Source organism: Amycolatopsis dendrobii, assembly GCF_014145675.1.
Classification (GTDB): Bacteria; Actinomycetota; Actinomycetes; order Mycobacteriales; family Pseudonocardiaceae; genus Amycolatopsis; species Amycolatopsis dendrobii.
The window spans coordinates 400359-511335 of the sequence record NZ_JACGZW010000006.1 but is presented as its reverse complement, the minus strand read 5'-3'; the positions used below and the strand labels follow the sequence as shown (position 1 = coordinate 511335).

The 110977-nt window shown below is 68.5% G+C and carries 118 protein-coding genes and 1 pseudogene (2 of these 119 only partly in view); 75 read left to right on the top strand and 44 right to left on the bottom strand.

The genetic code is table 11. The features are described 5' to 3' along the window. The 3 genes from H4281_RS20475 to H4281_RS20465 form a co-directional block, all read right to left on the bottom strand. Nucleotides 1-451: the 5' portion of an SDR family oxidoreductase gene (locus tag H4281_RS20475; protein ID WP_182892536.1), read on the bottom strand. It extends 341 nt beyond the left edge of the window; only the first 451 of its 792 coding nucleotides appear in the window; it begins with the start codon at nt 449-451; its stop codon lies beyond the left edge, outside the window. 122 nt (nt 452-573) lie between these two features. Then, entirely contained in the window at nt 574-1338 is a 765-nt protein-coding gene (locus tag H4281_RS20470; protein WP_182892535.1) for an NAD(P)-binding domain-containing protein, read from the bottom strand. A gap of 97 nt (nt 1339-1435) precedes the next feature. Then, nucleotides 1436-2374: an alpha/beta hydrolase gene (locus H4281_RS20465; RefSeq protein WP_182892534.1), complete on the bottom strand. Its 939-nt coding sequence runs from the start codon at nt 2372-2374 to the stop codon at nt 1436-1438. Between the two features lie 95 nt (nt 2375-2469). Here H4281_RS20465 and H4281_RS20460 point away from each other — a divergent pair, with 95 nt between their 5' ends. Next, nucleotides 2470-3135, top strand: a complete 666-nt coding sequence (locus H4281_RS20460) for a TetR/AcrR family transcriptional regulator (protein WP_182892533.1) — start codon at nt 2470-2472, stop codon at nt 3133-3135. Here H4281_RS20460 and H4281_RS20455 read toward each other — a convergent pair. Beyond that, the gene (locus tag H4281_RS20455) at nt 3125-4105 is read right to left on the bottom strand and encodes a LysR family transcriptional regulator (protein WP_246412076.1); all 981 of its coding nucleotides are present in this window, start codon (nt 4103-4105) and stop codon (nt 3125-3127) included. The genes H4281_RS20460 and H4281_RS20455 overlap by 11 nt on opposite strands. Between H4281_RS20455 and H4281_RS20450 the strand changes: the two genes are divergently transcribed. Further along, nucleotides 4104-4949: an EamA family transporter gene (locus H4281_RS20450; protein ID WP_246412074.1), complete on the top strand. Its 846-nt coding sequence runs from the start codon at nt 4104-4106 to the stop codon at nt 4947-4949. The two genes, H4281_RS20455 and H4281_RS20450, sit on opposite strands and share 2 nt — an antisense overlap. Here the strand turns inward: H4281_RS20450 and H4281_RS20445 are convergent. Continuing rightward, nucleotides 4930-5700 (bottom strand): TetR/AcrR family transcriptional regulator, encoded by a 771-nt coding sequence (locus tag H4281_RS20445; RefSeq protein ID WP_182892532.1) that lies wholly within the window; start codon nt 5698-5700, stop codon nt 4930-4932. The two genes, H4281_RS20450 and H4281_RS20445, sit on opposite strands and share 20 nt — an antisense overlap. A 61-nt stretch (nt 5701-5761) precedes the next feature. On the opposite strand from H4281_RS20445, the gene H4281_RS20440 reads away from it, so the two are divergent. Both H4281_RS20440 and H4281_RS20435 read left to right on the top strand, forming a co-directional pair. Then, complete coding sequence (locus H4281_RS20440) at nt 5762-6550, top strand: ABC transporter ATP-binding protein (RefSeq protein ID WP_182892531.1); 789 nt, start codon at nt 5762-5764, stop codon at nt 6548-6550. Beyond that, on the top strand, nt 6547-7347 hold the full coding sequence (locus H4281_RS20435; protein ID WP_182892530.1) for an ABC transporter permease: 801 nt from the start codon (nt 6547-6549) through the stop codon (nt 7345-7347). The genes H4281_RS20440 and H4281_RS20435 overlap by 4 nt, the downstream gene beginning before the upstream one ends. A gap of 58 nt (nt 7348-7405) precedes the next feature. Here H4281_RS20435 and H4281_RS20430 read toward each other — a convergent pair whose 3' ends face one another. Next, nucleotides 7406-8797: a sugar porter family MFS transporter gene (locus H4281_RS20430; RefSeq protein WP_182892529.1), complete on the bottom strand. Its 1392-nt coding sequence runs from the start codon at nt 8795-8797 to the stop codon at nt 7406-7408. 432 nt (nt 8798-9229) lie between these two features. On the opposite strand from H4281_RS20430, the gene H4281_RS20425 reads away from it, so the two are divergent. The 4 genes from H4281_RS20425 to H4281_RS20410 all read left to right on the top strand — a co-directional run bounded on the left by H4281_RS20425 (nt 9230) and on the right by H4281_RS20410 (nt 12265). After that, a complete protein-coding gene (locus H4281_RS20425) occupies nt 9230-9523 on the top strand; it encodes a hypothetical protein (protein ID WP_182892528.1) in 294 nt (97 codons plus the stop codon). Continuing rightward, entirely contained in the window at nt 9520-11019 is a 1500-nt protein-coding gene (locus H4281_RS20420; RefSeq protein ID WP_182892527.1) for an alpha/beta hydrolase, read from the top strand. The genes H4281_RS20425 and H4281_RS20420 overlap by 4 nt, the downstream gene beginning before the upstream one ends. A 71-nt stretch (nt 11020-11090) precedes the next feature. Then, nucleotides 11091-11630, top strand: coding sequence for a hypothetical protein (locus H4281_RS20415; protein ID WP_182892526.1), 540 nt, complete (start codon nt 11091-11093; stop codon nt 11628-11630). Between the two features lie 47 nt (nt 11631-11677). Then, nucleotides 11678-12265, top strand: a complete 588-nt coding sequence (locus tag H4281_RS20410; protein ID WP_182892525.1) for a TetR/AcrR family transcriptional regulator — start codon at nt 11678-11680, stop codon at nt 12263-12265. A gap of 72 nt (nt 12266-12337) precedes the next feature. Here the strand turns inward: H4281_RS20410 and H4281_RS20405 are convergent, their stop codons facing one another. Then, on the bottom strand, nt 12338-12895 hold the full coding sequence (locus tag H4281_RS20405) for a YceI family protein (RefSeq protein ID WP_182892524.1): 558 nt from the start codon (nt 12893-12895) through the stop codon (nt 12338-12340). Nucleotides 12896-12992: 97 nt separating this feature from the next. Here H4281_RS20405 and H4281_RS20400 point away from each other — a divergent pair, with 97 nt between their 5' ends. After that, complete coding sequence (locus H4281_RS20400) at nt 12993-13481, top strand: MarR family winged helix-turn-helix transcriptional regulator (RefSeq protein WP_182892523.1); 489 nt, start codon at nt 12993-12995, stop codon at nt 13479-13481. Nucleotides 13482-13501: 20 nt separating this feature from the next. Next, a complete protein-coding gene (locus tag H4281_RS20395) occupies nt 13502-14491 on the top strand; it encodes a glutathione S-transferase family protein (RefSeq protein ID WP_182892522.1) in 990 nt (329 codons plus the stop codon). A gap of 372 nt (nt 14492-14863) precedes the next feature. Here H4281_RS20395 and H4281_RS20390 read toward each other — a convergent pair whose 3' ends face one another. The 4 genes from H4281_RS20390 to H4281_RS20375 form a co-directional block, all read right to left on the bottom strand. Beyond that, nucleotides 14864-15535, bottom strand: coding sequence for an alpha/beta fold hydrolase (locus H4281_RS20390; protein WP_182892521.1), 672 nt, complete (start codon nt 15533-15535; stop codon nt 14864-14866). 69 nt (nt 15536-15604) lie between these two features. Continuing rightward, a complete protein-coding gene (locus H4281_RS20385; RefSeq protein ID WP_182892520.1) occupies nt 15605-17866 on the bottom strand; it encodes a hypothetical protein in 2262 nt (753 codons plus the stop codon). A gap of 51 nt (nt 17867-17917) precedes the next feature. After that, on the bottom strand, nt 17918-18121 hold the full coding sequence (locus H4281_RS20380) for an MmyB family transcriptional regulator (RefSeq protein WP_182892519.1): 204 nt from the start codon (nt 18119-18121) through the stop codon (nt 17918-17920). Nucleotides 18122-18447: 326 nt separating this feature from the next. Further along, nucleotides 18448-21510, bottom strand: a complete 3063-nt coding sequence (locus H4281_RS20375; protein WP_182892518.1) for an AfsR/SARP family transcriptional regulator — start codon at nt 21508-21510, stop codon at nt 18448-18450. Between the two features lie 151 nt (nt 21511-21661). Between H4281_RS20375 and H4281_RS20370 the strand changes: the two genes are divergently transcribed. Further along, entirely contained in the window at nt 21662-22264 is a 603-nt protein-coding gene (locus tag H4281_RS20370) for a TetR/AcrR family transcriptional regulator (protein WP_312872150.1), read from the top strand. Nucleotide 22265: 1 nt separating this feature from the next. Beyond that, a complete protein-coding gene (locus H4281_RS20365) occupies nt 22266-22562 on the top strand; it encodes a DUF6204 family protein (RefSeq protein WP_220507478.1) in 297 nt (98 codons plus the stop codon). Here H4281_RS20365 and kynU read toward each other — a convergent pair. Then, on the bottom strand, nt 22537-23835 hold the full coding sequence (gene kynU / locus H4281_RS20360) for a kynureninase (protein ID WP_182892515.1): 1299 nt from the start codon (nt 23833-23835) through the stop codon (nt 22537-22539). The two genes, H4281_RS20365 and kynU, sit on opposite strands and share 26 nt — an antisense overlap. 176 nt (nt 23836-24011) lie before the next feature. Between kynU and H4281_RS20355 the strand changes: the two genes are divergently transcribed. The 4 genes from H4281_RS20355 to H4281_RS20340 all read left to right on the top strand — a co-directional run bounded on the left by H4281_RS20355 (nt 24012) and on the right by H4281_RS20340 (nt 27822). Continuing rightward, nucleotides 24012-25373 (top strand): APC family permease, encoded by a 1362-nt coding sequence (locus tag H4281_RS20355; protein WP_182892514.1) that lies wholly within the window; start codon nt 24012-24014, stop codon nt 25371-25373. Continuing rightward, nucleotides 25370-26209: an MBL fold metallo-hydrolase gene (locus tag H4281_RS20350; RefSeq protein ID WP_182892513.1), complete on the top strand. Its 840-nt coding sequence runs from the start codon at nt 25370-25372 to the stop codon at nt 26207-26209. The genes H4281_RS20355 and H4281_RS20350 overlap by 4 nt, the downstream gene beginning before the upstream one ends. 63 nt (nt 26210-26272) lie before the next feature. Then, nucleotides 26273-26836: a hypothetical protein gene (locus H4281_RS20345; protein WP_182892512.1), complete on the top strand. Its 564-nt coding sequence runs from the start codon at nt 26273-26275 to the stop codon at nt 26834-26836. After that, on the top strand, nt 26833-27822 hold the full coding sequence (locus H4281_RS20340; RefSeq protein WP_182892511.1) for a hypothetical protein: 990 nt from the start codon (nt 26833-26835) through the stop codon (nt 27820-27822). Before H4281_RS20345 ends, H4281_RS20340 begins: the two co-directional genes overlap by 4 nt. Here the strand turns inward: H4281_RS20340 and H4281_RS20335 are convergent. Further along, nucleotides 27819-28340 carry a GNAT family N-acetyltransferase gene (locus H4281_RS20335; RefSeq protein ID WP_182892510.1) on the bottom strand — a complete coding sequence of 174 codons (522 nt, stop codon included), beginning with the start codon at nt 28338-28340 and terminating at the stop codon, nt 27819-27821. The two genes, H4281_RS20340 and H4281_RS20335, sit on opposite strands and share 4 nt — an antisense overlap. A 42-nt stretch (nt 28341-28382) precedes the next feature. Between H4281_RS20335 and H4281_RS20330 the strand changes: the two genes are divergently transcribed. After that, nucleotides 28383-28940, top strand: a complete 558-nt coding sequence (locus H4281_RS20330) for a helix-turn-helix domain-containing protein (protein WP_182892509.1) — start codon at nt 28383-28385, stop codon at nt 28938-28940. 85 nt (nt 28941-29025) lie between these two features. Beyond that, nucleotides 29026-30423, top strand: coding sequence for an MFS transporter (locus H4281_RS20325; RefSeq protein ID WP_182892508.1), 1398 nt, complete (start codon nt 29026-29028; stop codon nt 30421-30423). Here H4281_RS20325 and H4281_RS20320 read toward each other — a convergent pair. Together H4281_RS20320 and H4281_RS20315 are read right to left on the bottom strand one after the other, a co-directional pair. Beyond that, a complete protein-coding gene (locus H4281_RS20320; protein ID WP_182892507.1) occupies nt 30314-31903 on the bottom strand; it encodes a DNA polymerase domain-containing protein in 1590 nt (529 codons plus the stop codon). The genes H4281_RS20325 and H4281_RS20320 overlap by 110 nt on opposite strands. Before the next feature lie 15 nt (nt 31904-31918). Continuing rightward, nucleotides 31919-32398: a MarR family winged helix-turn-helix transcriptional regulator gene (locus H4281_RS20315; protein WP_182892506.1), complete on the bottom strand. Its 480-nt coding sequence runs from the start codon at nt 32396-32398 to the stop codon at nt 31919-31921. Nucleotides 32399-32482: 84 nt separating this feature from the next. Between H4281_RS20315 and H4281_RS20310 the strand changes: the two genes are divergently transcribed. Continuing rightward, nucleotides 32483-33118, top strand: coding sequence for an FMN-dependent NADH-azoreductase (locus H4281_RS20310; RefSeq protein ID WP_182892505.1), 636 nt, complete (start codon nt 32483-32485; stop codon nt 33116-33118). Nucleotides 33119-33341: 223 nt separating this feature from the next. Here H4281_RS20310 and H4281_RS20305 read toward each other — a convergent pair whose 3' ends face one another. Next, complete coding sequence (locus H4281_RS20305) at nt 33342-33875, bottom strand: GNAT family N-acetyltransferase (RefSeq protein ID WP_182892504.1); 534 nt, start codon at nt 33873-33875, stop codon at nt 33342-33344. Nucleotides 33876-33981: 106 nt separating this feature from the next. On the opposite strand from H4281_RS20305, the gene H4281_RS20300 reads away from it, so the two are divergent. Further along, the gene (locus H4281_RS20300) at nt 33982-34338 is read left to right on the top strand and encodes an ArsC/Spx/MgsR family protein (RefSeq protein WP_182892503.1); all 357 of its coding nucleotides are present in this window, start codon (nt 33982-33984) and stop codon (nt 34336-34338) included. Here the strand turns inward: H4281_RS20300 and H4281_RS20295 are convergent. Further along, on the bottom strand, nt 34331-35095 hold the full coding sequence (locus tag H4281_RS20295) for a sulfite exporter TauE/SafE family protein (RefSeq protein ID WP_182892502.1): 765 nt from the start codon (nt 35093-35095) through the stop codon (nt 34331-34333). The genes H4281_RS20300 and H4281_RS20295 overlap by 8 nt on opposite strands. A gap of 86 nt (nt 35096-35181) precedes the next feature. Here H4281_RS20295 and H4281_RS20290 point away from each other — a divergent pair, with 86 nt between their 5' ends. The 6 genes from H4281_RS20290 to H4281_RS20265 all read left to right on the top strand — a co-directional run bounded on the left by H4281_RS20290 (nt 35182) and on the right by H4281_RS20265 (nt 40219). After that, nucleotides 35182-35946 (top strand): AraC family transcriptional regulator, encoded by a 765-nt coding sequence (locus tag H4281_RS20290; protein ID WP_182892501.1) that lies wholly within the window; start codon nt 35182-35184, stop codon nt 35944-35946. 85 nt (nt 35947-36031) lie between these two features. Then, on the top strand, nt 36032-36721 hold the full coding sequence (locus H4281_RS20285) for an alpha/beta fold hydrolase (RefSeq protein ID WP_182892500.1): 690 nt from the start codon (nt 36032-36034) through the stop codon (nt 36719-36721). A 321-nt stretch (nt 36722-37042) separates the two neighbouring features. Beyond that, on the top strand, nt 37043-37996 hold the full coding sequence (locus H4281_RS20280) for a PAT1 family protein (protein WP_182892499.1): 954 nt from the start codon (nt 37043-37045) through the stop codon (nt 37994-37996). Nucleotides 37997-38140: 144 nt separating this feature from the next. Then, complete coding sequence (locus H4281_RS20275) at nt 38141-38548, top strand: hypothetical protein (RefSeq protein WP_182892498.1); 408 nt, start codon at nt 38141-38143, stop codon at nt 38546-38548. Nucleotides 38549-38558: 10 nt separating this feature from the next. Next, nucleotides 38559-39614: a sensor histidine kinase gene (locus H4281_RS20270; protein WP_312872149.1), complete on the top strand. Its 1056-nt coding sequence runs from the start codon at nt 38559-38561 to the stop codon at nt 39612-39614. Next, the gene (locus H4281_RS20265; protein WP_182892496.1) at nt 39611-40219 is read left to right on the top strand and encodes a response regulator transcription factor; all 609 of its coding nucleotides are present in this window, start codon (nt 39611-39613) and stop codon (nt 40217-40219) included. The genes H4281_RS20270 and H4281_RS20265 overlap by 4 nt, the downstream gene beginning before the upstream one ends. Before the next feature lie 503 nt (nt 40220-40722). On the opposite strand, the gene H4281_RS20260 is transcribed toward H4281_RS20265, so the two are convergent. Beyond that, nucleotides 40723-41097, bottom strand: a complete 375-nt coding sequence (locus tag H4281_RS20260; RefSeq protein ID WP_182892495.1) for a DUF5997 family protein — start codon at nt 41095-41097, stop codon at nt 40723-40725. 44 nt (nt 41098-41141) lie between these two features. On the opposite strand from H4281_RS20260, the gene H4281_RS20255 reads away from it, so the two are divergent. Both H4281_RS20255 and H4281_RS20250 read left to right on the top strand, forming a co-directional pair. Next, nucleotides 41142-41870, top strand: coding sequence for a LysR family substrate-binding domain-containing protein (locus H4281_RS20255; protein ID WP_182892494.1), 729 nt, complete (start codon nt 41142-41144; stop codon nt 41868-41870). 16 nt (nt 41871-41886) lie between these two features. Beyond that, on the top strand, nt 41887-42681 hold the full coding sequence (locus H4281_RS20250) for an SDR family NAD(P)-dependent oxidoreductase (RefSeq protein WP_182892493.1): 795 nt from the start codon (nt 41887-41889) through the stop codon (nt 42679-42681). On the opposite strand, the gene H4281_RS20245 is transcribed toward H4281_RS20250, so the two are convergent. Beyond that, on the bottom strand, nt 42675-43556 hold the full coding sequence (locus tag H4281_RS20245; protein WP_182892492.1) for a CPBP family intramembrane glutamic endopeptidase: 882 nt from the start codon (nt 43554-43556) through the stop codon (nt 42675-42677). The genes H4281_RS20250 and H4281_RS20245 overlap by 7 nt on opposite strands. Before the next feature lie 20 nt (nt 43557-43576). Beyond that, a complete protein-coding gene (locus tag H4281_RS20240) occupies nt 43577-43759 on the bottom strand; it encodes a hypothetical protein (protein ID WP_182892491.1) in 183 nt (60 codons plus the stop codon). 139 nt (nt 43760-43898) lie between these two features. Between H4281_RS20240 and H4281_RS20235 the strand changes: the two genes are divergently transcribed. Together H4281_RS20235 and H4281_RS20230 are read left to right on the top strand one after the other, a co-directional pair. Further along, nucleotides 43899-45146: a sensor histidine kinase gene (locus tag H4281_RS20235; RefSeq protein ID WP_182892490.1), complete on the top strand. Its 1248-nt coding sequence runs from the start codon at nt 43899-43901 to the stop codon at nt 45144-45146. Then, nucleotides 45134-45787: a response regulator gene (locus tag H4281_RS20230; protein WP_182892489.1), complete on the top strand. Its 654-nt coding sequence runs from the start codon at nt 45134-45136 to the stop codon at nt 45785-45787. The genes H4281_RS20235 and H4281_RS20230 overlap by 13 nt, the downstream gene beginning before the upstream one ends. Nucleotides 45788-46069: 282 nt before the next feature. On the opposite strand, the gene H4281_RS46250 is transcribed toward H4281_RS20230, so the two are convergent. Continuing rightward, nucleotides 46070-46195 carry a hypothetical protein gene (locus H4281_RS46250; protein WP_281390432.1) on the bottom strand — a complete coding sequence of 42 codons (126 nt, stop codon included), beginning with the start codon at nt 46193-46195 and terminating at the stop codon, nt 46070-46072. Further along, the gene (locus H4281_RS20225) at nt 46192-46428 is read right to left on the bottom strand and encodes a hypothetical protein (protein ID WP_220507476.1); all 237 of its coding nucleotides are present in this window, start codon (nt 46426-46428) and stop codon (nt 46192-46194) included. The genes H4281_RS46250 and H4281_RS20225 overlap by 4 nt, the downstream gene beginning before the upstream one ends. Nucleotides 46429-46664: 236 nt before the next feature. On the opposite strand from H4281_RS20225, the gene H4281_RS20220 reads away from it, so the two are divergent. Next, the gene (locus tag H4281_RS20220; RefSeq protein ID WP_182892487.1) at nt 46665-47348 is read left to right on the top strand and encodes a TetR/AcrR family transcriptional regulator; all 684 of its coding nucleotides are present in this window, start codon (nt 46665-46667) and stop codon (nt 47346-47348) included. A 54-nt stretch (nt 47349-47402) separates the two neighbouring features. Here H4281_RS20220 and H4281_RS20215 read toward each other — a convergent pair whose 3' ends face one another. After that, nucleotides 47403-48233 (bottom strand): SAM-dependent methyltransferase, encoded by an 831-nt coding sequence (locus H4281_RS20215; RefSeq protein WP_182892486.1) that lies wholly within the window; start codon nt 48231-48233, stop codon nt 47403-47405. Nucleotides 48234-48380: 147 nt separating this feature from the next. Here H4281_RS20215 and H4281_RS20210 point away from each other — a divergent pair, with 147 nt between their 5' ends. Beyond that, nucleotides 48381-48809, top strand: a complete 429-nt coding sequence (locus tag H4281_RS20210) for a Fur family transcriptional regulator (RefSeq protein ID WP_182892485.1) — start codon at nt 48381-48383, stop codon at nt 48807-48809. 23 nt (nt 48810-48832) lie between these two features. Continuing rightward, on the top strand, nt 48833-51076 hold the full coding sequence (katG, locus tag H4281_RS20205; protein ID WP_182892484.1) for a catalase/peroxidase HPI: 2244 nt from the start codon (nt 48833-48835) through the stop codon (nt 51074-51076). A 92-nt stretch (nt 51077-51168) separates the two neighbouring features. On the opposite strand, the gene H4281_RS20200 is transcribed toward katG, so the two are convergent. The 3 genes from H4281_RS20200 to H4281_RS20190 all read right to left on the bottom strand — a co-directional run bounded on the left by H4281_RS20200 (nt 51169) and on the right by H4281_RS20190 (nt 53667). After that, a complete protein-coding gene (locus H4281_RS20200) occupies nt 51169-52065 on the bottom strand; it encodes a C1 family peptidase (protein ID WP_182892483.1) in 897 nt (298 codons plus the stop codon). 302 nt (nt 52066-52367) lie between these two features. After that, nucleotides 52368-53048, bottom strand: a complete 681-nt coding sequence (locus tag H4281_RS20195; RefSeq protein ID WP_182892482.1) for a TetR/AcrR family transcriptional regulator — start codon at nt 53046-53048, stop codon at nt 52368-52370. Nucleotides 53049-53097: 49 nt separating this feature from the next. Beyond that, the gene (locus H4281_RS20190) at nt 53098-53667 is read right to left on the bottom strand and encodes a TlpA family protein disulfide reductase (protein WP_182892481.1); all 570 of its coding nucleotides are present in this window, start codon (nt 53665-53667) and stop codon (nt 53098-53100) included. Nucleotides 53668-53727: 60 nt separating this feature from the next. Between H4281_RS20190 and H4281_RS20185 the strand changes: the two genes are divergently transcribed. Genes H4281_RS20185 through H4281_RS20175 form a run of 3 tightly spaced genes read left to right on the top strand, consistent with a single transcriptional unit; the run spans nt 53728 to nt 56749 of the window. Beyond that, on the top strand, nt 53728-54894 hold the full coding sequence (locus H4281_RS20185) for a sensor histidine kinase (protein WP_182892480.1): 1167 nt from the start codon (nt 53728-53730) through the stop codon (nt 54892-54894). Beyond that, a complete protein-coding gene (locus tag H4281_RS20180; protein ID WP_182892479.1) occupies nt 54891-56345 on the top strand; it encodes a BTAD domain-containing putative transcriptional regulator in 1455 nt (484 codons plus the stop codon). Before H4281_RS20185 ends, H4281_RS20180 begins: the two co-directional genes overlap by 4 nt. Further along, nucleotides 56342-56749, top strand: coding sequence for a VOC family protein (locus tag H4281_RS20175; RefSeq protein ID WP_182892478.1), 408 nt, complete (start codon nt 56342-56344; stop codon nt 56747-56749). The genes H4281_RS20180 and H4281_RS20175 overlap by 4 nt, the downstream gene beginning before the upstream one ends. Here H4281_RS20175 and H4281_RS20170 read toward each other — a convergent pair. The 7 genes from H4281_RS20170 to H4281_RS20140 all read right to left on the bottom strand — a co-directional run bounded on the left by H4281_RS20170 (nt 56727) and on the right by H4281_RS20140 (nt 61329). After that, on the bottom strand, nt 56727-57665 hold the full coding sequence (locus tag H4281_RS20170) for a hypothetical protein (protein WP_182892477.1): 939 nt from the start codon (nt 57663-57665) through the stop codon (nt 56727-56729). The two genes, H4281_RS20175 and H4281_RS20170, sit on opposite strands and share 23 nt — an antisense overlap. Beyond that, nucleotides 57662-57970 carry a type VII secretion target gene (locus H4281_RS20165; protein ID WP_182892476.1) on the bottom strand — a complete coding sequence of 103 codons (309 nt, stop codon included), beginning with the start codon at nt 57968-57970 and terminating at the stop codon, nt 57662-57664. Before H4281_RS20165 ends, H4281_RS20170 begins: the two co-directional genes overlap by 4 nt. Then, nucleotides 57967-58374 carry a YbaB/EbfC family nucleoid-associated protein gene (locus H4281_RS20160; protein WP_312872147.1) on the bottom strand — a complete coding sequence of 136 codons (408 nt, stop codon included), beginning with the start codon at nt 58372-58374 and terminating at the stop codon, nt 57967-57969. The genes H4281_RS20165 and H4281_RS20160 overlap by 4 nt, the downstream gene beginning before the upstream one ends. A 32-nt stretch (nt 58375-58406) precedes the next feature. Next, nucleotides 58407-59201 carry an ESX secretion-associated protein EspG gene (locus H4281_RS20155; protein ID WP_182892474.1) on the bottom strand — a complete coding sequence of 265 codons (795 nt, stop codon included), beginning with the start codon at nt 59199-59201 and terminating at the stop codon, nt 58407-58409. Further along, the gene (locus tag H4281_RS20150) at nt 59198-59524 is read right to left on the bottom strand and encodes a hypothetical protein (RefSeq protein ID WP_182892473.1); all 327 of its coding nucleotides are present in this window, start codon (nt 59522-59524) and stop codon (nt 59198-59200) included. Before H4281_RS20150 ends, H4281_RS20155 begins: the two co-directional genes overlap by 4 nt. 25 nt (nt 59525-59549) lie before the next feature. Beyond that, on the bottom strand, nt 59550-60701 hold the full coding sequence (locus tag H4281_RS20145) for a WXG100 family type VII secretion target (RefSeq protein WP_182892472.1): 1152 nt from the start codon (nt 60699-60701) through the stop codon (nt 59550-59552). 88 nt (nt 60702-60789) lie between these two features. Beyond that, nucleotides 60790-61329: a PadR family transcriptional regulator gene (locus H4281_RS20140; RefSeq protein ID WP_237598200.1), complete on the bottom strand. Its 540-nt coding sequence runs from the start codon at nt 61327-61329 to the stop codon at nt 60790-60792. Nucleotides 61330-61399: 70 nt separating this feature from the next. On the opposite strand from H4281_RS20140, the gene H4281_RS20135 reads away from it, so the two are divergent. From H4281_RS20135 to mptB, 3 genes are all read left to right on the top strand, one after another. Next, complete coding sequence (locus H4281_RS20135) at nt 61400-62338, top strand: hypothetical protein (RefSeq protein ID WP_182892470.1); 939 nt, start codon at nt 61400-61402, stop codon at nt 62336-62338. Nucleotides 62339-62471: 133 nt separating this feature from the next. Next, on the top strand, nt 62472-63122 hold the full coding sequence (locus H4281_RS20130) for a superoxide dismutase family protein (RefSeq protein ID WP_220507474.1): 651 nt from the start codon (nt 62472-62474) through the stop codon (nt 63120-63122). Between the two features lie 123 nt (nt 63123-63245). Continuing rightward, nucleotides 63246-64694 carry a polyprenol phosphomannose-dependent alpha 1,6 mannosyltransferase MptB gene (gene mptB, locus H4281_RS20125; RefSeq protein ID WP_182892469.1) on the top strand — a complete coding sequence of 483 codons (1449 nt, stop codon included), beginning with the start codon at nt 63246-63248 and terminating at the stop codon, nt 64692-64694. On the opposite strand, the gene H4281_RS20120 is transcribed toward mptB, so the two are convergent. Continuing rightward, nucleotides 64691-65170: a VOC family protein gene (locus tag H4281_RS20120; protein WP_182892468.1), complete on the bottom strand. Its 480-nt coding sequence runs from the start codon at nt 65168-65170 to the stop codon at nt 64691-64693. The genes mptB and H4281_RS20120 overlap by 4 nt on opposite strands. Nucleotides 65171-65221: 51 nt before the next feature. Between H4281_RS20120 and H4281_RS20115 the strand changes: the two genes are divergently transcribed. The 5 genes from H4281_RS20115 (at nt 65222) to H4281_RS20095 (ending at nt 69413) form a co-directional block, all read left to right on the top strand. Then, nucleotides 65222-65869, top strand: coding sequence for a TetR/AcrR family transcriptional regulator (locus tag H4281_RS20115; protein ID WP_220507473.1), 648 nt, complete (start codon nt 65222-65224; stop codon nt 65867-65869). 9 nt (nt 65870-65878) lie between these two features. Then, complete coding sequence (locus H4281_RS20110; RefSeq protein WP_182892467.1) at nt 65879-66556, top strand: haloacid dehalogenase type II; 678 nt, start codon at nt 65879-65881, stop codon at nt 66554-66556. Between the two features lie 25 nt (nt 66557-66581). Continuing rightward, complete coding sequence (locus H4281_RS20105) at nt 66582-68132, top strand: hypothetical protein (RefSeq protein WP_182892466.1); 1551 nt, start codon at nt 66582-66584, stop codon at nt 68130-68132. A gap of 79 nt (nt 68133-68211) precedes the next feature. Then, a complete protein-coding gene (locus H4281_RS20100; RefSeq protein ID WP_067591539.1) occupies nt 68212-68826 on the top strand; it encodes a ClpP family protease in 615 nt (204 codons plus the stop codon). Beyond that, nucleotides 68823-69413, top strand: a complete 591-nt coding sequence (locus H4281_RS20095; protein WP_182892465.1) for a ClpP family protease — start codon at nt 68823-68825, stop codon at nt 69411-69413. Before H4281_RS20100 ends, H4281_RS20095 begins: the two co-directional genes overlap by 4 nt. A gap of 215 nt (nt 69414-69628) precedes the next feature. On the opposite strand, the gene H4281_RS20090 is transcribed toward H4281_RS20095, so the two are convergent. Next, nucleotides 69629-69976 (bottom strand): helix-turn-helix domain-containing protein, encoded by a 348-nt coding sequence (locus H4281_RS20090; protein WP_182892464.1) that lies wholly within the window; start codon nt 69974-69976, stop codon nt 69629-69631. Nucleotides 69977-70035: 59 nt separating this feature from the next. Then, a complete protein-coding gene (locus tag H4281_RS20085; protein WP_182892609.1) occupies nt 70036-70434 on the bottom strand; it encodes a hypothetical protein in 399 nt (132 codons plus the stop codon). A gap of 127 nt (nt 70435-70561) precedes the next feature. On the opposite strand from H4281_RS20085, the gene H4281_RS20080 reads away from it, so the two are divergent. From H4281_RS20080 to H4281_RS20070, 3 genes are read left to right on the top strand one after another with little or no spacing between them, the layout of a single operon-like run. Beyond that, entirely contained in the window at nt 70562-71896 is a 1335-nt protein-coding gene (locus H4281_RS20080) for a pyridoxal phosphate-dependent decarboxylase family protein (RefSeq protein WP_182892463.1), read from the top strand. Nucleotides 71897-71956: 60 nt separating this feature from the next. Next, a complete protein-coding gene (locus H4281_RS20075) occupies nt 71957-73384 on the top strand; it encodes an MFS transporter (protein WP_182892462.1) in 1428 nt (475 codons plus the stop codon). 52 nt (nt 73385-73436) lie between these two features. Next, a complete protein-coding gene (locus tag H4281_RS20070) occupies nt 73437-74171 on the top strand; it encodes a sugar phosphate isomerase/epimerase family protein (RefSeq protein ID WP_312872146.1) in 735 nt (244 codons plus the stop codon). Here the strand turns inward: H4281_RS20070 and H4281_RS20065 are convergent, their stop codons facing one another. After that, the gene (locus tag H4281_RS20065) at nt 74172-74978 is read right to left on the bottom strand and encodes an RraA family protein (RefSeq protein ID WP_182892461.1); all 807 of its coding nucleotides are present in this window, start codon (nt 74976-74978) and stop codon (nt 74172-74174) included. 141 nt (nt 74979-75119) lie between these two features. Between H4281_RS20065 and H4281_RS20060 the strand changes: the two genes are divergently transcribed. The 6 genes from H4281_RS20060 to H4281_RS20035 all read left to right on the top strand — a co-directional run bounded on the left by H4281_RS20060 (nt 75120) and on the right by H4281_RS20035 (nt 83508). Further along, nucleotides 75120-76370, top strand: coding sequence for an alpha-L-fucosidase (locus H4281_RS20060; RefSeq protein ID WP_182892460.1), 1251 nt, complete (start codon nt 75120-75122; stop codon nt 76368-76370). Beyond that, the gene (locus H4281_RS20055; protein WP_182892459.1) at nt 76363-78195 is read left to right on the top strand and encodes a heparinase II/III domain-containing protein; all 1833 of its coding nucleotides are present in this window, start codon (nt 76363-76365) and stop codon (nt 78193-78195) included. The genes H4281_RS20060 and H4281_RS20055 overlap by 8 nt, the downstream gene beginning before the upstream one ends. A gap of 266 nt (nt 78196-78461) precedes the next feature. Next, entirely contained in the window at nt 78462-79706 is a 1245-nt protein-coding gene (locus H4281_RS20050; RefSeq protein ID WP_182892458.1) for an ABC transporter substrate-binding protein, read from the top strand. Further along, on the top strand, nt 79685-80635 hold the full coding sequence (locus H4281_RS20045) for a carbohydrate ABC transporter permease (RefSeq protein WP_220507472.1): 951 nt from the start codon (nt 79685-79687) through the stop codon (nt 80633-80635). Before H4281_RS20050 ends, H4281_RS20045 begins: the two co-directional genes overlap by 22 nt. Before the next feature lie 11 nt (nt 80636-80646). Then, nucleotides 80647-81534, top strand: a complete 888-nt coding sequence (locus H4281_RS20040; protein ID WP_220507471.1) for a carbohydrate ABC transporter permease — start codon at nt 80647-80649, stop codon at nt 81532-81534. A gap of 30 nt (nt 81535-81564) precedes the next feature. Beyond that, nucleotides 81565-83508 (top strand): right-handed parallel beta-helix repeat-containing protein, encoded by a 1944-nt coding sequence (locus tag H4281_RS20035; protein WP_220507470.1) that lies wholly within the window; start codon nt 81565-81567, stop codon nt 83506-83508. 49 nt (nt 83509-83557) lie between these two features. Here H4281_RS20035 and H4281_RS20030 read toward each other — a convergent pair whose 3' ends face one another. Continuing rightward, complete coding sequence (locus H4281_RS20030; RefSeq protein WP_182892456.1) at nt 83558-83950, bottom strand: nuclear transport factor 2 family protein; 393 nt, start codon at nt 83948-83950, stop codon at nt 83558-83560. Nucleotides 83951-84026: 76 nt separating this feature from the next. Here H4281_RS20030 and H4281_RS20025 point away from each other — a divergent pair, with 76 nt between their 5' ends. Beyond that, a complete protein-coding gene (locus H4281_RS20025) occupies nt 84027-84467 on the top strand; it encodes a MarR family winged helix-turn-helix transcriptional regulator (protein WP_182892455.1) in 441 nt (146 codons plus the stop codon). 142 nt (nt 84468-84609) lie between these two features. Here the strand turns inward: H4281_RS20025 and H4281_RS20020 are convergent, their stop codons facing one another. From H4281_RS20020 to H4281_RS20010, 3 genes are all read right to left on the bottom strand, one after another. Continuing rightward, nucleotides 84610-85362, bottom strand: coding sequence for a GntR family transcriptional regulator (locus H4281_RS20020; protein ID WP_182892454.1), 753 nt, complete (start codon nt 85360-85362; stop codon nt 84610-84612). 77 nt (nt 85363-85439) lie between these two features. Further along, complete coding sequence (locus tag H4281_RS20015) at nt 85440-86459, bottom strand: acetylxylan esterase (protein ID WP_246412068.1); 1020 nt, start codon at nt 86457-86459, stop codon at nt 85440-85442. A 43-nt stretch (nt 86460-86502) separates the two neighbouring features. After that, nucleotides 86503-87327, bottom strand: a complete 825-nt coding sequence (locus H4281_RS20010; RefSeq protein ID WP_182892453.1) for an amidohydrolase family protein — start codon at nt 87325-87327, stop codon at nt 86503-86505. Between the two features lie 36 nt (nt 87328-87363). On the opposite strand from H4281_RS20010, the gene H4281_RS20005 reads away from it, so the two are divergent. From H4281_RS20005 to H4281_RS19995, 3 genes are read left to right on the top strand one after another with little or no spacing between them, the layout of a single operon-like run. Further along, nucleotides 87364-89232 (top strand): DUF8034 domain-containing protein, encoded by a 1869-nt coding sequence (locus H4281_RS20005; RefSeq protein WP_182892452.1) that lies wholly within the window; start codon nt 87364-87366, stop codon nt 89230-89232. Further along, entirely contained in the window at nt 89229-90128 is a 900-nt protein-coding gene (locus H4281_RS20000) for an aldo/keto reductase (protein WP_182892451.1), read from the top strand. The genes H4281_RS20005 and H4281_RS20000 overlap by 4 nt, the downstream gene beginning before the upstream one ends. Before the next feature lie 45 nt (nt 90129-90173). Beyond that, the gene (locus H4281_RS19995; protein WP_312872144.1) at nt 90174-91148 is read left to right on the top strand and encodes a LacI family DNA-binding transcriptional regulator; all 975 of its coding nucleotides are present in this window, start codon (nt 90174-90176) and stop codon (nt 91146-91148) included. Here H4281_RS19995 and H4281_RS19990 read toward each other — a convergent pair. Then, the gene (locus H4281_RS19990; RefSeq protein WP_182892449.1) at nt 91145-92140 is read right to left on the bottom strand and encodes a hydroxyacid dehydrogenase; all 996 of its coding nucleotides are present in this window, start codon (nt 92138-92140) and stop codon (nt 91145-91147) included. The two genes, H4281_RS19995 and H4281_RS19990, sit on opposite strands and share 4 nt — an antisense overlap. A 1011-nt stretch (nt 92141-93151) precedes the next feature. Between H4281_RS19990 and H4281_RS19985 the strand changes: the two genes are divergently transcribed. Beyond that, nucleotides 93152-94330, top strand: a complete 1179-nt coding sequence (locus H4281_RS19985; protein WP_182892448.1) for an MFS transporter — start codon at nt 93152-93154, stop codon at nt 94328-94330. A 14-nt stretch (nt 94331-94344) separates the two neighbouring features. Further along, on the top strand, nt 94345-95157 hold the full coding sequence (locus tag H4281_RS19980; RefSeq protein WP_182892447.1) for an aldo/keto reductase: 813 nt from the start codon (nt 94345-94347) through the stop codon (nt 95155-95157). Between the two features lie 144 nt (nt 95158-95301). On the opposite strand, the gene H4281_RS19975 is transcribed toward H4281_RS19980, so the two are convergent. Continuing rightward, the gene (locus H4281_RS19975) at nt 95302-95886 is read right to left on the bottom strand and encodes a dihydrofolate reductase family protein (protein ID WP_182892446.1); all 585 of its coding nucleotides are present in this window, start codon (nt 95884-95886) and stop codon (nt 95302-95304) included. 71 nt (nt 95887-95957) lie between these two features. On the opposite strand from H4281_RS19975, the gene H4281_RS19970 reads away from it, so the two are divergent. The 14 genes and pseudogenes from H4281_RS19970 to H4281_RS19910 all read left to right on the top strand — a co-directional run bounded on the left by H4281_RS19970 (nt 95958) and on the right by H4281_RS19910 (nt 109148). Beyond that, a complete protein-coding gene (locus tag H4281_RS19970; RefSeq protein WP_182892445.1) occupies nt 95958-96527 on the top strand; it encodes a TetR/AcrR family transcriptional regulator in 570 nt (189 codons plus the stop codon). A 76-nt stretch (nt 96528-96603) separates the two neighbouring features. Then, entirely contained in the window at nt 96604-98637 is a 2034-nt protein-coding gene (efeU, locus tag H4281_RS19965) for an iron uptake transporter permease EfeU (RefSeq protein WP_182892444.1), read from the top strand. Between the two features lie 19 nt (nt 98638-98656). Beyond that, nucleotides 98657-99889 (top strand): iron uptake transporter deferrochelatase/peroxidase subunit, encoded by a 1233-nt coding sequence (efeB, locus tag H4281_RS19960; RefSeq protein ID WP_182892443.1) that lies wholly within the window; start codon nt 98657-98659, stop codon nt 99887-99889. Nucleotides 99890-99931: 42 nt separating this feature from the next. Beyond that, complete coding sequence (locus H4281_RS19955; RefSeq protein ID WP_182892442.1) at nt 99932-100336, top strand: MerR family transcriptional regulator; 405 nt, start codon at nt 99932-99934, stop codon at nt 100334-100336. A 345-nt stretch (nt 100337-100681) separates the two neighbouring features. Further along, on the top strand, nt 100682-101203 hold the full coding sequence (locus H4281_RS19950; protein ID WP_182892441.1) for a YlcI/YnfO family protein: 522 nt from the start codon (nt 100682-100684) through the stop codon (nt 101201-101203). 76 nt (nt 101204-101279) lie between these two features. Then, entirely contained in the window at nt 101280-102125 is an 846-nt protein-coding gene (locus H4281_RS19945; RefSeq protein WP_182892440.1) for a DUF4097 family beta strand repeat-containing protein, read from the top strand. 21 nt (nt 102126-102146) lie between these two features. Continuing rightward, nucleotides 102147-103106 (top strand): ATP-binding cassette domain-containing protein, encoded by a 960-nt coding sequence (locus tag H4281_RS19940; protein ID WP_182892439.1) that lies wholly within the window; start codon nt 102147-102149, stop codon nt 103104-103106. Next, nucleotides 103103-103918, top strand: a complete 816-nt coding sequence (locus H4281_RS19935) for an ABC transporter permease (RefSeq protein ID WP_182892438.1) — start codon at nt 103103-103105, stop codon at nt 103916-103918. Before H4281_RS19940 ends, H4281_RS19935 begins: the two co-directional genes overlap by 4 nt. 14 nt (nt 103919-103932) lie before the next feature. Beyond that, nucleotides 103933-105123 carry a cytochrome P450 gene (locus H4281_RS19930; protein WP_182892437.1) on the top strand — a complete coding sequence of 397 codons (1191 nt, stop codon included), beginning with the start codon at nt 103933-103935 and terminating at the stop codon, nt 105121-105123. Between the two features lie 94 nt (nt 105124-105217). Next, nucleotides 105218-105973 (top strand): AAC(3) family N-acetyltransferase, encoded by a 756-nt coding sequence (locus tag H4281_RS19925; protein ID WP_312872143.1) that lies wholly within the window; start codon nt 105218-105220, stop codon nt 105971-105973. A gap of 24 nt (nt 105974-105997) precedes the next feature. After that, a pseudogene (locus tag H4281_RS19920) lies at nt 105998-107065 on the top strand (type III PLP-dependent enzyme); the annotation flags it as partial. A 60-nt stretch (nt 107066-107125) separates the two neighbouring features. Continuing rightward, nucleotides 107126-107518 carry an adenosylmethionine decarboxylase gene (speD, locus tag H4281_RS45635; RefSeq protein ID WP_246412135.1) on the top strand — a complete coding sequence of 131 codons (393 nt, stop codon included), beginning with the start codon at nt 107126-107128 and terminating at the stop codon, nt 107516-107518. Then, nucleotides 107515-108345, top strand: coding sequence for a spermidine synthase (locus tag H4281_RS19915; RefSeq protein ID WP_182892435.1), 831 nt, complete (start codon nt 107515-107517; stop codon nt 108343-108345). The genes speD and H4281_RS19915 overlap by 4 nt, the downstream gene beginning before the upstream one ends. Beyond that, a complete protein-coding gene (locus tag H4281_RS19910) occupies nt 108342-109148 on the top strand; it encodes a nucleoside-diphosphate kinase (RefSeq protein ID WP_182892434.1) in 807 nt (268 codons plus the stop codon). The genes H4281_RS19915 and H4281_RS19910 overlap by 4 nt, the downstream gene beginning before the upstream one ends. Here H4281_RS19910 and H4281_RS19905 read toward each other — a convergent pair whose 3' ends face one another. Continuing rightward, nucleotides 109149-109619: a MarR family winged helix-turn-helix transcriptional regulator gene (locus H4281_RS19905; RefSeq protein WP_182892433.1), complete on the bottom strand. Its 471-nt coding sequence runs from the start codon at nt 109617-109619 to the stop codon at nt 109149-109151. Nucleotides 109620-109681: 62 nt separating this feature from the next. Between H4281_RS19905 and H4281_RS19900 the strand changes: the two genes are divergently transcribed. Together H4281_RS19900 and H4281_RS19895 are read left to right on the top strand one after the other, a co-directional pair. Next, nucleotides 109682-110077, top strand: coding sequence for a cupin domain-containing protein (locus H4281_RS19900; protein WP_220507468.1), 396 nt, complete (start codon nt 109682-109684; stop codon nt 110075-110077). Nucleotides 110078-110362: 285 nt separating this feature from the next. Then, a protein-coding gene (locus H4281_RS19895; RefSeq protein WP_182892431.1) for a nuclease crosses the window boundary here: on the top strand, nt 110363-110977 show its 5' portion. 261 nt of this gene lie beyond the right edge of the window; only the first 615 of its 876 coding nucleotides appear in the window; it begins with the start codon at nt 110363-110365; the stop codon falls past the right edge of the window.

Genomic DNA, 110977 nt, shown 5'->3' with positions numbered 1-110977 from the left:
CGATGTTGATGATGCGTGCGGGGTCGTCGGCGGTGCTTGCTTCGCGCAGTGCGGGGAGAAGCGCTTGGGTCAGCCAGAAGGGTGACTTGAGATTGAGGTCGAGCACGGCGTCCCAGCCCTCGGCCGGGAACGTCTCCAGCGGTTCGCGCCACATCGCCCCGGCGTTGTTGACGAGGATGTCCAAGCGGTTCGAGCCGGCCTTGACCAGATCGGCTAGCCGTTGGCATTCGTCGTACCTGGACAGGTCGGCGGGGACCGCTTGAACGTCGCCGAATTCGGACAGGAGACGTTCTGCCTCCGCGCACGCGTCTGGCTTGCGTGAGCTGACAATCACGCGGGCACCCGCCTGCAAAAGGCCGCGCGCGATCATCATTCCAATGCCTCTGGTGCCGCCAGTGACAAGTGCGTATTTCCCGCTCAGGTCGAAAAGGTCTGAGTGAGTGTTCGCCATTGGTCTTCGGTCCTTTTGTCGTGGAAGCCGTACGCGGCTGGGAGCCGACTCGAACAAGGTTGACAGGCTTCCTGGACCTCAGGGAGACCCTGGTGATACCGGTACTGGCAGATCCTCCCTTGCTACTTCAGATCGGCGAGCAGACCGTCCAGGGCTTGCGTGAGTGCGGCGGCATTGGCGGGATCGAACCACGTGGTGCGGATTCGTTCATTGTTTCCCTTCGGGGTTTCGTGGTCGGCGGCAAGCTGATCCAGGGAGCGGCTTTCGTCATTCAGTGCGCGGCCGACGTTCTGGAAGAGGCCGCGGACGTACCGTTCGGCGACGTCGGTGGTGATGCCGTGGTTGGCGGCCCATGAGGTAAGCGTCGCGAGGTAGGCGTAGTGAGCGGTGAGGGTCCCGGTCAGTGCGGAGAAGACGTTGAAGGCGTCCTCGTCGGCGACCGGCAACGAGCCGCCCAGTTGGTCGAAGAGCGCGTCCACCGCTGGGTGCGGAGGTGCGGTCACGGTGACGGAGCGCCGCTCGCGTACGGCGGGCAGTGGGATGGCGCGGACGATCGGGGCGTTGGTGTCGAGGGTGCGGCGCAAGGCGTCGATGGCGACGCCGGCCATCAAGCTGAGCACGGTCTTGTCGTCGGCCACCGTTAGGCCGTCGAGTGCATCGTGGTGGTCTTGGCGGCGTACGGCGATGATCACCAAGTCTGCCCGGTCCACGACCTCCTGGTTGTCGGCGCACACGTGGACGCCCTCGAAGCGTTCGGACAGTTCGGCGGCGACGTGGGCTCCCCGCGGGGAGAGGAAGATTTCTGGCGACGCACTGCCATCGAGGCGTAGGCCTTCGACCAGGGCTTTGCCGATTTCGCCTACGCCGATGATGCCGATGTGCTGCATTGTGTTGTCCTCCATGGGTTACGCGGGTTGCTGTCCACGGTAAAGCGACCGCGAGAATGCCTGCCGGACAAATCCGGTTCCGACACGGATTCCTCCGTCATTTCGCCAGAGCCGCGTGGAGGAACGCGAGGATTTCCGCCTGGGCGGCTTTGGCCTGCGGCTCCAAGCCGGGCAGGGTGAGGAATGCGTGCTTCGCGCCCGGGTATTCGGTGAGCTGCACGGAGGTTCCGCCCTCGCGCAGCCGTTCGGCGTAGCGGCGGCCGTGGTCGGCGACGGCGTCCTGAGTGGGTACCACCACTAGTGCGGGGGCGAGGCCATGCAGGTTGGTGGCGTGCAGCGGCGAGACGGACCTGGCATCGGCTCCCGGTGGGACGGCGAGCCGTTGGAAGAGTTGCAGCAGAGGCAGTGCTCGGGACGGGCTGTAGGCGTATTCGGTGATGGACGGGTATTCGAACATCGTCTCGGTTACGTCGGCGACTGGGTTGACCAGCACTTGTGCCCTGAGCTTCAGGCCAGTCTTCTTGGCGCGGACGGCGGTCAGTGCGCTGATCAGCGCACCGCAGCTTTCGCCGAAGATGGCCACGCGCGTCGGGTCGATGCCCCACGCCGAGGCTTGCCGCACCACGTTTTCGAGCACGTCCCAGCCGTCGGCAGCGGCGTTCGCTAGGGCGCTGTCGGGGGCGAGGAGGCGGTGTTCGACGGAGACGACGACGGCTGGCAGCCGTGCGGCGAGGTGGCTGTTGGTCCAATCGCACTGCGCTGCTGTGCCTACGAAGCCGCCTCCGTGGACATGGATCACCAACGGCAGCACGGCTTCCGACCTCGGCCGGTAGACCCGGACTGGGAGCTCGCGGCTGGGCAGCGTGATCTCTCGCCATTCGAGCACGGCGTCAGGGGTCGGCTCTCCGATGATCGGGTACGCCGCGCTGGAGGCCCGGAAACGGTTCTCCGCCTCGCGGTAGGCGAGCAGTCCGGCGGGCGTGATCGTCGAGAAGTCCGGCTCCGGCGGCCTCGTCGGAGCAGCGGGTTCGCTCATGGTTCCTTCTTTCCCCAGTAACTTGTCCTCATTATGCACACACTGTGTGCATTGCCAAGTGCATAAGTTATGCTGGTCCGGACGGAAGGGGTGCGATGACTGGTCGCAGGCGATGGTCGACCGACGAAATCCTGGACACGGCGGAAGACCTGCTGCGCACGAGCGACGCCGAGTCGTTCAGCGTGCGCAAGCTCGCCGCGGCGCTCGGGACCGACCCGTCCAGCCTTTACCGGCACTTCCGCAACAAGACCGAACTGCTGCGTGCCGTCGCCGACCGGATCCTGCTGGCCGCCATGGACGGTTACCGTCCGGAAGGCGCCTGGAAGCAGCGCATCACCGCGTTGGCCCTGCGCCTGCACGAGGCCTTCGGCGAGCAGCCCCAGCTCGCCACGGTGTGGGGGCGCTACGCGTCCGGCGGCACCGGATCTCGTTTGGTCATGGAGGAATTGCTGCAGGCGCTGCGCGCGTCCGGTCTGCCGGACGAGCAAATTCCGGTGCGCTACCACCGCATCGTGCTCCTCGTCGCCGCGCTGATCGCCGCCGAGGCGGGCATCAGCAGCATCACCGCCGAGGAGTACGAGCAGGGACTGGAGCAGTTCCGCGTCGCGGTGCTCGGGGCCGATCCGGAACGCTTTCCTGCCTTGGCTTTCTTCGCCCGCGACGTCCGTCCGCTCGGAGCGGATCGACGCGCTGCGTTCGAAGAAATCCTCGCCGGCCACCTCGCGCAGATCGAGGCGCTGATACCCGGGGTCAGCCGCTGATAGCGCTGGCTTTGTCGCGGAGTGCGGCAAGACCTGCACTGATCAGAGGGTGTCCGCTGCTGCCCCGGCGCACGGCGGTCAGCAATTGGCGAGTAGGAATAGACTTTCCCAGCAACGGAATCCGCATAACCGCGTGCTCGGGCAGCGGCACGATCCTCGGCACCAGGCACACGCCGAGGCCTTCCGCGACGAGCGCTGAGACTGCGTACCATTCCTTGACTTCGTGCCCGATCCGCGGCGTGAACCCGGCGGCGGCGCATGCTGCGGTCACCAATGGATAGGTGTCGTTGTTGTGTTTCTTGACGATCCACGGTTGATCGGCCGCCTCGGCGAGTTCGATTCCCTTGTGGCGGGCCAAGGGGTGGGTTGCGGCGACAAGCAGGTCTTGGCGGTCGGTCGTCAACGAAGCCTGTTCGAAGCGGGAATCGGTGACTGGCGGTGCCTCTGGGCCGGGCAGCACGAGGGCGATGTCGGCCTCGTCGGCGAGCAGAAGACGGTAGCAGTCGGCACTTTCCTCTTCGGTGATTTGTATTTCTGCCAACGGATGCGTCTCGCGCAGGCTGGCGACAGCGGGGGCGGCGAGAGTCGCTAGCGCGGAGGAGACGCCGCACAGGCGCAGCGTTCCGCGGAGCTCAGCGCCCTCTGCGGCGAGTTCCGCGCGGGCCGCTTCCCATTGCAGCCGCAGCGCGTCGGCGTGTCGGAGCACGATGCGTGCGGCGGGAGTCAACTGCACTCGACGGCCTTGCGGCGCGAGCAGTTCCACCTCCAAATCCCGCGCCAGCAAACGTAATTGCTGCGAAACGGCGGAGGGGGTCAGGTGCAGCGCGGCGGCGGTCGCGGTCACCGTGCCGTACTCGGCGAGGGTTCGCAGGACGTGCAACCGGTGGTCAATCATGTAGTCCAGGCTAAACGGTTTCGTGCGGAAAGATTCGTTAGACGTGCACGCTTTCAGCGGCGAACCTGGAGACATGAGGGATCTGCCTGCGCCCGCGCTGATGGTGGGGAGCGTGCTGAGCGTCCAATTCGGGCAGGCGTTCGGGAAACAGCTTTCCGAGGACGTCGGCGCGTCCGGCGTGGTGGCGTTGCGGCTCGGCCTGGCTGCCGCGGTCCTGCTGGTGCTGTACCGGCCCGCGGTTCCGCGCAGCTGGGCGGAAAGAAGGGTGGTCCTCGGCTTCGGCGCCGCCATCGCGGGGATGAATTTGATCTATCCCGCGTTGACCTTCCTGCCGTTGGGGCTGGCGAGTGCATTGCAGCTGCTGGGGCCGATTTCGTTGGCGTTGTTCAGTTCGCACCGTCTCCGCGACGTGGCCTGTGCTGTCTTGGCCGGAGGCGGGGTGTGGCTGTTCTACGCCCCGCGCGACGTCAGCTTTCCGCTCGGCGGCGTGGCTCTCGCATTAGCGTCCGGCGCTTGCATGGCCGGTTACTTCCTGCTCAGCAAACGCGCCGGTGCCAAGAGCGCGGGAGGAGGCCCGCTTGCGCTGGCGTTGGCTTGGGCTGCCGTGCTTTCGGTGCCCCTGGGCGTCATCGACCAGGGCACCCGGCTGGCGACGCCTCGGGTGTTGCTGGCCGGCGTAGTGGTGGCCGCGTTGTCGGCGGTGGTGCCGTATTCCTTGGAGCTGGCGGCTTTGCGACGGCTGCCTGCCCGGACGGTCGGGGTGCTGGCCAGCCTTGAGCCAGCGAGTGCGGGGCTGGCCGGGGTGCTGGTCCTCGGCGAGCATTTGCGCGCGCTGCAGTGGGTGGCGCTGGCGTGTGTGGGCCTCGCGAGCGCCGGGGCGGTGTTGGGGCGGAAGGACGCTACTCAGCGGAGCGGTTGACGAGTGCGGCGATGCCTTCGATCAGGCGGTCCAGCCCGAACGCGTACTCGTGGTCGAGGCTGTACGGAGCCTGGTGCGTTTGCCCGGCGGCCGCGCCGACTCGATCCGCGACCGGGAAGCGTCGCGGTTCGTAGACCTCCGCCAGTGCGGGTGCGGTCGCGGCCCACCATTGCTGGTCGGTCATCCCGGTTTGCCGCACGACGCGCGCGGCCTCGACCTTGCGCCGCGCCAGGCCTTCGACGTGGGTGGTCACCAGGGTGATCGTCGAGTCCATTTCGACGTCGGACAGGCCGATGCCGTCGATGACCGCCAGTTCCAGGTCGTACTTCGCGATCGCGTTCGGGCCAAGCGTCGGACGGCCGGTGAAGACTTGCAGCAGCCATGGATGCCGCAGGTGCATCGCCCAGTTGACGGCGGCGACGCGGCGGAGGCCGTCGCGCCAGTCGTCGGCGTCTATTTCGGACAGTTCGGCTACTGCCTCGCCGTACACCGCGTCGACCATCGCTTCGACCAGTTCCGCGCGCGACGAAACGTAGGTGTAGAGCGACATCGTCCCGACGCCCAGCGATTCGGCGACCCGGCGCATCGACAGCGTCGCCAGGTCCTGTTCGGTGTCCGCGACCTCGACCGCCGCGTCGACGATCCGGGCCGGGGTCAGCCCGTGCTTCGGGCCGCGCCGCGGCAGCTGGCGGGTGCCCCACAGCAGCGCGATCGTCGCGGCGGGGTCGCCGGGGTTGCCGTCAGTCGTCACGTGACCAGCATAGGAACTTAACTCCGTAGGCAATACGGAGTCTTATGCTAGTCTTCTTCGTATGGCATACGGAGTAGATGGCCTCCTGGCCCGCGGAGTGCGGAAGCGGTACGGCGCACGGGCCGCGCTGGACGGCTTCGACCTGCGGGTGGAGCCGGGGACGGTGTGCGGCCTGCTGGGGCCTAACGGCGCGGGAAAGACGACCGCGGTGCGGATCCTGACCACGTTGCTGCGTCCGGACGCGGGCGAGGTGCGGGTGGCCGGTTTCGACGCGGTCGCCGAGCCGGACGAGGTGCGGCGGCGGATCGGGCTGGTCGGGCAGAACGCCTCGGTCGACGAGATCCTGACCGGCAGGCAGAACCTCGAACTGTTCGGCAGGCTCGGCGGATTGCCCTCGCGGGCGGCCCGGGCCCGAGCGGCGGAACTGCTGGAACGGTTCGGGCTCGCCGAAGCCGCGGGCCGGTCCGTCTCCGGTTACTCCGGCGGCATGCGGCGCAAGCTTGACCTGGCCGCCGGGCTGCTGCTGAACCCGGCGGTGCTGTTCCTCGACGAGCCGACGACCGGACTCGACCCGGCCGCGCGCATCGACGTCTGGGCGGACGTCCGCGCGCTGGCCGGCACCGGGACCACGGTGCTGCTGACCACGCAGTACCTGGAGGAGGCGGATCAGCTCGCCGACCGGATCGCGGTCCTCGACGCGGGCCGGGTCGTCGCCGCGGGCACGCCGGACGAGCTGAAGGCGAAGGTCGGGCCGGACCGGGTCGAGACGGTCGTCCGGAAGCCGACGCTCGACGAGGTCTTCCTGCACCTGACCGGGCACGCGACCGCGGCGGCGGGGGAGGCTCGATGACCGTCCCTGCCGCAGCATCCGGAAACGTGTCCTGGCTGGTGCACACGGCTGTCCTGGCCCGGCGGATCCTGATGCACTGGAAGCAACGTCCGGTCTCGATCGCAGTCACGCTGCTGTTCCCGGTCCTGATCGTGGTGATGTTCGGTCAGCTTTTCGGCGGCGCGATGGCCATCCGGGACGGTGCCTACATCGATTTCCTCATCCCCGGCATGCTCGCGATGACCATGTTGTTCGGGCTGGAATCCACTGTCCTCGCAGTGACTTCCGACGCCGCGAAGGGCGTCACCGAGCGGATCCGCGCGATGCCGGTCGGCGGGCTGGCCGTGTTGACCGGACGCTGTCTCGCCGACTTGATCAGCGCGGTCGCCGGGCTGGTCGTGATGATGGGAGCGGGGCTGGCGCTGGGATGGCGTCCGCAGCAGGCGTCCGTGCTGGGCGCGGTCGGGTTGCTGCTGTGGCTGCGGTTCGCCTTTGTCTGGATCGGGATCTGGCTCGGACTGCTGCTGAAGACCCCGGAATCGGCGGTTTCGGTGCAGGTGCTGGTGTGGCCGGTCGGCTTCCTGTCCGGCGTTTTCGTTTCCCCCGACACCATGCCTGCCTGGCTGAGCGCGGTCGCGACCTGGAATCCGCTCACCGCAACGGCTTCCGCGGTGCGCGAGCTGGCGGGCAATCCGGCGTGGGCGGCGAACGGCTGGGCGGCGGAGCATTCCGTGCTGCTCGCGCTGGGCTGGCCCGCGGTGCTGACCGCGGTCTTCCTGCCGCTCGCCACCCGGCGGTACCGCTTGCTGGGACGGTAAAAAACAGCCGGGCGGCAAGGGAAATCCCCTGCCGCCCGGCCGCACCCCGAGAGGAAATTCAGGCACGTGCCTTCGCATGCGTCCGCCCGCGCAGGTCGAGTTCGATTTCCTCCAGCGTCCGGCCCTTGGTTTCCGGGACGAGCCACTTCGTGAGGAAGAACAGGACCACGTTGATGCCCGCGAACAGGAACATCGAGCCGCCGAGGCCGAGTGCGCCGGGATCGGAGATGATCGGGAACACGGCGCTGATGATGCCGGTCGCGGCCCACAGCACGACGCTGCTCACGCCCATGCCCGCGGCGCGGACCTTCAGCGGGAACACCTCGGCCATCATGACCCACACGACCGCGCCCCAGCCCAGTTCGTAGCCGACCAGGTACAGCACCATCGCGACGAGCATCAGAATGCCCTTGGTCGCGGTGTCGTGGACCTCCAGCACGATGAACCCGGCCGCCACCAGGGTGATCACCATCAGCACGTTGCCGATCAGCAGCAGCGGCTTGCGGCCCCACCGGTCGACCACGAACACGACCCACACGGTGAACAGGAACTTGGTCACGCCGAGCAGCACGCCGGACAGCAGCGCCGCCTGGGTCGCGAAGCCGAGGCCGATCAGCATCGTCGGGAAGTACGCGTTCACCGCGTTCACGCCGCTGAACTGCTGGCCGATCGCGAGCAGCAGGGCCACCACGAGCATCGGGCGCACGGTCGGCGTCAGCAGGTCACGGAAGCGGGTCTTCGCCGATTCCGAGTCGAGCCGGATCACCTCGCGGATCGTGCCGATCTCCTCGTCGACGTTCACGCCGCCGCCGTGCGAACTGAGCAGGACCGCGCGGGCCTGCTCCTCCTGGCCGTTCGCGACGAGCCAGCGCGGCGTTTCGGGCAGGAACACCAGTCCCGCCAGCAGGATCACCGCGGGCACGATCGCGCCGGCGAACATCAGCCGCCAGTTGCCCGAGGTGCCGAGGCCGTAGCTGACCAGGAACGCGATCAGGATGCCGAGCACGATGAAGATCTGGTTCAGCGCGCCCATCGCCCCGCGCAGCCGGGCCGGGGCGAGTTCCGACAGGTACGTCGGGACTGTCGAGGACGACAGCCCGATTCCGATGCCGATCACCAGCCGGGAAATGATCAGCAACGCGAACGTCGGCGAAAAGGTGGCCGCGAGCGTGCCGATGATGACGACGACCGCGGCCGCCATGATCGTCCGGCGGCGGCCGAGCCTTTCGTTGAGCCGGGAGGAAAAACTGGCGCCGACGATCGCACCGATCGAAATGCTCGCGGTGATGACGCCTTTGTCCCAGCCGGACAGGCCCCAGAGTTTCCCGATGAACGGCAACACCCCGGAAATGACGCCGAGGTCGTAACCGAACAGGATGCCGCCGAGGGCACCGAAGAAATACAGCGTCGTTCTGCCGATGGGCCGCCGCGCCGCGGCTGTCTGTGTCATTGCCGAGCCGTCTCTTTCCGGGATGGCCGGCCGGTCCTGGTCCGCTGCCCGCGAGGTCAGCGCCGTCCTGGCCGGACGAATGGGGGTCGAGGGGACAAGGACTGCCGGACTGGTCCAGCACTGGGGAACGGCCGAACCCGCCGTCGCGCCGGCGCCTTTCCTCGCCGTGCGCCGGCCCCGCCCGCTCCGGTTCGAACTTCGCCGTACACAGTCACACGCTGGTCACCGGCGGGCAAGACGCGGGCTGATAACTATTCAGTCACGTGACTAGCGTTCACATATGTGGACAGGGTAGGCGGGCGTTTGTGCAGGTCAAAGCCTTGCCGACGAGATCTTGCCAAGAGTTTCCGCGAAGGTCGAACTGTCGGGAACCGGCTGCCGCGGACGTCCGTCGTACGGGTCGTCCGGACGCCGCGGTGGGGGGAGATGCGCATGGGAACGGGTTTCGAGGTCGCTCCGGGGGAGGTCGCGACCGCGGCCGGACGGGCGCACGAGGCGGCGGCGACCGTGCGGACGGTCGACCTCGCGGGCGCGCTCGCCGGGGTCGGGCTGTCCGGCGGCACGAGCGTGGCCGCGGCGGATCGCCTGTCCGGCGCCTGGGGCCGCGCCGTTCCGAAGTGGACAGCCGGCACCGAGGCCTACGCGGGCAACCTCGACCAGGCCGCGGCCGGCTATCGCGGCTCCGACCGGAACGCGACCGGCGAGATCGCGGCGGCGGGCCGATGATCACCTGGGGAGACGTCCGGCGCTGGAATCCCGCAGGCCTCGCCGCGGCGGTCGACGCGCTCGGCATCCGGGCCGCCCGGCTCACCGCGGCGAACGACGACGCCGACGCCATGACGAAGTTCGGTGCCTGGCAAGGCGACGCGGCGGACGCCGCGACCGCCAAAGGCACCGCGCTCACAACGGAATTGCGGCAGCTGACCACTGACGTATCGGCGGTCCGGCGCGGGGTGCACGACGCGCAGCTGGCGGTCGAGCGGATCAGTGCGGCGGTGCGCGACGTCGACGATTTCGCCTCGCGCAACGGAATGCGGATCGACGACGGCGGCGGGGTCAGCGGGGAGCCCGAGCGGCAGGCCGAAGTCGCCGACCGCGTCGGCCAGATTCTCCGTGACGCCACCGAAGCCGACGCTGACCTCACTGTCGTGCTCGATCGCGCGGTGCAGGGCGAAAGCGGTGGGACGGGCGTCGTCGCGCTGGCGATGGCGACCAGCAGCCAGCCGAAACCGAACGGCACTCCGGCGGAGAACCGGGCGTGGTGGGACAGTCTGTCCGATTCCGCGCAATCCTCGATCCTGCGCGACAACCCGGACCTGATCCGCAACCTCGACGGCATCCCGGTGGTCGATCGCGACGCGGCGAATCGCGTTGTGCTGCAACAGGAAATCGACAAGCGCAAGGGCGACGACGCGCAACTGCGCGGCCTCACCGCGATCCGCGACCGGCTCGCGGCCACCGGAGACGGCAAACCGCCCGCCTTCCTGATCTCGCTCGACGTCAGCGGCGACGGCACCGCGGTGGTCGCGGCCGGAAACCCGGACACCGCGGCGAACGTCGCGACCTACGTGCCCGGCACCGGCAGCGAGCTGGCCAAGATCGGCGGCGACCTCGGCCGGTCGGACAAGATGTGGCAGTCGGCGACGATGGCGGGCTCGCCGTCGACGTCGGTGATCACCTGGGTCGGCTACGACGCGCCAGATGAACTCGTCAACGCTGCCAGCGAGAAATACGCCGACGGCGGCAAAGAGGCGTTGTCGAAATTCGAGGACGGCCTGCGGGCTTCGCACGAAGGCACGCCGTCGCACAACACCGTGCTCGGCCACAGCTACGGCACGACGGTGATCGGCCACGCGGCTCGCGACGGCGGGCTCAATGCCGACGACCTGATCTTCGCCGGCAGCCCGGGCGTCGGCGTCGAGCACGCGAACCAGTTGCACCTCGACGGCGTCCCGCAGGATCAGGTCGCCCAGCACGTGCACTCGACGGTCGCCGAACACGACCTCATCAAGATCACCAACATCGGCGTCGGCGGCCACGACCCGCTCGGCCCGAGCCCGGCGGGCGACGGATTCGGCGGCCAGGTCTTCGAATCCGCGCCGGGCGACAAGGGCCCGTGGTACGAGGGCGGCCTGTCCGGGGCCGCGCACAGCCAATACTGGGAGGACAACAACCCGTCGCTGCGCAGCTTCGGCCGGATCATCGCCGGGCTGCCGGCGTGACGGCGCGCCGCACCGCGCTGGCCTGCCTCGCCGCCCTTCCCCTCGTAGCCTGCTCCCCAGGAGGTGGAGCCATGACCCCCACGATCACCGAAACCGAAGCCCGCGACCAGGTCGAGGACTACGTGCGCGGCGCGTTTTCCGCGCTGCCCGCGCCCGCCGGACGGGAACTTTTCTCCCGCAACCGTTCCGAATGCACCGATCCGACCGACAACGGTCCGGCCGGACGGTACGAAATCTCCGCCACCTACGAGGTGACCGGCCTCGAACCGGGCACCTTCACGGCGCAGTTCGAGGCCGTCGTGAAGTGGTGGCAGGGGCACGGTTTCACGGTGCTGACCGACCGGCGGCCCACCGACCAGTACGTCTTCGCGCGCAACGAGCGGGACGGCTTCGACATGTCGTTGCAGGCCAACGAACTCGGAAAGCTCTATCTGGGTGCGACTTCGCCGTGCATCTGGCCGAAAGGCACTCCTGAGGCTGAGCCCGAGGCCGTCGTGGAGGAGGAGGTCGCGGAAGCCCCGGAGCCCGAGCGTCCTCGACCGCGCCGCGCGCCGGTGGACGACGAGGATTTCGGCCAGACGTCCTGGTCGGACGGAGGGACCGCGTTCTGATCGCCCGCGGGTAGAGTGGACTCGCAGGTCCAATCGGGAGGCAGGCGATGACGCTCACGCGCAAGGGCGAGGCCACGCGACAGCGGATCGTGGAGGGCGCGGCCGAGGTGATCCGCGAGCGCGGCGTGCTCGCGACGACGCTGGACGACGTCCGTGCGCAGACCGGGACCAGCAAAAGCCAGCTGTTCCACTATTTCCCGGACGGCAAGGAAGAACTGCTGCTGGCCGTCGCGCGCTGGGAGGCGGACCGGGTGCTGGAGGTGCAGCAGCCGTCGCTCGGCGCGCTGCGCACCTGGGACGACTTCCGGACCTGGCAGCAGGTGGTGCTCGGGCACTACACCGAGCAGGGCAGGCATTGCCCGCTGAACGTGGTGATGTCGCAGATCGGCCGCAACACGCCGGGCGCGCAGGCGGTGGTGGCGCAGCTGATGCAGCGGTGGCTGTGCGAGTTGACCGCGGGGATCGAGAACCTGCGGGCGGCCGGGGAGATCCGGCCCGGATTGGATCCGAAGCAGGCCGCGTCCGCACTGCTGGCCGGGGTGCAAGGCGGGGTGTTGATGCTGTTGACGACCGGCGAACCGCAACACCTCGAAGCTGCGCTAGAGGTGGGTATCGCCGGTCTGCGCGCGGCCTAGCGAAAGCACGCGAGGGGAACCCTGACGGAATCAGACTCCCTCAGGGTTCCCTTCGCGGACAGCCGGGGTGGTTCAGGCGTTCTTGATCGCGGAGATCTCGAACTCGAGGGTGATCTTGTCCGAGACCAGCACGCCGCCGGTTTCGAGCGCGGCGTTGAAGGTGACGCCGTAGTCGCTGCGGTTGATCGTGGTCGAGCCCTCGAAGCCGACGCGGTCGTTGCCGAACGGGTCCTTCGCGGCGCCGCCGAACTCGAACGGGATGGTGACCTGCTTGGTGACGTCCTTGACGGTCAGGTCGCCGGTCACGTCGAAGGTGTCCTCGCCGGTCTGCTTGATCCCGGTGGAGGTGAAGGTGATGGTCGGGAACTGCTCGACGGACAGGAAGTCGTTGGTGCGCAGGTGGCCGTCGCGGTCGGCGTTGCGGGTGTCGACGCTCTTGGTCTGGATGGTGACGTTCGCGCTCGAGTTGGCCGGGTTCTCGCCGTCCAGGGTGAACGAGCCCTCGAACTCGTTGAAGGAGCCGCGGACCTTGGTGACCATGGCGTGGCGGGCGACGAAGCCGATCCGGCTGTGCGAACCGTCGATCGTGTAGGTGCCGGTCAGGTGGGCGTAGGTGGTCGCGCTGGTCATGAGTTCCGTTCCTTCGGGTCCTTGGTTGAGTGTTCAACTAGCACTGTAGCCCACAATAACTGATTGCGCGAGCAAGTGTCGGATATACTCCCCCTCTGTGGTGAACAGAACCCCGCTGACCAGTGAAGAAGAGGCAGTGTGGCGTCCGCTGATGCGGGTCGTCACAGTCCTGCCGCGGGCTCTCGACGACCAGTTCGCGCACGACAACGGTGTCTCGCTGACGGATTACACCGTGCTCGTGTCGCTCTCGGAAGCGCCCGAAGGCAGGCTGCGGCTCACCGATCTGGCGGAGTCCACGGCGCTGTCGCTGAGCCGGATCAGCCGGGTCGTGGAGGCGATGGTGCGCCGCGGCCTGGTCAAGAAGGTGAAATGCCCGCAGGACCGGCGGGCCGCGCACGCGACGCTCACCGAATTGGGTCGGGCGAAGTTAGCCGCCGCGTATCCCGGGCATCTCGAACGGGTGCGCACGTTCCTGTTCGACCACCTCTCGCCCGAGGAGGTCCGCGCCGCGGGCCCGATCCTCGCCCGGCTGGCCGCCGCGCTGGAGCCGCCGGACGGTCCGGGCTGCCCGGACGACCAGACCTGACTCCCGACGAAAGGCTTCCGATGCCCGACCAGGGTGAGTTCAAACGCGACACGAACTACATCTTCGACCGCATCACCGCCGACGGCCGCGACGGCTGGCCGGTGGAGCCGGGCCGCTACCGCCTGGTGATCGCGCGCGCGTGCCCGTGGGCGAACCGCGCGTCGATCGTGCGCAGGCTGCTCGGCCTCGAAGAGGCGCTGTCGATGGGCCTGTGCGGCCCCACGCACGACGAACGCAGCTGGACCTTCGACCTCGACCCCGGCGGCCGCGACCCGGTGCTCGGCATCGAACGGTTGCAGGAGGCGTTTTTCGCGCGGTACCCGGACTATCCGCGCGGGATTACCGTTCCCTCCATTGTGGATGTCCCGAGTGGACAGGTGGTGACCAACGACTTCAAGCAGATCACCGTCGACCTGTCGCTGGAATGGGGCGCCTATCACCGCGACGGCGCGCCCGAGCTGTATCCGGAACGGCTGCGCGACGAGATCGAGGACGTCGCGGAGAAGGTCTTCCGGGACGTGAACAACGGCGTGTACAAGGCGGGTTTCGCCACTTCGCAGGAGGCTTACGAGGAGGCGTACCGCGCGTTGTTCTCCCGGCTGGACTGGCTGTCCGAGCGGCTGGCAGGCCAGCGGTACCTGGTAGGCGACACGATCACCGAGGCAGACGTTCGGCTGTTCACCACGCTGGTCCGCTTCGACGCGGTGTACCACGGGCATTTCAAGTGCAACCGGCAGAAGCTGACGGAGATGCCGGTGCTGTGGGCGTATGCGCGGGATCTGTTCCAGACGCCCGGTTTCGGGGACACGATCGATTTCGGGCAGATCAAGGAGCATTACTACGTGGTGCACCGGAACGTGAATCCGACCGGGATCGTGCCGCTGGGGCCGGAGCTGGCCGGGTGGCTGACGCCGCACGGGCGGGAGGAGCTGGGCGGGCGTCCGTTCGGGGACGGGACGCCGCCTGGGCCGCCGCCGGCGGGGGAGCGGGTGCCTGAGCTGGGAAGGTGACGGCGTGAGGGGTGCCTCGCATGCTGCATCAGATGAACTGGTTTCTGCGGAGATGAGATTATCAGTTTGATTCCGTCCCGCACCTGATTCCGTCAAAGGGAAAACTGTCGAAAGAACTCAGCGGCGAGAACAGGGAAATAAGAAACCGTGACCTTGTTCACTTCTTGATGTGCATCATCGGCAGCTGGGGGCGACGATTAGGATCTTGATTATTGTAGTTTTTTGCACTGCGGTCGTGGGTGTTTTGATTTGGGTGTCAGGAATGAATGTGGAATTTGGCCCAATGTGAACTGCTCGGAAGTAATCACTTTTTCATCGGGGGTGCGGGTGTTCGGTATTGGCCGCATCGGCGGCTGAACGATCGGGTTGCGTCTAATCCTCGCCGGCGTCCAGAAGGATCCGCAGCAGTTCGTCCGGCGCGTCCCGCATCAGGTCGTGCTTGCTGTCCAGCGCGTGGACATTCCACTGCGGATCGTCGACGAGCCGCCGGTAAGTCGGCTCGAATGGCGACCCGCCGTCCCACATCGTCGCGTACACGTAGTCCCGGCGGCGGAACCGGCTCAAGTCTCCGTCCAGCCGGATCGACTGCAGCAGGGTCGCCAGCGGGTGCGCCGACGCGCGCGGGTCGAAGAACGGCAGCGGCGGGACGGCGTATCCGGTCTCGCCGACGCTCAGGTACCACTCGCGCTGCCGGTCGTCGGTCAGGCTCCAGCAGGAGTCGCCGTTTTCCGGGACGAAAGCGTCGAGGTACACCAGCGCGTCGACCAGTTCCGGGACCCGGTCGGCGGCACCGGTGATGACCATCCCGCCGTAGCTGTGGCCGACCAGCACGGCGTGTTCGACCTGTTCGGCCCGCAGCGCGCGGACGAGGTCCTCGATGTGGGTGTCGAGGTTGACCCCGGAGTGCAGCAGGTGCTGCCGCTCGCTGAGCCCGGTGAGCGTCAGCGGGAGCACGCCGTGGCCGCGGTCGCGCAGTTGGCCGGTCAGCCGGTCGAAGCACCAGCCGCCGTGGCAGGCACCGGGGACGAGGACGTAGGTGGTCATGGACGCAACGCTAGAAGCAGCGCGGCGATAAGTCCAAGAGCTAGTTGTTTCGTACTCCAGAAGCGTTGGTTATGCCCGGGCGGGGAGCGGCAGGTCGTGTGCCTTGCGGAAGTCGTTCAGAGCGGCCCACGCGAGGTGCGGGTCCAGCGCGAGCCGCCGACGGGCGACGGCCAGTTCGTGCAGGCTCGGGGTGAGCCGGGCCTGGGTTAGCGCGTCGGTGAATATGTCCAGGACGGTGGCGCAGAAGAGGACGAACGCGCTGCTGTGCAGGCGCAGCCGGTTGACCGCGTCGGCGAGGTCGGGGGTCGCGCCTTCGTGCAGTTCGGCGGCGAGTTCGGCGAGTTCCACCGCTTCGCGGGTGTCGGGGATGCGAAGCAGTTTGGGCCACAGTTCGGTCAGCTCCGGCGTCTGCGCGAGCCCGCGAGCTTGTCCGGTGAAGCCGCTGGCTTTGGCGGTTAGGTCGGCGCGGACCAGGATGCCGGTGACCATCGACAGCGACGGTTCGTAGTGCTCGATCGTCACGTCCACCATGTCGATCGTGGTGCGGCGCAGGTCGCGGGGCAGGCCGCCGGATAGGCAGTGGCCGAGGTAGCAGAACTGCTCCGGGACACCAGGCAGCCGTTGCGCGATCCACAGCCTGCTTTCGTCCAGTGTGAACGATTCCAGGCGCACCACTTCGGAAAACGCGCTGTCGAACGCGTCGCGGACGGCCAGTCCGCGTTGCTCGAAGCTGAGCACCGCGTCGTCGGACACCGCCACGAAGTACAGGCAGCCGGGCACGCCGAAGATGCCCTTGATGTCGTTCACCAGTTGCTGGGCCTTGTCCTGCTCGCCGATCTTGTCGAGTTCGTCGATGGCGACCACGACCCGGTCGGTGATTCCCTCCTCGCGCAAGGATTCGGCGGTCAGCTGCGCGAACGCGCGGAACTCGTCGACGACTTCCGGATGCGTCAGCTGCTGTTCGGCCCGTTGCGTGGTGCGCGTGCGGCCCAGTTCGCCGCCCGCCGGGACGGCGAGCTTGCCGGACCAGCCGGTGGTGTAGGTCAGGAGGTACTGGATCCGGTGCAACTGCCGCCGTGCTTCGGCTTCGAGCGCGCGCGGTCCGGCGGACGATTTGCGGCGGAAGACGAGCAGTACCGCGCCGGTCGCGGACGCGAGGATTTTCCACACCCAGCGGAGCGCGAGAGCGGTGACCACGGCCAACGCGATCCGGTTGCTCACGGGCTGGTTAGTCCACAGCGGACCCAGCAAGTCCGGGAATCGCACCTGGTTGATGGCCTGCCACAGTTCGACAGGAAACTGCGTGAACTTTCCGTTCCACAGCAGTCCGCCGATCGCCCAGCCGAGCGCGGCGGAGACGGCGAGGTCGGCCGATCCGCGCCAGAACCGGCGGGCCCACCAGCGCCAGCCGAGGTCTGGACCCAGCGTCTGCCGGACCCGCGCGAGGACGGCCTGGCACAGCAGTTTGTGCAGGTGCAGCACGAAATCACGGGCGTCGTAGGTGGCCGGGGCGGAGGCGACCACGACCAGCGGCGCGGGATTCTCGCTGCCGTGCAGCAGACCTCGCTGCATGGAACGGATCGCGGTGGTTTTGCCGGACCCGCGTTGCCCGCCGAGCGCGACCGCGCCGGAACCCGCGCGTTCGAGCACGCGCCGGATCCGTTTCGCCGCCGCGGTCGGCACGATCCGGCTGCTGTCCTCCTCGCCGAGGTCGTGCTGCTGGTCGAAAACGAGCGTCGTGCCGAAGTGCAGCCGCCGGTGCGCGGAGATGACGTCGCGGACCTCGGGCAGCACGATCTCGCGCGCGGCGAACGAACGTCGCGGGCCGAGGCCGAATTGCTCCTCGTGGAACTGCATGGCGTCCGGGTTCATCCACTCGCGCAACGAAGTGACCTTGCGGACCGCGAGCGCGCCGGTGGCGAACAGGACGCACGGCATCATCATCCCGGCGAAAATCCGGAAGAACAGCGGAAGCTGACTCCACGCGGCGCTCATCAGGCTGAGGTAGGCGAGCCCGAGCAGCACCGCGACGAACAGCCAGACCACCTCGCGCGGCGACACCGCCCGGTTGCGCGGACGGAAACCGCGGTCGCCCTCGGCCATGACCTGGTCCTGCAGCGTCCGGATCTTCGCGAGCAGTGTTTCGTTCGCGAAAAGCTCCTCGCGCACGACTTCGGTGCGCAGCGATTCGCGGGCGAGCAGGCGGGTGACTTCGGGCGAGCTGAGGGTCTCGTCGATGAGGGAGGCCAGCGCGGCCTGCGCGGTCCACGAATCGAAATCTTCGAGGTCTTCCGCCTCGATGGAGTGTGGGTCGCTCCGCTCGCCGGTCACCGGCGGATGATGCCATACGCGGGGCTTCGGACAGGGCGGTTTCGGCACCGGTTAGCGCGAAGCGAGCAGCCGCAGCGCATCCCGGGAAGCCGCGTCGCGGGGGGTGCAAGCCTCCAGTCGATGATCAGGGCTGTCCGGCTGGAGCCAAACCTGATAGTCGACATCCACGCGGCCCAGCGTCGGATGGCGCAGGTCCATCGGCACTGTGGTCCGCAAGACAGGACCGGCGTGAACTGCTGCCGCCGGCGCGGACATTCGCCGACTGGAAGGCCGCCGCTGTCGAGGCTGGGCTGCAGGTCAACGACAAGGACCGATGGCGAATCAAAGTCGGCCAAGACGGTGATCTGGAGGCTTTCAGCCACACGAACGTCGTCAGAGCCGTCTTCGGAACGGCCGGTGCTGACTTCTACGGATTGTGGAGCGGCGTCGCACACCAAGCGGCATGGGCACTCGCCGAGTGGAGTGCCTTCGAGACGGCGAAGGAAGCTCAAGTGACCGGACTGCACGTCGCGATGAGTATTGCGGCGGTGCTCTGCGCGGGGCTGGGAGTGCTCGCGCTGCGATGGCTCCCGAGGGATTCGTCAGCTGAGGACGTCGTAAGCGAGAGCGACCGGGTCGTCGACCGTGCCTGACGGCTGGGCCTGTACGGCGGCTGCGGCGGCGGTCGCGTCGGGAAGGGCCAGGTGCGGGCCACCGCGGACGTGGTCGGCGGCGGCCAGCAGGTCGGCGGCGGCGACCGGGCGGTCCAGACGCACAGCGTGGTCGGCGATGCCCACGAGGACGATCGACAGATACAGCACCTCGCCGGACGCATCGGCCAAGGCCAGTGCTTCACGGCGGCGGTCCCGGGCCGTGGGCAGGTCGCCGAGCTGCGCGTCCAGGTAGGCGTGCGAATGGTGGATCATCGCGCGGAACAACGGATGCGGCTCGGATTCGCTCAGCAACGCTTCGGCACGGTTCAGTTCCACGCGGGCTTCCGCCAGATCTCCGCGCCAGCGGGCCAGATCCGCTTTGGTGTGGGCCAGAAACGCGAGCGAATCCGGGAACGGCACGGTCCGCGCGTCACGTTCGGCGGCGGCTGCCGCGGCCTTCGCGGCTGCCGTGTCGCCGAGTTGCCAGAACAGGTGCGCTTGCCGTCCTCGCGCGAAGAGAACGTCTTCGGCCGAACCGATTTCCGAGACGACCTGGATGGATTCCTCATAGCACGAAACGGCTTCCTCCAGTTCGCCGCGACGGCTGACGACCTCGGCGAGGCTGTTCAGCGCCAGCGACAGGCCCCAGCGTTCCCCGCTCTGCCGGAACAGCCGGACGGCCTCGCGGGTGTCGGCTTCCTGCGCGGCCGAGTCGTGCCGGAGGTTCAGCTGTGCCCGCGCGCGGTGCAGCCGGGCATGGGCGCGCAGCCACGGGTCCTCATCGGACAGCAACTTGTCCAATGTGGACTTCATGGCGCTGGTGTCCCCGCTTTGCGTGAACACCGGGATGATGGAGCGCAGCAAGGAATTCTGGCTGTCGCGGCTGAGTTCGAGCGCTTTGCGGCCGAGTTCGTCGGCGGAGGTTTCGGAGGACATTCCGATGGTCAGCAACAACGCGGCCATCGCGTACCCCATCGCGCGCAGTTCGCGATCCACCTCGCCGGGCAACGCGAGCGCCGCCTCGATTACTTCCTGTGCCTCGGTTTTGTGCCCGGTCAGCATCCAGAACCACGCGCACGACGTCGCCAGCCGCAGTGCCGTCGTGGCTTCGCCCGCGGCGATGGCACCGCGCACGGCGGACATCAGATTGCCGTGCTCGGCGGCGAAACGCGCCAGCCACTCGATCTGCTCGGCGCGGCGCAGGTATTTGTCGCCGGTCTCGGCGAAGGAGGCGAACCACTCGGCGTGCGCTTGGCGCAGTTCCTCGCGCTCGTCGGCCACGGTGAGCTGTTCCAGCCCGTACGCCTTGATCGTCTCGAGCATCCGGTAGCGCGGCTCGGCGTCCTCGGAGACGGCCAGTAGCGATTTGTCGACTAATGCGCTGAGCAGCTCGGGCGTACCACCGCAGACCGCTTCGGCGGCATCCGCGGTCGCGCCGCCGGAGAACACCGACAACCGGCGCAGCAGCCGCCGTTCTTCCGGTTCCAGCAGATCCCAGCTCCAGTCGACGACCGCGCGCAGCGTGCGGTGCCGCGGCAGCGCGGTCCGGCTGCCCGCAGTGAGCAGGCGGAACCGATCGTCGAGCCGGGCGGCCAATTGCGACACGCTCATCGACCGCAACCGCGCCGCGGCGAGTTCGACCGCGAGCGGCATTCCGTCGAGCGCCCGGCAGATCCGCACCACTTCGTCCACAGTGGACTCGTCAACGGTGAACCCCGGCCGCACCGCCGCGGCACGATCGGCCAGCAGCCGGACCGAAGCACACGACATCGCTTCGACGGACGTCGCGCCCTCCGCGGGCAGCGTCAGCGGTTCGACTGGCCAAAGCGCCTCGCCGGTCAGCGCCAACGGCTCCCGGCTGGTCGCGAGAATGCGCAGTCGCGGGCATTCGCCGAGCAGGTGGTCGGCCAGTTCCGCGGCGGCTTCGATGACGTGCTCGCAATTGTCGAGCACCAGCACCGCGTCCCGATTGCGCAACGCTCTGGTCGCCCGCTCGCGCGGGGTGCCGCTGGCGCGGGATCCGGTGTACATCTGCTCGCGCAGGCCCAAGGCGTCGAGCACGGCCTGCGGAACGTCCGCGCCGTTGGTGACCGAGGCCAGTTCGGCGAACCACACGCCGCCGCGTCCGGTCAGCAGATGCCGTCCGGTCTCCGTGGCCAGCCGCGTCTTTCCGGCCCCGCCGGGCCCGGTCAGCGTGGTGAGCCGGTACTCGCCGACCAGCTTGGCTACGCGCGTGACCTCAGTGTTCCGGCCGACGAAACTCGTCAACCCGGCCCGTAGGTTCGTGCGCGCGACATCCTCGTCGGAGACCGTCTCGCGGAGGATTTTGGTGTGTGCGGCGGACAGTTCGGCGGCCGGGTCGGCGCCGAGTTCGTCCGCCAGTGCCATCCGGATCCGCGTGAACACCTGAAGCGCTTCGGCCGGTCGTCCGGCGGCTTGCAGCGAGAGCATCAACGACGCGGCCAGCCGTTCCCGCAGCGGATGTTCGGACAGCAGCTTCGACAGTTCTTCGGTGAGATCCGCGCCGTGCCCCAGCCGGATCGCGGCTTCGGCGTACTCCTCGGTGGCCGAAAGCCGTAGCTCGTTCAGCCGCGCTATGTGGCCTTGGAAGAACTGCGCGTCTGAGACGTCACCGAGCGCCGGGCCGCGCCACAGATTGAGTGCCTCGCGAAGCAGCACGACACGCTTCTCGTCAGATGCTGTCCGCGCGGCGGTGACCAGCTCCTCGAACCGGGCCGCATCGACGGTCGCCTCGGGCAGCCGGTAGCCGGACGGGGTGGAGTCGAGCCGCGTGCCGATCCGGCGCAGCCGCGAGACGAGCGCCTGCAACGCGTTGGCCGTGGCCGGCGGACGCGTCCCCCAGACGGCGTCGACCAGCTGCCCGGCCGAGACGACCCGGCCGGGCTCGAGCGCGAGGGCGCTCAGCAGCGTCCGCAATCGGGCTCCGGTGATCTCGACCGCGGCACCGTCGTCGTTCCGGACCTCCAGCGGGCCCAGCAAGCCGATCCGCACCTGGTCGATGATGCCGTGCCGGCGGCCGTCCCGTCCTCCGGGATCTCCCCGATATCCAGGAGACGGGGCCAGAATAATGCAGTCGACACCAAGTTTGCAGTCTGCTTCACTTTTCGGCGTGGGACTTCGAGAGCGGAAGAGGCAGGAGACGGTGCGGCGCATCGCGGATACCGCGCTGCGGATGTTCGTCGACCGCGGATTCGAGGCGGTGACCATCGCCGAGGTGGCCGAGGCCGCCGACGTCGCGGTCAACACGGTCTACAACCATTTCCGGGTCAAGGAAGACCTGGTGCTGCCGCCGTCGGAGGCCTCGGCGGGACGGCTGGCCGGGATCGTGCGGGCGCGCGGGACGGGAGTGTCCGCGGCGCACGCGGTGCTGGACCACCTGCGCGGCGAGATCCGGCAGCGCTCGCGCTCGATCGGGCTCAGCCCTGGGTTCGGCCGGGTGTTGCCGATGATGCTGGCCGCGCCCACGCTCGCCGCCCGGCTGCAGGACCTCGGTCAGCAGATGGTCGCCGAACTCGCCGACCTGCTGATCGCGGAAACCGGTGCGGCGCAGGGAGATCCGGTGCCCGGACTGGTCGCCGCGCAGATCGGCTGGGTGCACAGCCTGCTGTACGGCGAGATCGGCAAACGCACCGTCGGCGGCGAGGCGTCCGACGACATCGCGGAGGCGGCGCTGACGCTCCTCGACGCGGTGGAAGGCCTGCTCAGCGAGCAAGTACTGACTTATGCGATCCGGAAGGACACCTGACATGGACGCGTTCCGCGTGATCATCCGCGGCAAATTCGCCGCTCTCGACGAGAGCGCTCGCGCGTTGCTGGAGACCAAGACCGACGTCGCCTTTACCGAAGAAGGCACCTTCACGCACGACGTCAACGCGACGGCGTTCACCTTCCGCTGCCAGGTCCCGGCCGGTCCGGACGACGACGAACGCGCGGCCAAAGACGGCGCGGCCGCCGCATTGGCCGCGCATGGCCTGCCGTACCGGGACCTGAACTACGCGGTCACCGACCTGCGGACGATCAAGATCCGGCGCAAGAACCGCTAGCGACCTCCGCCAGTGCGGTCGCCGCGCGCCAGCAGTCGTGGAAGGTGGAGTACATCGGCACTGGCGCTAGGCGGATGACGTCGGGGCGGCGGGCGTCGGCGACAACACCGTGCTGGGTCCGCAACGCGGCGCTGACCGTGTCGGCGTCCAAACCGTGCAGGCGAACGGAAAGCTGCGCACCCCGACGGTCCGGGTCCCGGGGCGTGAGCACCTCCAGCGGACGTCCCGCGCAGACCTCGCCGAGCAGCGTTTCCAGGTACCCGGTCAGCCGAATGCTCTTGGCGCGCAAGGCAGCCATGCCCACCGCGTCGAACATCGCCAGCGAGGCTCGCACCGGGGCCATCGCGAGGATCGGCGGGTTCGACAGCTGCCACGAGTCGGCGGTGTCGACCGCAGTGACGGTCGGCTGCATGCGGAACCGCACGTCCGGGTCGGTGCTCCACCAGCCCGCCAGTTTCGGCAGCGAACGATCCGCGAGATGCCGCTCGTGCACGAACGCGCCGGCGATCGCGCCCGGTCCGCTGTTGAGATATTTGTAGGTGCACCAAGCAGCCCAGTCGACGTTCCAGTCGTGCAGCCGCAGCGGCACGTTGCCCGCCGCGTGCGCGAGATCCCAGCCCACGATCGCTCCGGCGGCGTGCCCGGCGCGGGTGATCGCCGGGATGTCGAGCAGTTCCCCGCTGTAGTAGTTGACCCCGCCCAGCAGGACGAGCGCGACCCGATGCCCGTGCTCGGCAAGCCAGCCGACGACGTCCTCGCTGCGCAACGTCGATTCCCCGGGACGCGGCGAAAGCCGGACGACGGCTTCGTCCGGGTCGTAGCCGTGGAACGCGACCTGGCTGCGCACCGCGTAGCTGTCGGACGGGAACGCGGTGTCCTCGATGACGATCGCGTGCCGGTCCGCGGTCGGCCGGTAGAAGCTGACCATCATCAGGTGCAGATTGACCGTCAGCGAGTTCATCATCACGACCTCGGCCGGTCGCGCGCCGACGAGCCGCGAGGCTGGATCGCGTAGCTGCTGGTGGTAGGAAACCCACGGACGCGCTGCTTCGACGTGGCCTTCGACGCCCAGCCGGGCCCAGTCGGCGAGTTCCGCGTCCAGCGCGGCGCGGGTCGCGGCCGGTTGCAGGCCGAGGGAGTTCCCGGCGAAGTAGGCCGTCTCGGCGTAGCCGCCGCCGGTCGCGGGCGGGACGTGGAACTGCGCGCGCAACGTCGGCAACGGGTCCTGGGCGTCGAGATCGCGGGCGGCCGCTTCGGCGAGGGCCACGGTCATGAGAACTCCACAAAGTCGGAAGCGTGGGCTCCTCATCGTTCTTGCCGGACGCCATGCCCGTCCAATGCTTGATTCGCTCGTTCCCATGCCCGCCTGGCTATCCCGGCGGTATTCCCGAACGGCTATGCCAGGGCGGGTATTCGGTATTTCCGAAGCGTCGCGGATTGGGTCACGCTGTGCCGATCGACAACGGCCAGCAGAAGGCAGTGATCACGATGCCGACCGAAGCAGACGCGAACCTCAAGCGAAGCATCTCCCTTTTCCAAGCCGTCGGAGTCTCGTTCCACCAGGTAGTCGGCGGCGGGGTCGTCGCGTTGATGGGCACCGCCATCGCGCTGACCGGGGCAGGCGCGCCGATCGCCTTCGCCGTCGCGGCACTCGCGGTGATCGTTTACTCGCTGCCGATCGCGTCGCTCGGCAGCGCGATGCCGGTCACCGGCGGCCGCTACACCTACGCCGCGCGGCTGATCTCGCCCGCTGCCGGGTTCGCGTCGATGTGGCTTTCGGCCGTGTCGGTCATCCAGCTCAGCCTGATGGCGCTGGCCGGGGCGAACTACGTCAGCGCGCTCGTGCCGGGAGTTCCGGTGCGGCCGCTGGCGATCGCCCTGATCACGGTGTTCTTCCTGACGAACCTGGCGGGCGCGACGTTCTCCAGCCGGGTCGGCATCGTGCTCGCCGTCGTCATGCTCGCCGCCTTCCTGCTGTACGGGATCGCGGGCGCCGGGCAAGTGCGATGGAGCGAATTCGGGAACCTGACCCCGCACGGCATCGGCGGTTTGCTCAACGCGGCGGCCATGCTCACGTTCGCCACCACCGGTGCCTTCCTCATCGCCGACATCGGCGGCGAGATGAAGCGGCCGGGACGCGACATCCCGCTGTCCGTCGTCGGCGGCACTCTCGTCGCGGCGGTGATTTACGTGGTCGTGGCGATCCCGTCGGTAGGCGTGCTCGGGGCGGCGGCGTCCGCGGGCAAGCCGATGTCGGACGTCGCCCGCCACATCCTTTCGCCAGGCGGTTTCGCGTTCTTCATCCTCGGCGGCGCGATGGCGTCGGTGATCGGCCACATCAATTCGCTCCTGCTGGCCGCGACGAAACCCGTGCTGGCCGCGACCGGCGACGGCTGGCTGCCCGCCGGGCTCGGCGCGGTGAACCGCCGGTTCGGCACCCCGCACTGGCTGCTGGCGATCCTTTACCTGATCGGCGTGGTCCCGGTGCTCGCCGGCTTCAGCGTCGCGAACATCGCGGCCATGACGTCGATCGTCACCGGGCCGTTGCTCACCCTGCTGATCATCGCGTCGTGGCGGGTGCGCCGGCAGCGTCCGGAACTGCACGCCGCGGCCCCGTTCCGGATGCGCCGGACTTCGCACGCCGTGTTGTCCGTGCTCGGCGTCGCGATCCTCGCGGTGCAGACTTGGTTGCTGCTCAAACAGATCACGCTGCCGGCGTTGCTCGCGCTGGCAGCCTGGAGCGGGCTGGGTCTCGTCGTGTGGCTGACGCGCCGTTCTGCTTCCCTCAACCTCGAAAGCGAGTACGCATGACCACGCAGCTCATCCTCCTCGGCACCGCGGGCGGTCCCGCACCGAAACGCACCCGGAGCGCTCCGGCGCAGGCGATCGTCGTCAACGGAGCCACTTACCTGATCGACTGCGGCAACGGCGTGGCCCGGCAGCTGGTGCACGCGGGCATCCCGCTCGACTCGCTGCGCGCGGTCGGCATCACGCATCACCATTCCGACCACAACGCCGACTACGGCAACCTCTACCTGCTGGCCTGGGCCGCCAACCTGGAACGGCAGGTCCCCGCGTTCGGGCCGCCGCCGCTGGCGGACATGACCCGGCATTTCCTGGCGATGAACCGATTCGACATCGACACGCGGGTCGGCGACGAGGGTCTGCGTCCGCTGGACGAACTGCTCGATCCGCACGAGGTCACGGCGGACGGCGTGGTCTTCGAGGACGAGAACGTCCGAATCACCGCGGCCCGCGTAGACCATCCGCCGATCGCGGACGCCTTCGCTTACCGCGTGGACACCGCGGACCGGTCCATCGTGATTTCCGGCGACACCGCGCCGTGCGAGAACCTGGTGCGGCTCGCTGCTGGTGCGGATGTGCTGGTGCACGAGGTCATGTACGTGCCCGCGGTCGATGCCATGGTGAGCCGGTACAACGGCACGACGTTGCGGGACCATCTGCTGGCGAGCCACACGAGTGTCGAGCGGGTCGGTGCGTTGGCCAAGGAAGCCGGGGTGGGGACTCTCGTGCTGTCGCATTTCGTTCCGACCGACGCGGACATCGCCGACGAGGTCTGGCGTGAGCACGCCGCTGCCGGGTTCGACGGCGAGGTGGTCGTCGGGAAGGACCTGCTGCGCCTCTGACTGGTTCCGCCCGAAGTCGCGTCGTTCCCCGGGTTCCGCGCGCTTCGTACCTACAGTGGCCAGGTGACTACGCCTGCCGAGGACCAGCGCGACCACGTGATGGCGCGCGCGTCCGCGCTCCGCCGTGAGCTTCGCGCGGGTCTGGCGCAGCTGCCGGACCAGGCGGAAGACGAACGCACGCAGACGCTCGACGCCCTGGTCGAGCGGGCGGAGGCGCTGCTGAGCACCGAGAAGGAGGTCGACGCCGCGGTCGAACAGGTGCGGCTCGCCCGGCTGGAGGCGAAGCGCGGGAAGGTGCAGCGGACGACGCTGTACCTGGCGGTCGCGCCGGTCGCGGTCGGGATGGTGAGCGGGGCGATGATGCTGTTCGGCGCGCTCAACGCGGTCTGGCTGCTGCTCGCGTTGCCGCTGCTGGGCGCGGGACTGCGGATCGCGTTCGGGCCGCTCGGGCCGACGCCGCTGATGGTCAACCGGCGGCAGCGGGCCGCGTACATCGGGGCCCTGGCGGCGATCTTCACCGCGGTCGCGCTCATCGGGGCCGGGCCGACCGCCCAGCCGATCATGGTCGTCCTGGCCGCGCTCACCACGGTGGCGACCCTGGCGTTCCTGGTGCAGGAGGCGCGGTGACCTACTCCGAGTACTACCGCGACACCGAGTACTACCCGGCCGAGGAGGAGCCAGAGTCCGATCCGGAACTGCTCGCCCTCACCGACACCGTCGGCGGCATGCGGGAAACCGTCGACGATCTGGAAAACCGCACCGTCCGCGAGCTTTCCGAACTGCGCGAGACGGTCGAGTCGTTCACCGAAACCCATTCCCGGCACGAAACCCGCTTGGACCACACGGCCCGGCAGCTCGAACGGCTCCGGCAGCGGCTGCTGGTGCTCGAACGCGCGGTCCGGGTGTCGGAGAAGGTCCCGGTGGTCGACCTGGACAATGTCGGCCCGCGGCTGCGGCAGCTGGCCGCGGAGGCAGAGCGGCGGCACAGTCTGGCCGCACAGTTGCTCACGCCGACCCAGCGCCGACCGTACGAAGAGGACGTCGCACGGCTGCCGCAGGCGCGCGAGGCGTTGGGGCAGAGCGAAGAAGCGTTGATCGCCGTGCTGGAGGTGCTGGCGAAAGCCGAGCGTGGCACGCCGGAACGGGACGACGCGGAGTCGCGACTGTCCGAAGTGGTCGCTCGGCGGCGGGGCGTGCTGGATCGTCAGTTGCCCGCCGCGCAGCAGGATGCCGAAGCGGCGCAACAGGTTCTGGCCGCGGACGAGGTGACGCGGACCCGGGTCCTGCCGCAAATCGAGAAGTGCGAACGGGATTGGGAAGAACTGCATTCCCGGCTGCGCGAGCGGATCACCGACGCGATCGGGTCGAGCGCGTTGCTGCCGGTGTGGTTCACGCACGCGTTCGGAGTCGCGCCGCCGTCCGGTGCGGCAGGCGACAAATGGATCCGGGCAGCGACGTCCGCGCTTGCCTACCGGGTGACGCACGGCGTGGTCGATCCCGCGCTGCCGCTGGGGGAGCCGCCGCCGTCGGACACCGACTGGACCGAACCGAAGTGGTCCTGGCGGGCCCGGCTGGAGCACGACATCGAGGAACTCGACCTCGGGGTGGATTAACGGGGTTCTTCCGGTGTGTCGTCTGATGCGGGGACGAGTTCTCGCTGCATCCAGGTGACGTCGCGCCAGGCTCCGTGTTTCCAGCCGATCCGCCGCCAAGTCCCGATGAGTTCGAAGCCCATCGCCTTGTGCAGTCCGACGCTGGGTTCGTTCGGCTGCGTCATCCCGGCGACGGCCATGCGGAAGCCGCGTTCGGCGAGCCGGGCGAAAAGGGCTTCGTACAAGGCTTTTCCGCCGCCCGCGCGTCGACGATCCTGCGCCAGGTAGACGCTGACCTCGCACGACCAACGATAAGCCGCACGCTCCTTGTACGGGCTGCCGTACGCGTATCCCGCCACTGAGCCGTCGATTTCCAGCACCAGCCACGCGTGCGACTTCGTCGCCTTCGCGATCCGGGCGGCCATTTCCGTCGGCGTCGGCGGTTCGGTCTCAAAGCTGATCGTGGTGTCCCGGACGTACGGCGCGTAGATCGCCGCGCACGCCTCGGCGTCCCGTTCTTCGGCAGGTCGGATCAACATGTCCCCGATAGTAGACACGATCCGCTGCTATAGTCGACCACTGTGACCGATCCCCTCTCCGCTTCGCTCGCCGCGGCGGTGCGTGAAGCCCGGCAGGACCGTGCGCTGTCCGCGGGCGTGCTCGCTGAACGTTCCGGAGTTTCCCGCGCCATGATCGGGAAAATCGAGCGCGGTGAAGCGCAGCCGACGGCCGTGCTGTTGAGCCGGCTCGCCACCGCGCTCGGGCTCACGCTGTCCGAACTCATCGCCCGCGCGGAGGGCGACGACCGCCGCCTCGCGCGTCGTGAAGACCAGCCGACCTGGCAGGACCCGGTCACCGGCTATGTGCGCCGCGCTGTTTCGCCTCCCGGGCACGGGGCTACTGAGCTGGTCGAAGTCGACCTGCCGCCCGGTGCGAAAGCCGGATTCCCGGCCAGTTCCTACGCCTTCGCCGACCATCAGGTCTGGGTGCTGTCCGGCCAATTGCGGTTCCACGAAGGCGAAGTCGTGCACGAACTCGCCGAGGGCGACTGTCTTCAGCTGGGCCGCCCGGTCGACTGCGCGTACGAGAACCCTGGAAACCAGCCGTGCCGTTATCTGGTGGTGCTCACCAAGGTGTGACTCAGTTCACGCCTGATTTGTCTGATTACCGGGGCCTCCCGCCCGGACATGATGCGACCGCACAGCATCCGGGAGGAGAAGCAAAGTGGGTTCGTGGCGCGAATTGGGAGCGCATTTCAGCACCGCGGTCGTGCTGGCCGGCGGTGTGCTCGTCGGCGCGGTCAACATCTATGTGGCGGCCAGCCTTTTGCCGACCGCGGTCGCCGGCATCGGCGGGGAGCGGCTCTACGCGTGGAACATGACGGCGTTCCTGGTCGCGCAGGTCGTCGCGACGATGTTCGTCAGCCGGGCGCTCGCCCGCCTCGGCAACGCGACGGCGTACTACCTCGGATTCGGCGTTTTCGCGACGGGCTCGGTGGTGTGCGCGGTGAGCCCGGCGATGCCGGTGCTGCTGGCCGGCCGCGGAGTGCAGGGCTTGGGCGCGGGATTGCTCACCGGGCTGGGTTTCGCGGTGATTCATTCGGCGCTGCCGCGGCAGTTGTGGGCACGGGGGAGCGCGTTGATCTCGGCGATGTTCGGCGTCGGCAACCTCGTCGGCCCGGCGCTCGGCGGGTTGTTCGCGCAATTCGGTTCGTGGCGGGCGGCGTTCGTCGTGCTGGCTGGTGCAGCGGTCGTGATCGCGGCGCAGGTGCCGCGGGCGCTTCCGCGCAGCGAGCGAAGCCCCTCCGCTCCCGTTCCGTCCTTCGCGTTGGCAGCCGTGGTGGGTGCGGTCGGGGCGGTGAGCATCGCCGGGATCTTGACCAGCATCCTAGCGATGGCAGCGTTCATCGTGCTGGGATTCGGTTTCGTCGTGGCGTTTCTGCTCGTTGAGAAGCGTGCCGCGGTCCGAGTCCTGCCCGCTGAAGCCTACGAGTCCGGCTCGCCGCTGCGCTGGATCTACCTGACCATCATGTGCCTCGCCGCCGGAGTCTCGGTCGAGGCGTTCCTGCCGCTGTTCAGTCAGCATCTCGGCGGATTACCGCCTGCGGCAGCGGGTTTCTTCTCCGCCGCACTGTCCTTCGGCTGGTCCGCCGGGCAGATCGTCAGCTCGTCCGCCCGTCGCGTCCGGCTGCTCTGCCTGGCCGGACCGACTCTGCTGGCTGCTGCCTTCGTCGTACTTGCCTTGCTGCAGAGGGAAAACGCCTCGGTACTGGCGTGGCTGGCGGTCCTTCTCGCCGGTGGTACCGGGATCGGCATCGCCATGCCGCACCTGTCGGTAGCCGCGATGGCCAGCGGTCAGCAAGCGGCTGCCGCAATCGCGACAGTGCTCACGATGGCGACTGCGTTCGGTGCCTCGATAGCCGGGCTGTTGGTGAACTTGGGCGCACCGTCGATGGTGACGTCCGCGCGCTACCTGCTGATCGGCTTCGCCGTCGTGGCCGCGGCGGGGGTTTTCACGACAGCTGCGGCAGGCGTTGGTGCACGTCCAGCAGTTGCGCGAACGGATCTCCCGCCTTCGCCACACGATCGAGCACCGTCCGGATCGTCCATCGATCCGGAGTGAGGTCGGGGTCGTCGAGTTCGTCCCACTCCAGCGGGACAGACACCGGCGCCCCCGGCTTCGGCCGCACGCTGTACGGCGCGACGAGGGTTTTGTTCAGCACGTTCTGCGTGTAGTCGAGCCGTGCCAGCCCGCCGCGGCGATCCTTCTGCCACGCCCAGCTCACCAGGTCCGGCACGATCTTGCCGATCGACTTCGACACGGTTTCCGCCCACGCCCGGGTCTGCGCGTACGTGTACCGCGGCTCAACCGGCACCCAAATCTGGATCCCGCGCTGCCCGGTCGTCTTCGGCCGCCCGATGAGCCCGAAGTGATCGAGTGCGGTGCGGTGCAACCGGGCGAGCGCGAGCACGTCGTCGAACGAGGTTTCCGAACCGGGGTCGATGTCGAACAGCAACCAGGTCGGGTGCTCGACATCGGACGTGCGCGACGTCCACGCGTGCAGTTCCAACGCGGCGAAATTGGCCAGCCAAGCCAGATCCGCCACGCCGGAGGGCACGAGGTACTGCTGCACGTCGCCGGGGTCGGCTCCTTCGTAATGCCAGCGGTGCAGCCACTCCGGCGCGTGGTCGGGGACTTCCTTGTGCCAGAACCCGGGTTTGCCGACGCCGCCCGGGAACCGGTTGGTGTTGAGCGCGCGGCCGGCGAGGTAGGGAAGCATCGTCGGCGCGATCCGGGTGTAGTACTCGATCAGTTCCCGTTTGGTGATCGGCGCTTCGCCGTCGCGGCCGGGGATCAGCGTCTTGTCGAGATTGGTGACCTTCACCTGCCGCCCGGCGACCGTCCACGTGCCCTGCTTGCCCAGTTCGCTCAGTGCTTCGAGCTCGTCCTCCGACGCCGGCTCGAACACTGGATGCAACGGCACTTCCGCCTCGGTCGCAGGCAGATCGCCGCGCCACAACGCCGGGGGAGCGGCCGCGATCTCGTCATTGGTGAGCCCGCTTTTCACCGACTTCGGATGCTCCTCCGCGTCCCAGCCGGCGGTGGCGTGGTCGTCCTGCTTGTGCAGCAGAAACCATTGCTTCCCGTCGTCGTCCTTCTTGGGACGGATCAGCACGAAGCGCCCGGCCAGCTTCTCGCCGTACAGGTCGAAGTGCAGGTTCCCGTCCGCGAGCGCCTGCTCGGGATCGTCGGTGTCGACCGGTTCCCAGCGTCCGCGATCCCAGACGATGACGTCGCCGCCGCCGTACTCGCCGCGCGGGATGACGCCTTCGAAATCGGCGTACTCCAGCGGATGGTCCTCGACGTGCACGGCCATCCGCCGCGCCTTCGGATCGAGCGTCGGCCCCTTCGGCACCGCCCAGCTGACCAGCACGCCACCCAGCTCAAGCCGGAAATCGTAATGCTTCCGCCGCGCCCGATGCCGCTGCACGACGAACCGGTAGCCAGGTTCCTTCGGGGCATTCGCACCGGCTGGCTCGTCGGTCTTCGCGAAGTTGCGCATGGCGCGGTACTTCGCCAGCCGCTCGGCGGCACCGTCCATTCGCTGCCCCTCCCGTCAGCAGGTCGGCGGAGGCTCCTCGGTACAAGAGCTGCTGTCGACCGTTCCGGAAGCCGCTTGCAACAGCAAGTTGTAGAGCTGCTCGCGCTGGTCCGGATCGAGCGCCGCGAAGACCTCGTCCTCCACCGCCGCGAGCGCCGCCTCGGCCCGGGCCAGCTCTTTCGCACCCCGCTCGGTCAGCACGACGACGTGCCGCCTGCGGTCCTCCGGCGACCGGCGCCGCTCGATCAGCTGGTCGCTTTCGAGGTCGTTGAGCAGGCCGACGACGTTGGTGCTGTCCATCTCGAGGATCTGCGCGAGGGACTGCTGGGTGCTGGAACCGCGGGTCTGGAGGACGGTCAGGGCGATCAAATGCCGAGGCCGCAGCCCGAACGGAGCGAGCACGCTCTCCGCGCGCAGCCGGATCCGGCGCGCGAAGTGCTCGAGCAACGCACCAGACCTGCGCGGAGCCTGGGCGACGAGCGGCAGCGGAACCATGTGTCCAGTCTACGAGACAGTCCGGGTAGCTGCCGTGCTATAAATGGTTTGTCTTACACAAACTATCTACGGACGGTCATCGACATGGCACACCTGCTGCACCTCGACTCCAGCATCAACGGCGACCGCTCGGTGAGCCGAAAACTCAGCGCGAGGGCTGCTCGGGCTTGGCGCGCAGCCCATCCAGACGGGACGGTGACCTACCGAGATCTGGGCGCGAACCCCATCCCGCACCTGGACCCGCTGGCCTGGGAAGCCCGCATCACCCCCGCGTCCGAACACACCGCGGACCACCGCGAAGCCGCCCGAATCGGCGAAGAGCTGGCGGCGGAAGTACTGGCCGCGGACACCGTGCTGCTGGGCCTGCCGCTCTACAACTACGGTGCCCCGAGTTCGGTGAAGGCCTGGGTGGACCGCCTGATCGCAGCCGCCGGCGACGACCCGTCCGTCCTGGGCGGCGGCCGAGAACTCCTGGTCCTGGCAAGCCGAGGCGGCGGCTACGGCGAAGGCACTCCTCGCCACGGCTGGGACCATGCGGAAGGCTGGCTGCCCCACGGCCTTTCCTTGACCGGCCTGGAACCGCGCTTCATCACCGCGGAATTCACCATGGCAGGCGTCAACCCGGCACTGGCGGAATTCCGCTCGCACGCCGAAGAAAGCCTTGCCGCCGCGGAACGAGAAATCGACGCCCTCTGGACCCCCGCCACCGCCACCCGCTGACAGCCAAGGCCTTCACGAACCTTCCGGAGGCGGCAGCATTACGTGAGGGGAACCCTGAGGAACCCAGGGTTCCCCGATACGAAGCCAAAATGCGGTCTGAGGGTGGTTGTCAAGGCATCTTTCCAGCCTTGACAACCACCCTCAGACCGTCATCGCAATCAAGCTTCGGGGTGCCCCACGCACGCCCGGGCCAATGCCGCCGCCAGGCGACGAGCCCCAGCGGTCAAACAACATCCCCCCGCCGAATCCGATAAACCTGCAACCTCAACTCGTAATACTTAGTAGTCTCCCCCACCCACGACATCCCAATCCGCTCCGCGGTCGCGATAGCCCGCGAATTACTGGGCCGGGCGACCGCGAACAACTCATCGGTCCCGTCCTGGGAAAACGCCCACTCCACCAGCGCCCGCGCGGCCTCGGTCGCGTACCCGTGCCCCCACTCCTCAGGCCGCAACTGCCAGCTCAACTCCAAATCCTCCCGGTAGGGAGGCAGCAACCGAATCCCCAGTCCGCCAACGACCCGCCCGTCAGACCGCAGCTCCACCGCCCACCGGCCCCGAGGCGGAATCAGATTGGGCTGCGCCTCCTGCCAGGCCTGCAACACCGACCGCATCGCGGCTTCGTCGGCGACCCGGTCCATCGCGGGAGTCAGCCAATGAGTCACATCGGAAGAGCCGTAGATCTGATACGCGGCTTCGGCGTCGTCAGCCGTCCAGTCCCGGATCACGAGACGGTCGGTGGTCAGCGGCAGGGTCATGTACGAACGGTACGCCCGTTCCACCCGGTCGGGGCAAGTGATCCAGGACGCACCGAAGAACTCTTGCCCCGCCGGGAACTCCGTCCGCGCGGGGTAAACTGCGCGGGTGGAGATCTGGGTGAACCCGCGTTGTTCCAAGTGCCGTTCGGCGGTGTCGCTGCTCGACGAGGCGGGCGCGGAGTACACCGTGCGCCGCTATCTGGAGGATCCGCCGACCGAGGCGGAACTCGTCGCGGTGCTCGACCGGCTCGGCCTCGACCCGTGGGACATCACCCGCACCGGCGAGAAAATCGCCGGTGAACTCGAGCTGAAATCCTGGGGCCGGGCCCCGGAAGACCGTCCACGGTGGATCGCCGCGCTCGCCGAGCACCCGGAGCTGATCCAGCGTCCGATCATCACCGCCGACGACGGCACCGCGGTCGTCGCCCGCGACGAGAACACCGTCCGGTCGGTGCTCAGCTGACCGCGACCGCGATCAGCGCCGCCGCCAGCAGCACCACGTACGCGACGGCATGCACCTTGTCCGGCAACCGGTCGGCGACCCGCCGGACGAGCGCGATCGTCGGCAGTGAACCGGCCAGCAGTGCCGCGCCCGCGATCGGGTCGAGATACCCTGACGGCCCGCCGCCCGCTGTCGCGTAGACCGCCGTCGCCACTACCGCGACCGGCACGCTGAGCGGGTTCGCCATCGCGGCCGCGTCCGCCATCGGAAGCCCCTTGCGGCGCAGCAACGGCACCGTCATCACGCTGCCGCCCACCCCGAGAAAACTCGCCACCGCACCGATTCCGACCCCGCCCGCGGTAGTCGTGAACGTGCTCAACGGCTTGGGTTCCCCTTGCGGCTTAAGGAATCCGCCGCGCGCCAGGCTGTCCACAATGGTCACTGCCAGGTAGGCGATGAACAGGACGCGCAACAGTCCGTCCCCCGCGTAAGTCGCCGCTACCGAACCTATGACGGCACCGACCGCGACGAACGCGACGAGCGGCCAGATGTAGTCGCGACGGAGACGTCCGGCCCTGGCTTGCACGACGGTCGCGCTGACCGCGTTCACCACCATCACCGCAGTGGACGTTGCGACGGCGACATGCATCGCGTCGCCGCGGCTCGTGACCGCCGCGACCACTGGCACAGTGACGAATCCGCCGCCGAAACCGAACAGCACGGTCGTGACGCCGCTGAGGCAGCCGAAGAGCAGAAGAATCAGGATCGAGGTCAACACTGGTTTCAAGGTAGGTCGTGACGGGTGCGGCGCGCATCCGAAGATTCGCCAGCTTCTTTCGAGCTTCGGACACCTACTCTGTAGCCATGCGCAACGTTCCGTTGTCCGAGGTCGACGCCCTGCCGAGGGCCGTGCTCGCGATCAGCACGGACTACCCGCCGGACCACTTCCTGCCGCCGCATCGCCACCGCCGCGCGCAGTTCCTCTACGGAGCCACCGGTGCTATGCGGGTCGGAACGGCCGACGGAACTTGGACCGTCCCGACGCGGCGCGCGGTGCTGATCCCGCCGGAGACCGATCACAGCGTCGTGATGATGAACGTGACCACGCGCAGTCTGTATCTGGAACCGTCCGCTGTGCCGTGGTTCCCGCGCCGCTGCCAGACCGTCGACGTCTCGCCCCTGCTGCGGGAATTGCTCCGGGAAGCCGTGGACGTCGCCCCGGAATACCCTCGCCGCGGCCGCGACGCCACGCTGATTTCCCTTCTGCTGCACGAAATCTCTCGCTGCGTGCCGTTGCCGCTCGAACTCCCGTGGCCGAGGCACGAGGGCTTGCGAGCACTGTGTCAGTCCTTTTCGGACGCTCCCGATGTACACGATCCGCCGTCTCGCTGGGCGGAGGAGTTGCACGTCAGCGAACGCACGCTGCACCGGCTGTTCCGCGCCGAAACGGGCCTGAGCTTCGCGCGCTGGCGGGAGCGAGCCTGTGTGCTGCGCGCTCTCCCGCTGCTCGCCGCGGATCTCCCGGTCGCCGACGTCGCGGTCACCCTCGGATACGAAAGCCCCGCCGCCTTCACCACGATGTTCAGCCGCCTGCTCGGCGCCCCGCCGCGGGCGTACCGAGAGCCGTGACCCAGATCTCATCACGCGCAACTTGATTGCGTACAACTTAGTTGTACTGTTGGTCCCGTTCGGAACTTTCTCTGAGGAGGACCTCATGACTGCCACTGTCGTTCTGGTGCACGGTGCGTTCGCGGATTCGTCCAGCTGGAACGGGGAGATCGAGCGGTTGCGAGCCGCCGGGCACCGGGTGATCGCCGCGGCGAACCCGCTGCGCGGTGTCGCCGAGGACGCCGCCTACGTGCGGTCTCTGCTGGACAGCATCGAGGGCCCGATCGTCCTGGCCGGCCACTCCTACGGCGGCTCGGTGATCTCGGCCGCCGCGAAGGGGCACCGCCGGGTGCAGGCGCTGGTCTACATCGCCGGCTTCCTCCCGGACGAGGGCGAAAGCGCGGGCGAACTGGCCGGCAAGTTCCCCGGCGGGACCCTGGGCGAGACATTGGAGCAGGTCGCCCTGCCGAACGGCGTCGACCTCTACGTCCGGCAAGACCTGTTCCACCAGCAGTTCGCGGCGGACGTCCCGGCCGCGCAGGCCAGCCAGATGGCAGCAGGCCAACGCCCGATCGCCGCGGCGGCCCTTGACGAGGCCTCGCCCGCACCGGCGTGGAAGGACTTGCCGGTGTACAGCCTGATCCCGACCGCGGACAAGAACATTCCCGCCGCGGCGCAGCGCTTCATGGCGGAACGCGCGAATGCGGAGGCCGTCGAGGTGGAGGGCGCTTCGCACGCGGTACTGGTTTCGCAGCCGGAGGCGGTGGCGAACCTGATCCTGCGCGCTGCACGGTGACTGTGCCGAGGTGAGTCCGGTCCGCGCTGCGCCTGGGTGCGTGGCGCGGGCAGGGTGTGTGGCTGGGTGCGCCGCGCGATCCGCGGAATGGCGCGGGACCGCCGGGTGGAGGTGTTCTCCTCCGGCGGCGGGCTCGGTGCGGTCGGGTCACGCGACAGCTCGGCGGTCCCGGTTTCCGGGCGCGACTTCCGTGATCGGCCTGGTCAGCGGGTCTGTTGTGCGGTGCTCGGGGCGCCGATCGGTCCCGTTGTGCGGACTTGTCATGGCCGAGCCGGAATTTCGCCGTTCACCGCGTCGGTGCGGCAGTTACCATCGGCGGCCATGAGTACCTCAGGGGGTCCACAGGAGCAGCCGGGCACGCCGCAGGAGCCGGGTGCGGTCCCGCCGGGATGGCAGGCGCCTCCGCCGGGCGCCGGGTCCGGGTATCCGCAGCAGCCCGCAGCTCAGCCGGGCTATCCGCAGCAGCCGGGGCAGTCTCCGCAGTACGGGCAGCAGTACCCGGGCCAGCCCGCGCCGGGTTCGTATCCGGGGCAAGCCGGGCAGCCGCAGCCGGGGCAGTACCCCGGGCAGCCTGGACAGGCGCAGTACCCGGGGCAACCGCAATCCGGTCAGTTCCAGCCGGGCCAGTCCTACCCAGGCCAGCAGTACCCGGGCCAGGCCGCCTACCCGGGCCAATCGGGTTATCCAGCACAACAACCGGGCTACCCGCCCCAGCAGCCGGGAGCCGGTTACGCCGCACCCCAGCCCGGCCAGGGCTTCCTGCCCCAGAACCAGCCGCTCACCACCGCGGGGCTCGGCGCGATTCCGGTAGCTCTCGGCGGCATCCTCGAGGTCGTCGCCCTCTTCGTCCCCTGGGTCACCTTCACCCTTGGCTCCCAAACCGCCTCGGTCACCTTCATCGACGCCTTCAGCAAGATGACGTCCGGCATGGACAGCTTCGCCGCGATGTACGTACGGTTCCTCGCCTTCCTCTTGATCGCCGCGACATTGCTGTCGACCCTCCCGTGGACGCTCGGCGCGCTGCGCACGAAGAAGTCCGCGTACTGGTTCAGCGGGATTCGCCGCAAGGAACTCACCCCGCCGAACTTCTGGTGGTACCGCACCGTCTTCGCGGGCCGGGCCACCGTCATGCTGCTCTTCCACATCGCGGGCATCGTCGCGATGTTCTACGAGGACCTGTCGAAGATCGGCCTCGGCGCGTATCTGCTCATCCTCGGCGCCGTGCTCGTGGTCGCGGGCGCGGCGATCGGGCCGAAGCTCACGGCTGCCCGCTGACGGCGCGGATGACCGGGTTCTGACAAATGTCATCGCGCACCGGTGCGCGGTGACACTACGGCTCGCTTGCCCGTCCGCACCACCATGGGACGGGCAAGCGGCGCCGGATCCTCCGGGCCGATTCACGGTCTGGAAAGGACAGTCATGGACTCCCGTTCCGCAACGGTTTCCGAACACCCCCGGATCAAGACAGTCCGCGTCCTCACCGGGGCTTACCTGGCGCTGAGCGTGCTCACCCTCGGCGCCATCTTCCTGCTCCGCGACGACCCGTCGATGGTCACCGACGTCGTCTGGGTCCGGGCCACGATCGTGGCGGCCAGCGCGCTGCTCACGTTCCTGTTCGCGAGAAGCGCGGCTCGCGGGTCGAAACGAGGGCTGCTGCGGCTCCGGATCGTTTCGGCGGTGATGACGGTTGCGATCATCGTCATCGTGTCGATTCCGGGCTTTCTGCCGCTGTGGGTCCGGCTTGAGCAGGGCGTCTGCGGGGCACTGCTGCTGGCGGTGGTCGTCCTGGTCAACGGACGGCACGTGCGTTCGCTGTTCTCCGAGTAGCGTGCCGGACGTGGACCGCGGCCCCGATTCCGACGCGCAACGCTGGGTACTGGGCTGGCGCCGGCTCGTGCTGGACGCCGGCCTCCTGGTGTACCCGCTGATCGTCCTCGTCCAGGTAGCGGGCCAGTCCGCGGCGGTGGTGGCGCTGCTGGCGTTCTGCGCGTGCTACATCGGCGCGGCCGTCGCCGCTTACCAGTTCCGGAGCAGGCGTTTCTGGATCCTGACTGGGGCGTTGACGGTGCTGTTCGCCGTCGTGCTGCCGATCGCTCGGGCGAACGCGTTTTACCTGCTGGCCGTGGTGGTTTCGCTCGCGGTTCCGCGGTTGCCGCGCTGGGGTGCGGTCATCGTGCCGGTCGCCGCGGCGGCGACGGTGGTGATGCCGTGGGCGGTGTGGGGTGCGGACCCGGGCTGGGCGCAGGCTGCGGCGTTGGTGTTCACCGTGCTGGTGGTTGTCGCTTTCGCGGAGGCGTTGCGGGCGAACCGGGCGCTGGTGCAGGCGCGGGCGGAGGTGCAGCGGTTGGCTGCCGACGCTGAAAGGTCGCGGATTTCGCGGGATTTGCACGATCTCTTGGGGCACTCGCTTACTGCGATCACGGTGAAGAGCAATCTCGCCCGGCGGCTCGCGGACAAGGGGGATGAGCGGGTCGCCGAGGAGATCGGTGAGGTTGAACAGTTGTCCCGGCAGGCGTTGGCGGATGTGCGGGCGGCGGTTTCCGGGTATCGGGACGTGACGCTCGCCGGGGAGCTTGCGCGGGGCCGGGAATTGTTGCGGGCCGCGGGGATCAGGGCGGATTTTCCCTCTGCGGTGGATGGGCCGTATCAGGAATTGTTCGGGTGGGTGGTTCGGGAGGGGTTGACTAATGTGGTTCGGCACTCTCGGGCCAGTGCTTGCGTGGTGATTGTTTCCGGTTCTTCCGTGGAAATCCGGGACGACGGGGTCGGTTCTGCGATTGGTACGGGGAATGGGCTGTCCGGGCTGCGCGACCGGGTCGCTGCGGCTGGTGGGGCAATGGAGGCGGGGCCGGTTCGGCCTCGGGGGTGGCGGTTGCGGGTGAGTGTGGCGTGACTATTCGGTTGTTGCTCGCGGATGATCAGGCGTTGGTGCGGCAGGCGTTGGGGACCTTGCTTGATCTTGAGGACGACTTCGAGGTGGTCGCGCAGGTGGGGCGGGGGGACGAAGTGGTGGCGGCGGCGCTTGAGCATCGGCCGGATGTTGCGTTGCTGGATATCGAGATGCCCGGGTTGGACGGGTTGGCTGCGGCCGCGGTTTTGGCGGAGCAGGTGCCTGGGTGCCGGGTGGTTGTTTTGACGACGTTCGGGCGGGCTGGGTATTTGCGGCGGGCTATGGAGGCTGGGGCGGTCGGGTTTGTGGTTAAGGACGCGCCTGCTGAGGCGTTGGGGGATGCTATTCGGCGGGTGATGACGGGGGAGCGAGTGGTGGATCCGGCCTTGGCGGTGGCTACTTTGGCTGCTGGGGAATCGCCGTTGACCGCGCGGGAGCGGGATGTGTTGATCGCGGCTCGGGGCGGGGGATCGGTGGCGGAGATCGCCGGGAGTCTGTATTTGTCCGAGGGGACGGTTCGGAATTATTTGTCCGGGGCTATTGCGAAGACCGGGGCCCGGAACCGGATGGGGGCGGTTCGGGTTGCTGAGGAGCGGGGGTGGTTGTGACTGCTCGTCGCCCTGGCGGGCGACATCGGGCCTTTGGTGGCGTGGGGCACCCCGTTAGCTCATTGTGCTGACGGTTCGGGGGTGCTTGTCAAGGCGGGAAAGATGCCTTGACAAGCACCCCCGAACCGCAGGGCGGCTTTGTATCGGGGTTGGGGGAGGGCTGGGTGCCTCGATGGGTGGGTGCAGTGGCTGCGGTTTGTTGCGCGGCTTGGGTGTGTGGGTGCGTGAGGTGAGGCGGGGTGCGGTTAGCGCCCCAATGTGGCATTGGGTGCGTGGGATGCACCCAATGTGGCGTTCGGTGCGTGTGGCGCACCCAATGCCACATTGGGGCGCAACCGGGCGGGTGTTGGGCGGCGGTCTGTGAAGGGCACCTTGAGGGAATCGAGGGCCGTGAAGGGGCCCCTCACGGCTGGTGGAGGGGCATGAGGGGAACCCCGAGGGAATCAGAGTTCCTCGGGGTTCCCTCACGGCGTCGAAAAGCGGCGAGGTCCGAAGTGGACGGGCTAGTCGTTCTTTTCCGCGTTCAAGCGGGCGGCTTCGCGGCGGACTTCGGCTTGGGTTTCGCGTTCGCGTTGCAGCCAGGCGGGGTTGTCTGCTTTCAGGGCCTCGATCTGGTCCGTCGTCAGGGCTTCGGTGACACCGCCCCTGGCCAGGCCGCCGATGGAGACTCCCAGTTTCGCCGCCACCACGGGACGCGGGTGCGGGCCGTTGCGGCGCAGGTCGCGGAGCCATTCCGGCGGGTCGGTCTGCAGGGCGTTCAGCTCGTCGCGCGAGACGGCGCCCGCGCGGAACTCTGCGGGGGTCGCTTCGAGGTAGACGCCCAGCTTCTTCGCTGCCGTCGCCGGCTTCATGGTCTGGGGGGTCTTCTGCGCCGTCATGCCCACCAGCGTAACCGGCGACCCCGCGCCGGTAGCCTTGCCACGTGACAGGAGCCGACCAGGCCTCGGCGTTCCGGCTCGCCTACGTTCCGGGTGCGACCCCCGCGAAGTGGGTCCGGATCTGGGGCGAACGCAATCCCGAAGTGCCGCTTGACCTGGTCGCGGTCGAGGCCGCCGAGGCCGCCGACGTCGTTCGCGAGGGTGGGGTGGACGCGGCTCTGCTGCGGCTGTCCGAGAACCGCGACGGGTTGCACGCGATCCCGCTCTACACCGAGACCACGGTGGTCGTCGTGCCCAAGGATCACCTGGTCGCGGCGGCCGACGAAGTGTCCATTGCGGACCTCGCGGACGAACTCGTGCTGCATCCGCTCGACGACGCGCTCGGCTGGGAGCAACTGCCGGGCAAGCCTGCGCTGGAGCGGCCGGCGACGACTGGCGACGCGATCGAGCTGGTGGCGGCGGGCGTCGGTGTGCTGATGGTGCCGCAGTCGCTTGCCCGGTTGCACCATCGGCGTGACCTCACCTATCGGCCGGTCGAGGACGCACCGCAGTCGCGCGTCGCGTTGTCCTGGCCGGAAGGCGAGACCAGCGATCTCGTGGAGCAGTTCATCGGGATCGTTCGCGGGCGCACGGTGAACAGCACTCGCGGACAGCAGGAAACGCAGGCGAAGACGGGCAAGGCGGCGCCGGCGAAGAAGAAGCAGCGCGAACCGGACCGTCGCCGGAGCGTGCCCAAGTCTGGCGGGCGCGGTAAGCCTCGCCGTCGTCGTTGACGTTCAGGGAGTTGCCGTGGATCTCGGGTTGAAAGGCAAGTGCGCGGTCGTCACGGGGGCCAACCGCGGGATCGGGCTGGCGGTTGCGGAGGTGCTCGCGGCGGAGGGGGCGGCCCTCGCGCTCGTCGCCCGGGACGTCGAAGCGCTTGCTGCCGCGGCGGAAAGCCTCGGCAGGCATGGCACGAAGGTCGTCGCGGTTCCGACGGACACTACCGACGACGCAGCGGTCGCGGCGATGGCGGAGCGGGTCAAGGCGGAGTTCGGGGCGGCGGACGTGCTGGTCAACTGCGCGGCACCGGCGTCCAGCGGGGTTCGGACGCCGCTCGACGAACTGCGCGACGAAGACCTGCGCCTCGAGATCGAGACCAAAGTGCTCGGCTACCTCCGGTGCGCCCGGGCGCTCGCGCCGGGGATGCGGGAGCGCGGCTGGGGCCGGATCGTGAACGTCAGCGGGCTCAACGCGCGGCTGGCCAGTTCGACGTTCGGGTCGATTCGCAACGTCGCGGTCGCGGCGATGACCAAGAATCTCGCCGACGAACTGGGGCCGCAGGGAATCGCCGTGACGGTCGTGCATCCGGGGTACACCGTGACCGAGCGGACGCCGGAGAAGTTCGCCGAGATCGCCGCGGCGCGGGGAATTTCCGTGGCGGAGCTGGAAAACAGCATCGCGGCGGGAGTGAGCATCGGGCGGTTGGTGACGGCGGCCGAGGTAGCGGACGTGGTGGCGTTCCTGGCGTCCCCGCGCAGCGTGGCGATCAACGGAGACGCCATCGCGGCCGGCGGTGGCGTTCCCGGGCAGATTTACTACTGAACGGCCTGCAGCTCGCGCGCTCGGCTGGGATAGCCCAGACGGCCCTTGGTCGCGGCGGCCACGATCAGCGCGGCCGCAGTGAACGCGGCGAACAGCAGGTGCTCGGCGAGTTTCGGGTCCGTATTGGGGAACAGTTCGGCCCACGCGACCGACAGGTAGTTGTTGATCCCGGCGTGCAGCAGCAGTGCGATCGGCAGGCTTTCTCCACTGCGGTTGAACACCCAGGTCATCACGAAGCTGATCGCGATGGCGGTCCCGACGAACTCCAGCACCGACCAGACCGTCACGTCCGGCCAATGGCCCCATTCGGTGAAGAACAACGGCAAATGCCAGACGCCCCACAATGGACCGAGGATCAGCGTGCCGCGCAACGGGCCGTACTTCGGCTGCAAATGCGGCAGGGCGAAATCACGCCAGCCAGGTTCTTCGGCGAGGCCGGTGGTGATCACCTGGAGCACGAAACCCAAGACCCACACCAGGATCAGTGACGCGGCAGGGGCCCGGAACGCGCCGGCGAACGGCAGGCTGGAGAGCGTCAGCACGACGGGGACAGCGAAGAGCGCGAGTGCGTACCAGCGCCAGTTCACCCGCCATCGCAGCAATCGGCCGACCCACGCGCGCAGTCCGGGGCGGCCCTCGGCGAGTGCGGTGACGAGGAACGCGGAGAAGATCGGGCCGAGGTATGCGCCGGGGAGCATGCCGAGGATCTGCGTGGTGCCGAGTACCGGCGGGAATCCGAAGTGGACGATGCCGAGGCCGTTGTCCGAGAGTACGTAAGGGAGCCACGCGAGCCAGCTCAGTGCGATGGCGAGCGAGAAAAAGGTGGCGATCGGGCGGCGTGCGACGAAGGCGCGGAGAGTGTGCGGGGCGTTCATGGTGGTCCTTTGTGGACTAATCAGCGACGGGTGCGGTAGTTCGCGATGAGTGCGATACCGGCGGCGAGGGTGACGACGCCGAAAACGGTGCTCAGCACCAGGTTGACGCCGAGGGCCGAGGTGACGGCGTTGGCTGCGGCGCTGAGCACCAGCACGCCCCACAGCAGCGGCCGGGTGGTGTCCCGGGGAGGTGATTTCGTCATGCCGGGAACGCTACGAACCGGGGCTCGCCAGGACGATCCCGTGCGCGGGAGGATCTAGGTACAGCAGGCTGTACTCCTTCGCTCCGCGGCGGTGCCGCGGCGGATTTCTGGGCTAGGGTTCGGCTGCGTAGGAGGTGCGATGGCAACCGCAGGCGAACCGACGCCGCGTCCGTGGACCGTGCGCGTCCGGGCTGCTCTCGACGCGCTGGAACATCTCGTCGGCGGGATCGGCACGTCGGTGCTGGCGCTGCTGGTGCTGCTCGGCGTGGCAGTGGTCGCGGTGCTGAGCCTGGTGGGCGTCGGTCTGCTGCTGGCGCGGCCGATGCTGCACGTCCTGCACGCGGTCGCGGACCGGGAACGGATCCGGCTCACCGCGATGAAACCGGACGTCATCAGCCCCGGCCCCGGCCCCGAACGGCTCGGTGCGGCCCTGCGCGACCGGACGGTGCAACGCGAACTGCTGTGGGTCGCGGTGCACGGCATGGCGGGTTTCCTGCTCGGTTTCATCGCGCTGACGATCGTGCTCAACACCGCGCGCGACGGGCTTTTTCCGCTTTATTGGTACCTGCTGCCGCCGGACGACGCGACGGCGTCACTCGGCTGGCCGGTGCACAGCCTGGCGGAGGCGCTCCCGGTGTCGCTGCTCGGCGTCGCGTGGGCGTTTCTCTCGGTCGCGCTGCTGCCCGCGATGGCTCGGCTGCAAGCGTTGCCCGGCCGACGGCTGCTGCCCGCGGGATCGGACGCCGACGTCACGCTCCGGATCGCCCACCTCACCGCCACCCGCGCCGCCGCGCTCGACGCGCATTCCACCGAACTGCGTCGCATCGAGCGGGCGCTGCACGACGGCACGCAAAACCGGCTGGTCGCGGTGAACGTCCTGGTCGGCGCGGCCCGCCGGGCAGCCGCCCGAGGTTCGGCGGACGTCGACGAAATCCTCGGCCGTGCACAGGACGCAACCGAGACCGCGCTCGCCGAATTGCGTGCGGTGGTGCGCAGTATCCTGCCGCCCGTGCTGGCCGACCGGAGCCTCGCCGACGCGTTGACCGCGCTTGCCGCGGACTGTCCGGTGCCGTGCACCATCGACGCCGATCTCCCCGGCCGGTACGCCGTTTCGGTGGAGGCGTCGATGTATTTCGTGGTCGCCGAGGCGCTCACGAACGTCGCCAAGCACAGCGGTGCCAACAGTGTCGAGGTGGTTTTGCGCCGGGAGAACGAGGTGCTCCACCTGCGCATCACCGACGACGGTCGCGGCGGTGCGGCGGAAACCGGCGGCTCGGGGCTCGGCGGGATGCGCCGCCGGATCGAGGCGCTCGACGGAACCTTCGCGCTGGCGAGCCCCGCCGGCGGACCGACCATTCTGACTGTGAGCCTGCCATGCGGATTGTGATCGCCGAGGACGACCCGTTGCTGCGCGAAGGACTCGCGCTGCTGTTGCGCGCCGAGGGCCTCGACGTCGTCGCGACCACTGACAACCCGACGGATTTCCTTGCTGCCGTAGACAAACACGAACCGGATACCGCGGTCGTGGACGTCCGGATGCCACCGACACACACTGACGAAGGCATCGTCGCAGCAGTCGAAGCCCGGCGGCGGCGTCCGGAGCTGGCGGTGCTGGTGCTGTCGGCGTATGTCGAGCAGGCTTTCGCGACTGACCTGCTGGGCGGCGGCAGCGCGCGGCTCGGGTACCTGCTGAAAGAACGCGTCGGGCGGGTCACTGAGTTCATGGAGGCGCTGAACCGGGTGGCCGAAGGCGGGACGGCGATCGATCCGGAAGTGGTGGCGCAGTTGCTGACCCGGACGCGTGCGGATTCCGGCCTGGAACGGCTCAGTCCGCGCGAACGGGATGTGCTGGCGCTGATGGCGGAGGGATTGGGGAATGGCGCCATTGCCGAACGGCTCGTGGTGACCGACGGTGCGGTGCACAAACATATTCGCAGCATTTTCGCGAAACTGGATTTAGCGCCGGACGACCGCGCGGATCGGCGGGTTACCGCGGTGCTGCGTTATTTGGAAGAAGCGCGCCGTTGATCCTTTTCGTTCTTCCGGACGAATCGGTGGAGAGTTGGCGATACGCGGTCCGAGGCAGGCGGATACGGCACCGGGCGAACTGACCGGTGTGATGCGGCGGGTCTTCTGGCGAGGACGAAATGGGCAGCGTTCACCGGCGTTCGGCCGCGCGCAGTTCACCCGGACGAGTGCAGTATTCACCGCACAACCCGGTGACCCCGAATCGGCCTAAGCCGCCCTGGCGCGGGCGCGCGAAGACCGCACCGGAGCTGACCGGTGCTGTGTTCTCCCGCCGGGCGAGCGCTACTTGCCCGAGCCGGGCTTCTCGTCCGCCGCGCCCTTGGGAACGTCCTCTTCGGACCAGTCGAGCCCGGCCTCGGCGACCACGCCGTCGAAAATCGGGGTGGCCACGGCCTGTTCGGCGCTCACGACGCGCTCACCACGTCGATGATCGCGTCGGCCGCGATCCACTGCGGATCCGCGTCTCTCGCCTGGCCGTCGACCTGGACCGGGACCCAGGTGACCGCGGTGGCGTCGTCGGTGACCGGGGCTCCGGTGACCACCCCGCGCCGGCACAGCTGGCGCCTGCCGGTGCGCTGGCCGACCAGGTAGGTGACCCGGTGACCGGTGGACAGTTCGGGCCGGTGCTGTTCGCCGTCCATGTGTTCCTCCCTGCACGCCACCCTTGTGGGCGACGCTCGCTTCATCGACGCGACTCGCTCCCCGCGTGCCGATGACGCACTCCCGGTCCATGATCTGGGTCACACCAACGCAACGGCCGCGGTGAACGCGACTGCTACATCGAGGCAACCTCGACCACTGACAGTCATCCCTCTATACCCAAAGTAACAGGTACAGCGCCGTATCCGATATGTGACCCGGCGATACACTCGCGCGGATGACGTCCTCAGGTACTCCGCCCGACGGGCGGGCCACCCGGTGGGCAGGGCAGCGCGAACGCCGGCGCCGGGAGTTCGTGGAAGCCGGAATGCGTGCGATCGCCCGGTTCGGGCCGGAGGTGTCCACCGAGCAGATCGCCGACGAGGCCGGCGTCGCTCGCACGCGCATTTACAAGCATTTCGCCGACACCGCGGATCTGCAGCGCGCTATCGCGTTGCGCGCGGCGGAAATGATCGGGGCGCAATTCGCTCCGCTGTGGGGAGTTTCCGGCACGCCGCGCGAAATGGTGCACGCGACGATCGGCGCGCATATCGAATGGCTTTCCGAACACCGCGCGCTGTACCAGTACCTGATGCGCCAGTCGGTGACCGGCCCGCGCGACGTCGTCGCGGACGTGAAAACCGCGATCGCCCGGCAGCTGACGGTGCTGTTCGAGTACTACCTCGGCCTGTTCGGCGCGGACCAGCGGGTCGGCGAGACGATCGCGTACGGGCTGGTGGGGCTGGTCGAGTCCAGCACGGCGCATTGGCTGGACGCGCCGCGTGGGATCGACCGGGACGATCTGCGGCAGCTGCTCGCGCGGTGGGTCTGGTCGATTCTCGACGACACCCTGCGCACGGTCGGCGTCGCCCTCAACCCGGACTCGCCGCTGACCGACCTGGACTACCAGGTCCTGGACTGACAAAAGAAAACCTCCCCGCGGAACGCCGCGGGGAGGTCTCGAACCGAGGGAGTGTCAGGCCTTCCGCCCGACCCCTCCCGCGATGCATTCCTGGACCTGGTTCAGCGGCTGGTACCGCGGGCCGTCCGGCCACCAGTCCTCGCACAGCACCAGGCCCGGGTCGACCAGTTCGGTGCCGCCGAACATGCGGCCGATCTCGTCCCACGTGCGGAAGAGGCCGCTGCCCATCGGGCTGTGCGTGAACTTGTCCTCCATCCGCCGGGCGATCTCGCTGTGCTCGGGCGTCTGCGGGTCGAGGAAGTGCGCGACCACGACGAACGAGCCGGACGGCAGCGCGTCGACGTAGGTCCGCATCATCTCCTCGTAGTCGTCGCCGAGGTAGTGGTGCAGGGTTCCGTTGTGCAGCAACGCGATCGGCTTCGTCCAGTCGAGGAACTCGCGCGCGGTCTCGTTCTGCAGGATCTGGTCGGGCTTGAAGATGTCGGCTTCGATGAACCGGGTGTTGTCGTTCTCTTCGAGCAGCGCGCGCCCGTGCGCGAGGACCACCGGGTCGTTGTCCACGTACAGCACCCGGGCTTCGGGGATGATCCGCTGCACGACCTGGTGCGTGTTTTCCGCGGTGGGCAGGCCGGAACCGCAGTCGAGGTACTGGGTGACCCTGCCCTGGGTGGCGAGGAAGCGGCAGGCGCGGATCAGGAAGTTGCGGTTGGCCCAGGCGAGGTCGTTGACCTCCGGGGCCACGGTCCGCACCTGGTCGAGCACCCTGCGGTCGATCTCGTAGTTGTTCGTGCCGTTCAGCGCGGCGTCGTACACCCGGGCAATGCTCGCTCGCGTGATATCGACCCCGACCGGGTGCGAACTGGGCGATTCGACGGCCTCGGTCATTTCTGGCGTCACCTCGGATGTGTCGGACGTCTCTTTGGTCTACTCACCGTAGACCTTCCGGGCTGTCAAGCGACCGCCAGGAGGAGGACAACCGGAGTGGGTGACAGATTCTTGATTCATTCCAGAAAATCCGGCAGACTCCGGGGCATGCCGACGACCGCGGACTTCGAGCAGCTGCTGCGCGGAGTGCAGTTGCGGATCACGCGCCCTCGGGTGGCCGTGCTCTCCGCCGTGCACGCCAACGCGCACGCGGACACCGAATCCGTCATCGGCATGGTGCGCGCGGATCTCGGCGAGGTTTCCCACCAGGCCGTTTACGACGTGCTGCGCGCGCTGACCGAGGCGGGGCTGCTGCGGCGCATCCAGCCGCCCGGTTCGGTCGCGCGGTACGAGGCCCGGGTAGGGGACAACCACCACCACGTCGTGTGCCGCTCGTGCGGTGCCATCGAGGATGTCGACTGCGCGGTCGGGGAAGCGCCTTGCCTGACCGCGTCCGAAGCACACGGTTTCGTCATCGACGAGGCCGAGGTCGTCTACTGGGGCCGATGCCCCGCCTGTTCGACGGCAGCAAACTGATTCTCATTTCCGGAAGGATTCCCGTGTCTGACACCCCGAACGCCGAAGTCGGCGAGATGAACGAGGAGACCGCTGGCGGGTGCCCGGTCCACACGGGTCGCTTCGCGCACCCGACCGAGGGCGGCAGCAGCCGCGACTGGTGGCCGAACCAGCTCAACCTGAAGATCCTCCGGAAGCATCCCGCGGTGGCGGACCCGATGGACGACGGCTTCGACTACGCCAAGGAATTCCAGAGCCTCGACCTCGACGAGGTCGCCCGCGACGTCGACGCGGTGCTCACCGACTCCAAGGAGTGGTGGCCCGCCGACTTCGGCAACTACGGCCCGCTGTTCATCCGGATGGCCTGGCACAGCGCGGGCACCTACCGGATCGACGACGGCCGCGGCGGGGCCGGCGCCGGGCAGCAGCGGTTCGCGCCGCTGAACAGCTGGCCGGACAACGGGAACCTCGACAAGGCGCGCCGCCTGCTGTGGCCGGTCAAGAAGAAGTACGGCAAGAAGATCTCGTGGGCCGACCTGATGATCTTCGCAGGCAACCGCGCGCTCGAGACGATGGGCTTCAAGACCTTCGGCTTCGCCGGCGGCCGCGCCGACGTGTGGGAGCCGGACGAGGACGTGTACTGGGGCCCGGAGCGCACCTGGCTCGGCGACGAGCGGTACAAGGGCGACCGCGAGCTGGAGAACCCGCTGGCCGCGGTCCAGATGGGGCTCATCTACGTGAACCCGGAAGGCCCGAACGGCAACCCGGACCCGATCGCCGCCGCGCGCGACATCCGCGAGACGTTCGGCCGGATGGCGATGAACGACGAGGAGACCGTCGCGCTGATCGCGGGCGGGCACACCTTCGGCAAGACGCACGGCGCGGCCGACGCGGACGTGCACGTGGGCGCTGAGCCGGAAGGCGCCTCGATCGAGCAGATGGGCCTCGGCTGGAAGAACAGCTTCGGCAGCGGCAAGGGCCGGGACGCGATCACGAGCGGGCTGGAGGTCACCTGGACCCCCACCCCCACGAAGTGGAGCAACTGGTTCTTCCACAACCTCTTCACTTACGAGTGGGAGCTGACCAAGAGCCCGGCGGGCGCGCACCAGTGGAAGCCGAAGAACAACGCCGCGGCGAACACCGTGCCGGACCCGGAGACCGGTGACCTCAACCGGGCGCCGAGCATGCTGACCACCGACCTGGCGCTGCGCTTCGACCCGATCTACGAGCCGATCTCGCGCCGGTTCTACGAGAACCCGGACGAGTTCGCGGACGCCTTCGCTCGCGCCTGGTACAAGCTCACCCACCGCGACATGGGCCCGATCCAGCGCTACCTCGGCCCGCTGGTGCCGCAGGAAGAGCTCATCTGGCAGGACCCGGTCCCGGCCGTCGACCACGAGCTGGTCGACGACGCGGACGTCGCGGACCTCAAGAAGAAGATCCTCGAGTCCGGCCTTTCGGTGTCGCAGCTGGTGTCCACCGCCTGGGCATCGGCCTCGACCTACCGGCACAGCGACAAGCGCGGCGGCGCGAACGGCGCCCGCATCCGCCTCGAGCCGCAGCGCGGCTGGGAGGTCAACGAGCCGGACGAGCTGGCGCAGGTGCTGCGCACGCTCGAGGGCGTCCAGGAAGCGTTCAACAGCGCGCAGACCGGCGGCAAGAAGATCTCGCTCGCCGACCTGATCGTGCTGGCCGGCGCGGCGGGCGTGGAGAAGGCGGCGAAGGACGGCGGCGTCGACCTCACCGTCCCGTTCACGCCGGGCCGCACCGACGCTTCGCAGGAGCAGACCGACGTCGAGTCGTTCGCGCCGCTCGAGCCGAAGGCCGACGGGTTCCGCAACTACCGCGGCAAGGCCAACCCGCTGCCGTCGGAGTACCTGCTGGTGGACAAGGCGAACCTGCTCAACCTGAGCGCGCCGGAGATGACCGTGCTGGTCGGCGGCCTGCGCGTGCTGGGTGCGAACTACCAGAACTCGGCCGCGGGCGTGCTGACCGACCGGCCGGGCACCCTGACGAACGACTTCTTCGTCAACCTGCTCGACATGGGCACCGAGTGGAAGCCTGCCGACGGCGAGGGCCCGAACGCGGAGTCCTTCGAGGGCCGCGATCTCGCCACCGGCGAGGTCAAGTGGACCGGCACCCGCAACGACCTGGTGTTCGGGTCGAACTCCGAACTGCGCGCCGTCGCCGAGGTCTACGGCAGCGACGACGCCAAGGAGAAGTTCGTCCGCGACTTCGTCGCCGCGTGGCACAAGGTGATGAACAACGACCGGTACGACCTGGTCTGAGTTCCGCCTGAAAGCCTAGGTCCGTGAAGGGCCCCTTGAGGGAATCAGATTCCCTCAAGGGGCCCTTCACGGCTTTTCGGCGGGTGCGGGGGTCAGGACTGGACGAGCTTGCCCATCGCGTTGACCTCGTCGACGTCGCCGGTGCTGAAGAACGACCACGGCACGGTCACGAAACCGCTGTCGCCCCAGCCGGATCCCCAGCTGTTCTCGATCTTCACGCCCTGGTCGTTGTAGGCCACGATGGTCACCTCGTGCCCGCCGACGACCGGGTCGCTGTTCGAGTCGCCGGGCAGGTACGAGTAGTCGCTCGCGGTCGACGAGTCCAGGTTCATGAAGCTCTGGTGCACGGTGAACCCGATCGCGACCGGTTCGCCCTGGGAAATGGCGTTCTCGATGTCGTTGCGCGCCGCGTCCCCGCTCGTCGACAATTGCGTGTAGCCGGACAGCTTGTAGTGCGCGGCATTCGCTTTCTCGTTCTGGTCGGGCTGAGTCGTGTAGTCGAAATCGCCCTGCCAGTAGTCGGATTTGGTGTCGATGCCCTGCTGCTGTTCCATCGGCAGCGCGACGCTCGCCCAGGTGCCCTGGTCGTTGCCCTTGGCGATCTGGGAGTAAATGAACATCGGGGCCATCGGGCCGCCGCTGATGCCCTGCTCGTTCATCAGCACGCCGTAGCCGGTGTAGCCGGTGGCCCAGGTGACGCACGAGCCGACCTGGCCCTGGTCGCCGGGCGCGTTGGCGTACTGGGTGAGGTCGCCGCTGGACGGCAGTTCGGCCGTGGTGCGCGGGTGCACCGGGAGCGCGGAGTTCGCGTGGGCGTGCATCCTGGACTGCGCGGCCTTCAGTCCGGCGACGTTCAGTCCGAGGCCGTGCTTGAGGTGCTGCGGGTGGTGCTGGGCGGCGGCCGCGGTGGCAGGGGTCGCGCCCATCGCCGCGGCCAGGCCGGCCGCGGCGAGCAGGGAAACGAGTGCGGACGTTTTTCTGATCTGCATTCTGGTACTCCTTGTGGACATGCAGAAAAAGAAATCGGAAAGGGTGGGGAGGTGGATCCGACCACGACAAAGGTAGATCGGCGGAAATTTTCCGGGAACCTACGAAAGGCGGGAGTGCATCAACTGTCGAATTGGAGCGGATCGATCAAGCGGACATTACGCCCGTTATCGCCGCTATTCCGGCGTACTGGTCCATTATGGACTCGCAGGAAACCGTCGTGCTCACAATGGTTTGAACCATTCGGCGAGGTTTCTCCAGCAGCGCAGGGGTCGTTCGCACGGGCCTCCGCGCCGGCGGAACCTCAGTCGGGCAGCGGGGTGGTGCGCGCGCCGTTGAGAAGGGCGTCGATCGCCCACTGGGAACGCGTGTCCGCGTTGCCGGAGAACAGGTTCTCGCTCGCCGCGGCGATGTTCGGATGCGTTTCGGGCGAGAGGCCGCGGACGGTTTCGGCGAGCGCGTCGTGCTGGCGTTCGGCTTCCGGGCGGTTCTTGCGGGTGCTGTGCTCGACCGCGCTGGCGGTGGCGACGAGCAGCAGCAGGTCGACTGTCCACGCGGCCGGGCCGGACGGAACCCCGGCCTCGGCGAGCAGGCCGAGCACGGTGTCGACGACGGCGAGGTAGTTCGGCCCGTTCAGCGGGGTCACGAGCGCGACGCGGGCGAGTCCGGGGTGGGCGTACAGGACGTCGCGGTAGGTGGACAGGACTGTCCACAAGCGACTGCGCCAGTCGTCTTCGGCGGTGCTCGCGGTGGTGGGGACTTCGCCGAGGAGTTCGTCGAGCACCGCGGCGTGGAGTTCGTCGGTGTCGCGGACGTAGACGTAGAGCGAAGCCGGGCCGGTGTCCAGTTCCTTCGCGAGCCGCCGCATGGTGACGCGTTCGGCCCCTTCGCGGCGCACGACGTCGAGAGCGGCCGCGACGATGCCCTCGCGGCTCAGCGCGGGCTTGGCGGGACGTTCCCGGCGGTTGTAGCCACTCGCGGTCATCCGCCCATGGTATGCGCACGCCGGCCGAACGGTCTGGACCTTGGCCGGGCTACTCGGCGAGCACGCTGTCCAGCGTGGGCTGGACGTCGGTCCGCAGGATCGCGCCGAGGTAGACCGCGGCGACCCGCTGCTGCTTGTCCACGATCAGCGAGATCGGCACCGCGCTCAGCGGGAGGCCGCGCAGGCGCAGGGCGACCCGGCCGGACGGATCGAAGATCGACTCGTAGCCGAGCCCGAGGTCCTTGACGAAGTCCGCGGCGTACTTCGGGTTGTCGCGGACGTTGATGCCGAGCACCCGGATCCCCCGGTCGCGGCCGGAGTCGGCGATGTCCTGCAGTGTGCGCGCTTCGGCACGGCACGGCCCGCACCAGGCTCCCCAGAGGTTGAGCAGGACGACGTTGCCGGAGTAATCGGCCAGCGAGAGGTCCTTGCCGGGCTCGCGCAGGCTCTGGCCCTTGAGGTTCGCCACCTTTTTGCGTTGCGGCACCGGATAGTGGATGGTCGTCTGCCCGCCCGGCGAGACGAATTCGAAGGTGTCCGGCCGGCTGACCGCGTTCTTCCCGGTCGCGCACGCGGTGAGGGGCAGCAGTGTCAGGAGGAGGAGACGGGCGAAGCGCACGCGGCATGGTATCGCCGATACACCGGGCGGGCGCCGACGCGGTTTTCTAGGCTGGACCTCGTGTGGGAGACAGCGAGGGACCGCTTGCGGAGCAGGCTGGCCGACGGCTTGGCCCAGTCCGGGCTCACGCTGCCCTGGTGGGTTCCGATGGGGACGACCGCCTTCACGGTGATCGGGCTGGTCGTCGCGGTCGGACAGCGGATCGGGCCCGCGCTGCCGGTCGCGATCGCCGGGTTTCTGCTGGTAACGGCCTCGACGCTGCTGTGGGTGTGCACCGGGCGGCTCGCGCCGTCGTGGGTGAAGGCGCTCGGGATGCTCGCCGGGATCGGGCTGCTGCTGACGTATCCGGTGGTGCCGGACTTCGCGCCGATGCCGTTGATCGTGCTCGCCGGCGAACTGGGGTCCATCGCTTCGGCGCGGGTCGCGTTCGCGGCGACCGGCGGGGCGATCGCGGTGCTCGGGGCGGCCGCGCTGACCGTCGGGCTGGTCGGGTTCCCGGTGTACATGCTCGCGGTGGTGGTGGGGATGGCCGCCGGGTTCATGCTCCGCTGGTACGTGCGCGCCCTCGACGCCGAGCGCGGCAAGCAGGCGGCCGTGCGCGAACAGGCGATGCTCGGCGAGCGGCAGCGGATCGCCCGCGAAGTGCACGACGTCGTCGCGCATTCGCTGAGCATCACGTTGTTGCACGTCACGGGCGCGCGGCACGGGTTGCGCACGGATCGCGACATCGACGAGGCCGTCGCGGCGCTCACCGAGGCGGAGCGGATCGGGCGGGCGGCGATGGCCGATATCCGCCGCACGGTTGGATTGCTCGCGCAGGAGTCGGCGGGGACGCGGCCGTTGCCCGGCGCGGGCGACATCGCGGACCTGGTGGCCGAAACGTGCGCGGCCGGGCTGGTCGCGGACTGGGAACTGGAGGGCGACGTGTCGGCGGTCGATAGCACGGTGGGGCTGGGGCTCTACCGGATCGTCCAGGAGTCGCTGGCGAACGTGGTCAAACACGCACCGGGGGAGAAGGCGTTGGTACGGCTGGAGATCGATGCGGCGGACGCGCGGTTGACTGTCCGCAATGGACATAGCGGCGCGGCGCGCAACGAGGGCGGCTCGGGGCTGGCGGGCATGACGGCGCGGGCGGATCAGCTCGGTGCGCGGCTGACTGCCGGACCCGAGGGCGGCGAGTGGGTCGTCGACGTGACGGTGCCGTTGGCGCGCGAGGCCGCGTCGTGACCGCAGCGTCGGGCGAAATGCGGGTCTTGCTCGTCGATGATCAGGAGCTGGTGCGGTCCGGATTGCGGTTGATCCTGCGGCGCCGCGACGGGTTCGTGGTGGTGGGGGAGTGCTCGGACGGCGACGAGGTCCCGGCCGCGCTCGAAGCGGCCGGCGGGGTCGACGTCGTGGTGATGGACCTGCGGATGAAGCGGGTCGACGGCATCGAGGCGACGCGACGGCTGCGTGCGTCCGGCCCGCGTCCGCCGGTGCTCGCGCTGACCACGTTCGATGACGACGAGCTGCTCGCCGGAGTGCTGCGTGCGGGTGCGGTCGGATACGTGCTGAAGGATTCGCCCGCGGAGGACCTGATCCGCGCGGTGCGAGCGGTCGCGATGGGTGAGGCGTGGCTCGACCCGGCGGTCACCGGACGCGTGCTCACGACCTACCGCGAGGCGGCTGGCGATCGTCCGGTGCTGCCGCCTGGATTGCTGACGCCGCGCGAGATGGCCGTGCTGACGGCGGTGGCACGGGGTTTGACGGACGCGGAAATCGCCGGAACGCTGGGGATTTCCGCGAGTACGGTCGAGGCGCACTTCGAGCGGGTGTGTGCGAAACTCCGCCTCCGCGACCGGGCGGCGGCCATCGTCTACGCCTTCGACCACGGCCTGGTCATCCCCGGCGCGGCTCCCGCTCCGGCCGACCCGGACTCGTTGCGGTTCAGCGTGCTCGGCCCGTTGCAGGCTTGGCGGGGACCGAACCTGCTGGACCTGGGCCCAGTACGGCAACAGGCGCTGCTCGCGGCGCTGGTCCTGCGCCCCGGCGAGACGGTCAGTCCAGGAGAGTTGCTCGACGGCGTGTGGGGCCTGGAGCCGCCCGGCACCGGCGGCCGGGTGGTCCCGGTCTACGTGCACCGACTGCGGAAATGCCTGCGCGGCGCTGGTGAACGGACGGAAGACTCGGTCATCGGCAGCGATCGCGGCGGATACCGCTTCGCCGGGGAGCGAGCGCGGCTGGACGTCACCGAGCTGACCGACCGGATCTCGGAAGCCACCACCGCCACCCGCGGCGACGACCCGGCAGCTGCGGTCGACGCGTACGACGGTGCACTGGCCCTCTTCCACGGCGAGCCGCTGGCCGGACTGCCCGGTCCGTTCGTCGAGGGAGAACGCGTACGCCTGACCGAGCGGCGGCTGACGTTGGTGCAGGAGAAGGCGGTGCTGCAGCTGAAGCTGGGGCGGACCGACGACGTGGTGCACGAGCTGTCGGCGTTGCTGGCGGTGCATCCGCATCGGGAACCGCTGGCGGTGCTGCTGATGCGCGCGCTCCACAGCGGTGGCCGCCGGGCGGACGCGTTGGCGGTGCACCGGCGGATGCGGGAACGGCTGCGGGCGGACTTGGATGTCGAGCCGGGGGCGGAGCTGAACCGGGAGTTGCGGGTGGTGCTCAGCTCGGATCGGGGTCCCTCTTGAGCACGCACGGGACCCTGCACCATGTCGAGTTGTGGGTGCCGGACCTCGGCCGCGCGATCGCGTCGCTGGGATGGCTGCTGGAAGAACTGGGATACCAGCAGTTCCAGGACTGGGCCGCCGGACGCAGCTGGCGGTTCGGGCCGACGTACCTCGTGGTAGAGCAATCCCCGGCACTGACCGCGGACCGGCACGACCGCTGTCGGCCGGGGCTGAATCACCTGGCGTTTCACGTCAAGGACGCGGCGACGGTCGAGCGGCTGGCCGCCGGCGCCGCCCGGCACGGGTGGCAGCTGATGTTTCCGGAGAAACATCCCCATGCGGGCGGCGCGGAGCACTATGCCGCGTACCTGCAGAACGACGACGGCTTCGAGGTCGAACTCGTCAGCTCTGCCGCGCAGTGCTGACCGGAGTGCGCGGGCGGTGCTGACCCGGGTACTGGGAATCCGACGAATCCGAATCGGCGTCCGAGTCCGAGTCCGAGTATTCCGAAGCCGGATACTGCGACTCCGACGAACTCGCGTACTGCGCCGGATACCGCGAATCCGAAGAAGAACCAGTGCCCGGCTCCTCCCCAGAGCTGCTCTTCGAAGCCTCGCTGAGCTTCGTCATCAGCTGCGTGGCGGCTTCCAGCCCCTGGGTCACCGAGGTGATGAGCTGCAGCAAATTGTCCGAGTCCGACAGCAGAACTCCGAGCTTCTGCGCGATCTGCCCGCCGTACTGCGTAGCGATCGCCACCGCCTGCGGGATCGCCGCCGCGATGCTCGCGCCGAACGTCGCCTGCGCGGCGGCGAACGCCTGGGTCATCAGCTGGATGATCTGCCCGACAGCCTCCGAAATGAGCCCGCCGACCTCCTGCTGCGCCTTCGCGACGACCTTCCCCGCCCCGGTCGCCGCCTTGGCCATCGCGATACCGGCCTGGCCGACGGCCTCGACGCAGTCCGCGTGCTGCGAGCTGTTGTCGCGGTAGCTCGAAGCCGAAGAACCGCTCCACCCCGACGTTTCCGGACCCGCCGACTGGCGGTAGTCGTCCGCGACCGAGGACACCTGCTGGCCGCCGCCCTCCATGCCCTGCGAGTGCGACGACACCGAATCCGGGTTGCCCTGCAACTGTTTCAGCGGTTCTTCCAGGAACCGCACCAGTTCGGTGATCATCCCGAACCCGGCGGACGTCAACGCGGCGAGCGGGTCCTGCGACGCGCCGAGCAGGTCGAGCGCGGTGGTCGCGCCGCCGAGTCCGGCGGACACCCAGTCGTGGTTTTCGACCGCCTGCGCGGTGCTCTTCAGGTGTGCCAGCAGCTGGCCGGAGTCGGTGCTCGTCACGGTAGGTCCTTCCCGGGCAGCGAGGCCGCGTTGCCCTGGTCTCGGCGCTCGTAGCTTTCCGCGGCCTGCGTGAGGTTCGCGCTCACTTTGTCCACAGTGGACGAAGCGTGCGAGACGGCGTCGTTGGTCTTGCCGACCGCCGATTGCAGGCCCGCGGTGAGGAACTGCACGAAGACGCCGAGCGCCTGGTCACCGAGTCCGGACGGGGCGCTGCGGGCGACATCGCCGAGCCGGTCGGCCAGATCGCCGACGGTGGCCGCGTGCCGGCGCAGTTGCGCGGGGTCGACCTCGAAGCCGGCGGTCACGAGATGATCCCCGGGTTCGCGAAGTAGTCGTCCTCCTGGCGCGGCGCGGCGGGAGCGGCCTCGACCGGCAGGTTGTCGCGGACGAGCTGGAGCGCGGGGCCGTCGCCGACGTAGTCGGTCATGATGTCCACGACCTGCGCGCCGGCCTGGCGGTGCGCGTCGTGCACGGTCGCGAGGATGAGCCGGGCGAGCGCGTCGGCTTCCAGCGCGCGGGCGGCGGGGCTCAGCCGAAGGTCGGTCAGCGCGCCGCTCGGGCCCACTTCGACCTCGACCTCGCCGCGCGGGGACGCGGCCCGGCCGCCGACGCGGCTGAGGCTCGCGCTCGCGGCCTCGGCGTTCGCCTGCATCCGGGAGAGGTTTTTCTGGTAGTCGGCGAGCCAGGCCGCCGAATCTTGGATCGGCACGGAAGATCCTCCGGTCGTTTTCGGTGCGGTCATCACGGCCGCCGCGCGGCGGTGGCCAGCTCGCCGAGGGCGAAGCGCAGATCGGCCTGGCGCAGCGAGTTCACGCTGAGCCAGCCGTCGCGCGCGGGGTTGATCCGGACGCGGCCGCGCGGTCCGTCCATCCAGGACAGTTCGCGGCCCGCCCTGGTGCGCCCGTCGCGGGTCGCGCCGAGCTGGCCCCGCCCGGTCAGCGGGACGACCAGGCCGACGAGACTGTCCAGCGCCGCCGGGTCTCCGCCGCTGTCGCGGACGAGGTCGCGCAGCCGGTGTGCGCGGGAGGTGTCGTCCTCGTCGTCGGTGAGCGCCATCGCCTCCTTGACCGCGTGCGCGGGCAGTGTGACCGGCATCGTGCGGGCCGCCTCGACCTGCGGGATTTCCGCGAGGACGGCGTCCACCAGCGCGGTCTCGTCCACCCGGCGCACCGACAGCGTGTCCGCCTCGAGCCGCTGACGGCAGATCAGCGCGGAGGACCGGTAGACGAGTGCGGTGACGGCGGTCGCCCCCTCGGCGTCCGCCACCACCAGATCGACGATGCCGCGGCGTTCGCGCAGCGCGGTCACGGCTTCCGCGGCGAGACCGTCCGGCCCGGATTCGTCCGCGAGACCACGTGCTTGCAGCGCCTGTCCGGCGGTGGCGAACAGGATCTCGCGTTCGCCCTCGATCCGGCCGTAAGACGGCACCTGCAAGGGATACGGCCAGCTCGCCCCGGCGTGCGCGGCCAGCAGGTTCGCCTCGACGAGTCCGATGTGGACGGTCTCGTCGCCGGTACGCGGCAGCACGGCGGTCATTCGGCTTGCCGTTCGAGCCGCTGGAACGCTTCCTGTACCCCGGATTCGTGCTCTTGATAGCGCCGGATACCGGCCCGCAGCGCCTCGTGGAACCCGGTCAGCTCGGTGTCCGCCGCGCCCAGTTCGCCGGTCAGCCCGGCGTGCCCGGCGGCCTCGCGCAGCCGCTGCGCCAGGTGCAGTGCGGGCGGCGCGGTGCCGAGCTGCGGGAGCCGGTCGGCGAGCCGTCCCGCCGAACCGACGAGTTCCCCGGTCTGCTCGCCGAGTCTGCCGAGCGCGGCGACCTGCCGGTCCAGCGCGTTCGGGGCGACCTCGTGGCCGGTCATCGGAAACTCCTGTCTTTCCGGGGTGTCACAGCCCGATCACCGGGCTGATGGTCTTGTCTTCGGGGTGCAGGAGCGGCTGGTCGAGGACCGGCATCTTGTTCTTGTGCTCCTCTTCCTCCTCTTGGGCGGCTCCCGCGCCGCGGCCGGGCATCATGCCGTTGCCGTTGGCCGCGCGGGCGGCGGCCATCTCCGCCATCGCGGCGTTGCGGGCGAGCAGCGCGCCCTCCATGCCGAGCGCGGAGCGAATCCCCGCGGCCATCCCGGATTCGACCGGCGCCGCGGTGGTCAGCGCGCCCCACGGCATGCCGCCGCCCGCGCCGGTCCCGGCTCCGCCGAGCGGACCGACGTAGCTCGACGCACTGGTCGACTCGTCCGCGCCGTAGGAATCCGCGGTCGTCGACCCGGCGGGCGGCGGATTGATGGCGCGCGAGCTCTTGTGCAGGCTGGCTTCGTAGCGCTGCATCACGTGCACCGCTTCGGCTTTCTGTTCGGCGGCCGCGACGTTCGCGGCGAACAGGCTGGCCCCGCCGCCCGCGACCGCGCCGATCGCCGCGCCCATCAGCGCACCCGGACCGGCGCCGATCCCGCCGGCACCGGCGCCGAGGATCCCGCCGATGACCGCGCCCGCACCCGCTCCGGCCGCCGCGGCGGCGACTGCGCCCCCAGTCGGGTCGCCCGGCGGCTTCGGCATGGTGTTGCGCGCGACGGCGAGCGAATCGCCCGCGTTCTGGGCCGCGCCGCCGACGGTCCCGGCGCGGTCGCCGATTCCGGACGCGCGCTCGCCGAGCGAGCCCAGCCGTCCGGAAGCGCGTTCGGCGGCCTGTCCGCTCCAGTTCTCGTGCAGCGTCCCCTGCTGCGATTTGAGCGAATCGGCGTGCGAGCGCATTTCCGAACCGTGCCGCTGCCATTCCGCCGCGACCGTGCTGACGTCGCCGACGTCGGCCTTCTCCCACAGCATCTGGTACAGCTGCTGGTGCGTGTAGGCGTTCCAGTTGGTGCTGCCGGGCGGGATCGGGGCCCCGAAGTAGCCCTCCCACACGTTGCGCAGCGCGGACACGACCGGTTTGGCCAGGTCGCCGACCGGCCCCGCCTTGTCGAGTCCCGCGAGCGCCGAGTCCGCCAGATTCTCCACCCCGGCCGACGCCGCGTCGGCCACTGATCCGGATTCGCCGGTCATACCCCCACCTTCGCCTCTGCCCGGCAGGCTGTCGCCAGGCACTCGCGCACGGTAAAGGGCGGCGATGAAATCACGATGAAAGCTGTGATCACCGGGGCGGGACGAGGTCTCCGCTCTCGATCCGGGCCGCGGTGCGGGCGAGCCACGCGGCGTCGTGGGCGAGGCGGGAAACCAGGAAATGCACCTCGATCATCTGCATTTCCGGCAAATCGGCGTTATCGAGCGTCGCGGACAGTTCTCGCTGCTGCCCGCTGACCCGTTCCGCCCGGTCGCGCAGCAGCGTCACCGCGCGGGCGGGCGGCAGCGCGCCGAGGTAGGCCAGCGCGATCAGGAACCGGGAATCGAGGTTCGGGTCGGCGTCGCGCAGTTGCCGTTCGATCCGTCCGCGGAAATCGGCGAGGCCCGTCTCGGTCAGCCGCACCGGTCGCGGGTCGCCCTCGCCGTCCGGTTCGACGAGCCCGTTCCGGGTCAGCGTGCCGACCAGTGTGTACACGGTCGACGTTTTCGGGTTCAGGAACGGATAGCGCGTGCGCAGCTCGCGCAGGAGCGCGTACTGGTGGCGCGGGGTTTCCACGAGCAGGCCCAGCATCGGCAGCACGAGCGGGTTGTCGAGAGCGTTCGTCGGCACCGGACCAGGGTAGCGCACGATAGTCGTATACGAGTACATTGCTCGTATACGACTACTGGAGGAGACGCTCATGATCGCCTTTGGCGTGTGGCCCGGCGTGGTCAGCACGGATCTCGTGCGGCTGGAAACCTTCATCGACGCGCCGCCGGAGGACGTCGAACGGACTGCGGAAGCGTTGCGGGACCTCGCGAAGGGCACGGAACGGTTCTACGTGCGGTGCTATCGCAGCTATCGGGGCCCGCACGAACCGACGCCGCCTGACCCCGTGCCGTACCTCGGCGACGGACGGGTGGTCGACTACGTGCTCGGTTACGGCAGTCCGGAGGTCGATCCGGACGGGTTCGCGGACGCGGTGCGGGCCGCGGTTCGCGAGGTCGCCGAGTTGGGCGGCGGGAAACTGCAGGTCTGCGAGGAGGTCAATGTGGCCGCGCCGCTGGACGGCGGCAGTCCTGGTTGCTACGAAGCGCTCGGGGCCGGGCTCGCGGCGGCGCTGGACGAGCGGGCGCGGCTGGGGGTCGACGTGATGATCGGGTTCAACGCCGCGGTCGCGCTGTCCGGCGATCCGTTCTGGGACGCGGTGCGCTCGGCGGTAGACCCGGAAGTACTGAATCGCATTGACTTCCTCGGCTTGGACTTCTTTCCGGACGTATTCCGTCCGGTGCCTGCCGACGCGTTGGCCGGCGCGGTGACCCACGTCGTGCGGTCGTTTCGCGAATCCGCGTCGGCGATTGGTATCCCAGCGACTGTGCCGATGCACATCACCGAGACCGGTTGGCCGACGGGACCGGAGAATTCGGAGGAACAACAGGTGCGCGTGATGGAATCCGTCGCGCGCACGGTGTTCGGGCTGGCTGCTGAGGCCGGGGTGGACACCTACGAGATTTTCGGGCTGCGGGACGGATTGTCGAGCGGTCCGCGAGAGAATCGGTTCGGATTGCTGCGGGACGATTATTCCCCGAAACCGGTGTACGAGACGATGAAGCGGCTGATCGCCGAACATTCTTCCTGAACGGCAGTCCCGCGAAAGATGGACATTCCGCCGCGTGCCGGATTCTTTTAGTTCCATCTGGCCCCTGGTCACCGAGAAGGGGAGGCCCGATTCTGTATCGGTCATAGATCACCAGTGCCCTCAGGGAGATACCGTGCGCAGAACTAAGTTGGTGGCAGGCGCGTTGGGTGCCTGCGCACTGGTCATGGGTGTGGCGCCAGCGGCGAGCAGCCAGATCGGCCAGCAGTCGCCGGACACCGCCCGGCAACCCGCCGGTTCGGCCTATCGCGACGGCGACTCCGCCTCCGCCACGCTGAAGGACGCCAAGGGCGACGAGGTCGGCTCCGCGTGGTTCACCGCCGACAACCGCTCGCACGCCGTCTGGGTCGAGGTGTACCTCACCGGTCATTTCACGCCCGGTTTCCACGGCATGCACGTCCACGAAAAGGGAAACTGCACCGTCGGCGATCCGAAGAACCCGTTCACCGCGGCGGGCGGCCACTTGATGCCGATGGACCACCACACCGGACTGCCGATCGGGCAGCTGCCGCCGGTGCAGGTCCGGTCGAACGGTCGTGGGTATCTCAAGTTCGTGCTGGACACCTTTACTCTGGACCAGCTTTTCGGTCCTGACGGCACCGCGATCATCGTGCACTCGAAGTCCGACAACTTCGCGAACATTCCCGCCGATCGCTACAGCGTCCGGGGCGACCCCGGCGCACCGGTGCCGGATGAAAAAACCAAGGCGACCGGCGACGCCGGCTCCCGGTTCGCGTGCGGCGTGCTCACCCGCGACCAGAACTGACTCAGTCCTTTGTAGACTCATCGTGGTCCGTGCAGGACTCCTTGCGGGAATCAGATTCCCGCAAGGAGTCCCGCACGGACCGGTAGCCGGGGTCGCGGAGGCGGCGGCTACTACGATCGGTGCATGTCTAGTCAGCCGGTCACGCTCTCGCGGCCCGTGCGGTTCTTCAGTTTCGCGTCCGCGGCGAGTCTTCGCTGGACCGGCTTCGGCGGGGTGCTGCTGCTCGCCGTCGCGGTGTACGCCGGGGCCGCCGGGATGCCCGGGGTCCTGCCGTTCGCGGGCGGGATCGCCGGTGCCGGGCTGGTGGTGCTCGCATGGGCGCTGCTCGGCGGCCGCATCCTCGCCGCGGACCTCCCCGACGCGGGCTGGCTGAAGCGGACGCTCGCGTTGTGGTGCGGGCCGTTGCTCGTCGTGCCGCCGCTGTTCAGCGGGGACGTCTTCAGCTACCTCGCGCAGGGTGCGGTGGCCGCGCACGGGTTCGACCTCAACGTCGTCGGGCCGCGGCAGGCACTGGGTTCGGCGTCGGACATCGTCGGCCGGGTCAGCGTTTACTGGCGCGAGACGCCGTCGCCGTACGGGCCGTTGTTCGGCGCGGTCGAGCGGGTCATCGCGCAGGTGTCCGGCGGGAATCCGATCGTCGGCGTCGCACTGCATCGGCTGATCGAGGTGGCCGGGCTGGTGCTGATCGCGTGGGCAGTGCCTCGGCTGGCGGCCGCGGCGGGAGCGTCGCCGCGGGTCGCGTTGTGGCTGGGCGTGCTGAACCCGCTCGTTCTGTGGCACGTGGTCGCCGGGATGCACAACGACTCGCTGATGCTGGGCCTGATGCTCGCGGGGGTGGCGATCGCGCTGGAAGCGGTGGGCGACCGGATCCGCTGGTGGCCGCTCGCGGGCGGGGTGCTGCTCATCGCGCTCGGTGCTGAGGTGAAGGTGCCCGCGCTGGTCGCGCTGGCCGCGGTCGGCACGGCGATTGCCCGCCGGCGCGGGCGGATCGGCGAATTCCTGCTCGCGGGCGCGGCGATGGTCCTCGTCTTCGCGGCGGTGTCCGCGACGGTTTCGCTCGCGTCGGGGATCGGGTTCAGCTGGGTCTCGGCGCTGACGACCTCGGGGGAGGTCAACAGCTGGATGGCGCCGACGAACTGGTTCGGCTTCCTCGTCGGCGGCATCGGTTCGCTGTTCGGCGCGCACCTCACGCAGACGATGATCGGTGTCGGCAAGATCATCGGGTACGTGCTCACCGCCGCCGGGATCGTCGTGGTGCTGCAACGCCAGTGGACCGGCCGGATCGACGCGGTCCGCTCGCTCGGGCTGATGCTGAGCGCGGTCGTGGTCTTCGGGCCGGTCGTCCAGCCGTGGTATCTGCTGTGGGCGGTGATTCCGCTGGCCGCGTCGCTGCCCGCCGGCCGCGTGCGGTCCGTGGTGATCACGCTCGTCGCGGTGTTCTCCGTGGTGCTTCCGCCGGTGGGCGGCAACTTCAGCGGACGCGTCGGGTTGCTGGTGCTCGCATACGTGATCGGGCTCGCGGTGGTGGTCGCGGCGTTCTTCGCGCTGCGGAAAGCGTCCGCAGTGGACTAACGCTGGCTGAGCCAGACCTGTTCAGCGGCTCGCGCGGACGCGATCGCGTCGTCGACCACCAGCGGCTTCGCCGGGTCGAGCGTGGTGTGCGATTCGGTGGTGTAGAAGCGCACCTCGTGCCCGTCCGGGTCGTGCAGGCCGGGCAGGATCCAGCCGAGGGTCGCGAAGTGGACGCCCGCGTGCTGTTCGCCGCGGCGGGTGAGATCGTCGGCTAGTTCGGTGAGGCCGGCCCGGTCGGGGACGCCGATGGAGAAGTAGTCGAACCCGGCCGCCGCGCGGGCGAGGTCCGGGTTGAGCACGAGTCCGAGATCCGGTCCGCCGCGCGGATGCGTCATGGTGACGCCGGTCCGGCGGCCGTGCCGGCGGAATTCGAGGGCGATCGCGTAGCCGAGCCGGTCGGCGTACCAGGCTGCCGACCGGTCGAGGTCGGCCACCGGCAGCTTCAGGTGATGCACTCCGTCGAGGGTGGGGATCATCGTCGGCCTCCACTGATGCAGTTCAACTGCAATGCAGTTATGATGCATCTGGTGAAAGACCAGGTCAAGGCCGATGCCAGGGCCGAGTTCGGGGCCGCCCGGATCGCCCGGACCGAGGCGCTCGTCGTCGCCGCGGCGCGGGAGCTGTTTCTGGAGCACGGCTATGCGGCCACCGCGCTGACGCAGGTCGCGCGCCAGGCCGGGGTCGCGCCGAGGACTGTGTACGTTCGCTTCGGCACCAAGGCGGCGTTGTTCCGGCGGGTGATCGACGAAGCGCTCGTCGGGGACGCGGAGCCGATCGACGTCGCGCACCGGCCGCGAGCGCAGGACGCGATGACCGCCAGAACCTTGGCCGAACGGTTGAACGCGCTGGCCGACGTCACGGTTGGAATCGCGGACCGCGCCGGAGCGTTGCTCGAAGTGGCAGCACAGGCCGAAGGCGCGGAGCCGGAAATCGCCGAGGCGGCGCAGTCCGGGCGACGCGAGACAGCACGACTGTGTCGGGAGTTCTGGTCCCGCGCGGCGCATGACGGTCTTCTTGAGTCCACTGTGGACATCGAGCAACTCGCGAGCACCACGGATGCCTTGCTGTGCGCGGACACGATGGTGCATCTGCGTCGCGTGCACGGCTGGGCCGCGGCGGAATACGGGCGCTGGCTGCGAACGGCGCTGGTTGCCCTGGGCAGGACGTCCGGATAGGTTGCGATCATGGACATCGAGGTGCTCGTGTTCGACGTGCTGGGCACGCTCGTCGACGAACCGGCCGGAATCCGTGCGGGAATCCGGAAATTCGCGCCGTCGCTCGCTGACCCGGAGGTCGAAGAGCTGCTTTCGGTGTGGCAGAAGCACGTCGAGCAGGAGCAGGGCCGCATCGTCGCCGGGGAGCGACCGTACGTCGCGAGCGACGTCATCGACCGGGAAGCCGCGCAAGCCGTCGCCGACGCGGTCGGTGCTGGCGACGCCGTCGAATTGGCGCTCGCGGCCCGGCAACTGCCGCCGTGGCCGGACACTGTGGACGGCCTCGCTCGCCTCGCCGAACGGTTCCCGCTGGTCGGACTGTCCAACGCGAGCCGGACCGCGTTGCTCGACCTGTGCGCGAACGCCGGACTGCGGTGGCACACCGTGCTCTCCGCCGAGAACGCTCGCACCTACAAGCCCGCTCCGGACGTTTATCAGCTCGCTATCGACGTCGCGGGCCGCGCACCGGAGCGGCTGCTGATGGTCGCCGCGCACGCCTGGGATCTGCGAGGCGCGCAAGAAGCTGGGTTCCGGACCGCGTACGTCAGCCGCCCGGTCGGCGATCCGCCGGGCCCCGCCGATCGGTTCGACCTCCACGCCGACAGGCTCGCGGACCTCGCTGATCAGCTCGAAAACGGTCGCGACTGAACCCCGGACCAGGCATGATCTCGGCGTGACCGCGCCCAGGACGACCGATCTCAGCGACTTCGAACGCCGTCTGGTCGAGTCGGCCCGCGAAGGCGAACTGCTCGGGGCCGACCAGATCGACGTCGACGACCTGGCCGAAACCGAAAGCCCGGCCCACCTCGTGCGGGCGGCGGTCCTGCGCGACCTGCTGCTCGGCAGGCACGGCGACCTCGATCCGCGCGGGATCATGCTGGCGCGGGCGCGCATCACCGGCGAACTGAACCTCGACGGCGTCTCCGCGACCGCCGGACTCATGCTGCTCACCTGCGTCTTCGACCAGCCGGTGCTCGCGCGCCAGGCGAGGCTGCCGCACCTGTACTTGATCGGCGGGCGGATGCCGGGCCTGCACGCGTCGCGGGTGCGGATCGAGGGAGACCTGCACCTGTCCGACGGCGTGCGGATCACCGGAGACAGCCCGGACGGGGCGATCCGGCTGATCGGCGCGCACCTCGGCGGGAGCCTGCTCTGCCGGGACGCGGACATCGTCAATCCGGCCGGGCTCGCATTGGAGGCGAGTTCGGCGGAACTGGGCAGCGGGCTGTACCTGCACCGGGGAACCCGGATCACCGGCTCGTCGGCGGACGGCGCGATCCACCTCAACGGCGCGAGCGTCGGCGGTCCGCTGGAATGCCAAAGCATCAAGGTTTCCAACGACCTCGGACCGGCCATCGAGGCGGACACCCTGACGGTCGCGCGCAGCATGCTGATCCGGGATTCGGAGCTGAGCGGCAAGGGCGAGATCGGCGCGGTGCGGTTGCAGGGCGCGCAGATCGGCGGGCAGCTCGAGTTCTCCGCGACCACACGGATCACGTCGCCGGAAGGACGGCTGCTCGGGCTCTCCGACGCGAAAGCCACCACAGTGTTCATGCCGGGCGACCTCGTGTGTCCCGAAGGCAGCACGAGCGCCGAGTGCGATCATTCCGAACTGGCCTGGCTGGACGGATTCACCTGCACCGCCATCGATCCGGCGTTCGGCTGGCGGCGGTGGCTGCATCTGCTTCGGTGTCACACCGAGTACTACGACGCCACCGGTTACCAGAAGCTGGCGGCAGTCGAACGGACCGCGGGCCACGACGGCAACGCGCGCACGATCCTGATCGCGCAACAGGACGACCTGCGCCGCCGTTCGCCGGAAGCACTCGGCGGGCGGATGTCGCGGCTGTTCCACTGGATCTGGGGCACGCTGGCCGGATACGGCTACCGCGCCCGGCGCACGGCGGCGGCGTTGCTGCTCGCGCTCGTCGCGGCCGGAGTACTCGGATTGTGCGCCGGGGCAACGGAAACCCAGCCCGGGCACCACGCGGCGCAACGGGTCGCGACCGGGACGGCGTGTTCCCCGGTCGAACTGATCGGCCTGGGGCTCGACCGGGGCTTGCCGATCGCGCCGACCGGGTTGCGGAGCCGGTGCGACCTCGATACCGCGAGTGTGTCCGGGCAGGTGTTCACCGCGGCGATCTGGGGCGTGCAGGTCGCGGTGTGGGGACTGGCGACGCTCGCGCTGGCCGGGTACACGAACCTGGTGCGCAAAACCGCCTGACGTTCCGCGCTGCTCACAGCAGATCTGCCGTCGGCAGAGAAAGCGGCGGCGGCCGGGCCCGCGGCGGCAAGGTCGAGGCATGACCAACGAATCGACTCCGCCGATGTTCGACCAGCGGCTCCGGGAACGGTTCCTGAGCCAGCGGGTCCTCGTGCTGGACGGCGTGCTCGACGACGACAACGGGACGGTCCTCGCGACCCAGATGCTGTCCCTGGCGGGCGAAGACCCGGTCAAGGACATCGCGCTGTGGATCCACTCGCCCGGCGGTTCGGTCCCGTCGATGCTCGCGATCCGCGACGTGATGCGCCTGGTGCCGTGCGACGTTTCCACGCTCGCACTCGGATTGGCGTGCAGCGCCGGGCAGTTCCTGCTGTCCGCGGGCACTCCCGGGAAGCGATTCGCCCTGCCGCACGCGCGAATCCTGATGCACCAGGGATCGGCCGGCATCGGCGGCTCGGCCGTGGAGGTCGAGGTGCAGGCCGACGACCTGCGCTACACCCGGGACACCGTGCTGGGCCTCACCGCACAGGACACCGGGCAGCCGTTCGACCGGATTTTCGCCGATTCCCTGCACGACCGGTGGTACACCGCCGCCGAGGCGCGGGACTACGGCTTCATCGACCAGATCGTCGACCGCCTGGAGCAGGTCGTGCCGGTGCGCACGCACGCGATGGGCCTGGGGGTACGCGCATGAGCACCTACACCATCCCGAACGTCATCACTCGCAGCCCCGGCGGCGAGCGGATCATGGACGTCTACTCGCACCTGCTGTCCGAACGGATCGTGTACCTGGGCACGGCGATCGACTCGGGCGTCGCGAACGCGCTGATCGCGCAGTTGCTGTTCCTGGAGTCGGACAACCCGGAGCAGGAAATCAACCTGTACATCAACTCCGAGGGCGGCGACCCGGCCGCGATGCTGGCGCTGTACGACACGATGCGCTTCATCAAGGCCCCGGTGGCGACGACCTGCGTCGGCCAGGCAGTGGCGACGGGCGCGGTGCTGCTGGCCGCAGGCGCGGCCGGCCGCCGATCGGTGCTGCCGCACGCGCGGGTGGTGCTGCACCAGCCCGCCGCACAGGGCCGCGGGACGATCCCCGACCTGATCCTGCAAGCGGACGAGGTGATCCGGGTCCGCACGCAACTGGAGGAGATCACGTCCCGGCACACCGGCCACGACGTGGCGGAACTCCGGCACGACACGGACCGCGACCGGGTCTTCGACGCGGCTGGGGCGGTGGAGTACGGGCTCGCGGACCAGGTGATCGCGGCCCGTCCGTGAGGCGGGGACGCAGGCCGGTCTGGGGTTCCGGCCTGCGGCTTCGCTTGAGCTGCGGTGAGTACTGGCCTGGGTTTCGCGCTCAGGCTGCCGTGCGCGAGGCTGTGGTGAGCGCGGGTCCGGCTTGCCTTGGCTCAGCGCGTCTTCAGCACGCGTCCGGCGGGCGATGCGCGGGCCGCGGTTCGAGCGCGTTGTTCCCGGCGATCCCGCTCAGCGGCTCAAGCCGCCATCAGCACCGGGCCGGCCGGACGCCGCGCGGGCCGCGGTCCGACCACGCTGATCCGCCGCATGTCCCCGGCGATCCCGCTCAGCAGACCGGCCAGGTTCACCCCGAGCGCACCGGTCACCGCGGCGATCATCTCGCTCGACGGTTCCTTCCGGCCGCGTTCGATCTCGGACAGGTACTGCGGCGAGATCCCGGCCCGCTCGGCGACGTCGACGAGCCGCTCGCCCTGGGTTTCCCGGGCGGCGCGGAGACTGCGGCCGAGCACCTCGCGCCACAGGGGTTCCGCCTCGTCGTCCCGGGCGGGGGCGCGGCGCTGGTGGAAAGGAAGGATGTCCGCCATGGGCCCAGCCTGGCATCCGCGGGGCCTCCGGCGACAGCGGTTCCGCTCAGGGCAGAACGTCAGCCCGCGACTTGGTTGCCGAGCATGATCACGCCGAGCACCAGCGCGATCGCCGACACCCCGATGCCCACCCCCGACACCGGCTTGCCCGTGCGCCGTCCGATGACGCCGACGAGTCCGCAGGCCAGGCCGGCCAGTCCGAACGGGAGCGCGAGGTACGCCCGGACGCCGCTCAGGTCGATCGGCAGCAACGGAACCACACAGCCGAGCACGCCCAGCACCAGCGACAACACCCCCAGCCATACGCCGTTCGCCGGAGCGGGCAGGGCGGGCGGATAGGGGGAGTAGCCGGGGTACTGCTGGGCATTCGGCTGGACCGGCCATGGCTGCGGCTGCCCGGTCCACTGCGGCGGGGGCCCGGCCGGCGGCATTCCCTGCGGACGGGGTTCGTCAGTCATCGGAAAGCTCCTCACCGCGCGAAAGAAACGTCGTCACACCTTAGAACGCGGGTGCGAGAAGGCTCATCCGTTTCGAGCAAGTCGGTAGGGTGCCCGAGGCAGCAACCAGCGACCGACGAGGTGACGCATGGACCGGCGCGAACTGATCGACCAGGCTCTCCGCGGCGTCGAGGCGTGGGAACGCAAATGGGGTCCGTTCACCCCGTCCCCGGCGAGCGAACCGGACGTCGATCTCCCCGCGCTGCTCGAAGACTACGCCGCGAGGATGGACGCGTCCTTCCCCTTCTTCCACCCCCGCTACGCAGGGCAGATGCTCAAACCGCCGCATCCGGTCGCGGTGGCCGCCTATCTAGCCGCGATGGTGGTCAACCCGAACAACCACGCGCTCGACGCCTCGCAGGCCACCTCGCCGATGGAGGTCGAGGTCGTCGCCGACCTGGCGCGGATGTTCGGGTTCGCGCAGCCGTCGCTCGGCCACCTCACCTCCAGCGGGACGATCGCGAACCTCGAAGCCCTCTGGGTCGCCCGCGAACTGGCTCCGGGCAAAGCGGTCGTCCATTCGCGGGACGCGCACTACACGCACGGCCGCATGTGCCAGGTGCTCGGCGTGGAATCCCGTGCGGTGCGGGCACTTCCCGACGGACGCGTTGACCTGTCCGCCGTCGAAGCCGAGGTCCGCGGCGGCGGGGTCGGCACGGTGGTGCTGACCCCGGGAACGACCGGGCTCGGGGCGGTCGACGACATCCAGCAGGCCCTCGCGCTGAAAGAACAGTACGGAGTCCGCCTGCATGTCGACGGCGCGTACGGCGGGTTCTACACTTTGCTGGGCGAGTACGAGGCCTACCGTGCGATCGGCTCGTGCGATTCCGTTGTCGTGGACCCGCATAAGCACGGGCTTCAGCCGTACGGCTGTGGTGCGGTGTTGTTCGCCGACCCGGCGGTCGGCCGGTTCTACCAACACGATTCTCCCTATACCTACTTCACTTCCGACGAGTTGCACCTCGGGGAGATCTCCCTGGAATGCTCTCGCGCGGGTGCTGCCGCCGGAGCGCTTTGGCTTACTCTGCAAGCCTTCCCGCTGGAACGCGACCGCGGCCTCGGCCGGTTGCTGGCCGCGTGCCGTCGAGCGGCGAACGACTTTGCCGGACTGCTCAAGGAATCCGACCGGTTCGCGCTGCACCTTGAGCCCACTTTGGACATTGTCGCCTACTGGCCGCGACGGACCCGGATGAGCGAGATCACCGAAGCCGCCAACACCATCCTCCAGAAGGGCATGGCAGACAAGGACAATCCGCTGTACCTGTCCACTTTGCGGGTTGACGCGGACGCGTTCGCCGCACTGCACCCGGACGTCGAACGCGACGCCGAGACCGTCACCATCCTCCGGTCGGTGTTGATGAAGCCCGAGCACGAGGCCTGGATCCCGCAGCTCAAGCAAGCGCTCGACCGGTTGGCGGACTGAGTCCCGGACAGCGGGACTGACCCGCTCAATCCGGGCGGACCGCCGGTTACATCGGTGCGCATGGCTGTGGAACCGCGCACCGCAGAGCGGTCGAGAGGGTATTACGTCGCGATCGTCGTGGCGATCGCGCTCCTGACCGAGAACGCCAACTTCGAGTTCACCCTCGTCGGGGTGGGCCTGCCCGACATCGCCGCCGCCTTCGGGACCGGCCAGGTGGCGCTGGTGATGACCGTCGTCTTCGTCGCGTCGCTCGTGTTCCTCCCGATCGCCGGGAAACTCGCCGACACGCACGGCAAGAAGAAAGTCCTTCTGGCCGCGGCCGTCATGTTCGGCGCCGGATCGCTGATCTGCGCACTGGCCCCGGTGTACTGGCTTTTCCTCGCCGGACGCGTGCTCCAGTCCGCTTTCGTCGTCGCGTACGTCGCGGGTTACGGCCTCATCCGCGACCTCTTCCCGCCGCGGCTGGTGCCGCTCGGGGTCGGCGCGCTCGGGGTCGGCACCGGCGTCGCCGCGTTCGGCGGTCCGCTGCTCGGCGGGTATCTGGTTGATGCCTATGGGTTCCGCAGCGCCTTCTGGTTCACGCTCGGCTACGACGTTGTCGTCTCGACGCTCGTGCTGCTCGTCGTCCCCGAAACCCGGGTGCGGATCAAACGCCGTATCGACGTCGCCGGTGGCTTGCTGCTCGGCGGCGGGATGGCGGTGCTCGTGCTCGGCCTGGTCGAGAAGGAGTATCTCGGTTACGCCGTGGCGCTTTCGGTGGTGCTGCTGGTGCTTTTCGTGCTAGTCGAGCGCCGCCGCGCCGAACCGTTGATCGATCTCGCGCTGGCGTCTCAACCCAAGGTATGGCTGACCTTGCTCGCTTCGGGCACCGCCATTTTCGTCACCACCGCCAACAGTTCCGTGCTCATCCCGCAACTGCTCAGGACTCCGCATGTGCCCGGCGTGGCGGAACGCGGTCTCGGCATGAACGCGTTGGAATACGGGGTGAGCTACGGCCTGCCGTTCGGCCTGGTCGGCGCGGCCGCCGGCTATGCCGCCGGGTGGGTGTGCCGGAGATTCGCGCCGAGAACTGCTTTGCTCACCTCGATTGCCGGCACCCTCGGCGGGGTAGTGCTGATCCTTTTCGGACAGTTGAACGGGCCGGTCCTGATCGTAGTGATCGCCGCACTCATGGGCATCGGACTGGGATTTCTCTACGCCGGAGCCAACAATCTCGTCATCGAGGCCGTGCCCGCGGAGGCGCAGGGCGTCACGACTTCGTTGCTGTACACCGCACTCGGCGTGATGAACACGCTCGGCACGGCGATCGTCGGTTCGATCACCGCCGCCCATCAGGTCCGGCTCGGCACGGGTGTTTCCATTACGAACGACACCGGATACCAGGCGGCGTACTTCGTACTGCTCGGCGTCGGCGTCCTCGCGCTCTTGCTGACTTTTCTGATGCGGCACGGCCGGACTCCGGCTACCGGCGGGACGGCGAACGCGTAAGATCCCTGCTGTGACAGACGGCCGGAATACTTGCGCAGACTGGAAATTCGCCGTGAGCACGCTGGGGATGCCCGGCATTCCGGTGCGGGAATCGGCCGCCATCGCCGCCGCGCACGGATGTGCCGGGCTGGAACTGCGGGTGCACGCGGACGAGGAAGTCCACTTAGGACTGAAAGATGCCGGGTCCGTTCTCGACCAGATCTACGAAGCAGGGCTGGAGATTTCCGCACTGGCCGGCTACGTCCAGGTCTGCGCACCCGGCATAGCCGGCGAACTCCGCGCGCTGATCGACCTTGCCGCGCGACTGAACGCCCCCGCGATCCGAGTCTTTCCCGGCGGCACCGGCGAAGACGGCCGCGCGGTAGACCAGATCGCCGAGGTGCTCCCCGACCTGACCGCGTCCGGCGTCCAGTTGCTCGTCGAGACCCACGATTCCCATCTCACCGCGGAATCCGTGCTCCGCCTCGTGAAACCGTTCGCCGACCCGGCACGGGTAGCGGTCCTGTGGGACGCGCTGCACCCGTGGCGGGCAGGCGAAGCTCCGGCGCGGACCCGGGCGCTCCTGGGGGAGTACCTCGGGTACTTCCAGTTGAAGGACGCGACCGCCGGGCTGACCCCGGTCCCGCCGGGCGAGGGAATGGTCCCGCTCGGGGAATGCGGGCGCCTGCTGCGATCGTGGTCCGGCTGGATTTCCCTGGAATGGGAACGCGCCTGGCATCCGGAGATCGCGCCGGTCGACGTCCCGCTGCGCGCGGCGGCGGATTGGCTGGCGCGCTGGCGCGGTTGATCAGCCCGCGGAGGTTTGTGCCACGTATTCCTCAAGTCCGCGTCCGGTCAGCGGATAGTAGTCGGACAACCGCCCGCCCTCGTCGAGCCGTCTCCGTGCGAATGCTTCTTTGTCTTGGTGAGCAAGGGAATCCTCGGCAATAGTCAAGGCTTTCGACTGCGGCACCACGACCGCCCCGTCCTCGTCGGCCACGATCACATCCCCCGGCGTCACCAGCGCGCCCCCGGCGCCGACCGGAACGTTGAACGCGGCCGGGAACAGTTCCGTCTGCGACGCGTAATGCGGCGTCACCCCCGTGCACCACACCGGCACGCCAAGCGCGCGGATCCGCGCGGCGTCGCGGACCCGGCCGTCCACCACGATTCCCGCGCCGCCGCGCAGTTTGAAGTAGCGCACCAGCATGTCGCCGAGGCAGCCGGTGAAGTGGCTGCCGAACGCCGAAACCACCAGCACATCACCCGGTTTGATCGACTCCAGCACCTGCCACAACGCCGTCTTGCGCTCGGCGTCCTCCTGCGCGGTGCCGGAGAAAACGTCCTCGCGCTGCGGCAGGAACTGCAGCGTCACCGCGCCGCCGACGACCTTGACGTCCGGGGTCCGGTGCAGCGGGACGGGACCGTCGATGAAGGTCCGTGTGATGCCCATCTGGTGCAGCTTCGCGCACGCCGTCGCGGCGCTGACGTCGTCCAGTGCCTCGATCATCCGCGTGGTCGGCCGGGTGAAGGTCGCGGTCTGCACCGGCGCCAGCTTCGAGTCGTAGATGTCGGTTTCCCCTGCTGGGACAGCCTGCCGGCCGTTCGCGTCCATGGCGTGCCTCTCCGCGCGTCGCCGTCCGAGTGACGGTGACATTATCGTCTATCGATGGTAGATGTAACCGCCGACGGCCGAGCGCTGTCAACCTCGGACACCCCCGAGGACCCCCGCAGGTCCCGCTGAAGGGAGACCGCTGTGCCCGCATCCCCGGATTGGTTCGAGCCGGCCCGGTTCGGCTTGTTCGTCCACTTCGGCCTCTACAGCCTCGCCGCGCGGCACGAATGGGTCCGCAGCCGCGAGGCGATCCCGGACGCCGAGTACGACCGCTACCTCGAACGATTCGACCCCGACCAGTTCGACGCCCCGGCACTGGCCAAAGCTGCCCGCGCGGCCGGGATGCGCTACGCCGTTCTCACCGCCAAGCACCACGACGGCTTCTGCCTCTTCGGCTCGAAGCTGACCGACTACCACTCGGTCCGCGTCACCGGACGCGACCTGGTCGCCGAGTTCGCCGACGCGATGCGCGCCGAAGGAATCCGCGTCGGGCTGTACTACTCGCTGCTCGACTGGCATCACCCGGACTTCGAGATCGACCGCTACCACCCGCTGCACGCCGACACCGCCGCGCTCGGCAAACCCCGCGACATGGCCCGCTACCGCGAATTCCTGCGCGGCCAGGTCACCGAGCTGCTCACCGAGTACGGCGACATCGACCTGCTGTTCTTCGACTTCACCTACCCGGCGAAGGGCCCGGAGGACTGGGGCGCGGAGGAACTGCTGGCCCTCGTCCGCGAACTGCGCCCCGGAATCCTGGTCAACGACCGCCTCGGCATCCCCGGCGATTACGTGACGCCCGAGCAGTACCAGCCCGACCGTCCGCTGGAACGCGACGGCGTGCCGGTGCGCTGGGAGGCCTGCCACACGCTCAACGGATCCTGGGGCTACGACCGCGACAACCACGAGTACAAAGACCCCGCGCTGCTGGTGCGGATGCTGGTCCAATCCGTGTCGTGCGGCGGAAACCTGCTGCTCAACGTCGGTCCGACCGGCCGCGGCGCGCTCGATCCGCGTGCCCGGGAAACACTCGCCGCCATCGCCGGGTGGATGCACCTCCACGAACGCTCGGTGCACAACGCCGGACCGGCAAAGTGCACGCCGCCGTCGAACGTGCTGTACACACAGGCCGGCGACCGGCTGTACGTGCATCTCCTGTCGTGGCCGCTCAAACACCTCCACCTGCCAGGGCTGGCCGGCCGCGTCCGGTACGCACAGCTGCTGCATGACGGCTCGGAGGTGCGGTTCCACCAGCTCGACGGGGAAAACCACGAGCACAACAACCTCGCGCCGCCGAGCCAGGACGCGGGCACCCTCACGCTGACCCTGCCCATCATCGCGCCGGACGTGCTGCTCCCGGTGCTCGAACTGTTCCTCGAAGCCGATGCTTAACCCACTGGAACCGAAAGAGCCGAACCTGCCGGATGTCACCGCCCGGACGGTCTGGGACGCGACAGAATCCTCGACGCGGCAGGACATTCTGGTCGCCGCGGCGATCGAACTCGACCGCCCGGTGCCGCAGTTGCTGGCCGGAGACTGGGCCCGCCCGCTCCGCGACGGCAACCGCAGTGCGTACGAAACGAAGGTCCGGCAGCTGAAGGAACGCGTCACGGTGCTGGTCCTGGCCGCGGTCCTGACCGGCGAAGTCGCGCCGGCCACCGCGCCGCCGGGGGAGTGCCCGAACCTCGACGCGGCGATCGACGGCCTGGTCGCGCTCGCCGAGGCGACCACCTGGTGCTGGGCCCCGCACGACCGGTTCGCCGCGGCCCGCGGCGACGTCCTCCCGGACCCGGACGAACCGTTCCTCGACCTCGGCGCGGCCGACGTGGTGTCCCTCTTCGCCTGGGCCGACCAGGTGCTCGGCCCGCATCTGGACCTGCGCGCGCCCGGTCTGCGCCGCCGTCTTCGCCGCGAGGCGGACCGGCGCGTGCTCGGCCCGTTCGAGCGGATCCGGGACTGGGCGTGGATCGGCGCGGACGGCACCGCGAACAACTGGAATCCGTGGATCCACGGTGCGGTCCTCGCCGCCGCGGCGTTCCTGTGCGACGACCAGCCGCGCCGGACTCGGCTGGTGCGGCTCGTCTGCGAAGGACTCGACCACTACCTCGCCGCGCTGCCTGACGACGGCGCCATCGACGAGGGCATCGCGTACTGGTGGCAGGGTCCGTGCCGGTTGCTGGAGGCGCTGGACCTGCTGTCGGAGCTCGGCATGCCGGACGTCCGCGAGCCCTTCGCCGAGCTGCTGCGGTATCCGCAGCGGATGCACCTCGGCGAGGATTGGTATGTCAACGTCGGCGACGCCTCCGCGCGTTTGCTGCTGTCTCAACCGTGGCATGTGCCGTATCAATGGGGCCGGTTGCTCGGTCAACCCGAAACGGCCGCGCACGCCGCGGAAGGCGCTCGGTTGTCCGGTCGCGCCGTGCATCCGGTAGCCGGACTGGGCCGCGCGCTCGCCGCGCTGCGGGACCCGCACTGGTGCCGGGCCGCGCTCGAAGGCAGCCAGGAGACGCCGTGGCTGGCGCGTGAATCGTGGTTCTCGCGCGTCCAGATCTTGGTGGCACGTGAGGAAACCGGCCGGGTCGACGGGCTTGCCGTGGCGGCGAAAGCCGGGCACAACGGGGAGCACCACAACCACCTCGACGTCGGGACGTACTGGGTAGCGCTCGACGGCCGTCCGATGGTCGTCGACGCCGGTCGGCCGACCTACACCGCCGCGACGTTCGGGCCGGACCGGTACGCCGCGTGGCCGTTCCGCAGCGCCTGGCACAACGTCCCGGAACCCGGTGCGGAACAGGTACCCGGCGCTGGGTTCGGGGCGCGCGCGGTCATGGTCGATCTCAGCGAACCGAGCCTGCGTGCGGAACTCAGCGGCGCGTACCCGGACGGCGCCGTGCCGAGGTGGCAACGAACCGTCCGGCTGTGCCGTGCCGGACGCGAAGTCGTGGTCGAGGACGAGTGGGACGGAGATCCAGAACCCGTTCTGGTGCACCATCTCCTCGCCGGTTCGGTCGAGTGCGGAGCCGGTTGGGCCAGCGTCGCCGCCGAGGGCCGGACGCTGCGGCTGGCCTGGGACGCCGGGGCGGCGGTCGCGGTGCCGCGCGAGCAGCCGATCGACGATCCGCTCCTGCGGCTGAGCTGGGGAAACGTCCTCACCCGGCTGACCTTGCGGGTCACCGATCCCGCCGCGCGCCGGGTAACGGTGCGCTGGAGCCGGTGAAAATCCGGTCTTGACAGGCCGGGGGCGAGGTTTACGATCAGTTATCGATAGACGATGAAGCGAGATTGATCGTTTTCCTGATCTGAACCGGCAGCGGGGTCGGTGCGCCCGTGTCGCCGAAGTGCGTCCCCGCGCGCCCTTGGTGAGGCGATTTCCGTTGCGGCACAGGCGTTTCGCCTCCGATTCGTTATTGACCGCGCTCGGGGTGCATGGTTTCATCTCGACTATCGATTACTCGCGATTACGCAATGGAGCGTGTGGCTGACATGAGAAAACACTGGCGCCGAGGCACCGCTGCCATCGCGGCGACGATCGTGCTCGGCTCGACCGCGGCGTGCGCGGGCGGTTCGTCGGACGCGTCCGGGGAGACGACCCTGCGGGTGATCGTCAACATCACCCCGAACCTCACCCAGGAGTACTGGAAGGGCCTGTTCGCCCAGTACGAGCAGAAGCATCCGGGCGTGCACGTCAAGCTGGAGCTGACCGGCACGATCTCGGCGGGCGCGAAGCTCAACCAGGACCTCGCCGCGGGCGATCCGCCGGACATCGCCCAGCAGATCATCCCGACCAAGGAGAACGCGCAGCTGTTCGCGGACCTCAGCGACCAGGAGTGGACCAAGGACACCCCGCTCGCGCAGCAGCACGAGATCGAGGGCAAGCGGTACCTGGTCGGCGTCGGCGAGCAGATCCAGTCGCTGGTGTTCTACAACAAGGCCGCGTTCGCGAAGGCCGGGGTGAACCCGGCGGCGATCAAGACTCTCGACCAGTTCACCGAGGCGATGGGCAAGCTCAAGGCGGCGGGCTTCCAGCCGCTGCAGACTGCGGGGCAATGGGTTCCGGGCGCGCAGTTCTCCATGATGGCCGACGCGGGCGTGCTCACCGCCGATCCGGAGTGGACAGTGAAGCGCACGGGCAAGAAGGTCAGCTTCGCCGACAGCGGCTACGTGAAGTACCTGCAGCGCTACCAGAGCTGGATCCAGCAGGGATACCTCCAGAAGAGCGCGCTCGGCCTCACCTACACCGACGGCCAGGCAGCGTTCCTGGCCGGCAAATCGGCGATGTACGTGATGGGCTCGTACTTCGTTCCCTCCGCGGACAAGGCGAAGAAGAGCGACGAGATCGGCGTGTTCAGCATGCCGACCGACGGCGCGTACCCGTCCGGCCAGTTCGGCAACGTCGCGGACCCGTACGTGGTCGCCGCGGCTTCGCCGCATCCGAAGGAAGCGACCGAGCTGGTGCGCTGGCTGGTCACCGACAAGGAGGCCGTGCGCAGCCAGCTCGCCGCGGACGGCAACCTGCGCAAGGGATTCAGCTACGACATGTCGAGCCTGGGCAAGCAGGTGCAGCAGATTCTCGAAGCCGCGCCGTCGGTGCTCGTGAAGGCGGGCGAACGCCAGCCGATCGACGGATACACCACTGAGCTCAACACCCAGGTGCAGTCCCTGTACACCGGCTCGTCGGCGCAGCAAGTCGCGGAGGGTTTGGACAAGTGGTGGAACTCGCAGAGCTGACGAAGCCGGTCGCGGCACCGCCCACGCCGCCCCGGCGCAACACCCGGCCACGCGGGGTGCGGCTTCGTGCGGTCGCGGTCTCGCTGGGGATGAGCGGACCGGCGGTGCTGCTCTACACCGTGCTCACTGTCGTACCAGTCGGCGTAGCGATATATCTCAGTTTCACCGACTGGAATGGCTTCGCCAAGGCCGTGTTCGTCGGGGGGAAGAACTACGCGAAGCTGTTCTCTGACCCGGCATCGGGCCGCGCCTGGTATGTCACCGGCATCATCTCGGTGGCGGGCACCGTGCTGATGGTCGGCGGCGGGCTGGTGTACGCGCTGGCGTTGCGCGGACGGTCCAAATGGAACTCGTTCTTCCGCGCGCTGGCCTACTATCCGCACGTGATCAGCGCGCTGATCCTGGGCTATCTGTGGGCGGCGATCCTCGGCACCAACGGCGCGATCAACAGCACGCTGCAGAAATTCGGGATCGGTCCGATCGGGTTCCTGTTCGACGAGAAGCTCGCGCTGATCGCGTTGATCTGGGTCATCGTGTGGGCCGGGTTCGGCTTCAACGTGGTGCTGTTCGTCGCCGCGCTGCAGACCGTCCCGGCGGAACTGCTCGAAGCGGCGGCGATCGACGGCGCGTCGAAGGGGCAGATCAACCGTCGGATCGTCGTCCCGATGATCGCTCCCGTGGTCACCGTCGCGACCGTGCTGAACCTGGTCGGCCTGATCCGCGCGTACGACCTGGTCGTGAGCCTCACCGGCGGCGGTCCGGCCGGTTCGACCCAGACGTACGGATATCTCATCCTCGCCAAATCGTTCGAGGGCACCAAGATCGGCTACGCGACCGCGCAGGCCGTGTTCCTGATGGTGGTCTCGGCCGCGCTCGCCCTGCTGGTCACGGCGTTGCGCAACCGGCAAGACCAAGCCGCGGCCGGATAAGGGGGCAAGCAGTGGTGGTACAGGCGGAGCCGCGGGCTGTTGCGGCGCGGCGGCCGAAGCGAGGCGCGGAACGCGAGGGCGGCGTCGTCCGGTTCGTGCTGCTCGCCGGGCTCCTCGTGGTGATGGTGGTGCCGGTTTACCTGTTGCTGGTCAACAGTTTCAAACCGCAGGACGACATCGTCAACAACCCGTTCGGGCTTCCGGTCGGGAACTTCACCTTCGATTTCATCAAAGCCGCGGCGACGAGCCCGGACTTCAACGTATTGCAGGGATACGGGTTCACCCTGTTCCTCGTCGTGACGGTGGACATCTTCTGCATCGCGCTCGCCGGACCCGCGGCGTACGTGATCGCGCGCAGCCTGAAGAAACGCACGCAGCTGTTGTTGCTGTACTTCCTGGCCGGCACATTCATTCCGGGTGCGGCACTGGTGATCCCGGTGATCTACGTACTGCGTTCGGTCGGCCTCGCGAACACCGTGACCGGCCTGATCGCGCACGACGTGGCCTCGACGCTTCCGGTGAGCATTTTCCTGTTCGTCGGCTTCATCCGCACGATTCCGGTCGACATCGACAACGCGGCGACGATCGACGGCGCGGGCCGGTACCGGACGTTCTGGATGATCATTTTCCCGCTCATGCGCCCGGCCGTGGTCACCGTGCTGATCCTCAACTCGATCGGCATCTGGAACGACTTCGTCAGCCCGCAGATCCTGCTGAGCCCCGGCTCCGGCCACTACACCGTGACCACCGCGATCTACGCCGGGATCAGCCAGTATTCGACCGACCTGACGAAGGTGTTCCCGAACCTCCTGCTGGCCATCGCGCCGGTGATCATTTTCTTCATCTACATGCAACGGTACATCATCAGCGGCCTCACCGTCGGGGCCGTGAAGGGCTGAGTCTCTCTCATGAGGAGTAAGGACAATGCAGTGCTGAGGAAGGTCGCGGTCCTGGCGGCCGCATTCGTCACGACGCTCGCCGTCGCCCCCGCCGCTTCGGCCGCCGGGCGCACGTTTTACGTGGCCGCCAACGGTCACGACACTGCGAACGGGCAAGCCCCGGCCGCGGCGTTCCAGCATGTCCAACGCTGCGCCGACGTCATGGTGGCCGGCGACACCTGCGTAATCGCCGGCGGCACTTACCGGGAAACGGTGAAACCGGCCAATTCCGGTACCGCCGGAAAGCCCATCACCTATCGCGCCGCGCCCGGCGAGAAGGTGACGCTGAGCGGCGCGGAACCGGTTCGCGGCTGGGCCAAGGTGTCCGCGGCCGACGTCGCCGCCATCGCCAAGACGGATCCGTTCGCGGCGAACTCTCCGTTCAGCCAGGCGGTATCCGCCGGGAATGTCTACCGCACCTCGGTGGATCTCGGCAGTGATGTGTCCACCGTGCAGGTGTTCACCGACGGGACCATGGGCGTCGAGGCACAGTGGCCGTATCCGGGCCTGGACCTGGTGACGCCGAAGCTGGCGTACGCGGGCGCGGGCAGCGCGGACGCCACCATCGTCGATCCGGGAATGACCCGTCCGGCCGGATACTGGAACGGCGCTCGCGCGCTGACCGGGTACTGGTATGTGTCGGCAACGTCCACAGTGACCAGTTCCGCGGCGGGTTCGGTGACGCTGGCCGCGGCTCCGCCGTGCGTACACAAGGTCGTGCCGAAGGACACGCGGTACTCGCTTTTCGGCAAGATCGGCGAACTGGCGAATCCGGGGGAGTGGTTCTACGACACCGCCGCCAAACAGCTTTACGTGTACAGCACGGACAACCCGGCGGCGCACAGCGTCGAGGCGAAGCGGCGCAAACTCGCCTTCGACCTCACGAACAGCAGCTACACCAACCTGACCGGGCTGACCTTGTTCGGCGCCTCGGTGCAGACCGGCGCGTCCAGTACGAATGTGGTGCTGGACAAGATCAATGCCCACTATCTTTCGCACTACACCGACATCACCCAAGGCGCGACGGACTGCGGTTCCACGGTGACCCGGGGCGTCGCCGACACCGGATTGGTCATCAACGGCACGAACAACCAGGTCGTCAACAGCAATCTCGCGTACAGCGCAGGAAATGCGATTGCGTTGCGCGGTCAGCACAACACCGCGAACAACAACGTCATCCACGATGCCGACTACCTCGGCACCTACGCGGCAGGCATCGCGGTGGCGGGCAACAGCCAAACCGTGCAGCACAACACGATCTACCGCGTCGGCCGCAGCGGAATCAACCTGCAATGGGACGTCGCGACAGGCACGACACCCGGACCGGACCGTATCGCGTACAACGACATTTACCAGTACGCCCGGCTCAGCCTGGACACCGCAGCGATCTATACCTGCTGCGCCTCCGACATGCTGCAAACGTCAATCGACCACAACATCCTGCACGACGGCACGCCCACGCCCGGCGTAAACCCGTTCGCCGTAGCCGGGATTTACGCCGACAACGGCCAGAGCAACCTGACCATCGCGAACAACGTCGGATGGAACAACCTCGAGAAAACCGTGATGCTGAACGGCCTCGGCTCCGGTTCGCGCAACAACCTCGTCTACAACAACACCGGCGGCGCGACGTTGTTCTACGTCAAGGGACCGGATCAGTCGACCGGAACGAAGCTCTACAACAACATCGGCGAGATCGTCGGACTGGCCGGGGCGACGGACGGCGGAATGCTGATCTCGAACAACCTCCCGGCGGACACCGATCCGAAGTTCCTCGACGCGGCGAATCACGACTACCGGTTGAGCGCGGACTCCCCAGCGCGCAACGCCGCGATCCCGTTGCCAGGCATCAATGACGGCTCGACCGACCCGGCCCCGAGCCTCGGCGCGTATCAGTACGGCGCTCCCAAGTGGACTGCCGGAGCGACACGGTAAATGCTCGCGGCGCCCGGACCGTGCGAAACGGTCCGGGCGCTGTTTGTTTTCAGTTCTCCTTGATCCACGCCGGACTGATGCCCATATCGGTAAACCGCCAGCCTTCCGCGGTCTTGGCCATCGCAGTGGTCAGCCGCACGCCGCTGCGTCGATGCGGCGGCTCGCCTTCCCGGTAGAAGTAGACGAGTTGGTTGGCAGTCGCCGTAGCACGCTCACCGTCGAGGTCGACGAGGATGTCGCTGTGCACGTGCTGGGCGAGTTCGTCGCGCTGCTGGGTGAGGAACTCGGTCACCTCGGCCAGCCCGTGCAGTTCGCCGCGCGGGGAATGCACGGCGATGCCGGGGTGGTAAACGCGGTCGATCTCGTCATGCCGGCGCTCGTCCAGCATCCGCGCGAGACGAGCGAACAGTTCGGCGACATCGAGACGGTCGGTGATCGGCATGCGGGCTCCTTCAATGTTGGTGGGACCAACACTAGTGGAAAGTTGTTGGTCGCGCCAACACTGCTAGCATGGGCGCATGGACGAGATCCCGCGCCGCCTGACGGAAAAGCCGAGCTGGCTGCTCACCCAGCTGACCGTGCACGCGCGCCGGCTGGTCTCCGAGAGGTTCGCCGAGGCGGGCGCGCGCGGCTACCACTACCGGATCCTGGCCGCACTGGACGAGTTCGGCCCGGCCAGCCAGGCCGACCTGGGCCGCCGCTGCCGGGTGGACCGCAGCGACGTCGTGGCCGCGGTCAACCAGCTGGCCGAGCTGGGCTACGCGGAACGCACCCCGGACCCGGACCACGGACGGCGCAACATCGTGCACCTCACCAAGGCCGGGAGCCGCCAGCTGCGTCGGATGGACAAGCTGCTCGACGGCGTGCAGGACCAGCTGCTGGGTAAGTTGTCAGCGGAGGAACGGGCGACGCTGGTGCGGCTGCTGGGGCGAGTGCTGGCTGATCACGAGGCCGGCTGAGCCCGCGAACGGGAAGCGCCACGGGCGTCGACTGGGCCGCAGGCTCGCGCCGAGATCGTCGTGAGTGTCTATGCCGGTTCTAACCGGCGCGAACACTCACGACAACTCGCCCGCCCCTTCGGCAGCCTCCCGCTCGCCGGCCTCACTTCCTCCGGCCGGCGCTCCCACGGGCAGCCCTCTTCTTCTGCGCCCGAGGATCCGGCACTGGCGACCGTCCCGCCGCGTGTGCCGCGAACGCCTCCGCCGCGGCCTCCCCGTCGCGCTCGCGCAGCAGCGACACCAATCGGCTGTGCTCGTCCGCCATCGCGTGCCAGTCGCCGTCGAACAGCGGGTCCGCGATCGCCCGCAGCGCACGCAGGCTCGGCTCCAGCACCTCCCACATCCGGGTGAGGAACGGGTTCCCCGGGATCTGGCTGACCAGCGTGTGGAACGCGATGTCGGCGTCGCGGAACTTGCCGACGTCGTTGAGCGCCACCGCGCGGTGCATGTCCTCGACCAGTTCGTCCAGCGCGGCGAGATGCTCGTCGGTGATGTGCTCGGCGGCCAGTTGCGCGGCGAGCCGTTCCAGCGGTTCGCGCACCTGCCGGGCGTGTTCGGCGTCCTGTTCGGAGATTTCGACGACGAAATTGCCGCGGCGCGGGATGTGCGTCAGCAGGCCTTCGCGGGCCAGCTGTTTGACCGCCTCGCGGACCGGGGCCTGGCTCACGCCGAGCCTGCGCGCGATTTCCGATTCGACGACGCGTTCGTTCGGTTCGAGTTCGCCGTCCACGATCGCCTGGCGCAGCAGTGCGTACACCCGGTCGGAGATCAGCGGATTGCGGAACTGGTCCTTGTTCGTGGCCAGCGTGGAGGCGAAACCCGCTGGTGCGTCGTCGGTTTGCCGTGTCGTTGCCATGAGATTCCCATCGTGCGCTGCCGGAACCGTCCTGCCATGATAGGCGGGATCGCCTAACAGGTATCGATGGACCGGGGTCAGTTCCCGAGCAGTCCGGCCAGCCAGGCCAGTTTCACCGTTTCGTGCGGGGCCGCGCCGCCCTCGTGGTCGTTGAACGGATAGCTGCGGATGCTCTTGTGCTCCGGCGCGAGCCCGTTCAGCGCACCGTAGTGATTGAACGCGGCGAACACCGTCGAAGGCGGGCAAATGTGGTCCATGAGCGCGGTGGAAAACAGCGCGGGCGCGTTCGCCCGCCGGGCGTGGCTCGCGCCGTCGAGATAAGCGAGCGTGCGGTTCACCGTTTCCGCGTGCTGCCGGCGCAGCTTCACGAACTGCTGCACCTCGACGTACGGAGGTTTGTCGGTGATCGTGGTGGCCCGCGGAAAATGGCACAGGAACGGCACGTCGGGCATCGCCGCGACGAGGTCGGGCACGAGCCCGGCGGCGGCCAGCGCGATCCCGCCGCCCTGGCTGGTGCCGGTGACCACGACGCGCGCCGGATCGACCTCCGGATGCGTTCGCACCGCGTCGATCGCGCGCACGGCGTCGGTGTAGACGCGACGGTAGAAGTGGCGATGCGGGTCGAGGATGCCGCGGGTGAGGAAGCCCGGTGCGGCGATGTCGCCGGTCGACGGGTCGGGGTCGGGCGTCTCCGCGCCCTGGCCGCGGGTGTCCATGATGAAGTGCGCGTACCCGGCGCTGGCCCACAACGTCTTCTCGTGCGGCACGCCGCGGCCGCTGCCGTATCCCAGGTATTCCACGACCGCGGGCAGCGGTCCGGTCCGGGTGACCGGCAGTTGGAGCCAGCCGCGGATCGGAGCGCCGCCGTAGCCGCGGAAGGTGACGTCGAAGGTGTCGATCGTGGCGAGGCCGTTCGGCGTCGGTTCGAAAGTCGCTTCGACGTCGACGGCCCGCTGCTCGGCGAGCGTCTTCGCCCAGAACTCGTCGAAATCGGCCGGTTCGGGGAGCGTCGGCAGGTAGCGCTCGAGCTCGTCGAGGGGCAGGTCGAAGAAGGCCATGCGTCGGATCTCCAGGACTCCCAGGGCGACGTTAACCATCGCCTATCGATCATTGAATCGAACCAGGCGCGCGGGAGCGTTGTCAACCAGCCAGCCGGTAGACCCGGCGAGGCGTGCTGAGCAGGATTTGGTCCCGTTCCGACAGGGAAACGGCCTCGACCGAGGCGGCCAGCGAGTCCGCGCGCGAGCCGCGGGGGAGGCAGATCGGCCAGTCGGAGCCCACGACGCACCGGTCCGCGCCGACCGCGTCGAGCGCCTGTCTGGCCGTCTTGGAGTTGCCATGCGGCTGAGTCAGCAGGCCGGACAGCTTCACGACCACGTTCGGAACCGTCGCCGCGTCCCGCAGTTCTCGCTGCCATTCATCGAGGTCAGACGGGTTGCCGAGATGGTCGGCCACGACGGTCAGACTGGGATGTTCGATTGCCACTTCCGCGGCGGTCCGCAGTGCGTGCCGGTGGAGGTTGAGTTCGAGGACTCGTCCCGCGTCAGCGAGCATCGGGACGAGCGCGCGAGCTTCCGGCGGAGTAGCGGACCAGTCCGCGCCGCCGATCCGCATCCCGTTCGGTGCGTCCGGTTCTGTCAGCAGCATGCGCAATGCCGCGGCCTCGCAGACGTGCAGATTCCCGACGTATCCCGCGATCAGTTCCGGATGCCGCCGGCGCAGCTCCCGCAACGCGAGCGTCTCGCCGGCGTCCCCGCGCGACGCTTCGACCAGCACTGTTCCGGTGATGCCCAGACCGGTGCCCGCGGTTTCGAGGTCCTTGGCCCGGTACGCGCGCAAGTGCGGCGAACCGGCCTTGAGCCAGGGAAACCCGGCGGCCGGGTCCCACAGATGCGCGTGGCAGTCGAACATCTCGCGGCCTCCGGGAGTATTGACACGGGGAATCCCGGTCTCGATGATAGCCATCGGTTATCGATCAGCAATAGAGAGCGGGTGGCGGCGATGCAGGACGTGCCTGGGGTGCGAGCCGGCCGCGAGCTGGCGGCGGTGCCGGAATGGGCGCGGCTGGAGCGAGAGCTGTTCGCCGCGCTGGACCGGGCGTGGCCGGTGTTTTCCGCCCGCTACACCGAAGGCGACGGCCGGTTGGTCTTCCGCGACAAGCTCGGCGAGGGGCACGACGACCGCGACGGCGTCGACGACTTCTACGAGCCATTCTTCAACTGGCCGACGCTGTACCTGCTCGGCGGCAGCACGGAGATTCTCGACGCCGCACATCGCCATTGGCGCGGCGTGACCGCTCAGCTGACCGAAATGGGCATGGTCGTCGACGGCATCGAACGCGGCTACGACTGGTTCCATCAGGGCGAAGGACTGCTGCTCTATTACGCGCTCTGCCTCGCCCGCCCGGACGACGCCGAACTGCACGACCTCGCCGTCCGGTTCGCCGACCTGTACCTGCCCGGCGGCCCGAACTACTCCGCCGAACACCGCGTGATCCGCGCCCCGCACACCGGTGCCGCCGGTCCGCGGTGGGGTTTCAGCGACCACGAGGAGTACTTCCCTTGGAGCGAAGCGCTGCGCCCGTACGGCCTGCCGCTGGACTGGCTGGGCATCACGGAGTTCGACGACCTCAAGGATCCGGCGAAGGCTCGCGCGTACGGCCACGAGATGTGGGAACGGATGGGCCGCGGCGACGTGGTCGTGAACCTGGCCGTGACCAGCCTCGTGACCACCGCGTTCCTGCTGACCGGCGAACAACGTTACGCGGATTGGGTCGCGGAGTACGTCGGCGCCTGGCTCTCTCGGCTGGAAGGGCGTGCGGTACTGCCGGACAACGCAGGACTGCACGGCGAAGTCGGCGAACACCTGGACGGCCGCTGGTACGGCGGCCACTACGGCTGGGCGTGGCCGCACGGCCTGAACTCAGTAGGCGCCGCGACGCTCGTCGCCGCCATGAACGCCGTCCTCCTGACCGGCGACGAGTCCTTTTTAGACCTGGCCCGCAACCCGCAGGACGCGGTGCTGAAGCAAGCAGCACCGCGTACCGGGCCGGAAATGGGCACCCTGAAGAAACGCTGGCAACCCCACCTGCGCGAGCTGAACGGCACCCCGACCCTGATGGTCCCGCAGCGACACGACGGCTCCGGCTGGTTCGACTACAACATCATGCCGACACAGCTCCCCGTTTCGCTGTGGCAGTTCAGCCGGCACGACGCGGACTTCGACCGGATCGAACGCCTGCGCGCGGAGTCTACTTGGGACTGGACGACCGTCCACACGCAACGGCTCAAAGACGAAGCCGGCCACGAAGAACCGTGGTTCGAATATCTGCACGGCCGCAATCCCGAGTTCCCGGAACGAATGCTGCGCAGCGCGTTGGACAGCAGCGCCGCCAAACTGGCCGCGATCGAGCAGGATCCGGCGCCCGTCCCCAGCGCCCTGGACATCCACCACTGGCAGGACCACAACCCCGTCGTCACCGAGGCTTTGCTGCAGTTGACCACTGGGTCGCCACAGATCCTGTACAACGGCGGCCTCGCACAACTGCACCTGCGCTACTTCGACGCGGACCTCCGCCGCGCTGGCCTGCCTCAGGACGTCGCCGCCTTGGTATCCGGCATCGCGACCGGCCACACCGTAGTCGACCTGGTAAATCTCGGTGCTGCTAACCGGAATCTCATCCTGCAGTCCGGCACCTTCGCCGAACACCGCCTGGAATCCGTACAGGTTGACAACGGCCCGGCGACCCCGGTGAATGGCCGATACCTGCGAGTGGAACTGCCTCCGTCGAGCGCGGTGCGACTGACCCTGTCGATGACGTTGCGAGCCGAGAAGCCGACCATGCGCGCGCCCTGGGAGAACGAACGATGAACGTCGACCTGCCCCGCCTCGGCATCGGCACCGCACCATTGGGCGGACTCTTCGAGGAAGTGTCCGAAGAGGAGGCCGCCGCCACCGTCCACGCCGCCGCCGATGCCGGAATCACTTACTTCGACACCGCGCCACGCTATGGTCACGGCCAAGCAGAAGAACGTCTTGGCCGCCTGCTGCCTTCTGACTTCGAGCCAATCCTGTCCACCAAAACCGGTTGGCTGCTGCGCCCCGGGTCCAAAGTGGAACCCGTGTGGACCGAGCGCGGCATCCGAGAGTCGCTGGAATCCAGCCTCACCCGGCTCCGCCGTTCCTCAGTGGACATTCTCTACCTGCACGACCCGGACGATTTCCCCGACGAGGTCCGAACTTCGGCATACCCGGCCGTACGAAAACTCCGCGACGAGGGCCTAGTCCGCGCCATCGGCTTCGGCATGAACCACGCCGGCAAACTGGCCGCGTACGTCGCCGAGTACGAAGTGGACGTGATCCTCATCGCAGGCCGATTCTCGCTGCTGGACCACGATGCACTGCGAACCCTCCTGCCGCTGTGCGCCGAACGCGGCACCGAGGTGGTCATCGGCGGCGTATTCAACACCGGCCTGCTGGCCGACCCGAACGCCGCGTCGATGTTCAACTACCGCCCCGTCGCCGCCGAACCCCTGGCCCGCGCCCGACGCTGCGCGGAACTGTGCACCGGATTCGACGTCCCCCTCACCGCCGCGGCAATCCAGTTCCCTTTCCTGCATCCCGCAGTCCGGTCGGTCGTAGTCGGCTGCCGATCCGCCGCCGAAGTCACCCGCAACGCGGCTTCCTTCCGGCACCCGATACCAGGAGAGTTGTGGGAACAGCTCGCCGCCGAAGGTTTTGTACCGCCGGAACTGCTGCCCGCCTGAGCCGAGTACTGTTCCGGCATGCCGGGCAGACAAGGCGGAAACCGCGTGACGCTGCGTGAAGTCGCCGACCACGCACAGGTGTCCGTAGCGACCGTTTCCCGAGTACTGGCCGGAAACTACCCCGTCGCGGCGGAAACTCGGCACCGCGTCGAACAGTCGATCCAGGCGCTCGACTACGTGGCGAACGTACACGCCCGCGCACTGGCCGGCGTCGCCCCGCGGACAGTCGCGTTCGTGCTGCCGGACATCCGCGCACAAGCCTTTGCTCATGCCGCCCAAGGCGTCGAAGAAGCCGCCGCAGAACACGGCGCGCTCTGTCTCATCTGCACAACTCAAGGCGACCCGGAACGGGAACACGCCGTATTCCAGATGCTCCGCGAGCAACGAGCCAGCGCAGTAATCCTGATCGGCGGCGTAGTCGACGATGCCGAATACCGTGCCAACATCACTGACCTCTCGCGCGGACTCGCCACCGCCGATTCCCGCCTAGTCCTGTGTGGACGCCCACCGGCCGGTGACATCCCCGCCATCGAATACGCCAACGAATCCGGTGCTTACTCCATAACCCAACACCTGATTTCCTCGGGTCACCGAAGAATCCTCTTCCTAGGCGGCCCCTCCTCCGGCCCCGCGACCACCACCGTCGCCGACCGCCTAGCCGGTTACCGCCGCGCCCTCGGCCACCCCGGCTGGGTGCAACCCGCCGACTTCACCCGAGAATCCGGCTACCAGCAACTCTGCGCAAGACTGCCCGAAGACTTCACCGCCGTTTTCGCCGCAACAGACCTGGTCGCGGCCGGCGCCCGTGCCGCCCTGCACGCACACGGCCTGCGCGTACCAGAAGACGTTTCCCTGGTCGGCTACGACGATCTGGAGCTTGCCGAAGAGCTGGGCTTGACCACCGTCCGAGTCCCCTATGAGGATATGGGCCGCGCCGCCGTCCGCCTGGCCCTTTCCGGCCGGGAACATTCGGTACTGGAAACCTCGGTAGTAGTCCGAACTTCCGTCGCCCCGCTCTAAGCAAGCCGCGCCAGTTCGTCCCGATACACCGGATACGCGGCAGGTTTCCCCGCCGCGAACAATTCCAGCTCTCGGACCGCACACGCCCCGAGCCGGGCCAGTTCATTCCCTCGCGACCCAGCCAGATGCGGCGTGAGAAACACATTCGGCAGCGTCCACAGTGGAGACTCAACAGGCAGAACCTCTGGCTCCGTCACGTCCAGCACTGCGTTAATCCGCCCAGCCACGAGCTCCCGGGTAAGCGCCGCAGTATTAACCAGCGCACCCCGTGCCGTGTTGACGAGCGTCGCCCCGTCCCGCAAGAGAGCCAGCTCGGCGGCATCCAGCATATTCCGAGTCTCCGGCAGATCCGGTGCCTGCACAGTGACAATGTCGCTAGTTGCCAACAACTCGGGCAACTCCAGCAACTCGACCCCTAATGCTTGTGCTTCTTCCGGCGAGAGGAACGGATCACTCACCGCGACCTGGAGATCAAACGGCCACAACAGCTCAATAAGCCGCCGCCCAGTACGCGACGCCCCGATGACCCCGACCCGCGCCCCGAAGTTGCCCGGCTCCCCGCCCTCCGCCGGATCCCCGGGTTCTCGATGCTCCCGGTAGCTCTCGCGCGCACCGAACGCGTCCTTGCCGGCAAGCAGAATCGCCGCCAACGCGAACTCAGCCACCGGCAACGCATTCATCTCCGCAGCGGACGTGATGCGCAACCCACGCTCCCAGCACGCGTCGGTGACGTGCGCCTTCACTCCGCCGGCCGCATGAAACGCCGCCCGCAACCTCGGTGCCCGCTCCAACACCTCCGCCGTGATCGGGGGACACCCCCACCCCGTGATCAGCACGTCGACGTCCGCGAGCTCAGCCTCCCCGAAGTCCTCAATCACCACCTCGGGATCGAGGTCCGCGCTGGCGCGCAGCCGATCGAGCACCGGCGCGGGAAACAGACCGGCCACATAGCGAGACGCCATCGCCAACACCGCGCGGGGCCGCTGCTTCATGGATAACCCTCCGGGGATAGTAAGCGCTTTCTATCCTAGCCAGAGACCTATCGATTGCATACCGCAGACCGCCGACGCGAAGACAGTCGATCATCATCCGCCCGGGGCCCGGGGCCCGGGGCCCGACGCCGGACGCCGGACGCCGGACGCCGGACGCCGGACGCCGGACGCCGGACGCCGGACGCCGGACGCCGGACGCCCGAGGCGGGGCGCCCGAGGCTCGGCGTCCGGGGCCCGGCACCCGTCCGGCGGATCTGCCGCGCCGATACCCGCCCAGGCGGTCGCCAACTGACTGAATCCGTCAGCGACATCCGGCGGACTGTATGCAATCGACGACATTCCGCCGACGTGGCGACAGTCGGTTGGATTCGGTCCACTGCCGCCAGCCGCCAGCCGCCAGCCGCCAGCCGCGAGTCGCCAGCTGCGAGCCGTCGGGCCGCCAGTCGTCGTCTGCCAGCCGTCGGCTGCCAACTTGGGTCCGCTCATCGCGACATCTAGCTGAATTGCGGCAGGGAACCGCTGCAGCGCAAGCAGATCGAGGCCGCGCGGTGCTGCACTGCGGAGCGTCGTCGGAATTTCGTCCGCTAGTCGACTTTCCAAAGGTATGCCGGTCGATTGCATACAGTCCACGTGGATGTAGGCAGCAGTGTCCCGGTCGATCGAATCCTGCCCACTTGTCGACCTGCCGTAGGTATCCCGGGCGATTGCATACCGTCGACTTGTCTTCGGGGAATCCGCGAAACGCTCGGCTGTCCTCGCGCTGGCGTGGTCGCCCCCTCTGCGGCTTCCGTCTCTGCGGCGGCTTTCGCGGCTAAGGGCGATGAGCGCCGCTAAGTCCGGGCTGCCTCGGTCGCGAAGTCCTGGCCCGCACCCCGCCCCAAGTCGTCCGCCCTAGAACGACCCGTCAACTGTGACCCTCATCAACAACAAGCGCCAACAACATACCGCGTATGCAACTATTGCAACTGCCGACAAGAGGCATCAACACGCAGATCAAGGAGACGCGGGCTCATGCCACTAGCACTGGTAGCGCTGGCCATCGGAGCGTTCGGGATCGGCACCACCGAATTCGTGATCATGGGCCTTCTCCCCGAGATCGCCGCCGACTTCGGAGTGTCGATCCCGTCCGCCGGGCTTCTGGTGACCGGCTACGCGCTCGGGGTCGTCGCCGGGGCGCCGGTAATGACCATTCTCGGCACGAAGATCAACCGGAAGACCATGCTCATGCTGCTCATGGGCCTGTTCATCGCCGGGAACCTGCTGTCGGCGGTCGCGCCCGCGTTCGGGGTCATGCTTGCCGGGCGGATTGTCGCGTCGCTTGCGCACGGGGCGTTCTTCGGGATCGGCTCGGTCGTCGCGGCGGAGCTCGTCGCGCCGGACAAGCGGGCCGGGGCGATCGCGATCATGTTCACCGGGCTCACGGTCGCCAACATCGTCGGCGTGCCGCTCGGCACGTTCGTCGGGCAGGCGGTCGGGTGGCGGGTCACCTTCGGGATCGTCGCGGCGCTCGGCGTCGTCGGGCTCGCCGGGGTTGCGAAGCTGGTGCCGGACCTGCCCCGGCCCGAAGGGGCGCACTTGCGCAAGGAACTGGCCGCGTTCCGGAACGTCCAGGTGGTGCTCGCGATGGCCATGACGGTCCTCGGCTTCGGCGGGGTCTTCGCCGCGATCACCTACATCGCCCCGATGATGACCGAGATCGCCGGGTACTCCGCGGGTGCGGTGACGTGGCTGCTGGTGCTGTTCGGCATCGGCATGTTCCTCGGCAACCTGACCGGCGGCCGGTTCGCCGACCGCAAGCTCATGCCGATGCTCTACGTCAGCCTCGGCGGGCTCGCGATCGTCCTGGCGCTGTTCACGGTGACCGCGCACAGCAAAATCCTCGCCGCGGCAACGATTCTGCTGATCGGCGCGCTCGGCTTCGCCACCGTACCGCCGCTGCAGAAGCGCGTTCTCGACCAGGCGCACGGCGCTCCGACGCTCGCGTCCGTCGTCAACATCGGCGCGTTCAACCTCGGCAACGCGCTGTCCGCGTGGCTCGGCGGCGTCGTGATTTCCGCCGGATTCGGTTACACCGCACCGAACTGGGTCGGGGCCGCGCTCGCCGGTTCCGCGCTCGGCCTCGCCTTCCTTTCGGCCGCTCTCGAACGCCGTCCGCGCGTCGCCGTGGCCGAACCCCTTGTCCAGCACTGAGAAAGGCACTGCCCATGAAGATCCGCCTCAACAACGGCGTCGAAATCCCGCAACTCGGCTTCGGCGTCTTCCAGGTCCCGGACGACGAGACCGCCGCCGCGGTGACCAGCGCTCTCCAGGCCGGTTACCGCAGCATCGACACCGCCGCGATCTACGGCAACGAAGCAGGCGTCGGCCGGGCCATCGCCGAGTCCGGGATCTCGCGCGACGAACTCTTCGTCACCACCAAGCTGTGGAACGAAGACCAGGGCTACGACTCCACCCTGCGCGCCTTCGACGCCAGCCTCGCGAAACTCGGCCTCGACTACGTCGACCTCTACCTGATCCACTGGCCGACGCCCGCCCGCGACCGTTACCTCGACACCTGGCGCGCCCTGGAACACCTGGCCAAGGACGGCCGCATCCGCGCCGCGGGCGTGTCCAACTTCCAGCCCGCCCACCTGCGCCGCCTGCTCGACAACAGCGGCCTCGTGCCCGCGGTCAACCAGATCGAGCTGCACCCCGGCCTGCAGCAGGCCGAACTCCGCGCCTTCCACGCGGAGCACGGCATCGCGACCGAAGCGTGGAGCCCGCTCGCCCAGGGTGCGGTCCTGACCGACCCGGCGATCACCGAAATCGCTGCGCGCACCGGGAAATCCGCCGCGCAGGTGGTGCTGCGCTGGCACCTGCAGCTGGGCAACATCGTGATCCCGAAGTCCGTGACGCCCGCCCGGATCCGGCAGAACCTCGACGTCTTCGACTTCGAGCTGACCGACGGCGACCTCGCCGCGATCGCTGCCGCTGACCGCGGCTTGCGCACCGGGCCGGACCCGGATCAGTTCAACTGACGGATCGCCGCGGGCTTCTTCCAGCCGAGGTCCGTGAAGGGCTCCTTGAGGGAATCTGATTCCCTCAAGGAGCCCTTCACGGACGGCTGCGGGCGTCGGGTGGCCCGCTCGGCGCCCGAAACAGCTCCGGCACGGCCTGTCCGCCTAGTTCCGCACAAGCCGGGTGGCCGTGACCCCGTTCGGGAAAGCGGTCCGCTCCGCCACCGAAAACACCGTCGGATCGAACCCGCCCTCCACCATCGGGATCCCGGCGCCGGCCACTACCGGGTAGCTCTTCAGCACGATCTCGTCGATCTCCGGCAGCAGTGCCCCGGCCAGCGTGCCGCCGCCGCACAGCCAGATGTCTTTTCCGGTTTCCTCCTTCTTCAGGTCTCTGACCAGGCTGACTGGGTCCCCGGGCACGACGGTCACCGCCGGGTCGATGTCCGGTTTCAGGGTGCTCGAGACGACGTACTGGCGAAGGTGCGCATAGGGACTGGGGACGCTCGGATCGAGCTGATGGGTCGCGCGGCCCATCAGGACGGTGTCGAACCGGCGGTTCGGGGCGTCCTCGACCCCGGCGGCGGCGCGGAAGGCGGTCGGGATGGTTTCGGGGTACAGCGTGTTCATGAATCCCATGTAGGCGGCGGTCTGCTGAGCGTCGCCCTGCGGGAAGAAGTCGAACTCGCCCGCGGGGCCGGCGATGCGGCCGTCGAGGGTGACAGCGATGTAGTACACGAGCTTGCGCATCTGGTAACTCCGTCTGTAGTACTATGGTTGAAGTGGTTTGAACCGTACAACTACAACTGGAGTGGTGTCAAATGGTGCGGAGGAACGACCAGCGGCGGGCTGCGCTCGTCGACGCGGCGATCGAGGTTCTGGCGCGCGAGGGGGCGCGCGGGCTGACGTTCCGGGCGGTCGACGGGGAGGCCGGCGTTCCCGCGGGCACCGCGTCGAACTACTTCGCCAACCGCGACGAGCTCTTCACGCAGGCTGGGGCCCGGGTGTACGAGCGGTTGCAGCCGGAAGACGATTCGCTCCCGCCCGGGCTCGGGGACCGCGAGTCGTATGCCCAGTTGATGCGCGAGCTGGTCAGCCGGATCGCGGCGTTTCGCACCGGGTATCTCGCGTTGCTGGAGCTTCGGCTCGAGGCCACTCGACGGCCGGAGTTGCGGAAGGTGCTGACGGAGCGGGTCCGGGCCGACGTCGAGGGGAACGTCGCGTACCACGTGGCGTCCGGGCTGCCCGGCGACGCCACGGCGGTCAAGCTGCTGATTCTCGCGTTGAACTGGCTGATCGTCGAACAGCTGACCTTGCCGGACGTTTTCTCCGAAGCGGAACGGGAACACTTGATCAGCGAGGCGGTCGAACGGATCATCGGCCCCGAATAGGGACTATCCGGGAGAAAAAGAACCGTTTCCCGGCCCGCTCTCGACCGTCAATTTAGGTTTGCCTATCGTAATCTGCGTGCAGTGGGCAGACGCGGTTCCGAACCTGATGATCGGCTTGCGCGAAGGGCTGGAAGCAGGCCTCGTGGTGAGCATCCTGCTGGCCGTGCTGCGCAAGATCCGGCGGCCGGAAGACGGCACGACGGGCACGGTTTCCACTGCTCCGGTATGGCTGGGCGTGCTGGGCGCGGTGACCGTGGCGGGCAGTTTCGCCACAATTCTCACCTTTTCCACCGATGTCCTTTCTTCCCGGGCGCAGCAGATCGTCGGCGGCTCGTTGAGCGTGCTCGCGGTATTCCTCGTCACCGGCATGGTGTTTTGGATGCGGCGGACCGCGATGGGGCTTTCCGCGCAATTGCGCGGCGAGGTCGAACGCGCGGTGGCGATCGGCGCGGGCGCGCTTACGCTCACCGCGTTCCTGGCCGTCGGCCGCGAGGGCCTGGAGACCACGCTGTTCCTCTGGACGGCGGTGAAAGCGTCCGGCACGACGGTCGCGCCGCTGACCGGAGCGGCGCTCGGGCTCGGCCTCGCGATCCTGCTGTGCTGGCTGCTCTACCGCCGCGCGGTAAAGCTCAACCTCGGCGTTTTCTTCAGCCGCACGGCATTCGTGCTGATCGTCATCGCGGCGGGCGTGCTGTCCTACGGTCTCGGTGATCTCCAGGACGGGGGAGTGCTGCCCGGTCAGAGCTGGGTCGCCTTCGACCTCGCCGGCACGCTCGACCCGAACTCGTGGTGGGTTTCGCTGATCAGCGGTGTCACCGAGCTGACGCCCCGGATGACCGTGCTGCAGGTGACGGCCTGGCTCGTCTACCTCGCCGTCGTGATCCCGCTGTTCGTCAAAGCCGGTCGACAGCCGGTCGAGCGAAAGCAGGTAAGCGAACCGGAGCCAGCGGGGAAGTGGGAACGGCTGGCGGGCAAGCACACCGCGATCGTCGCGGGCGCGCTGGTGCTGGTGCCGGTCGCGGTGGCTGCGCTGGTGATCGCCGCGCTTCCCCAGTCCGCAACGGGTTCTGCGATCTCGGTGACCGATCACGACTGCGCGCCGGAATGGAAGTCCGCACCGGCCGGGACGCAGAGCATCACGGTGACCAACAAAACCGCGAAGGCGGGCGAGATCCGGCTCGATGACAGCAGCGGCGGGATCGTCGCGGAGATCGAGACGATCGGCCCGGCCACGAGCGCCACGATGTCCGCGACGCTGGCCGACGGTTCCTACACCTTCCACTGCCTGATGTCCGGGCAGTCGACCACCGCGTCGGCTCCGGTGCAGGTCAGCGGCGGCGCGGCGAACGACGCCCCGGCTCCGGTCAAACCGGTCACCACCGAAGATCTCACCGGACCGAATCAGAAATATCTCGCCTACGCGGCCCAGCAGCTCGGCACGGTGTCGGCCGCGGTGGGCACGGTCCGCGCGGATTTGGCCGCAAACAACACTGAAGCGGCGAAGAAGGACTGGCTGACGGCGCAACTCGCGTGGGAACGCGTCGGCGCGTCCTACAACAGCTTCGGCGACACGGGTACCGCCGTCGACGGGCTGCCCAACGGATTGCCCGCGAACACAGCTGATCCCGGATTCACCGGGTTGCACCGCTTGGAGTACGGCCTGTGGCACGGCCAGGCTCCGGCGTCACTGGTCCCGGTCGCCGACCAGCTGGCCCAGGATCTCGCGAGCCTGCGCGGAAAACTCGCCACCGACGACGTCGCGGGCGATCCCACGAAGCTGCCGATCCGCGCACACGAAATCCTGGAAGACGCGATCCGCGACCATCTGTCCGGAATGGACAACCAAGGCAGCGGGACTGCTTACGCCGCAACGGATGCTGACCTCGACGTCACTCGCATCGTCCTGGCCGAGCTGACTCCGCTGCTCAACGAGCGCGCCCCCAATCTGGTCAAGACAGCGGCGAAGCAGCTCACCACGTTGCACGAAGCGCTGGTCAACCACGCACCCACCACCCTCGCCCAGCGGCAGGCGGTGAACGGCGCGGCCGGCGCTGTCGTCGAGACGCTGTCCGCGGTGCCCACTCTGCTCGAAGTTCCCCCGAGCCACTGATCGGCTGGTGAATCCCGAAGTGACGAACGTCAATCGCCGCAACTTCCTGAAAGGCGCGGCCGCCGGCGCGGCAGGCACCGCGCTCACCGGAGGCGTGCTGATCGGCGGTGCCCAGGCCGACGAACGCTCCGCCGGCGCGGCTCCGACCCCGGCGACGGAGTACCCGTTCCACGGCGCCAACCAGTCCGGCGTGCTCACCCCGGCTCCGGCCGAAAAACAGGCTTCCGCCGCCTTCGTGGCCTTCGACCTGCTCAGCGGCTCGAAGACGGACCTGATCGCGCTCCTGCACACGCTCACCGACCGAGCCCGGTTCCTCACCGCCGGCGGAACGCCTCCGAATCTGGGTGTCGGAAGGCCGCCGTCGGACAGCGAGGTGCTCGGCCCGTCCGTCCCTGCCGACGGCCTCACCGTCACGGTTTCGTTCGGCGCGAGCCTCTTCGACCGCGTCGGCCTCGCGGCGCGGAAACCGAAAAAGCTGACCCCGATGAAGATCTTCCCCGACGACGCGCCGGAAGCCGCTTGGATGCACGGGGACCTGCTGATCCAGCTGTGTGCCAACAATCCGGACACCGTGCACCACGCGCTCCGCGACCTCACCCGGCACACCCGCGGCGCGATGCAGCTGCGGTGGAAGATGCACGGCTACAACCCGCCGCCGCGGCCGTCCGGCGCGGGCCGGAACCTGCTGGGGTTCAAGGACGGCACGGCGAATCCGGTCGGTGGCGAGGCGGGCGGGCTGGTGTGGGTCGACGATCCGGCCGAGCCCGCGTGGGCGCGCGGCGGCAGCTACCAGGTGGTGCGGCTGATCCGGATGCTGGTCGAGTTCTGGGACCGGGTGTCGATCAACGAACAGGAGAAGATGTTCGGCCGCCGCCGCGATTCGGGTGCCCCGCTGGACGGCAACGCCGAGACCGACAACCCGAACTACGCCGCCGACCCGAAGGGCGCGGTGATCCCGCTGACCGCGCACATCCGCAAGGCCAACCCGCGCACGCCCGCCACCGACAACCAGCGCCTGGTCCGCCGCTCCTACAACTACGACCTAGGTGTGGACGCGAACGGGGAACTCCAGGCCGGGCACGTGTTCGTCTGCTATCAGGAGGACGTGCGGCGGCAGTTCGAGACGGTGCAGCAGCGGCTGGCCGGGGAACCGCTCGTGGACTACGTCCAGCCGTTCGGCGGCGGCTACTTCTTCGTGCTGCCGGGCGTCCGCGACCAGGCCGACTGGTATGCCAGCGGTCTATTTGGTTAGGCTAACCTTGCTTCTAGCGGTCGAGGTGCGGTGCAATGAGGTATGGACCTGTACTCGATCGGCGAGGTGTCGGCGTGCTTCGACGTGCCGCCCTCGACGCTGCACTACTGGGAGAGCTGCGGCCTGATCGAACCGCACCGCCGCTCCGGCTGGCGGTTCTACGATCGGGACCAGCTCTACCGGATCGCACTGATCCGCACCTGGCGGGAGACCGGTCACCTGAGCCTCGACGACATCGCCGTGCTGCTCGGAGTCCGCGGCCGGTCCGGTGACTGGCGGAGCACGGTCGCGTCCCGGATCGAGGCGATTCAGGAGCAGGCAGCCCGGCTGCTCGACGCGCAGGCTTATCTGCAGCATCTCATGACCTGTCGGCACGAGGGCGCGCTGGACGAGTGCCCTGGGTTCCGGGCCGGAGTCGAGCTGCCGGTCGCCAAGGCGGTCAGGTAGCCGGCCGGGCCGGAGCACGTATGTCCTTGCCCGGCGCGTCTCGGCGGCCGGTGCGCCGCACAGCACGCTGCTGAGGAAGCCCCAATGTGGCATTGGGTGCGTTATGCGCACCGAACGCCACATTGGGTGCGTCGCATGCACCCAATGCCACATTGGGGCGGTGCGGAGCGGGGCCGGGGCGCGGGGGTGTCTGGCTGGGGGACGGGGGGAGGTGCCATCGTGGTGCCGGATTTTCGGGGTGGTGCCAGTGCTTGAGCTGCTGTTTTGCTGACTTGGGTGCCATAGTGGTGCCAATCTGAGCCAAGGTGGCTTGTGTTGGTGCCAAGTGTGTGCCATAGTGGTGCCATGGACTTGACCACGTACGTAAGCAACCTCGGGCGGGAATTCGCGACGCTGGCCGAGGCCGGCGGCGAAGAGGGACGCGCGCTGGTCGAGCGGCTCACCGGATCGCTCGAATCGGCGATCCGGATGACCCTCCTGGACACCCTGTCCGGCGCCGTCGACGAGATCACCCGGGACCTCGCGCCCGGCTCGGTCGAACTGCGTCTGCGCGGCCGCGACCCGAACTTCGTCGTGACCGCGCCGCCCGCCGAACCCGCACCGGCCGCGGCTCCCGCGGCCGAACCGGCTCCGGAAGCCGAACCGCTGTTCTCCGAGGACGGGCCGTCCGCGCGGATCAACGTGCGGCTGCCCGAACAGCTCAAGGCCGCGGTCGAGGAGGCCGCCGCCAAGGAGGGCCGGTCGGTCAACGCCTGGCTCGTCCGGGCGGCCACCGCGGCGCTGCAGCAGCGGCCCGAACGCGAACAGCGGTTCGAATCGCCCGGCGGCACGTTTTCCAAGCAGAGCTTCACCGGCTGGGTCCGGTAGCTCCCTTCTTCGCTGACTCCTTCACCCGTCTCTGACCTGCGGAGACGGCACACCTATCCGAAACGTGGGGACAACCATGCCTAAATTCGACACGCCCGACCCGATTTCCGTCACCCTCGACCTCGGCGTCGGCCACGTCCGGTTCGCCGCGAGCGACCGCGCCGACACGGTCGTGGAAGTCCGTCCGACCGACGAGACGGACTCGTCCGACGTCAAGACCGCGAAGCAGATCCGCGTCGACTACAGCAACGGCATGCTGCACGTCACCGGCCCGAAGATGCGGGCGTTCGACTTCTCCCGCAAGACCCGCTCGGTCGACGTGACGGTCGAACTGCCCGCAGGCTCGCGGATCGCCGCCGAGGTGCAGGCGGGTGCGTTCCAGAGCACCGGGCAGCTCGGGCAGTCGCGGTTCAAGACCGCGGCGGGGAACGTCAGCCTCGACCGCACCGGCCCGCTGCGCGTCGACACCTCGGTCGGCCATGTGACGGTCGAGGAGGTCGCCGGCGACGCCGAGGTCTCCACGTCGTCCGGGAAGGTCCGGCTCGGCCCGGTCGACGGGACCGTGGTCGTCAAGAACTCCAACGGAGACACCACGATCGAGTCCGCGGGCGACGAGGTCCGGGTGCGTGCGGCCAACGGCGACATCACGGTCGAGCACGCCGGCGCCGGGGTCGACGCGAAGACGTCCAACGGGGCCATCCGGCTCGGCGAGGTCGTGCGCGGTTCGGTCCTGCTGGAGAGCGCGATCGGCGACCTGCGGATCGGTATCGCGGAGGGCACCGCGGCCTGGCTCGACGTGAAGACCAACTTCGGCCACGTGCGCAACCAGCTGGAGACCTCGAGCGGCGCGGGCGAGTCCAAGGAGACCGTCGAGGTCCGCGGGCACACGGCGTTCGGCGAGATCGTCATCCACCGTTCCTGATCACAGCTTGGGGAGAAACCTATGTCCAGCAACCATTCCCGGCCGGCGATCGCCGCGACCGGACTCCGCAAATCCTTCGGCGACCACGTCGTGCTCGACGGCATCGACCTCACGGTCGCCCGCGGCACGGTCTTCTCGCTGCTCGGCGCGAACGGCGCGGGCAAGACCACCACGGTGAAGATTCTGTCCACTTTGATCAATGCCGACGCCGGTGCGGCGCGGGTCGCCGGGTACGACCTCGCCGCGGAAGCGGACGGGGTGCGCGCCTCGATCGGGGTCACCGGGCAGTTCTCCGCCGTCGACAATCTGCTGACCGGCGAGGAAAACCTGCTGCTGATGGCGGATCTGCACCACCTCGACCGGACCGCCCGGCGGCAGCGCACGGCGGAGCTGCTCGAACAGTTCGATCTCGTCGAAGCGGCGAAGAAGCCGGTGTCGACGTACTCCGGCGGCATGCGGCGGCGGCTCGACCTGGCGCTGACGTTGGTCGGCAGCCCGCAGGTGATCTTCCTCGACGAGCCGACCACCGGCCTCGACCCGCGCAGCCGCCGCGCGATGTGGGAGATCGTGCGCAAGCTGGTGGCCGGCGGGGTCACGATTTTCCTTACCACGCAATACCTCGAAGAGGCCGACGAACTCGCCGACCGGATCGCGGTGCTCGACCGCGGGCGGATCGTCGCCGAAGGCACCGCGGAAGAGCTCAAGCGCCAGATCCCCGGCGGCCACGTCCAGTTGCGCTTCGAAGACGAGGCCGACCTCGGGCGCGCCCAGCGGGCGCTGAGCGAGGCTTCGCGGCAGAACGACGCGCTGGTGCTGCGCGTGCCCAGCGACGGCAGCCTGCAGTCGCTCAAGACGGTGATCGACCGGCTCGACGCGTTGTCGGTGAAGGTCGGCGAACTGTCCGTGCACACCCCCGATCTCGACGACGTTTTCCTTGCCCTGACTGGCAACCCCACTGACGAAAAGGTGACTTCCCGATGACTGCTCCCGCTCTCGCCGGACCGGATCTGCGGTTCCACCCGGTGCGCGATTCGCTGACCATGCTGCGCCGGAACCTCAAGCACATGCTCCGGTATCCGTCGCTGACGATCATGCTGGTCGGAATGCCGGTCGTGTTCCTGCTGCTGTTCGTCTACGTTTTCGGCGGCACGCTAGGCGCCGGGTTAGGCGGGGCGGGCGGCGGCAGAGCCGAGTACGCCAACTTCGTCGCGCCGACGATCCTGCTGATGACCATCACCGCCACCGTGCAGGGCACGGCGATTTCGGTGGCGATGGACCTGACCGAGGGGGTCATCGCCCGGTTCCGGACCATGCACATCGCGCGGGTTTCGGTGCTGACCGGGCACGTGCTCGGCAGTGTGCTGCAAGCGTTGTTCGGGCTCGTGGTGGTCACCGGGGTCGCGCTGCTGGTCGGGTTCCGGCCCGCCGCCGGGGTCGGTTCGTGGTTCGCCGCGGTCGGCTTCCTGGTGGTGGTGGCACTCGCGCTGGTGTGGCTGTGCGTCGCGCTCGGACAGGTGAGCAAGAGTGTCGAATCGGCCAGCAACACGCCGATGCCGTTGCTGCTGCTGCCTTTCCTTGGCAGCGGGTTCGTGCCGGCCGACTCGATGCCGGGCGCGCTGCGGTGGTTCGCCGAATACCAGCCGTTCACGCCGATCATCGAGACCCTGCGTGCGCTGCTGCTCGACAAGCCGCTCGGCAACCACCTGTGGTTCGCGCTCGGCTGGTGCGCCGTGATGGGCATCGGCGGCTATCTCTGGTCCAAGAAGCTTTTCAATCGCGAATACGCACACTGAAGGGGGCATGGGGGATGACTGGCGAGGAGATCGTGCAAGGGGTTCCGATGGGGCGGGCGGAGGGATGCCCGTTCGATCCTCCGCCTTCGCTGACCGCGGTGCGGGAGCGGGCTCCGCTGACGCGGATGGCGTTCCCGGACGGGCACGTGGGCTGGCTGGCCACCGGGCACGCGGAGGTCCGGGCGATTCTGGCGGACCAGCGGTTCAGCAATCGGTACGAATTGTGGCACTATCCGTTTCCCGGGATGGAGCAGTTCCCGGAATTGCCGTCCGCTCCGGTGGGAGACATGACCGGAATCGACGCGCCGGAGCACACGAGGTTCCGGAAGCTGCTGACGGGGAAGTTCACCGTGCGGCGGATGCGGTTGCTCGGCGATCGGGTCGCCGAGGTCGCCGACGAGTACCTGGACGCGATGGAAAAGGCCGGACCGGGGGTCGATCTGCTCGAGGCTTACGCGCATCCGGTGCCCGCGGTGATGATTTGCGAATTGCTCGGGGTGCCTTATTCGGATCGGGCTTCTTTTCTGGGGTATGCCGCGGCGATCAGCGACGTTGCTCTTTCCGAAGAGGAAAGGATGACTGCTTATGGCCAGTTGCAGGAGTATGTGGCTTCGCTGGTACCGGCTAAGCGGGCCGCGCCCACGGACGATCTGTTCAGCGACCTGACCGGCAGCGATCTGACTGACGAGGAACTGGCGGGGCTGGGGACGTTCCTGCTCGCGGCTGGGCTGGACACAACGGCGAACATGCTGGCGCTGGGGACGTATGCGTTGCTGCGCAATCCGGCGCAGTGGGCGGTGGTGCGGGATGAACCGGACGCCGCCGGCGGTGCGGTCGAGGAGTTGATGCGGTACCTGTCCATCGCGCATACCGGGGTGCGGGCCGCGCTGGAGGATGTCGAGGTCGGCGGGCAGGTCATCCGGGCGGGGGAGACGGTGGTGCTGTCGGTGCAGGCGGCCAATCGGGATCCGGAGAAGTTCGAGCGGCCGGACGAGCTGGATGTCCGGCGGGTCGCGGCGGGGCAGGTCGGGTTCGGGCATGGGATTCATCAGTGTTTGGGGCAGCAGCTGGCTCGGGTGGAGATGACGGTGGCGTTGCCCGCGCTGGCCCGGAGGTTTCCCGGGTTGCGGGTGGCGGGGGAAGTTTCGTTGCGGCCTGAGGTGCAGAATATTTACGGGGTTTTGCGGTTGCCCGTCGCTTGGTGAGGTCGAGGCGGCTCCCTCGCAGTTGATTGTCCGGCTCTGGCTCGGTGCTCTTCGGAGTGCCGAGCCAGAGCCGATCGGCCGGTCAGGGGAGAACGTGGCGGTTGTGGTCGACGCGGACGCGGTGTGTGCGGGGCTTCGGGAGCTGGGGGTCAGCGGCGGTGCGGTGATCGTGCATTCGTCGTTGTCCGCGTTCGGGGAGGTGGACGGCGGGGCGGAGGCGGTGGTTCGGGGGCTGTTGCAAGCCGCGGGGACGGTGGTGGCGCCCGCGTTCACGCCGCAGGTGGCGGATCCGTTTCCGGAGCATGCGGGGGACGCCGAGGCGGATGAGGCGCGGGCGCGGGTTCCGTTGTTTCACGAGGGGCTGGCGACGCCGATGGGAGCGATTCCCAACGCGGTGCTGGGGTGGGAGGGCAGCTGTCGCAGCCGGCATCCGCAGGCGTCAGTGGCTGCGGTGGGGGAGCGGGCAGCGGAGGTGACTGGACGGCAGCCGCTGGCGTATGCGGTGGGGCGGGGGTCGCCGTTCGAGTGGCTGTATCGGGAGCGGGCGCGGATCCTGCTGCTCGGGGTAGGGCATGACCGGAACTCGTTCCTGCATTACGCCGAGTCTCTCGTCCCGCATCATCGGCGGAAGGTCCGGCGGTTTCCGTACCTTGTGGACGGGGAGCGGGTGTGGGTGCGGACCGACGACGTCGGGGACGACAACGGGCGCTTCTTTCCTCAGGTCGGGGCGGAATTCGGGGAGACGGGCGGCGTGCGGCGGGGGAAGATCGGAGCGGCGGACTGCCAAGTAATGGACTGTGTACCGTTCGTAGGGTTCGCTCGGCGGAGGCTCGCGGAGCTGCTTCGGTGAAGCCGGCACCTATACTCGGGCGTTGTGACTGAAGGGTTCTCGCAGGTTCTGGAACGTTGCCGGGCGTTCCTGGAGGAGCGGCAGCCGCCGACGCCGTGTCTGGTCGTGGACCTTGACGTGGTGCGCGGGAACTGCGAGCGGCTTCGCCGGGCGCTGCCGGAAGCGCGGATGTACTACGCGGTCAAGGCTAATCCGGCGCCGGAGGTCGTGCGGGTTCTTCGGCAAGCGGGAGCGGGATTCGACGTCGCGGGGCGCGAGGAGATCGAGCTGTGTCTCGCGCAAGGGGTGCGGCCCGATTCGCTGTCCTATGGCAACCCGGTGAAGAAGGCGCGGGACATCGAGTTCGCGCACCGCGTGGGGGTGCGGCGGTTTACCTTCGACAGCCTGGAAGACTTGGAAAAGCTCGCGGAGTTCGCGCCGGGATCGACTGTCTCGTGCCGGATTCTCGTGGACAGTCCTGGATCGCAGACGCCGTTCGGGCGCAAGTTCGGCTGTTCCGCGGAGATGGCGGTCGACCTGCTGGCGCGGGCGGCGGAGCTGGGGCTGGACCCGGAAGGGGTCGCGTTTCACGTTGGGTCGCAGCATGGTGATCCGCGGGCCTGGGAAGCCGGGATCGCTGCCGCGGGCGAGGTGACTCGTGCGGTGGCGGAGCGCGGGGTTTCCTTGCGAGGCTTGAATATCGGCGGCGGGTTTCCGGTTGGCTATCTGAGCGAGCCGCCGCCGTTGACGGAGTACGCGGCCGTTGTTCGCGACGCGGTGGGGCGGCATTTCGCGGTGGTGCCTGAGCTGTCGTTCGAGCCGGGGCGGGCGGTGGTGGCGTCGGCCGGGGTGATTCGCAGCGAGGTCGTGCTGGTGTCGCGCAAGTCCGCGGCGGACGAGAAGCGTTGGGTGTACCTCGACATCGGCCGGTACGGCGGGCTTGCCGAGACGGAGAACGAGGCGATCGCGTACCGATTGGTCACTGCGCACGATGGCGGTCCGGACGGGCCCGTTGTGGTCGCTGGGCCGACGTGCGACGGGGACGACGTGCTTTATCAGCGCACGCCGTATCGGTTGCCGTTGGCGTTGCGGGCTGGGGATTACGTCGATATTCCGGACGCTGGGGCGTACACGCAAAGTTATTCTTCGGTGTCGTTCAACGGGTTTCCGCCGCTGCGGTCGTACTTCGTCGGCGGGGAGGCCGGTGGAGTGGGGGAATTCGCTGGGCGGCATGTGCTCGCGGAGTTTTCCGGGGTGGCCGCGGAGCTGCTCGACGACCCGGTGTTTCTGTGCGAGAGCTTGGAACGCGTGCTGGACAAGGCTGGCGCGACGGTGTGCGAGCTGACGTACAAGCAGTTCGAACCGCACGGGGTGACGGCGATGGCGTTGCTGTCGGAGTCGCACGCTTCGATCCACACCTACCCGGAGCGCGGGTCGGCGTTCGTGGATGTGTTCACCTGCGGGCACAAGGCGGATCCGGAACTGGCGGTTCAGTTGTTGCGGGACTTGCTCGGCGCGAGTGTTTCACGGGTGACCACTATCCACAGAGGACAGGAAGACAGTTGAACATTGAGGAACCAGTCGGCGCTGGACTGACCCGGCGGTGGCATGTCTCGGACGTGCTGGTCGACACGCGGACTTCCTACCAGCACCTGGTAATCGGCAAGACGGCGCAAGGGATTTCGCTGTTCTGCGACGACGAGCGGCAGAGCACTGAGTTCAGCCAGCTGGTGTATCACGAGGCGTTGCTGGTTCCGGCGTTGCTGCTGGCGTCCACTGTGGATCGTGTCTTGGTCGTCGGGTCCAGCGAAGGCGTGGTGTGCCAGATCGCGGCCGAGGCAGGTGCTTCGGTCGACCACGTGGACATCGACGCGGAGGCGGTTCGGCTTTGCGCGGAGCATCTTCCGTACGGGTACACGTCGGCTGAGCTGGCTCGGGCGGAGCGTGGCGAGGGGCCGGTTCGGGTGCATTACGTCGATGGGTGGGAGTACGTCCACGCCTGTGCGGAGAAGTACGACGTGGTCTTGGTCGATCTGCCGGATGAGCAGGACGACACCGATGCTCAGCACAATCGGTTGTACGGTAGGGAATTCCTGACGCAGTGCCGGTCGCTGCTGGCCCCTGGCGGGGTGGTGGCGTATCAGGGCGGGTGTCCGACGTTGTGGCGGAACTCGACGTTGGTGAAATGCTGGCGCCGCTTCGAGGAGGTTTTCCCGACGCCGGTTTACTTCGGGTCGCCGGAGCACGAGTGGGCGTTTTTCTTCGGGGCGGACGGGGAAGTGCCGGTGGAGACCATGGTGGAGCGGTTGGCGGCCCTGCCGTACCGGCCGGTGTCGGTTGACGCTCTGACGTTGCGCGGGGCGACGGTTCCGCCGATCAGTCTTCGCCGGTGACCGACAGGTGGACGTTCGCGCTGATCACTCCGGACGGAGTGGTCGGTGAGGCGTTCGATTCCATCGTGGAGCTGCTGCAGCGCAACGGTTTTGCAGTGGTGACCGGCCGGGTGCTTCAGCTGGATCTGCCGACGATGATGCGGGTGTACCGGGCGTCGGAAACGGTTGATCCGGAGAACGATCCGTTCGCGCGGCTTTACGGTTCGGGAGCGGCGTGTCTGCTCCTGCTGCATCGCGCCGCCGGGGAGGCTTGTGCGACCTTGACGCGCTGCAAGGGTGCGACCCGGCCGGACGCCGCACAGCCGGGGACGGTGCGGTACCTCGGGGAGAACGTCATCCTCAATCTCCTGCATTCCCCGGACGACCCGGGCAACGCGGCGCGCGAACTGTCGATTCTGGTCGGGCAGGAGGCTGCCGAGCGGTACCGCGCCGAGGCGATGTCCGGTGTGCTGCGCGGGGCCGCGGCATTGCGTGCCAGTCTTCCGGCGACGCACGGCTGGGAGGCGATTTCCGGCCCGGTCGCGGTGAATCGCATCCGGCGGCGGATCGGGCAGCAGTTCGCGCCGGGCGATGAGGGACTCCAGGCCGCGCTGGACGACGAGCGGGACCGGATCGCCGTCTGCCGGACCAGCGGTGAACGTCGCCTGGTCGCGGAGCGGGCGAACCCGTCGATCCAGCGGCGGCTCACCAGCCTCGGGCTCGGAGAACTCGCCGGGGCGCCACCGGATCAGGCTGCCCTCGCTGAGCACGGGATCTTCGTTTCGAAGCTGGAGCAGTTGGTGCTCGACACCCGCGACGCGTGATCAGTGCCCGGAGAACCATCCCGGCAGATCCAGTCGCGCGGACTCCGGCGAAGCGACCTTCCGCAGATCCTCCTCCATCGCCCGCAGCCGCCCGGCGCCCAAGGTCTCAGCCCACTCCGCCCGCAGCCGGTCGAAGATCTGCGCGGACTTGGCCAGGCAGTCGAGACCTCGGTTTGTCAGCCGCACCAGCATGCGGCGGCCGTCGCCGGGGTCGCGTTCCCGGTGGACGTAGCCGAGGCGTTCCAGGGCGTCGATCGTCTTTCCGGCGGCCTGTTTGGTGACCCCGAGCGTGCGGCCCAGTTCGACGGCGGTGGTGCCGGACGGGCCGATCGCTTGGAAGACGAAACCGTGCATCGGGCGCAGGCCGGGGTGGCCTTGCCGCGCCAGTTCGGCGTGCAGGTCGTCGATCAGGCTGCGGAAGGCGAACAGCAGGCGCAGCGGCAGCTCGTATCCGGGCGGATCGCTTGACATAGGTAGACAACCTCGTTGACTATATGGACAACCTGATTGTCTATCTTAGGGGAGAGCGGCGCATGACAGTGATCCGGGAGAGCCGTCGGACGGAGACGCCCAACGCGGTGATGACGACGTTGGCTTCGCCGACGCAGGGCGGCAGCCAACAGTCGGTGTGGAGAGTCGAAATGGCGCCCGGCGCGGTCGGGCCGGTGCATGCGTTCGATGCGGAGCAGGTGTGGACGATTCTCGGCGGCGCGGCGGAGATCGCGGTGGGCGGTGTCGTTGAAGCCGTAAGAGAAGGGGAGACGGTGGTGCTGCCTGCTGACGCGGAGCGGCAAGTGCGGGCGGACGCGCGAAGCGGCCTGGTGGCGATCGCGTGCGCGCCGGGGAGTACGCGGGTGTATCGGATGGGCGTGGTGCCGGCGTGCGCGACGGCGGACGGGGACAAGATTCTTCCGGACTGGGTGGCCTGAGGCTGTGGCGGGCGTCACGGAATGTTCGGCGATCTTGAGCGCTACAACGGATATGTCTGCTCCCACCACGCCTGAAGAGTCCGCCTCGGTCGTTCCCGTTCTGGACGACTTCGACTTTCCGCTCGTCGACGGTGCCGCTTGCCGCATCGACGACCCGGATTGCGAAGCCTGTCAGTAATAGCGCACGCACGGGGCGTGACAAGTGGTAACAACACGAGTGACCGGTCGGTGACGGCTCGGGAAACACGGTAACTGCCGGCGCTTCCGGCAGTTACCGTCATTCTCGTGCCGTTGACATTGATCAAAGGTCAGTTCCGGGTCGTCGGGGCCTCCCCGGACGGGGATTCGGTCCGGTTCTATCCCGACCGCGCCGACGCGTTTTCCGCCGCCCACCTCAAGGTGCGGACCAATTCCCGCGGCGGGGTGCAGTTGCGCCTCGACGGGATCGACGCGCTCGAGACGCATTACCGGCCGAGGGTCGCCGGGGCGGAATTGTGGCGCCAGCCCAAGGAGCTGGCGGACGCCGCCGGCGCGGAACTGTTGCGGTACCTCGGTTTCACGAAGGTCGAGCGCGACGAAGGCGGCCGCGTTTCCGCCAGTACGCCGGGGGAGACGAGCGGGCACATCCTGACCCGGTTCGCCGACAAGTACGGCCGCGCGGTCGCGTTCGCGTTTCCCGGGCAGCGCGCGGGTCGTTCCACGGACGGCGGGTCCGTGCACCTTGATCCGAAAGCGCTGAAGGCGTCGGCGAATTTCCGTCTTCTCGAAACCGGGCTGGCGTATCCGACGTTCTACTCCAAGCTTTATCCGGATCTCCGGCAGGCCATGGCCGACGCGGCGGTCGCGGCGCGCACCGCGGGCAACGGCGTGTGGGAGCACGACGTCACCAACAGCGGGTTC

What these genes read in the sequence shown, in the direction of transcription:
- H4281_RS20470 (WP_182892535.1), bottom strand. Translation starts at nt 1,338, where the DNA reads ATGCAGCACATCGGCATCATCGGCGTAGGCGAAATCGGCAAAGCCCTG.
- H4281_RS20465 (WP_182892534.1), bottom strand. Translation starts at nt 2,374, where the DNA reads ATGAGCGAACCCGCTGCTCCGACGAGGCCGCCGGAGCCGGACTTCTCG.
- H4281_RS20460 (WP_182892533.1), top strand. Translation starts at nt 2,470, where the DNA reads ATGACTGGTCGCAGGCGATGGTCGACCGACGAAATCCTGGACACGGCG.
- H4281_RS20450 (WP_246412074.1), top strand. Translation starts at nt 4,104, where the DNA reads ATGAGGGATCTGCCTGCGCCCGCGCTGATGGTGGGGAGCGTGCTGAGC.
- H4281_RS20455 (WP_246412076.1), bottom strand. Translation starts at nt 4,105, where the DNA reads ATGTCTCCAGGTTCGCCGCTGAAAGCGTGCACGTCTAACGAATCTTTC.
- H4281_RS20440 (WP_182892531.1), top strand. Translation starts at nt 5,762, where the DNA reads ATGGCATACGGAGTAGATGGCCTCCTGGCCCGCGGAGTGCGGAAGCGG.
- H4281_RS20435 (WP_182892530.1), top strand. Translation starts at nt 6,547, where the DNA reads ATGACCGTCCCTGCCGCAGCATCCGGAAACGTGTCCTGGCTGGTGCAC.
- H4281_RS20430 (WP_182892529.1), bottom strand. Translation starts at nt 8,797, where the DNA reads ATGACACAGACAGCCGCGGCGCGGCGGCCCATCGGCAGAACGACGCTG.
- H4281_RS20425 (WP_182892528.1), top strand. Translation starts at nt 9,230, where the DNA reads ATGGGAACGGGTTTCGAGGTCGCTCCGGGGGAGGTCGCGACCGCGGCC.
- H4281_RS20420 (WP_182892527.1), top strand. Translation starts at nt 9,520, where the DNA reads ATGATCACCTGGGGAGACGTCCGGCGCTGGAATCCCGCAGGCCTCGCC.
- H4281_RS20415 (WP_182892526.1), top strand. Translation starts at nt 11,091, where the DNA reads ATGACCCCCACGATCACCGAAACCGAAGCCCGCGACCAGGTCGAGGAC.
- H4281_RS20410 (WP_182892525.1), top strand. Translation starts at nt 11,678, where the DNA reads ATGACGCTCACGCGCAAGGGCGAGGCCACGCGACAGCGGATCGTGGAG.
- H4281_RS20405 (WP_182892524.1), bottom strand. Translation starts at nt 12,895, where the DNA reads ATGACCAGCGCGACCACCTACGCCCACCTGACCGGCACCTACACGATC.
- H4281_RS20395 (WP_182892522.1), top strand. Translation starts at nt 13,502, where the DNA reads ATGCCCGACCAGGGTGAGTTCAAACGCGACACGAACTACATCTTCGAC.
- H4281_RS20390 (WP_182892521.1), bottom strand. Translation starts at nt 15,535, where the DNA reads ATGACCACCTACGTCCTCGTCCCCGGTGCCTGCCACGGCGGCTGGTGC.
- H4281_RS20380 (WP_182892519.1), bottom strand. Translation starts at nt 18,121, where the DNA reads ATGTCCGCGCCGGCGGCAGCAGTTCACGCCGGTCCTGTCTTGCGGACC.
- H4281_RS20365 (WP_220507478.1), top strand. Translation starts at nt 22,266, where the DNA reads ATGGACGCGTTCCGCGTGATCATCCGCGGCAAATTCGCCGCTCTCGAC.
- kynU (WP_182892515.1), bottom strand. Translation starts at nt 23,835, where the DNA reads ATGACCGTGGCCCTCGCCGAAGCGGCCGCCCGCGATCTCGACGCCCAG.
- H4281_RS20350 (WP_182892513.1), top strand. Translation starts at nt 25,370, where the DNA reads ATGACCACGCAGCTCATCCTCCTCGGCACCGCGGGCGGTCCCGCACCG.
- H4281_RS20335 (WP_182892510.1), bottom strand. Translation starts at nt 28,340, where the DNA reads ATGTTGATCCGACCTGCCGAAGAACGGGACGCCGAGGCGTGCGCGGCG.
- H4281_RS20320 (WP_182892507.1), bottom strand. Translation starts at nt 31,903, where the DNA reads ATGGACGGTGCCGCCGAGCGGCTGGCGAAGTACCGCGCCATGCGCAAC.
- H4281_RS20315 (WP_182892506.1), bottom strand. Translation starts at nt 32,398, where the DNA reads ATGGTTCCGCTGCCGCTCGTCGCCCAGGCTCCGCGCAGGTCTGGTGCG.
- H4281_RS20310 (WP_182892505.1), top strand. Translation starts at nt 32,483, where the DNA reads ATGGCACACCTGCTGCACCTCGACTCCAGCATCAACGGCGACCGCTCG.
- H4281_RS20305 (WP_182892504.1), bottom strand. Translation starts at nt 33,875, where the DNA reads ATGACCCTGCCGCTGACCACCGACCGTCTCGTGATCCGGGACTGGACG.
- H4281_RS20290 (WP_182892501.1), top strand. Translation starts at nt 35,182, where the DNA reads ATGCGCAACGTTCCGTTGTCCGAGGTCGACGCCCTGCCGAGGGCCGTG.
- H4281_RS20285 (WP_182892500.1), top strand. Translation starts at nt 36,032, where the DNA reads ATGACTGCCACTGTCGTTCTGGTGCACGGTGCGTTCGCGGATTCGTCC.
- H4281_RS20280 (WP_182892499.1), top strand. Translation starts at nt 37,043, where the DNA reads ATGAGTACCTCAGGGGGTCCACAGGAGCAGCCGGGCACGCCGCAGGAG.
- H4281_RS20275 (WP_182892498.1), top strand. Translation starts at nt 38,141, where the DNA reads ATGGACTCCCGTTCCGCAACGGTTTCCGAACACCCCCGGATCAAGACA.
- H4281_RS20260 (WP_182892495.1), bottom strand. Translation starts at nt 41,097, where the DNA reads ATGACGGCGCAGAAGACCCCCCAGACCATGAAGCCGGCGACGGCAGCG.
- H4281_RS20245 (WP_182892492.1), bottom strand. Translation starts at nt 43,556, where the DNA reads ATGAACGCCCCGCACACTCTCCGCGCCTTCGTCGCACGCCGCCCGATC.
- H4281_RS20240 (WP_182892491.1), bottom strand. Translation starts at nt 43,759, where the DNA reads ATGACGAAATCACCTCCCCGGGACACCACCCGGCCGCTGCTGTGGGGC.
- H4281_RS20235 (WP_182892490.1), top strand. Translation starts at nt 43,899, where the DNA reads ATGGCAACCGCAGGCGAACCGACGCCGCGTCCGTGGACCGTGCGCGTC.
- H4281_RS20230 (WP_182892489.1), top strand. Translation starts at nt 45,134, where the DNA reads ATGCGGATTGTGATCGCCGAGGACGACCCGTTGCTGCGCGAAGGACTC.
- H4281_RS20225 (WP_220507476.1), bottom strand. Translation starts at nt 46,428, where the DNA reads ATGGACGGCGAACAGCACCGGCCCGAACTGTCCACCGGTCACCGGGTC.
- H4281_RS20220 (WP_182892487.1), top strand. Translation starts at nt 46,665, where the DNA reads ATGACGTCCTCAGGTACTCCGCCCGACGGGCGGGCCACCCGGTGGGCA.
- H4281_RS20215 (WP_182892486.1), bottom strand. Translation starts at nt 48,233, where the DNA reads ATGACCGAGGCCGTCGAATCGCCCAGTTCGCACCCGGTCGGGGTCGAT.
- H4281_RS20210 (WP_182892485.1), top strand. Translation starts at nt 48,381, where the DNA reads ATGCCGACGACCGCGGACTTCGAGCAGCTGCTGCGCGGAGTGCAGTTG.
- H4281_RS20200 (WP_182892483.1), bottom strand. Translation starts at nt 52,065, where the DNA reads ATGCAGATCAGAAAAACGTCCGCACTCGTTTCCCTGCTCGCCGCGGCC.
- H4281_RS20195 (WP_182892482.1), bottom strand. Translation starts at nt 53,048, where the DNA reads ATGACCGCGAGTGGCTACAACCGCCGGGAACGTCCCGCCAAGCCCGCG.
- H4281_RS20155 (WP_182892474.1), bottom strand. Translation starts at nt 59,201, where the DNA reads ATGACCGCCGTGCTGCCGCGTACCGGCGACGAGACCGTCCACATCGGA.
- H4281_RS20150 (WP_182892473.1), bottom strand. Translation starts at nt 59,524, where the DNA reads ATGACCGGCCACGAGGTCGCCCCGAACGCGCTGGACCGGCAGGTCGCC.
- H4281_RS20145 (WP_182892472.1), bottom strand. Translation starts at nt 60,701, where the DNA reads ATGACCGGCGAATCCGGATCAGTGGCCGACGCGGCGTCGGCCGGGGTG.
- H4281_RS20135 (WP_182892470.1), top strand. Translation starts at nt 61,400, where the DNA reads ATGATCGCCTTTGGCGTGTGGCCCGGCGTGGTCAGCACGGATCTCGTG.
- mptB (WP_182892469.1), top strand. Translation starts at nt 63,246, where the DNA reads ATGTCTAGTCAGCCGGTCACGCTCTCGCGGCCCGTGCGGTTCTTCAGT.
- H4281_RS20120 (WP_182892468.1), bottom strand. Translation starts at nt 65,170, where the DNA reads ATGATCCCCACCCTCGACGGAGTGCATCACCTGAAGCTGCCGGTGGCC.
- H4281_RS20110 (WP_182892467.1), top strand. Translation starts at nt 65,879, where the DNA reads ATGGACATCGAGGTGCTCGTGTTCGACGTGCTGGGCACGCTCGTCGAC.
- H4281_RS20100 (WP_067591539.1), top strand. Translation starts at nt 68,212, where the DNA reads ATGACCAACGAATCGACTCCGCCGATGTTCGACCAGCGGCTCCGGGAA.
- H4281_RS20095 (WP_182892465.1), top strand. Translation starts at nt 68,823, where the DNA reads ATGAGCACCTACACCATCCCGAACGTCATCACTCGCAGCCCCGGCGGC.
- H4281_RS20090 (WP_182892464.1), bottom strand. Translation starts at nt 69,976, where the DNA reads ATGGCGGACATCCTTCCTTTCCACCAGCGCCGCGCCCCCGCCCGGGAC.
- H4281_RS20085 (WP_182892609.1), bottom strand. Translation starts at nt 70,434, where the DNA reads ATGACTGACGAACCCCGTCCGCAGGGAATGCCGCCGGCCGGGCCCCCG.
- H4281_RS20080 (WP_182892463.1), top strand. Translation starts at nt 70,562, where the DNA reads ATGGACCGGCGCGAACTGATCGACCAGGCTCTCCGCGGCGTCGAGGCG.
- H4281_RS20075 (WP_182892462.1), top strand. Translation starts at nt 71,957, where the DNA reads ATGGCTGTGGAACCGCGCACCGCAGAGCGGTCGAGAGGGTATTACGTC.
- H4281_RS20065 (WP_182892461.1), bottom strand. Translation starts at nt 74,978, where the DNA reads ATGGACGCGAACGGCCGGCAGGCTGTCCCAGCAGGGGAAACCGACATC.
- H4281_RS20055 (WP_182892459.1), top strand. Translation starts at nt 76,363, where the DNA reads ATGCTTAACCCACTGGAACCGAAAGAGCCGAACCTGCCGGATGTCACC.
- H4281_RS20050 (WP_182892458.1), top strand. Translation starts at nt 78,462, where the DNA reads ATGAGAAAACACTGGCGCCGAGGCACCGCTGCCATCGCGGCGACGATC.
- H4281_RS20030 (WP_182892456.1), bottom strand. Translation starts at nt 83,950, where the DNA reads ATGCCGATCACCGACCGTCTCGATGTCGCCGAACTGTTCGCTCGTCTC.
- H4281_RS20025 (WP_182892455.1), top strand. Translation starts at nt 84,027, where the DNA reads ATGGACGAGATCCCGCGCCGCCTGACGGAAAAGCCGAGCTGGCTGCTC.
- H4281_RS20020 (WP_182892454.1), bottom strand. Translation starts at nt 85,362, where the DNA reads ATGGCAACGACACGGCAAACCGACGACGCACCAGCGGGTTTCGCCTCC.
- H4281_RS20015 (WP_246412068.1), bottom strand. Translation starts at nt 86,459, where the DNA reads ATGGTTAACGTCGCCCTGGGAGTCCTGGAGATCCGACGCATGGCCTTC.
- H4281_RS20010 (WP_182892453.1), bottom strand. Translation starts at nt 87,327, where the DNA reads ATGGCTATCATCGAGACCGGGATTCCCCGTGTCAATACTCCCGGAGGC.
- H4281_RS20005 (WP_182892452.1), top strand. Translation starts at nt 87,364, where the DNA reads ATGCAGGACGTGCCTGGGGTGCGAGCCGGCCGCGAGCTGGCGGCGGTG.
- H4281_RS20000 (WP_182892451.1), top strand. Translation starts at nt 89,229, where the DNA reads ATGAACGTCGACCTGCCCCGCCTCGGCATCGGCACCGCACCATTGGGC.
- H4281_RS19990 (WP_182892449.1), bottom strand. Translation starts at nt 92,140, where the DNA reads ATGAAGCAGCGGCCCCGCGCGGTGTTGGCGATGGCGTCTCGCTATGTG.
- H4281_RS19985 (WP_182892448.1), top strand. Translation starts at nt 93,152, where the DNA reads ATGCCACTAGCACTGGTAGCGCTGGCCATCGGAGCGTTCGGGATCGGC.
- H4281_RS19980 (WP_182892447.1), top strand. Translation starts at nt 94,345, where the DNA reads ATGAAGATCCGCCTCAACAACGGCGTCGAAATCCCGCAACTCGGCTTC.
- H4281_RS19975 (WP_182892446.1), bottom strand. Translation starts at nt 95,886, where the DNA reads ATGCGCAAGCTCGTGTACTACATCGCTGTCACCCTCGACGGCCGCATC.
- H4281_RS19970 (WP_182892445.1), top strand. Translation starts at nt 95,958, where the DNA reads ATGGTGCGGAGGAACGACCAGCGGCGGGCTGCGCTCGTCGACGCGGCG.
- H4281_RS19955 (WP_182892442.1), top strand. Translation starts at nt 99,932, where the DNA reads ATGGACCTGTACTCGATCGGCGAGGTGTCGGCGTGCTTCGACGTGCCG.
- H4281_RS19950 (WP_182892441.1), top strand. Translation starts at nt 100,682, where the DNA reads ATGGACTTGACCACGTACGTAAGCAACCTCGGGCGGGAATTCGCGACG.
- H4281_RS19945 (WP_182892440.1), top strand. Translation starts at nt 101,280, where the DNA reads ATGCCTAAATTCGACACGCCCGACCCGATTTCCGTCACCCTCGACCTC.
- H4281_RS19940 (WP_182892439.1), top strand. Translation starts at nt 102,147, where the DNA reads ATGTCCAGCAACCATTCCCGGCCGGCGATCGCCGCGACCGGACTCCGC.
- H4281_RS19935 (WP_182892438.1), top strand. Translation starts at nt 103,103, where the DNA reads ATGACTGCTCCCGCTCTCGCCGGACCGGATCTGCGGTTCCACCCGGTG.
- H4281_RS19930 (WP_182892437.1), top strand. Translation starts at nt 103,933, where the DNA reads ATGACTGGCGAGGAGATCGTGCAAGGGGTTCCGATGGGGCGGGCGGAG.
- H4281_RS19905 (WP_182892433.1), bottom strand. Translation starts at nt 109,619, where the DNA reads ATGTCAAGCGATCCGCCCGGATACGAGCTGCCGCTGCGCCTGCTGTTC.
- H4281_RS19900 (WP_220507468.1), top strand. Translation starts at nt 109,682, where the DNA reads ATGACAGTGATCCGGGAGAGCCGTCGGACGGAGACGCCCAACGCGGTG.